Annotated in this window: 98 protein-coding genes and 2 tRNA genes (1 of these 100 running past the window's edge); 29 read left to right on the top strand and 71 right to left on the bottom strand. The window is 61.7% G+C overall.

The features are described 5' to 3' along the window. A protein-coding gene (gene metG, locus BBF93_RS08565) for a methionine--tRNA ligase (protein WP_114105643.1) crosses the window boundary here: on the bottom strand, positions 1 to 1,152 show its 5' portion. Its footprint begins 588 nt before the window's first position; the window shows 1,152 of its 1,740 coding nt (coding positions 1-1,152); its start codon is at positions 1,150 to 1,152; the stop codon falls past the left edge of the window. A gap of 67 nt (positions 1,153 to 1,219) precedes the next feature. Further along, positions 1,220 to 2,392, bottom strand: a complete 1,173-nt coding sequence (locus BBF93_RS08560) for a DUF418 domain-containing protein (RefSeq protein WP_114105642.1) — start codon at positions 2,390 to 2,392, stop codon at positions 1,220 to 1,222. Positions 2,393 to 2,542: 150 nt separating this feature from the next. On the opposite strand from BBF93_RS08560, the gene BBF93_RS08555 reads away from it, so the two are divergent. Both BBF93_RS08555 and BBF93_RS08550 read left to right on the top strand, forming a co-directional pair. Beyond that, positions 2,543 to 2,618, top strand: a tRNA-Thr gene (locus BBF93_RS08555). A 115-nt stretch (positions 2,619 to 2,733) separates the two neighbouring features. Next, complete coding sequence (locus tag BBF93_RS08550) at positions 2,734 to 3,474, top strand: universal stress protein (RefSeq protein ID WP_162786487.1); 741 nt, start codon at positions 2,734 to 2,736, stop codon at positions 3,472 to 3,474. A 13-nt stretch (positions 3,475 to 3,487) separates the two neighbouring features. On the opposite strand, the gene BBF93_RS08545 is transcribed toward BBF93_RS08550, so the two are convergent. Beyond that, positions 3,488 to 4,717: a hypothetical protein gene (locus tag BBF93_RS08545; RefSeq protein WP_162786486.1), complete on the bottom strand. Its 1,230-nt coding sequence runs from the start codon at positions 4,715 to 4,717 to the stop codon at positions 3,488 to 3,490. A 261-nt stretch (positions 4,718 to 4,978) separates the two neighbouring features. On the opposite strand from BBF93_RS08545, the gene BBF93_RS08540 reads away from it, so the two are divergent. From BBF93_RS08540 to BBF93_RS08520, 5 genes are read left to right on the top strand one after another with little or no spacing between them, the layout of a single operon-like run. Next, the gene (locus BBF93_RS08540) at positions 4,979 to 6,475 is read left to right on the top strand and encodes a CoA-acylating methylmalonate-semialdehyde dehydrogenase (protein ID WP_114105639.1); all 1,497 of its coding nucleotides are present in this window, start codon (positions 4,979 to 4,981) and stop codon (positions 6,473 to 6,475) included. A 4-nt stretch (positions 6,476 to 6,479) separates the two neighbouring features. Further along, on the top strand, positions 6,480 to 7,256 hold the full coding sequence (locus BBF93_RS08535) for an enoyl-CoA hydratase-related protein (protein WP_114105638.1): 777 nt from the start codon (positions 6,480 to 6,482) through the stop codon (positions 7,254 to 7,256). A gap of 27 nt (positions 7,257 to 7,283) precedes the next feature. Next, positions 7,284 to 8,174, top strand: coding sequence for a 3-hydroxyisobutyrate dehydrogenase (gene mmsB / locus BBF93_RS08530; RefSeq protein WP_114105637.1), 891 nt, complete (start codon positions 7,284 to 7,286; stop codon positions 8,172 to 8,174). A gap of 3 nt (positions 8,175 to 8,177) precedes the next feature. Continuing rightward, entirely contained in the window at positions 8,178 to 8,978 is an 801-nt protein-coding gene (locus tag BBF93_RS08525; protein WP_035602436.1) for a TIGR03084 family metal-binding protein, read from the top strand. Between the two features lie 26 nt (positions 8,979 to 9,004). Next, a complete protein-coding gene (locus BBF93_RS08520) occupies positions 9,005 to 9,802 on the top strand; it encodes a crotonase/enoyl-CoA hydratase family protein (RefSeq protein WP_114105636.1) in 798 nt (265 codons plus the stop codon). 56 nt (positions 9,803 to 9,858) lie between these two features. Here the strand turns inward: BBF93_RS08520 and BBF93_RS08515 are convergent, their stop codons facing one another. The 10 genes from BBF93_RS08515 to BBF93_RS08470 form a co-directional block, all read right to left on the bottom strand. Continuing rightward, on the bottom strand, positions 9,859 to 11,058 hold the full coding sequence (locus BBF93_RS08515) for a CaiB/BaiF CoA-transferase family protein (RefSeq protein WP_114105635.1): 1,200 nt from the start codon (positions 11,056 to 11,058) through the stop codon (positions 9,859 to 9,861). Between the two features lie 95 nt (positions 11,059 to 11,153). Beyond that, positions 11,154 to 12,902 (bottom strand): hypothetical protein, encoded by a 1,749-nt coding sequence (locus BBF93_RS08510; protein WP_114105634.1) that lies wholly within the window; start codon positions 12,900 to 12,902, stop codon positions 11,154 to 11,156. A gap of 43 nt (positions 12,903 to 12,945) precedes the next feature. Further along, a complete protein-coding gene (locus BBF93_RS08505) occupies positions 12,946 to 14,118 on the bottom strand; it encodes an OmpA family protein (protein WP_114105633.1) in 1,173 nt (390 codons plus the stop codon). A gap of 726 nt (positions 14,119 to 14,844) precedes the next feature. Further along, entirely contained in the window at positions 14,845 to 20,922 is a 6,078-nt protein-coding gene (locus BBF93_RS19935; protein ID WP_114105632.1) for a beta-ketoacyl synthase N-terminal-like domain-containing protein, read from the bottom strand. After that, positions 20,919 to 22,202: an SDR family NAD(P)-dependent oxidoreductase gene (locus tag BBF93_RS08495; protein ID WP_114105631.1), complete on the bottom strand. Its 1,284-nt coding sequence runs from the start codon at positions 22,200 to 22,202 to the stop codon at positions 20,919 to 20,921. The genes BBF93_RS19935 and BBF93_RS08495 overlap by 4 nt, the downstream gene beginning before the upstream one ends. 134 nt (positions 22,203 to 22,336) lie before the next feature. Beyond that, on the bottom strand, positions 22,337 to 23,314 hold the full coding sequence (locus BBF93_RS19505) for a phosphopantetheine-binding protein (protein WP_162786484.1): 978 nt from the start codon (positions 23,312 to 23,314) through the stop codon (positions 22,337 to 22,339). Beyond that, entirely contained in the window at positions 23,230 to 26,286 is a 3,057-nt protein-coding gene (locus tag BBF93_RS08485; RefSeq protein ID WP_114105629.1) for a type I polyketide synthase, read from the bottom strand. The genes BBF93_RS19505 and BBF93_RS08485 overlap by 85 nt, the downstream gene beginning before the upstream one ends. 4 nt (positions 26,287 to 26,290) lie before the next feature. Continuing rightward, entirely contained in the window at positions 26,291 to 27,883 is a 1,593-nt protein-coding gene (locus tag BBF93_RS08480; protein ID WP_233349347.1) for a PfaD family polyunsaturated fatty acid/polyketide biosynthesis protein, read from the bottom strand. A gap of 164 nt (positions 27,884 to 28,047) precedes the next feature. Next, on the bottom strand, positions 28,048 to 28,620 hold the full coding sequence (locus tag BBF93_RS08475; RefSeq protein ID WP_035602456.1) for a histidine phosphatase family protein: 573 nt from the start codon (positions 28,618 to 28,620) through the stop codon (positions 28,048 to 28,050). Positions 28,621 to 28,693: 73 nt separating this feature from the next. Then, a tRNA-Ser gene (locus tag BBF93_RS08470) sits at positions 28,694 to 28,783 on the bottom strand. A gap of 210 nt (positions 28,784 to 28,993) precedes the next feature. Here BBF93_RS08470 and BBF93_RS08465 point away from each other — a divergent pair. From BBF93_RS08465 to BBF93_RS08440, 6 genes are all read left to right on the top strand, one after another. Continuing rightward, positions 28,994 to 30,238: a septal ring lytic transglycosylase RlpA family protein gene (locus tag BBF93_RS08465; RefSeq protein WP_114105628.1), complete on the top strand. Its 1,245-nt coding sequence runs from the start codon at positions 28,994 to 28,996 to the stop codon at positions 30,236 to 30,238. 117 nt (positions 30,239 to 30,355) lie between these two features. Then, on the top strand, positions 30,356 to 31,510 hold the full coding sequence (locus BBF93_RS08460; protein WP_233349324.1) for a D-alanyl-D-alanine carboxypeptidase family protein: 1,155 nt from the start codon (positions 30,356 to 30,358) through the stop codon (positions 31,508 to 31,510). Beyond that, positions 31,503 to 32,162 carry a dTMP kinase gene (tmk, locus tag BBF93_RS08455; protein ID WP_114105627.1) on the top strand — a complete coding sequence of 220 codons (660 nt, stop codon included), beginning with the start codon at positions 31,503 to 31,505 and terminating at the stop codon, positions 32,160 to 32,162. The genes BBF93_RS08460 and tmk overlap by 8 nt, the downstream gene beginning before the upstream one ends. Continuing rightward, positions 32,159 to 33,091 carry a DNA polymerase III subunit delta' gene (locus tag BBF93_RS08450; protein WP_114105626.1) on the top strand — a complete coding sequence of 311 codons (933 nt, stop codon included), beginning with the start codon at positions 32,159 to 32,161 and terminating at the stop codon, positions 33,089 to 33,091. The genes tmk and BBF93_RS08450 overlap by 4 nt, the downstream gene beginning before the upstream one ends. A gap of 11 nt (positions 33,092 to 33,102) precedes the next feature. After that, entirely contained in the window at positions 33,103 to 33,879 is a 777-nt protein-coding gene (locus tag BBF93_RS08445; RefSeq protein ID WP_114105625.1) for a TatD family hydrolase, read from the top strand. Then, positions 33,876 to 34,679 (top strand): MBL fold metallo-hydrolase, encoded by an 804-nt coding sequence (locus tag BBF93_RS08440; protein WP_114105624.1) that lies wholly within the window; start codon positions 33,876 to 33,878, stop codon positions 34,677 to 34,679. The genes BBF93_RS08445 and BBF93_RS08440 overlap by 4 nt, the downstream gene beginning before the upstream one ends. Before the next feature lie 317 nt (positions 34,680 to 34,996). Here BBF93_RS08440 and BBF93_RS08435 read toward each other — a convergent pair whose 3' ends face one another. The 4 genes from BBF93_RS08435 to BBF93_RS08420 form a co-directional block, all read right to left on the bottom strand. Beyond that, the gene (locus BBF93_RS08435) at positions 34,997 to 36,034 is read right to left on the bottom strand and encodes a flavin reductase family protein (RefSeq protein ID WP_114105623.1); all 1,038 of its coding nucleotides are present in this window, start codon (positions 36,032 to 36,034) and stop codon (positions 34,997 to 34,999) included. Between the two features lie 210 nt (positions 36,035 to 36,244). Continuing rightward, on the bottom strand, positions 36,245 to 36,694 hold the full coding sequence (gene rpiB, locus BBF93_RS08430; protein ID WP_114105622.1) for a ribose 5-phosphate isomerase B: 450 nt from the start codon (positions 36,692 to 36,694) through the stop codon (positions 36,245 to 36,247). 11 nt (positions 36,695 to 36,705) lie between these two features. After that, positions 36,706 to 38,286: a glutamine-hydrolyzing GMP synthase gene (gene guaA, locus BBF93_RS08425; protein ID WP_114105621.1), complete on the bottom strand. Its 1,581-nt coding sequence runs from the start codon at positions 38,284 to 38,286 to the stop codon at positions 36,706 to 36,708. A 77-nt stretch (positions 38,287 to 38,363) separates the two neighbouring features. After that, the gene (locus BBF93_RS08420) at positions 38,364 to 39,671 is read right to left on the bottom strand and encodes an RsmB/NOP family class I SAM-dependent RNA methyltransferase (protein WP_114105620.1); all 1,308 of its coding nucleotides are present in this window, start codon (positions 39,669 to 39,671) and stop codon (positions 38,364 to 38,366) included. 74 nt (positions 39,672 to 39,745) lie between these two features. On the opposite strand from BBF93_RS08420, the gene BBF93_RS08415 reads away from it, so the two are divergent. Then, positions 39,746 to 40,363 (top strand): N-acetyltransferase, encoded by a 618-nt coding sequence (locus BBF93_RS08415; RefSeq protein ID WP_162786483.1) that lies wholly within the window; start codon positions 39,746 to 39,748, stop codon positions 40,361 to 40,363. A 3-nt stretch (positions 40,364 to 40,366) separates the two neighbouring features. Here BBF93_RS08415 and guaB read toward each other — a convergent pair whose 3' ends face one another. Then, positions 40,367 to 41,824 (bottom strand): IMP dehydrogenase, encoded by a 1,458-nt coding sequence (gene guaB, locus BBF93_RS08410; protein WP_114105618.1) that lies wholly within the window; start codon positions 41,822 to 41,824, stop codon positions 40,367 to 40,369. A gap of 73 nt (positions 41,825 to 41,897) precedes the next feature. After that, complete coding sequence (locus BBF93_RS08405) at positions 41,898 to 42,245, bottom strand: GFA family protein (protein ID WP_233349323.1); 348 nt, start codon at positions 42,243 to 42,245, stop codon at positions 41,898 to 41,900. A gap of 201 nt (positions 42,246 to 42,446) precedes the next feature. Here BBF93_RS08405 and BBF93_RS08400 point away from each other — a divergent pair, with 201 nt between their 5' ends. Further along, positions 42,447 to 43,781, top strand: a complete 1,335-nt coding sequence (locus BBF93_RS08400; RefSeq protein WP_114105616.1) for a serine hydrolase — start codon at positions 42,447 to 42,449, stop codon at positions 43,779 to 43,781. Positions 43,782 to 43,793: 12 nt separating this feature from the next. Here BBF93_RS08400 and BBF93_RS08395 read toward each other — a convergent pair whose 3' ends face one another. Both BBF93_RS08395 and BBF93_RS08390 read right to left on the bottom strand, forming a co-directional pair. Further along, complete coding sequence (locus BBF93_RS08395) at positions 43,794 to 44,498, bottom strand: RlmE family RNA methyltransferase (protein WP_035599908.1); 705 nt, start codon at positions 44,496 to 44,498, stop codon at positions 43,794 to 43,796. Beyond that, positions 44,491 to 45,591 (bottom strand): Ppx/GppA phosphatase family protein, encoded by a 1,101-nt coding sequence (locus BBF93_RS08390; protein WP_114105615.1) that lies wholly within the window; start codon positions 45,589 to 45,591, stop codon positions 44,491 to 44,493. The genes BBF93_RS08395 and BBF93_RS08390 overlap by 8 nt, the downstream gene beginning before the upstream one ends. 51 nt (positions 45,592 to 45,642) lie before the next feature. Here BBF93_RS08390 and hspQ point away from each other — a divergent pair, with 51 nt between their 5' ends. Next, a complete protein-coding gene (gene hspQ / locus BBF93_RS08385) occupies positions 45,643 to 46,095 on the top strand; it encodes a heat shock protein HspQ (RefSeq protein ID WP_114107034.1) in 453 nt (150 codons plus the stop codon). Positions 46,096 to 46,110: 15 nt separating this feature from the next. On the opposite strand, the gene rfaE2 is transcribed toward hspQ, so the two are convergent. Then, positions 46,111 to 47,571 carry a D-glycero-beta-D-manno-heptose 1-phosphate adenylyltransferase gene (gene rfaE2, locus BBF93_RS08380; protein WP_114105614.1) on the bottom strand — a complete coding sequence of 487 codons (1,461 nt, stop codon included), beginning with the start codon at positions 47,569 to 47,571 and terminating at the stop codon, positions 46,111 to 46,113. Between the two features lie 156 nt (positions 47,572 to 47,727). Here rfaE2 and BBF93_RS08375 point away from each other — a divergent pair, with 156 nt between their 5' ends. From BBF93_RS08375 to BBF93_RS08360, 4 genes are read left to right on the top strand one after another with little or no spacing between them, the layout of a single operon-like run. Next, positions 47,728 to 49,185: a deoxyribodipyrimidine photo-lyase gene (locus BBF93_RS08375; protein ID WP_114105613.1), complete on the top strand. Its 1,458-nt coding sequence runs from the start codon at positions 47,728 to 47,730 to the stop codon at positions 49,183 to 49,185. After that, positions 49,182 to 50,498 (top strand): NAD(P)/FAD-dependent oxidoreductase, encoded by a 1,317-nt coding sequence (locus BBF93_RS08370; protein WP_035599917.1) that lies wholly within the window; start codon positions 49,182 to 49,184, stop codon positions 50,496 to 50,498. Before BBF93_RS08375 ends, BBF93_RS08370 begins: the two co-directional genes overlap by 4 nt. Continuing rightward, positions 50,495 to 51,304: a DUF1365 domain-containing protein gene (locus tag BBF93_RS08365; RefSeq protein ID WP_162786482.1), complete on the top strand. Its 810-nt coding sequence runs from the start codon at positions 50,495 to 50,497 to the stop codon at positions 51,302 to 51,304. The genes BBF93_RS08370 and BBF93_RS08365 overlap by 4 nt, the downstream gene beginning before the upstream one ends. Continuing rightward, complete coding sequence (locus BBF93_RS08360; RefSeq protein ID WP_114105611.1) at positions 51,301 to 52,530, top strand: cyclopropane-fatty-acyl-phospholipid synthase family protein; 1,230 nt, start codon at positions 51,301 to 51,303, stop codon at positions 52,528 to 52,530. Before BBF93_RS08365 ends, BBF93_RS08360 begins: the two co-directional genes overlap by 4 nt. Before the next feature lie 21 nt (positions 52,531 to 52,551). Here BBF93_RS08360 and BBF93_RS08355 read toward each other — a convergent pair whose 3' ends face one another. The 3 genes from BBF93_RS08355 to tpiA form a co-directional block, all read right to left on the bottom strand. Beyond that, a complete protein-coding gene (locus tag BBF93_RS08355) occupies positions 52,552 to 54,186 on the bottom strand; it encodes a CTP synthase (RefSeq protein WP_114105610.1) in 1,635 nt (544 codons plus the stop codon). Positions 54,187 to 54,249: 63 nt separating this feature from the next. Continuing rightward, a complete protein-coding gene (gene secG, locus BBF93_RS08350; RefSeq protein ID WP_114105609.1) occupies positions 54,250 to 54,705 on the bottom strand; it encodes a preprotein translocase subunit SecG in 456 nt (151 codons plus the stop codon). Positions 54,706 to 54,786: 81 nt separating this feature from the next. Then, entirely contained in the window at positions 54,787 to 55,536 is a 750-nt protein-coding gene (gene tpiA / locus BBF93_RS08345) for a triose-phosphate isomerase (RefSeq protein ID WP_114105608.1), read from the bottom strand. 88 nt (positions 55,537 to 55,624) lie between these two features. Here tpiA and BBF93_RS08340 point away from each other — a divergent pair, with 88 nt between their 5' ends. From BBF93_RS08340 to lexA, 6 genes are all read left to right on the top strand, one after another. Then, positions 55,625 to 57,538, top strand: coding sequence for a peptidylprolyl isomerase (locus BBF93_RS08340; RefSeq protein WP_114105607.1), 1,914 nt, complete (start codon positions 55,625 to 55,627; stop codon positions 57,536 to 57,538). Continuing rightward, positions 57,535 to 58,959, top strand: a complete 1,425-nt coding sequence (trpE, locus tag BBF93_RS08335) for an anthranilate synthase component I (RefSeq protein ID WP_114105606.1) — start codon at positions 57,535 to 57,537, stop codon at positions 58,957 to 58,959. The genes BBF93_RS08340 and trpE overlap by 4 nt, the downstream gene beginning before the upstream one ends. Further along, positions 58,956 to 59,528, top strand: a complete 573-nt coding sequence (locus tag BBF93_RS08330; RefSeq protein WP_035599932.1) for an aminodeoxychorismate/anthranilate synthase component II — start codon at positions 58,956 to 58,958, stop codon at positions 59,526 to 59,528. The genes trpE and BBF93_RS08330 overlap by 4 nt, the downstream gene beginning before the upstream one ends. Next, a complete protein-coding gene (gene trpD / locus BBF93_RS08325; RefSeq protein WP_114105605.1) occupies positions 59,525 to 60,550 on the top strand; it encodes an anthranilate phosphoribosyltransferase in 1,026 nt (341 codons plus the stop codon). The genes BBF93_RS08330 and trpD overlap by 4 nt, the downstream gene beginning before the upstream one ends. Positions 60,551 to 60,553: 3 nt before the next feature. Next, entirely contained in the window at positions 60,554 to 61,351 is a 798-nt protein-coding gene (trpC, locus tag BBF93_RS08320) for an indole-3-glycerol phosphate synthase TrpC (protein ID WP_114105604.1), read from the top strand. A 66-nt stretch (positions 61,352 to 61,417) separates the two neighbouring features. Next, on the top strand, positions 61,418 to 62,101 hold the full coding sequence (lexA, locus tag BBF93_RS08315; RefSeq protein ID WP_035599939.1) for a transcriptional repressor LexA: 684 nt from the start codon (positions 61,418 to 61,420) through the stop codon (positions 62,099 to 62,101). Here lexA and BBF93_RS08310 read toward each other — a convergent pair. After that, positions 62,082 to 64,205 carry a ComEC/Rec2 family competence protein gene (locus BBF93_RS08310; protein WP_162786481.1) on the bottom strand — a complete coding sequence of 708 codons (2,124 nt, stop codon included), beginning with the start codon at positions 64,203 to 64,205 and terminating at the stop codon, positions 62,082 to 62,084. The two genes, lexA and BBF93_RS08310, sit on opposite strands and share 20 nt — an antisense overlap. A 70-nt stretch (positions 64,206 to 64,275) precedes the next feature. Here BBF93_RS08310 and gltX point away from each other — a divergent pair, with 70 nt between their 5' ends. Then, the gene (gene gltX, locus BBF93_RS08305) at positions 64,276 to 65,736 is read left to right on the top strand and encodes a glutamate--tRNA ligase (protein ID WP_114105602.1); all 1,461 of its coding nucleotides are present in this window, start codon (positions 64,276 to 64,278) and stop codon (positions 65,734 to 65,736) included. A 48-nt stretch (positions 65,737 to 65,784) separates the two neighbouring features. After that, positions 65,785 to 67,089, top strand: coding sequence for a citrate synthase (locus BBF93_RS08300; RefSeq protein WP_035599948.1), 1,305 nt, complete (start codon positions 65,785 to 65,787; stop codon positions 67,087 to 67,089). Here BBF93_RS08300 and BBF93_RS08295 read toward each other — a convergent pair. From BBF93_RS08295 to BBF93_RS08075, 45 genes are all read right to left on the bottom strand, one after another. Continuing rightward, positions 67,086 to 68,246: a lipid-A-disaccharide synthase gene (locus BBF93_RS08295; RefSeq protein ID WP_114105601.1), complete on the bottom strand. Its 1,161-nt coding sequence runs from the start codon at positions 68,244 to 68,246 to the stop codon at positions 67,086 to 67,088. The two genes, BBF93_RS08300 and BBF93_RS08295, sit on opposite strands and share 4 nt — an antisense overlap. After that, entirely contained in the window at positions 68,243 to 69,091 is an 849-nt protein-coding gene (locus tag BBF93_RS08290; RefSeq protein ID WP_114105600.1) for an LpxI family protein, read from the bottom strand. The genes BBF93_RS08295 and BBF93_RS08290 overlap by 4 nt, the downstream gene beginning before the upstream one ends. Before the next feature lie 4 nt (positions 69,092 to 69,095). Then, positions 69,096 to 69,887, bottom strand: coding sequence for an acyl-ACP--UDP-N-acetylglucosamine O-acyltransferase (gene lpxA / locus BBF93_RS08285; protein ID WP_114105599.1), 792 nt, complete (start codon positions 69,885 to 69,887; stop codon positions 69,096 to 69,098). A 40-nt stretch (positions 69,888 to 69,927) separates the two neighbouring features. After that, complete coding sequence (gene lpxD, locus BBF93_RS08280; protein WP_114105598.1) at positions 69,928 to 70,944, bottom strand: UDP-3-O-(3-hydroxymyristoyl)glucosamine N-acyltransferase; 1,017 nt, start codon at positions 70,942 to 70,944, stop codon at positions 69,928 to 69,930. Between the two features lie 12 nt (positions 70,945 to 70,956). Next, the gene (locus BBF93_RS08275; RefSeq protein WP_162786480.1) at positions 70,957 to 71,520 is read right to left on the bottom strand and encodes an OmpH family outer membrane protein; all 564 of its coding nucleotides are present in this window, start codon (positions 71,518 to 71,520) and stop codon (positions 70,957 to 70,959) included. Positions 71,521 to 71,585: 65 nt separating this feature from the next. Then, on the bottom strand, positions 71,586 to 74,150 hold the full coding sequence (gene bamA, locus BBF93_RS08270; protein WP_114105597.1) for an outer membrane protein assembly factor BamA: 2,565 nt from the start codon (positions 74,148 to 74,150) through the stop codon (positions 71,586 to 71,588). A 36-nt stretch (positions 74,151 to 74,186) separates the two neighbouring features. Continuing rightward, positions 74,187 to 75,350 (bottom strand): RIP metalloprotease, encoded by a 1,164-nt coding sequence (locus BBF93_RS08265; protein WP_114105596.1) that lies wholly within the window; start codon positions 75,348 to 75,350, stop codon positions 74,187 to 74,189. Between the two features lie 4 nt (positions 75,351 to 75,354). Further along, positions 75,355 to 76,548: a 1-deoxy-D-xylulose-5-phosphate reductoisomerase gene (gene dxr, locus BBF93_RS08260; RefSeq protein WP_114105595.1), complete on the bottom strand. Its 1,194-nt coding sequence runs from the start codon at positions 76,546 to 76,548 to the stop codon at positions 75,355 to 75,357. A 4-nt stretch (positions 76,549 to 76,552) separates the two neighbouring features. Beyond that, positions 76,553 to 77,371, bottom strand: a complete 819-nt coding sequence (locus BBF93_RS08255) for a phosphatidate cytidylyltransferase (protein ID WP_035599974.1) — start codon at positions 77,369 to 77,371, stop codon at positions 76,553 to 76,555. Then, positions 77,371 to 78,129, bottom strand: a complete 759-nt coding sequence (locus tag BBF93_RS08250) for an isoprenyl transferase (RefSeq protein WP_035599977.1) — start codon at positions 78,127 to 78,129, stop codon at positions 77,371 to 77,373. Before BBF93_RS08250 ends, BBF93_RS08255 begins: the two co-directional genes overlap by 1 nt. Further along, complete coding sequence (gene frr / locus BBF93_RS08245) at positions 78,129 to 78,683, bottom strand: ribosome recycling factor (protein WP_035599980.1); 555 nt, start codon at positions 78,681 to 78,683, stop codon at positions 78,129 to 78,131. Before frr ends, BBF93_RS08250 begins: the two co-directional genes overlap by 1 nt. Continuing rightward, a complete protein-coding gene (pyrH, locus tag BBF93_RS08240; protein WP_035599982.1) occupies positions 78,680 to 79,435 on the bottom strand; it encodes a UMP kinase in 756 nt (251 codons plus the stop codon). The genes frr and pyrH overlap by 4 nt, the downstream gene beginning before the upstream one ends. Positions 79,436 to 79,547: 112 nt before the next feature. After that, positions 79,548 to 80,453, bottom strand: coding sequence for a translation elongation factor Ts (gene tsf / locus BBF93_RS08235; RefSeq protein ID WP_035599983.1), 906 nt, complete (start codon positions 80,451 to 80,453; stop codon positions 79,548 to 79,550). A gap of 38 nt (positions 80,454 to 80,491) precedes the next feature. Further along, the gene (rpsB, locus tag BBF93_RS08230) at positions 80,492 to 81,283 is read right to left on the bottom strand and encodes a 30S ribosomal protein S2 (RefSeq protein ID WP_114105594.1); all 792 of its coding nucleotides are present in this window, start codon (positions 81,281 to 81,283) and stop codon (positions 80,492 to 80,494) included. 137 nt (positions 81,284 to 81,420) lie between these two features. Then, entirely contained in the window at positions 81,421 to 84,843 is a 3,423-nt protein-coding gene (gene dnaE / locus BBF93_RS08225; RefSeq protein ID WP_114105593.1) for a DNA polymerase III subunit alpha, read from the bottom strand. Positions 84,844 to 84,923: 80 nt separating this feature from the next. Beyond that, positions 84,924 to 85,610, bottom strand: coding sequence for an ABC transporter ATP-binding protein (locus BBF93_RS08220; protein WP_114105592.1), 687 nt, complete (start codon positions 85,608 to 85,610; stop codon positions 84,924 to 84,926). Then, positions 85,607 to 86,887: an ABC transporter permease gene (locus BBF93_RS08215; protein WP_114105591.1), complete on the bottom strand. Its 1,281-nt coding sequence runs from the start codon at positions 86,885 to 86,887 to the stop codon at positions 85,607 to 85,609. Before BBF93_RS08215 ends, BBF93_RS08220 begins: the two co-directional genes overlap by 4 nt. Continuing rightward, positions 86,887 to 88,206, bottom strand: coding sequence for a proline--tRNA ligase (proS, locus tag BBF93_RS08210; RefSeq protein WP_114105590.1), 1,320 nt, complete (start codon positions 88,204 to 88,206; stop codon positions 86,887 to 86,889). Before proS ends, BBF93_RS08215 begins: the two co-directional genes overlap by 1 nt. A 47-nt stretch (positions 88,207 to 88,253) precedes the next feature. After that, positions 88,254 to 88,493, bottom strand: coding sequence for a DUF1467 family protein (locus BBF93_RS08205; protein ID WP_035599999.1), 240 nt, complete (start codon positions 88,491 to 88,493; stop codon positions 88,254 to 88,256). Continuing rightward, positions 88,493 to 88,921: a methylmalonyl-CoA epimerase gene (mce, locus tag BBF93_RS08200; RefSeq protein WP_035600003.1), complete on the bottom strand. Its 429-nt coding sequence runs from the start codon at positions 88,919 to 88,921 to the stop codon at positions 88,493 to 88,495. Before mce ends, BBF93_RS08205 begins: the two co-directional genes overlap by 1 nt. A 7-nt stretch (positions 88,922 to 88,928) precedes the next feature. Then, positions 88,929 to 90,545 (bottom strand): ribonuclease J, encoded by a 1,617-nt coding sequence (locus tag BBF93_RS08195; protein ID WP_370454423.1) that lies wholly within the window; start codon positions 90,543 to 90,545, stop codon positions 88,929 to 88,931. A gap of 77 nt (positions 90,546 to 90,622) precedes the next feature. Then, complete coding sequence (locus BBF93_RS08190) at positions 90,623 to 91,393, bottom strand: type III pantothenate kinase (RefSeq protein WP_370454422.1); 771 nt, start codon at positions 91,391 to 91,393, stop codon at positions 90,623 to 90,625. Then, complete coding sequence (locus BBF93_RS08185) at positions 91,394 to 92,128, bottom strand: biotin--[acetyl-CoA-carboxylase] ligase (RefSeq protein WP_051612627.1); 735 nt, start codon at positions 92,126 to 92,128, stop codon at positions 91,394 to 91,396. It lies immediately after the preceding gene. Further along, entirely contained in the window at positions 92,125 to 93,558 is a 1,434-nt protein-coding gene (gene nuoN / locus BBF93_RS08180) for an NADH-quinone oxidoreductase subunit NuoN (RefSeq protein ID WP_114105588.1), read from the bottom strand. Before nuoN ends, BBF93_RS08185 begins: the two co-directional genes overlap by 4 nt. 4 nt (positions 93,559 to 93,562) lie before the next feature. After that, positions 93,563 to 95,065 (bottom strand): NADH-quinone oxidoreductase subunit M, encoded by a 1,503-nt coding sequence (locus BBF93_RS08175; protein ID WP_114105587.1) that lies wholly within the window; start codon positions 95,063 to 95,065, stop codon positions 93,563 to 93,565. Then, positions 95,065 to 97,236, bottom strand: coding sequence for an NADH-quinone oxidoreductase subunit L (gene nuoL / locus BBF93_RS08170; protein WP_114105586.1), 2,172 nt, complete (start codon positions 97,234 to 97,236; stop codon positions 95,065 to 95,067). Before nuoL ends, BBF93_RS08175 begins: the two co-directional genes overlap by 1 nt. Before the next feature lie 7 nt (positions 97,237 to 97,243). Next, a complete protein-coding gene (gene nuoK, locus BBF93_RS08165; RefSeq protein ID WP_035600014.1) occupies positions 97,244 to 97,552 on the bottom strand; it encodes an NADH-quinone oxidoreductase subunit NuoK in 309 nt (102 codons plus the stop codon). Positions 97,553 to 97,555: 3 nt separating this feature from the next. Continuing rightward, the gene (locus tag BBF93_RS08160; protein ID WP_114105585.1) at positions 97,556 to 98,149 is read right to left on the bottom strand and encodes an NADH-quinone oxidoreductase subunit J; all 594 of its coding nucleotides are present in this window, start codon (positions 98,147 to 98,149) and stop codon (positions 97,556 to 97,558) included. A gap of 70 nt (positions 98,150 to 98,219) precedes the next feature. Continuing rightward, the gene (gene nuoI, locus BBF93_RS08155; protein ID WP_035600017.1) at positions 98,220 to 98,705 is read right to left on the bottom strand and encodes an NADH-quinone oxidoreductase subunit NuoI; all 486 of its coding nucleotides are present in this window, start codon (positions 98,703 to 98,705) and stop codon (positions 98,220 to 98,222) included. Beyond that, positions 98,702 to 99,796 (bottom strand): NADH-quinone oxidoreductase subunit NuoH, encoded by a 1,095-nt coding sequence (gene nuoH / locus BBF93_RS08150; RefSeq protein WP_035600020.1) that lies wholly within the window; start codon positions 99,794 to 99,796, stop codon positions 98,702 to 98,704. The genes nuoI and nuoH overlap by 4 nt, the downstream gene beginning before the upstream one ends. A gap of 9 nt (positions 99,797 to 99,805) precedes the next feature. Next, the gene (gene nuoG, locus BBF93_RS08145) at positions 99,806 to 101,905 is read right to left on the bottom strand and encodes an NADH-quinone oxidoreductase subunit NuoG (protein ID WP_114105584.1); all 2,100 of its coding nucleotides are present in this window, start codon (positions 101,903 to 101,905) and stop codon (positions 99,806 to 99,808) included. Between the two features lie 6 nt (positions 101,906 to 101,911). After that, positions 101,912 to 102,310, bottom strand: coding sequence for a hypothetical protein (locus tag BBF93_RS08140; RefSeq protein WP_114105583.1), 399 nt, complete (start codon positions 102,308 to 102,310; stop codon positions 101,912 to 101,914). A gap of 14 nt (positions 102,311 to 102,324) precedes the next feature. Further along, complete coding sequence (nuoF, locus tag BBF93_RS08135) at positions 102,325 to 103,632, bottom strand: NADH-quinone oxidoreductase subunit NuoF (protein ID WP_035600023.1); 1,308 nt, start codon at positions 103,630 to 103,632, stop codon at positions 102,325 to 102,327. 3 nt (positions 103,633 to 103,635) lie between these two features. After that, positions 103,636 to 104,454, bottom strand: coding sequence for an NADH-quinone oxidoreductase subunit NuoE (gene nuoE, locus BBF93_RS08130; protein ID WP_084324330.1), 819 nt, complete (start codon positions 104,452 to 104,454; stop codon positions 103,636 to 103,638). Then, positions 104,455 to 104,907 (bottom strand): VOC family protein, encoded by a 453-nt coding sequence (locus BBF93_RS08125; RefSeq protein ID WP_035600025.1) that lies wholly within the window; start codon positions 104,905 to 104,907, stop codon positions 104,455 to 104,457. It abuts the gene before it with no gap. Further along, positions 104,907 to 105,254 carry an SgcJ/EcaC family oxidoreductase gene (locus BBF93_RS08120; RefSeq protein ID WP_051612628.1) on the bottom strand — a complete coding sequence of 116 codons (348 nt, stop codon included), beginning with the start codon at positions 105,252 to 105,254 and terminating at the stop codon, positions 104,907 to 104,909. Before BBF93_RS08120 ends, BBF93_RS08125 begins: the two co-directional genes overlap by 1 nt. Next, positions 105,251 to 106,456 (bottom strand): NADH-quinone oxidoreductase subunit D, encoded by a 1,206-nt coding sequence (locus tag BBF93_RS08115; protein WP_051612629.1) that lies wholly within the window; start codon positions 106,454 to 106,456, stop codon positions 105,251 to 105,253. Before BBF93_RS08115 ends, BBF93_RS08120 begins: the two co-directional genes overlap by 4 nt. Before the next feature lie 4 nt (positions 106,457 to 106,460). After that, on the bottom strand, positions 106,461 to 107,069 hold the full coding sequence (locus BBF93_RS08110; protein WP_114107033.1) for an NADH-quinone oxidoreductase subunit C: 609 nt from the start codon (positions 107,067 to 107,069) through the stop codon (positions 106,461 to 106,463). 11 nt (positions 107,070 to 107,080) lie between these two features. Then, a complete protein-coding gene (locus BBF93_RS08105; RefSeq protein WP_114105582.1) occupies positions 107,081 to 107,683 on the bottom strand; it encodes an NADH-quinone oxidoreductase subunit B family protein in 603 nt (200 codons plus the stop codon). Then, on the bottom strand, positions 107,653 to 108,027 hold the full coding sequence (locus BBF93_RS08100) for an NADH-quinone oxidoreductase subunit A (RefSeq protein ID WP_114105581.1): 375 nt from the start codon (positions 108,025 to 108,027) through the stop codon (positions 107,653 to 107,655). The genes BBF93_RS08105 and BBF93_RS08100 overlap by 31 nt, the downstream gene beginning before the upstream one ends. 185 nt (positions 108,028 to 108,212) lie before the next feature. Then, the gene (locus BBF93_RS08095; RefSeq protein ID WP_035600030.1) at positions 108,213 to 109,178 is read right to left on the bottom strand and encodes a glucokinase; all 966 of its coding nucleotides are present in this window, start codon (positions 109,176 to 109,178) and stop codon (positions 108,213 to 108,215) included. Positions 109,179 to 109,181: 3 nt separating this feature from the next. Further along, positions 109,182 to 111,014, bottom strand: coding sequence for a phosphogluconate dehydratase (edd, locus tag BBF93_RS08090; protein WP_114105580.1), 1,833 nt, complete (start codon positions 111,012 to 111,014; stop codon positions 109,182 to 109,184). Between the two features lie 3 nt (positions 111,015 to 111,017). Then, positions 111,018 to 111,728, bottom strand: coding sequence for a 6-phosphogluconolactonase (gene pgl, locus BBF93_RS08085; RefSeq protein WP_114105579.1), 711 nt, complete (start codon positions 111,726 to 111,728; stop codon positions 111,018 to 111,020). A gap of 4 nt (positions 111,729 to 111,732) precedes the next feature. Then, on the bottom strand, positions 111,733 to 113,202 hold the full coding sequence (zwf, locus tag BBF93_RS08080) for a glucose-6-phosphate dehydrogenase (protein WP_035600037.1): 1,470 nt from the start codon (positions 113,200 to 113,202) through the stop codon (positions 111,733 to 111,735). 91 nt (positions 113,203 to 113,293) lie between these two features. Next, positions 113,294 to 114,907, bottom strand: a complete 1,614-nt coding sequence (locus BBF93_RS08075; RefSeq protein ID WP_114105578.1) for an alpha-glucosidase — start codon at positions 114,905 to 114,907, stop codon at positions 113,294 to 113,296. A gap of 182 nt (positions 114,908 to 115,089) precedes the next feature. On the opposite strand from BBF93_RS08075, the gene BBF93_RS08070 reads away from it, so the two are divergent. Continuing rightward, the coding region (locus BBF93_RS08070) for a helix-turn-helix domain-containing protein (RefSeq protein WP_162786479.1) at positions 115,090 to 115,343 on the top strand (254 nt) is incomplete at its 3' end.

Below are 115,343 nucleotides of genomic sequence, written 5' to 3'. Positions count from 1 at the left end.
CGCCGCGTCGGAGCCTTCCGGAGCGTTGGAGATCAGATACCAGCGCCAATAGTCAGACGGCAGAAGGCTCAGCGCCTGGTCCATGAACACGCCGCGCTTCTGGCTGGTGGAGAATTTGCCACCATACCAAGTGACCCAGTTGAACGCTTTCAGCTTGTCGACCGTTTTCCACGGCTCGCCAGAGCCCAGCAGCGTGACGGGGAAGCTGACCGTGTGGAAGGCGACGTTATCCTTGCCCATGAACTGGACGTATTCTGTCTGGTCGGCGCCTTTGTCGGTGAGCCAGAGTTTTTCCCAGTCATTGCCAGTGGCTTCGGCCCATTCCTGCGTGGCAGAGATGTAGCCGATCGGCGCATCGAACCAGACATAGAAGACCTTGTTCTCAAAGCCGGGGCGCGGATTGCCGTCAGCATCGGTGACTTTCACGCCCCAGCTGAGATCGCGCGTGATCGAGCGGGCGATCAGGCCTTCATCAAGCCATTTGTTGGCGATGGAAACCGCCAGCGAAGGCCAGTTCTTGCCCTTCTCGTTCACCCATTCGCGGATGCGATCCTGCATGCCCGTCTGTAGCAGGTAGAGATGGTCAGTATCCCGGATCTCGATATTCCGGCTACCGGTGACGGCCGAGTAGGGATTGATCAGGTCAACGGGGTCTAGAAGGCGGCCGCAGCTGTCACACTGGTCGCCGCGCGCCTTTTCGTAGCCGCAATGGGGGCAGGTGCCCTCAACATAGCGGTCCGGCAGGAAGCGGCCGTCATCGACGGCGTAAACCTGCTTTGAAGTGCGCACTTCGAACAGGCCGTTCTTTTCCAGCTGCTGGGCAAGATGCTGGGTAATCTTGTGGTTGGCCGGGCGAGACGTGCGGCCAAACCAGTCGAAGGACAGGTTAAAGCCTTCGCCGGCCGTGCGCTGGATCTCGTATTGCTCGTCACAATAGGCCTGCACGGTCTGGCCAGCCGCCTGGGCGGCGAGTTCGGCGGGGGTGCCATGCTCATCAGTGGCGCAGATATAGGTCACATCATGGCCCATCAGGCGCATCACACGGGCATACACATCTGCCGGAAGCATCGAGCCGGCAAGGTTGCCGAGATGCTTCACGCCGTTGATGTAGGGCAGGGCCGAGGTGATGAGGATGCGCCGTTGCTGGGTCATGGGGCCTTTTCAGAGCCTTTCTGTTGGAGAACGCGCCTTTTAACGCCCTCGCCGGTAAAGGAAAGCTCTAGGCGCGGCCCCAATAGGTAACGCGCCTCAGCAGGACTTCCAAAGGCCCGCGCGCCGCGAAGCTGCGCCAGATACCTGTGAAGGCGAGGGAGGCAAGCCCTACGCCGAGCGCTGTCAGGATCGCCTCAGCCGCGCTCATGCGCCCGAACTGATCCAGGCCATAGCCCGCGAAGAGGAAGGAAAGGAGGAGGGATTGCAACAGGTACGCCGTCAGGGAGGCCGACCCCGCACGCGCCAGAAACCGGCGGATGGGGCCGGGGCTGCCCTGAGAGGCCAGCGCTATGATGCCCGCATACCCAAAAACAGAGAATACCGAGAAGGCCATCAGGACCGCCCCGGCCAGCATGTACTGGCTGGAAACGATCGTTTCGGCGCGGGTCATCAGGCTGGCCGCCCAGAGGCTGCCCAGCAGGCCGACGGGCAGGAAAACCCAGCGCGACAGCTTCCAGATACGCGCCTGCGGCTGGTCAATCACGCCAGCCTTTGCGGCGGCAAGCCCGAGGCAGAAGAATCCGAAGACGGCGATCCCCTGCTGGATCAGCACGCTGGGCAGGACAAGGGGAAGCTGTGACAGGCGCCAGGCCGCCGCGTCCAGGAAGCTGCCCTCCGTAAAGGCGCCGACCTGCGCGGCATCGGCGGCAGGGGCGCGCGCTTTCGCAATCTCTTCAGGCGCAAGGGCGTCCCCCGCGCCAAGCAGCGCACTGAATAGGAAGAGGATCAGCGTGTTGAGCGCGATCAGGCCAAGCCCCAGCCGCACCAGAGAGCCCGCCGGGACGCCCCGCAGGGGAAAAAGCAGACAGCCCAGAAGGCCGTAGGTGATCAGGATGTCGCCATACCAGAAGAAGATGAAATGCAGGGCGCCCAGGACGATGAGCGCGGCCATCCGCCGGAAATAGCGCGCCCCGCCATCTGCGCCTGCGCGCGCCGCTGCCTCCAGCTGCCAGGCGAGACCGGCGCCAAACATCATTGCAAACAGGGGATAGGACTTCATCAGGAACAGGCCTGACATGGCCGTATATGCAGCGCGGTCGGCCGGGGCTTCCAGGCCTGTCCCGTAAAAGCCGTCCGTAGCCGGCGCAGCGAAGCCGGACACATTCACCACGGCAATGCCAATCAGGGCAAAGGCGCGCAGCAGATCGGGCGTCAGGGCGCGAGGCGGGGAGGGAGGCAATGCGGAAGGGCTTTCGAAACGTTAGCGAGCAGCAAAACAGCTCAACCGGCGCATGGCAAGCATAGCCAGAACCGGGGCGGCGCAAGGGGGACCGCAAGTCAGAATGCCCGCTTGACCCCTCCGGTGTTCCCCTGTAGCCACCGGCAAAGTGCCGGCTTAGCTCAGCTGGTAGAGCATCTGATTTGTAATCAGAGGGTCACGGGTTCGAGTCCTGTAGCCGGCACCACAGACCCGCTTTCCCAGCCAATTCACAGGGTGTGGGCATTATTGGGGTGATCTTGCGCAAGATACTGGCCGCAACCCGTTTTTCTGAAAGCTGTGCCCGCGCGCAGGCGCGCGCCATGCACCTTGCCGAAAAGACAGAGGCCGACCTGCTGCTTGTTCATGCAGGCGACGCAGATGCTCAGGATCAGCTGAACGATGCGGCGAAGGCGGCGGGCGCGGCAGCGCAGCTCAAAGAGGGCGATCCGGCCAAGGTTATCCTGGAGACCGCCCGCGGCGAAGAGGCGGAGTTGATTGTCGTCGGCGCGCCAGGGCGCCGCAACTTGCGGGAAATGCTCACAGGAACGAATGTCGAGCAGGTGATCCGGCAGAGCAGTGTGCCGGTGCTTATGGCGGTGAACGCTGAGGTTGGCCCGTATCGGCGTGTACTGCTGACGACGGATTTCTCGGAGGCCTCCGTGCTGGCAGCCACCAGCCTTTTCCGGAGCGGAATCGCCACCGGGGCGCAGGTCTATCTCTGCAATGTCTTCGACACACCGGCCATCCGTCTGATGACGACGGCAGGCACCACGACAGCCGACATCCAGCATTACATTGCCGAGCAGCAGAAAGCGTCTGCAGACAATCTGAAAGTCGTAGCGGAGCAGATGGGGCTTGCGCACAGCGGTGTTCTGCCCCGTTTGCAGCGCGGAACTGCGGCGCAGACGATATGTGCCGTGGCGCAGGAGATTGGCGCAGAGCTGATTGTGGTGGGCACGCAGGGCCATAGCGGCATCCGGCGCTTCTTTCTCGGCAGCGTGGCCGAGGAGGTTCTGCGCAAATCGCCAGTGGACGTGCTTGCGGTTCCCGCGCTGGCCTGAACCTGGGCTTCGTTTATCGGACAGTCTTCAGCTGGGTGGCCTCGATATTGTAGAGGCCGGGATTGAAGTTCGGGTCGTTGGTCAGGATGTAGGCGTCCTGATTGGTTACCCGCCAGGCATTGTCGTAGGTCGCATCAAGCTGCACCTGACGGCCATCGACAGGATCGTGATAGGTTTCCACCCCGCGAATGCCTTCAATGCTTTCCCGCTGTATGCGGTCGTCCGTTTCATCGGTCGTGTAGCGTTTGCTGGTGGGGCCATCCGAGCTGGTTTTCACGGGGTCCGGCATGTCATTGGCGCGGGTTGCCTCGGCCATCTTGCGATACGTTTCGATGTTGCGTCTGGTGGCGGCGGCGCCCCCGGCGACAATCATGGCGGCACGCTCCTCGGTGTTGCGTGCGGCCATCTGGCCGAGCTGGGCCTTGATAGCGAATAGCTTCTCCAGCCAATCAGCTTGCGGCGTGAGGGAGCGACGCACCGCTTCGGCAAGCGGGACGTTCAGCTGCCCCGTTGGGGCGACGGCGCCAAAAGTGCCTAGGGTGGCCGCGCTGAGCGTCTGCAATGGCGCGCCGCCCATGGGATTGTAGAGAGGCTCGGACATCATGAAGGTGGCCGTGACTGCAACCAGCCCCTGCATCTCGGCGCCGTTTTGTCCGCGGAACGTGAATTCCACTTCGCCGCCATCGGCCCAGACACGCATACCGACGCCCGCCTGATTTGCCATCATCTGCAGGTCATGCGCCTGCTGGGCGGCGGCTTTGGCATAGTCTTCCCGAGAGCGATAAGCGGTGAGCCGGGCATTGGGGAAGGAAGCCTGCACCCGGGCGCTGAGATATTGTTCAGCGCTGGTGAACGTGGCGTGGGGGCAGGTAGCGTTCATCGGTGTTGTGCTGGCCTGCCAGCCTTCGGTCGGGAAGATGAATATGCTGGAGGCGCCATCCGGGGAGGTTGCGCTCCAGTCCACGCCGAAAATGTCAGAGCAGCGATCTCGCTGCTGAACGATGCCGCCCTGCGTGGTCCAGCCATCGGGCACGAGAATGGTCAGCGCGTCCAGCGGCGCAATCACGCCGGGGTCGCGGATGATGGCACGCTGCAAAACAATTGCGTCAGCGGGCAGGGACTGGGGGATGGGCGCAGGCATAAGGGCGTCGGCCTCTGCTGTGGCAGGCTGGGCCAAGGCGGCAGGCGCCGCCAGGGCTGTCGTCATGACGAGAAATGTCAGCGCGGATGTGAGTGTTTTCACAGCGCATCTCCGTTGAGCGGCAGAGGGCGGGTAGAGGCCCTCACCAGAACAAGCGTGAGAATTGAGCCGAACAGGCCAACGGGATGTGCAGTTTTCTTGCAAAGGCAGCGCAGGAACGCCGCGTCAAGCGCGCCGTGTGGCCGGCCGGCTTCCTTGCAAGACACCGGAAAATGCGGCAAGCCCGCACCATCAAAAACGCCGTGACGGCGCGCAGATTGTGCTGCGGCTGCCGCATAGGCCCGATAAGCAGGAGGAGCGCGCGTGCGCGAAGTTCATCATTTTGTGAATGGCAAGACTGTCGCCGGCACGTCTGGCCGGTTTGGGGATATTTACGACCCCAATACGGGCGCGATTCAGGCACGTGTGGCGCTCGCAACGAAGGCCGAACTGGGCGCTGCGGTGGACGCTGCGACGGCGGCCTTTCCCGCCTGGGCCAGCACCAACCCGCAGCGCCGGGCGCGCGTGATGTTCGAGTTCAAGCGCCTGGTCGAAGCCAATATGGACGAGCTGGCGCATATGCTCTCGTCCGAACATGGCAAGGTGATTGCCGATTCCAAAGGCGACGTGCAGCGCGGCCTGGATGTGGTGGAGTTCGCCTGCGGCATTCCCCACCTTCTGAAGGGCGAATACACCGAAGGCGCCGGCCCAGGCATTGATGTCTATTCGATGCGCCAGCCGCTGGGCGTGTGCGCCGGCATCACCCCGTTCAACTTTCCTGCCATGATCCCGTGCTGGATGGCGACGGTGGCCATTGCCTGCGGCAATACCTTCATCCTGAAGCCTTCGGAAAAAGACCCGTCCGTGCCGATGCGCCTGGCAGAACTGATGATGGAAGCTGGCCTGCCCAAAGGCGTGCTCAACGTCATCAATGGCGACAAGGAAGCAGTCGACGCGATCCTGACCCACCCGGACATCAAGGCGGTCAGCTTTGTCGGATCGTCCGACATCGCACAATACGTCTATTCAACCGGCACGGCGCACGGCAAGCGCGTGCAGGCCATGGGCGGGGCGAAGAACCATGGCATCATCCTGCCGGACGCAAACCTTGAGCAGGCGGTAAAGGATATTGTCGGCGCGGCTTACGGCTCGGCGGGCGAGCGCTGCATGGCGCTTCCTGTGGCGGTCACCGTCGGCAATAAGACGGGCGACGAGTTTGTCGAGCGGATGCTTGAGGCTGCCCGCGCGCTCAAAGTCGGCGTTTCGACAGATCCTGAAGCTCATTACGGGCCGGTTGTTTCCGCGGCGCACAAGGCGAAGGTCGAAAGCTATATCCAGATGGGCGTGGATGAGGGCGCGAGCCTTCTGCTGGACGGCCGCGGGCTCAAGCTGCAGGGCAATGAGGGCGGATACTTCATCGGCCCGAACCTGTTCGACAATGTGAAGCCGTCGATGAAATCCTATCAGGAAGAAATCTTCGGCCCGGTGCTGCAAGTAATGCGGGTGGAAACGCTGGAAGAGGCCGCCGCGCTGCCTTCAAACCATCAGTATGGGAACGGATGCGCCATCTTCACCTCCAATGGCCGCGCCGCGCGCGAGTTTGCGGCGCAGGTGAATGTCGGCATGGTGGGCGTGAATGTGCCGATCCCGGTGCCCGTGGCGTATCACACCTTTGGCGGCTGGAAGCGCTCTGCCTTCGGAGACACCAACCAGCACGGCCCCGAGGGCGTGCGCTTCTACACCAAGATCAAGACCGTGACCCAGCGCTGGCCCGAAGGCGATATCGGCGACCAGGCGTTCGTCATTCCAACAATGGGATAATCCGATGACCGAATACAAGACGATCCAGTTTGAGCAGAAGGGCCGCGTGGCTGTCGTGACGCTCAACCGTCCCGATAGTCTCAACGCCCTCAATGCAGAGATCATGCATGAGGTTGTCGATTGCTTCATGGCGATTGACCGCAGCAGGGATATTGCCGTCAGCGTGCTGACAGGCGCGGGCCGGGCCTTTGCCGCAGGCGCCGACATCAAGGAAATGCAGCCGCAGTCTTTCTCCGACATGTATGTCGAGGATTATTTCGCCGGCTGGGACCGTTTTGCCGCCTCCCGCAAGCCGGTGATCGCGGCGGTCAATGGCTTTGCGCTCGGTGGCGGTTGCGAACTGGCGATGATGTGCGACATGATCATTGCGTCAGACAAGGCAAAGTTCGGCCAGCCCGAGATCAAGCTCGGCGTCACGCCGGGCATGGGCGGATCGATCCGGCTGACCAAGGCCGTGGGCAAGGCGAAAGCCATGGACCTGGTGCTGACCGGACGCATGATCGATGGCGCAGAGGCAGACCGGATCGGGCTCGTTTCCCGCGTGGTGCCGCATGACACGCTGATGGACGTGGCGCTGGCTGCCGCCAACGAGATTGCCGGCTTCTCCATCCCGTCGATCATGGCGGCGAAGGAGATGGTTGCCCGGGCGCTAGAACTTCCGACCACGGAAGGCGTCAAGTTCGAGCGCCGCCTGTTCCAGGGCCTGTTCGGCACCGCCGACCAGAAAGAGGGCATGGCCGCGTTCAGCGAAAAGCGCGCGGCGAAATTCGAAGACAAATAAGCAGCTGGCGCTGCAGGAGTATACATCATGGCGAAGATCGCTTTCATCGGCCTTGGCAATATGGGCGCAGGCATGTGCGCCAACCTGGTCAAGGCCCATCATGAGGTAGCCGCATTTGATCTGAGTGCGGACGCTGTCGCGGCGGCCGCAGAGCGAGGCGCCCGCGCAGCGATCTCGATTGCAGATGCGGTGAACGGTGTGGATGTTGTCGTCTCGATGTTGCCGGCTGGCAAGCATGTCCTGGGTGTCTATTTCGGCGCAGACGGCGTCGCTGAACATGCCCAGCAAGGCATTCTGTTTATCGATTGTTCGACCATTGCCGTCACCGATGCGCGGGAGGCTCATGAGAAGGCGGCAGAGGCGGGTTTCATGATGATCGACGCGCCTGTCTCCGGCGGCACCGCGGCAGCAGAGGCGGGCACACTGACTTTCATGGCGGGCGGAACCAGGATCGCTTACGAACTGGCCGAACCTATCCTGAAAGGGATGGGCAAGAATATCTTCCATGCCGGCGCAGCAGGGAACGGCCAGGCGGCGAAGATTGCGAATAACATGCTGCTCGGCATTTCCATGATTGGCACCTGCGAGGCGTTTAACCTCGCCGAAAAGTTGGGTCTTGATGCGCAGACCTTTTTCAACATCTCGTCTGTTTCCTCCGGCCAGTGCTGGTCGATGACGAGCTATTGCCCTGCGCCGGGCCCGGTGCCGACGTCACCAGCCAACCGCGATTACAAGCCCGGCTTCGCCGTCGCGATGATGCTGAAAGACCTGCATCTGGCCGCAGATGCTGCCAAGGCGGCGGGCGCTGACATCCGCCTCGGAGAACTCGCCGAGAGCATCTACCAGAACCTCTCCGAGCGCGGCTTTGATGGCCTCGATTTCTCCGGCGTGATGAAAGACCTCAAGGGGGATCTCTGAGCCATGCAGCAGGCGGAAGATTTCAGGGCCGAAAGCCGGGCGCTGCACGCGCTGGTTTCAGCCACAGCGCCGATCCGCTATGCCGAGCCGACGCAGTTCAAGGGCTGGGGCATTCATGATGTGCTCCAGCATCTGCACTTCTGGAACTGGATGGCCTATCTTCAGCTGGCGGACGAAGCCGAGTTGGTTCATCATCTGAAGACGATGGCCAGTTCCGGCAAATCCATGCGGGCTTATGAAAGCCAGGTGCTGGCCGGTCTCGATGGCTTTGCTCTGGTGGCCGAGTGGGAGAAGCAGTTTGAAGAGACGGCGGACCGTTTTGCGTCGGCCGATCCAAAGGCCCGCCTGAAATGGGCCGGACCGGATATGAGCGCACGCTCCTCGATCACAGCGCGCCTGATGGAAACATGGGCACATGGGCAGGAAATCTACGACCATCTCGGCGTCGTGCGCCGGAATGAAGACCGGATCGGCAATATCGTAACCCTCGGCGTCAATACCTTTGGGTGGACCTATGCCACGCGCCGCGAAAAGCCGCCGGGTGAGATGCCTTATCTGGTCCTTACGGCGCCCTCGGGCGCCATCTGGACGCATGGTTCGCCCAGCGACGCCGAGCGGATTGAAGGCAGGGCCGAGGAGTTTTGCCAGGTTGTCACCCAGACACGCAACATCGCCGACACCTCGCTGAAGGTGACCGGCTCCGTGGCGGCTGACTGGATGTCCAAGGCGCAATGCTTCGCCGGGCCGCCCGCAACGCCGCCCGCGCCGGGCAGCCGGCATACGGCCAAGTCTGAAACTCACTGAACACGCAAACGCCAAAGGAAACGCCCATGTCCATTCTGCTGTTGGAAAAACGCGGCCCCATCGCCGTGATGACGCTGAACCGTCCCGAAATGATGAACGCGCTCGGGCAGGAGGGGGACGGCCCGGCAGTGGCTGCCGTCTGCGCCGAGATTGCGGCTGATCCGCAGATCCGTTGCGCCGTCCTGACCGGCGCTGGCCGCGCATTCTCTGCGGGCGGTGACGTGAAGGCGATGAAGGAAAAGACGGGCGCGTTTGGCGGCAGCCCGGCGGATATCCGCGAAGGCTATCGCCGCAACATTCACATGATCGTCCGCTCCCTGTATAATATGGAAACGCCGCTGATTTCCGCCATCAACGGTCCGGCGATTGGCCTTGGCTGTGATGTCGCCTGCATGGCGGATATCCGGATTGCTTCAGAAACGGCAAAACTCGGCGTGACGTTCCTGAAACTGGGGCTCATTCCCGGAGATGGCGGCGCCTGGCTGCTGCCGCGCCTGATCGGCTCTTCCCGCGCCGCAGAACTATTGTTCACGGGCGACGTCATTGATGCGAAGACGGCAGCAGAATGGGGTCTCGTCTCCCGCGTTGTGCCGGCTGACAAGCTGATGGATGAAGCGATGGCCATGGCGGAGAAGATTGCGGGTCAGCCGCCTCAGGCGCTGCGCCTTGCCAAGACGCTGATGCGGCACGGGACGAATTCCTCCTATGATACCATCATGGAACTGTCGGCCGCGTCGCAGGCGCTGATGCACGAAACCGATGACCACATCGAGGGCGTCAACGCGATCCTTGAGAAGCGGACGCCTGTGTTCAAGGGGAAATAAAGACCGTCTACCGATTAAATCAAAAGGGGCGCGAGGTCATCTCGCGCCCCTTTTTATCAGAAGACAATGCCGGATTTGTAGAGCGTTTCTATATCGGCCTCGGTCCGGCCGAGAGAGGTGAGCACCTGCCGCGTGTGTTCGCCCGGTGCAGGGGAGGGGCCTTTCGGACCATCATCTGCGCCAGGGAAGCGTACCGGTGAGGCGGGCGAGGCGTAAGTTGAGCCATCGCCCTTGGAACTCGGCGTCTGAACAATGGCGCCGGCGGCATGGGCCTGCGGATCGGCTGCAACCTCAGCCAAAGTCTGCACTGGCGCCCAGGCAATGGACTCTGCATCCAGTCGTCCAGCCAATTCCTCCATTTCGTAAGCGCCGAAGCCGGCGTCGAGAATGTTCACCACCTCTGCATTATTCGCGCGCCGGCCTTTGGCATTGTTGAAGCGCGGATCGGTAGCGAGTTCCGGCCGGTTGATAACGCGGCAGAGCGGCGCCCAATCCGTCTCTCCCTGTCGGGCCACGATGCAGAACCATTTTTCATCCTTACTCTGATAGAAGTTCGAGATGGGGACGTTCTGCTCATGCCGCCCCTTGGTGGAAGCAACGCGGCCAAAGAAAAGCTGGATGGCAAGATCGGAGCCCATCGTGTAGAGGCCGGTGCGGAAGAGGGAGGCTTCAACGAGGCGGCCATTCCCGGTGCGCTGAGCTTCCACCAGCGCCGCGCAGATGCCTGCGGCGGCCGCGATGGAAGTCGTGTGATCCCCAAAGGCGGTCCGCAGAGGGAAGGGTTCTCCGCCCTTTGGAATGGTCAGGTTGGCCACGCCGGTGCGGCTCCAGAAACTGGCAATGTCAAAACCCGGACGATCCGCATCCGGACCTTCAAGTCCGTAGCCGGAAAGGGAGCAGTAAACGAGTTTCGGGTTCAGCTGTTTGAGCGAGTCATAGTCCAGCCCGGAGCGGGCAAGGCCGCCGGGGCGAACATTGGTGAGAAACACATCGGCGTCTTTCACCATTTCGCGGATGAGTGCCTGGCCTTCCGGCTTGCTGGTGTCGATGATGATTGATTGCTTGCCCCGATTGTCGAAATCGAACACCGGATTATCGGGATAATCGGTGCCAATGGTGCGGAAGAAGAGGCGGATGGGATCGCCGCCAGGCGGCTCGATCTTGACGACATCGGCGCCCCAGTCCCGCAGGATACAGCCAGCGCCGGGCGCGGCCATGTAGGTTGCGTATTCGATGACGCGGATGCCTTCGAGCATAATAGGGTCTCCCTTATGGGCAGCGATGCCGCCTTGTTCCGGCGGCAGATTAGGCGGCGGGAGCTTGCCTCGCCAACCCGTTCCGCAAGGTCAGTTCAGCTGGCTTCCGGGCGGGGGGCAGAGCCGGGCATTTCGGCGAGCTCTTTTGCCTGCCCAACCCAGTCGTCCCGTTCGATCCGGCCTTTAAAATGCAGCAGTTTTTCATCGACATAGGCGACGTCGTCATCCGTCCACTCGGCAATCTGCCAGAAATAGAACACGCCCACTTCATGCAGCAGCTCGGTGAGGATGGGGCCAACACCGATGATCTGGGCAAGGTCATCGCCTTCGCCGAAGGCGGCGTGGGTCAGCAGGTTTGCCTGGTCGTCGGGTTTGCGGGCCTTGGCGATGGCTTCGGCGCGGCGGCTGGTCAGAGCCTGCATTTCCGCAGTGGGGAGAGACCGGGTTGTGCGGGGCGTGGGGCGCGCTTCCGTCGCTGCCGTTTCAACGCGTGGACGGTGGCTGTCTGCAGCGTCCGAGCGGGCACTGTCTCCGCGGCCGCGGAGCATATGGTGCAGGGCCGTGATGCCATATTCGATCGAGGTCAGCCGGTCTTCCAGCGCTGTCAGATCCTCGCGAGAGACTTCGCCCGGCGGCGGATTGTGGACCGCTTCCTGAATGGCGAGCAGGCGGCGCTCGATCGGTTCCAACCTGTTTTGTCCGCGCAGTTCGTTGCGGATCGTTCCGATGGAAGTGTCCAGGGAGGCGAGTTGAACAAACAGCGGCTCCAGATCGGGGCCGCGGCGGGAGGCGACGACTTCGAGGTCAGACTCTATGGCGGCCAGTGTGCCGATCAGGGCATCGTTGAGCGGCGTGTTCGCGGCAATGCGTTCCTGCACCAAGGCGAAACGGTCCGAAAGAGACGCGTCGAGCGCCGCAAGCCGGCTATGGAGCGGGTCAAGGTCAGGCATTTCGGGAAGTTCGATACGGGCAATTGCCTGGCCGACAGAGCCGACTTCACCCGAGACTTTGGCGACATCGCCGGACATCCGGCTGACATCTGCGGCCACATTCACCACTTCGCCGGAGACGGCGGAAAGTTCTGCGGCCAGAACCGCGACATCGCCGGCGAGAGCGGCGAAATTGTCTTTGGTATCAAGAGTGTCGAGAAGCTCTTCCAGCTTGGACAGGCGGGTCTCGATGGGCCGCAGATCGACTTCGGGCGGCTGAAGTTCCGACAGGCTGAGATCGAGCCGCGCAAGGCCGCTATGGACGGGGCCGAGGTCGACTTCGGGGATGCGGAAGTTGGCAATCGCGGCTTCGAGCGCGCCGAGGCGGTCCTGCAGGGGGGCAAGATCTGGCCGATTGCTGGCGACTGCTTCGGCGAGGGAGGTGACGCGCGCATTGACGCTGTCGACATCTGGCATCTGGATGCCGTCCACACGCTGGGCGACGTCGCGGATGCCTTGGGAGATGGCATCGAGGTGAATGCTGCGCAGCGAGGCAATGGAAGCGGAGATTGTGGAAACGGCCTGTTCGATTGTGCCGATCCGGTCTTTCATCGAGCCGAGAGCCGGATCGGGCGCGGCAAGCTGTTGCTCCAGCAGCAGCAGGCGGCTCTGGAGGGGCTCGAAATCCGGCTGGGGCGGCTGGTAAGCGGCCAGCGCCGTTGCCAGGCTGGCGTCTACATCCTCGCGTTTGAGGGCGCGGCCATCGGCGATGGCTGTCTCCACCTGCCGGGTAAGTTCGGCATGGGTTTCGGTCACATCGATGAAGCGCCGGCGCAGATACCACCAGGCGAGAGCGGCCCCCAATGCTGCGGAGACACACATGAAGAAGAAGATCTGGATAAGCAGGAACCACATGGTCACTCTCCGCCGGTGGGCGCGTTAGGGGGCATCAGCCGGCTCATTCGTCTGGCCTGACAATTCGTATTTCTATCCGGCGATTACGGGCACGTCCGTCTTCTGTGGTGTTGTCGCCGACGGGCTGGCTTTGGCCAAATCCGGCAGCTAGGAGCCTTTCGGGAGGCACGCCCCGCGCGATCATGGCAGCGCGGACGGCTTCGGCCCGGCGCAGGCTGAGTTGGTCGTTGAAGGCGGGGTTGCCGGTATTGTCCGTATGCCCCTCAACGCGGAGGGTGCCGGGACAGTCGGCGGCAGCGCGGGCCGCCAGATCGAGGACGGGGCCGCTGGCAACGTTCAGCACCGTGCTGCCTGGGGTGAACTCGATACGGGCAGCTTCCAGAAGGTGGGAAAGCTCTTCCTCACAGCTGGCAACCGCTTGAATTGGAAGAATTTCCACGGTTCCAAAGGCCCCCAGGGGGAGGCCGGCATTCACTGCCGCACCAATGCTTGCGACCTTATCGTCATCGGCCTGGCAGCGGAAATTGAAGGTCAACGCCGAGAAACTGGCGGTGCCGGTTTCACACTGGGCAAGCGTGTCGATGCCGCGCTCGGCAACCGTGTCAAAGCCAGTGGGCGACGGGCCGTTGGTGACCGTCATCCGGTTGATCACATCCTGCAGGTGGCCGGGCGATTTGAGGCTTTCTGCGCGGGTTCCGAGCGCTGTTTTCAGCGCCTCTGTGGGGACACGGCCATTCAGCGTGAGGGTGCCGGCGGTGAGGCGGAAGAGGAATTCGGGATCGGCCGAGACCGGAGGAGAGGCGGTGATCGAATTGGCCTGAGCAGGGGTGCTGGCGGAGAAGTTTGCCGTGACGCGGGTGACCGGGCGGGCACTGCCGAGCCAGGTTTGCGAGGTAGCATTGCGCACGGCGGCGAGGGCGCGTTGGCCCGCTTCAGCGCTGGGCGGGTTGCCTTCAACGGTGATCCATTGCCCGGAGGCGCGGACTTTGGCCCAGCCTTCGCCGGTCTCGGCCAGTGCCCGTTCGGCAGCGGCGCGGGCAGTGCCCTGAACTGCAGTGACGGCGAGCACCAACCAGCCGAACAGCAGCAGGGCGGCGAGGCCGAGGACGGGGACAAGACCATAGGGAAGAAACGGCAATACGGCGCCGTCAGCGCGGCGATAGCGCCGTGCAGATAGCACGCTTTTGAGACCCGACTGGCTGGAGTCGACCGACATTCTTCCGCCTCTGGTGGCCTGACCCGGGATTATGGATCATGCCTCACCGTCCCCTGACACTACAGGAAGTAAAGCCACAATACTGCATGAGCGGCAATACGAGGCATTAATATTCGGGCAACCGTCAGCGCGTGAAACGGCGGAGTTCAGAGGTTTGTTTTAATTTGATTATTCTTCCTTTCTAGGGAGGGGTGAGAGACTGCCGGCGAGGTCTTTGATGATGGAAGATCTGGCGGGGGCAAGTCGAGCGTGCGATTCCTTCGCCTGTGGAGAGAATATCTGAAGGCTTATTCGTGGTCAGAGAGTATTGGCCCTGGAAATTCTTGGAGATAGGCGAAGGGCGGGGATCATTTCATTCGTGTGTCCGGTGATCCTTTGCTGATTTGAGCTGAAAAAGCGGCAATGCGGAGGTTGCAAGCCTAACCGGCCTGGCCACCCCGGCGGATAAGGCGCGGGCGCGATGGGGGATAAGGATTGGCGGGCGGGGCCGAGGCGCTACAGATTAGACAGCACAAAACCGGGGACAGGCGACGTGGAGATATGCCGTATCCGGACGAAACTATCCTGCAGCCGGGCGTGAAAAACGCCGGCAAACCCGTGACATTCCGGGGCCATTTCCGGACACGCGCGGACACGGAGGGCACACATCGGGACAGCTTCCGGACATTTTCGGACAAATCCGGACAGTTTCGGACAGGTTATCCACAGGCCACCGAGCCGCGCGGATCAGCCCCCGGTGGTGAAGGCGACCGAGATGGGACTTGCCTCATAGATGCGCAGACCATCGCACCAGAGAGACCCGCGGCCGGTGACGATGCGGCGCTGGGCGTCGCCAGAGACCTCAACGATCTCCATGACGGTGGTGACCTCTTTCTTCTCCGGCGTGACCTGGCCGCGATAGGACCATTTCACCGGCATGTCGGCCGCGAGGGTTTCGATATGGGTGGCGGCGCCGCTGCCGATGCCCTTGAGGAGGCTGGTGCGGATCAGGAGCTGGACGAGGGCATCAAGGCCGAGAGAGCCGGGCTGTACCGGATCGCCGAAGAAGTGGGCCTTGAAGTACCAGGCATAGGGATCAATGGCCTGCCTGGCGCGGGCGAGGCCGAGACCGGCCTTGCCGCCAGAGGGATCGAAATAGTCCACGCGGTCAAGCATGCGGAGCTGACCGGCGGCGAGGCGGGGATCGCGGGGCGAAAGATCCTGAACCTCGCCGGGAAGAGCGAGCCAGGACTTGTCTACCTGGCTGGCGCCGAGCCCCGCCTGACGCACGAGAGCCTGCGCCGGGAAGAAACCGAAGCGGGTCATCAGATCCATCACCGGCTCACCTGACTTGAGGCGGGCTTTCAGATCGAAGGCCACGATCGTCATCGGGCCGACCTTGGAGAAGGAGGAGAGGGTGGTGTCGACGCAGATTGTGCCATCGCGGGGGCTGAGGGTGCGATAGACGCGGCCATCGCCTTCAAGGTTCCGGAAGCGATCGCCACCATCCAGCGCAAAGCCACAATGGCTGGCGAGCCAGCCGCAAGGCTGGAGCACGATTTCGGAGAGGACGGAGAAGGGCATCTCCCCGTTCTTGTTATCTGCGAAATACCAGGCGTCGGGCGGGATGTCGTATTCCGCAGAGATGGTGGCGCCGGGGCGGCGCACGCCGGGACGGTCCGTGGCGGCGACGACGCGCGACATCATATGATAGGGCGGCTGGGGCAGGCGGGGGACTTTGCCTTCCGTATCGAAGCGGCGGTACATTTCTCCGAAGGCGGAGGAAGGCGCGCCATTGGCGCAGTCGAGCAGGGCAGCATAGTCGCCCCGGCTTTCCTTCTGCGGGCCTGTGCGGATGGGCAAAGGCGAGACGCGCGGGGCAGGCCATTGGCGGCGCAGCTGTACCCCGAAGCGGGGGCAGTAAAACACCTTTTTCCCATCGCTGCGCGCCAGCAGGGCGGCGAAGACTTTGGGCGTTTCGCCCTCGATCACTTCATCAATGAAAACTTCATAGGTGATCTCGTGCTCCGTATCCGGAATGACCTGACCCCGGCAGATGAATTTGGCTGTTTCACCGGGCACAGGCTCGAAGACGTAACCATCGCGTTCCTGCGTGAGGCCGAGGGCGGCGGCATAAAACTCCAGCGCCTGGACGGCCGCTTCAGCCATCAGCGTGCCCGGCATGCAGGGATCGTTATGGAAATGGCCCTCATAGAACCATGCGTCTTTCGGCGTGGCGGCGCGGGCCTTCAGATAGCCGCGCTTCCAGGGGCCGCCCTGCGGATCAAATTCGGGTACATCATCAAAGAAGGAGAGATTGCCGTTTGGCAGATGCGGCGGGAAGGAATGGGCGGCGCAAAATTCGAAGCCGGGGCCGAAACAGGCGAAGGCGTCGCCCCGGCGGAAGGCGGAGACGTCGTCAGCGTGGAAGGCGCGCTTTGCGCTGGCGCGCGCGGTATCGATGGGGGCGGGGCTGGCGCTGGGCGGCGGCTCGCTGGCCGCGTCCCAGACCACGCCCTTGCCGGAGGCGAGTTCGGCATCGGTGAAGAAGCCTGCCTGTCCCTGGCGGACGGAGAAGGCGCGGCGGCCACCTGCTTCACAATCGTACTGGAAGAAGAACATCCGTACACCGCCAAAGGTGGCGTGCTGGGTGATCTCGATCTGGAATTTCAGCGTGTCGCCCGCCTCAGGGAGGCCGCCTTCATGGAAGGTGATCTCGCAGCCGAGAAGCCGGTAGACACGCTCATCCCTGTTGCGCAGGTCTGCGCCCATCCAGCCGATGAGGGTAAGGTCTGCCTGTCCGCACTCGATCAGCGGGCCGGGGCGGATGCGGCCATTCTGCATCATCCAGTGATCGGCGGTGAGGTCCGTCTCGGTCCAGATGACGCCCTTGCCATCGACGAGCGGGGCCGCGTCGATGCCGGTGATCCGGTCTACCAGCAGCAGGGGCGGGGCAGGCAGGCGGACATTGCGGGCGTACTGATCCTGCGCGGCGAACGCCTCGCCGAAGAAGGCGGACATGGGGCCGCGCGAGGCCGCTTCGATGGCGGGGCGGTCCCATGCCTTGCCGGTGGGCGCGCGTTTGGTGAGGGGCTGGCGGCCGGAGACGATGCTGGTGGGCGGTGGCTGGGTGGCAGCTTGTGAAGGGGCTGAGTGGCGGGTGCCCGGCGGGGGCGGGAAGGGGATCGGCCCAGAAGAGGGAGCAGGCCGGGGGGCGAGGCGGGTGTAGACCGGCGCGGGAAGCGTGGGCGCGGGCGGGATGACGGCGCCGGTTGAGTTTGCGGGAGCAGCGGGTTTCGCGCGCGGGGGCACTCTGGGAGGCGCGTATTTCGCTGGGCGGGTGACGGTGGGCGGTTTGGGCGCGGGCCAGGGGTGGGCGCGGGCCGCGTCGAGACGACCTGCGACCATCTCGATACGGATGGGATGGCCGGCGGCGAAGAGGGTGGCGGCGAGACGGGCGATCTGGGCGAGGTCTGCGCTCTCGATCTCGTCCGCCGCGATGGCGAGATGGGGCTTGTCTTTCAGGGTGAGGCGGATGGACTGGGTGAGGGAGTCGCGGGGTCCGAGTTCCACGAAGGTTCGCACACCATCTTCCCAGGCCTGCCGGACGGTGGCGGGGAAATCGACCGTGGTGACGGCCTGGCGGGTGAGCATGTCAGCCACCCTGGCCTTGCTGGGCGCGTAGGCGGCGTTGATGGCGTTGGCGTAGAGGCGGGGGCCGTTTTCGACGCGAGAGACGGGGCGGGTGTGAAGCTCGCGCCATTTCTCCGCGAAGGGGGCCATGGCGCTGGCATGGACGATGAGATGCTGGTGCATCAACGCGCCGGCGCCCTTGCCGAGGGATTCGGCCACTGCGCGGCAAGCCTCCGCCGGGCCACCGATCATCGAGTCCATATCCGAATAGATGATCGTGATCTCTACATTCGGGTGGGCGGCGGCGGCCTTGCGCACCTGACCGATGGGGGCGCGCAGGCGCCAGTTGGTCCAGTCTGTGGGCACGTTCGGGCCCCAGGCTTCTTTCGCCGTTTCGAAGTCTCCGCCGAGATGGCGTTCGTACATGGCGGCATTGGAGATGTCTTCCAGCAGGCCGCCCATATCCTTCCAGTAGCCGAAGGCGAAGAGGGCGTTGCTTTCGCCCAGCGACAGGCCGAGGGCGGCCGTGGGCTGGAGGCCAAGCACCTCGCGCAGGAGGATGGCATGGGCTTGGGTCAGCAGGCTGACGGCGCAGAGCTGTTCGAACTCGGTGAGGCTGGATTTGGCGAGCAGAGGCGTCATCGCCTGCGCGGCGGGGATGCTGGCGAGCTTTGCGGCGACTTCCGGGAAAGCGGCGAGGAGGCCGCGCCCCATGCGGGGGTAGGAGGCGGCGGAACCCGTGAAGGCGAAGGCAAGTTCGCCGTCGGGGTCGCCCTGGCCATAAAAGATGCCATCGCCTTTGGGGGCGATGTCTGCGGCGAGGGCAGTGGCGGCGGTATCTGACAGTTCACGGAGCTTGTCGGTATCGGCGGCGAGGAGGGCGATACGGTGTTTACCCTTGCCGCCGGTTTTGCCGGTGGTGAGCTTTTTGCCGAGGGCGGCGCGGCTGGCGGCAGCAGCCCAGAAGAGATGCGGCGTGGGGCGCAGTATGTCCGGCGAGGGGCGGACGGGGGCGGGGGTGAGCGTGGCGGAGACGGCGCCGGCGCTGACGGTGAGGGGCGGGACAGGATCGGCGAGGCAGGGCGCGGCGATGGTTTCGGTGGCGTCTGGCGCGAGGCCGCGCGCAGCAAGGGCGAGGCGGGCGGCAAGGTCGAAGAGGGCGTCTGCGACCGGCGCGCTGCCATAAGCTGCCTCTGTGAGCGTGGGGGAGGCTGGGGTTTTGGCGGGGGACCAGGTGAGGGCGCTGACCGTGCCGAGGATGGGGTCGCCCGCGGCTTCAGCGTCCTTGCGGCGTTTGAGGACGAGGGCGGCGGCGAGATCAGCCGGGCGCGCATTCATGTGGGAGACGGTGACGGTTTCGGTGGCAAAGTCTGCCGCCGCGACGATGGCGAGATCGAGCGTGCCTTGGCGGAGCGCGTCACAGGCGGTGTCCAGAGCGGCGAGGCCTGAGGCTTCGTCTGCGGCGATGGCGAAGCCCCGGCCCCGGAAATCTTCCGACACTGTGAGGCGGTTGGCCGTCATGTTGGCCATGGCGCCAAGGACATCGGCGGCGACGAGGGGCGGGGCGATGGCGCTAAGCGCTTCTGGTGGGACGCTGCTTTCGGAGGCGACCCGCTCACGCAGCAGCCAGCGGGCGCTGTCATTGGCGGAGGCGACACCGGTGAACACGCCGCAGGCTTCCGGCGCGGGGCGGGCGATGCCTTCCAGCGCCAGGGTCGCTACATCAAAGATGGCAAGCTGCTGGGGCTCAGCGCGCAGGAGATCTGCAGGCGGGGTGCGGGCGCGGACGGGATCTGCGGCAACTTCGGCAGTCGCGGGCGCGGCCTGGAGCGGGGCGCTCATCAGACGGCGGAGGACGGCGCGTTCGCCGCGATCCGGCCCGGCGAGCAGGCCGATGCCGCAGATGACGATGTCGTCTGCCTCCGGGAGCGGTGGGAGGCTCGCGCCCTTGACGGCGCGGGTGCGGGGTTCGTGCTGTTCGAGGATGAGGTGGGAATTGTTGCCGCCGAAGCCGAAATTGCTGATGGCGGCGCGGCGGCGGGCATTGGCGCGGTGCCAGGGTTCGGGATCAGCAAGGGGGGTGAGGCCGTCACCGGCGAGGGCCGGCAGGAGCTTGCCATCCAGCGGCATGGCGGGAAGCGTTTCGCGCCGCATGGCGGCGGTTAGTTTCAGGACGCTGGCGAGACCCGCAACGGTGATCAGGTGGCCGGTATTGGCTTTGAGCGAGCCGGCGGGAAGGCGGCGCGCGCCGAAGATGCTGGCGGAGGAAGCGACTTCCACGCCGTCGCCCACTGGGGTGCCGGTGGCATGGCATTCGAGGAACTGAACCGTGTCAGGATCAATGTCCCCGCCAGCATAGGCGCGGCGCATGGCTTCGGCCTGGCCGGTGGCGTCTGGCGCGAGAAGGCCCTTGCGGCGGCCATCATTGGAGAGGCCAATGCCGCGAATGACACCGTGGACCGTTTCGCCCTTTTTCACATCCGATAGCCGCTTGAGGATGACGGCGGCGGCGCCTTCAGACGGGACGAGGCCGTCTGCGCCTTCGATGAAGGGGCGTGAACGGCCTGTGGGGCTGAGCGCTTTCAGGGCGCTGAAGCCGATATGGAGGATGAGATTGTCAGCCGCGTTGACCCCGGCGACGGCGGCAATGTCGATCTGGTGGGCGGCGAGTTTGCGGCAGGCGATTTCGAGGGCGTAGAGCGAGGAGGCGCAAGCGGCGTCGAGCGCAAGGACGGGACCGGTGGCGCCAATGGCGTCTGCGATGAGGCGGGCCGGATAGCCGGAGTTCAAAGTATCGGTGAGGGGACGATCTGTGCGGCCATCGCGCCAGATATCGGCGGCATAATCGGCCTTGGCGCGGCTGGGGTAAAGGAGGTTTGCCAGGATGACGGCGCGGCGCTCAGGCGCGATGTGGTCTGTGGCGGCATTGCTCCAGGCGTCGCGGACGGCCTTGAGCGGCCAGCGGCAGACGGGATCGAGCGCCTGATCCGATGCGCTGGGCGCTTCATCCACAAGACCGGAAACCCAGGTGGGATTGGCGGCGCGGCGATCTGCCAGGCCAAGGCGGGCGGGGGAGACGCGCTGGGTGACGATGCGTTTTTCTGCAACGATGTTCCAGAGTGCATCCGGCGAGGCAGCGCCCGGCAGGACGCAGCCTTCACCCACGATGGCGATGGGTTCAAACCGGCTCATGTGTCGCTCCAGACTGTGCCGACCACGAGTTCGACATCGGCGGGGTCTCCGGCGAGGAGTTCATGGGCGAAGATGCGCGCCCCTTCCGTGAGCGGAATAAGAGGGACGCCCTGCTGCCTGAAGTGGCTGGCAAGGGTGGCATCCACCATCCCGCCTTCCCATGGGCCCCAGTCGAACACCTTGACCTGCGCGGCGGGCAGTTCTGCCTGCAGCGCGCGGCCGGCATTGGCGAGGATGGCATTGGCCATGGCATAGTCTGACTGGCCCCGGTTTCCGAAGAAGGCGGACGCCGAGGAAAAGAGGCCGACATGGCGGAGGGCGGTACGGTCTATGCGCGCGAGAATGTGGAAAAGACCTTCGGCCTTGGTGGCGAGGACGCGGCGGAATTCAGCCTCGGTTTTTTCCTCTACGAGACGGTCTGCAATCACACCGGCGCCATGAATGAGCCCCGTAATCGCGCCGAAACGCTGGCGGATTGTGGCGAGCGCCGCCTCGACAGAGGCGGGATCTGAGGTATCCATCGGAAGGTAATGGGCCTCGGCCCCGGCAGCACGGATTTCGGCGAGCGTGGCGCGAATTTCCATGCCTGCGATGGCGGCGCGGGCAGTTTTGTCGATCCCGGCGGGAGATGGCTTCTCGCCGCGATTGACGGCGGCTGAGGCCATCAGTCCCCGGAGGGATTTCAGATCGGCAGTCTCCGGCACGTCTGCCGGCCACGGCGTTTCCGCAGAACGGCCGGCGAGCAGGAAGGTGCCACCGCTCTGGCGGGCAACTTCAATGGCGCAATTGGCGGTGACCCCGCGCGCGCCGCCGGTGACCAGCCAGAGGCCGGGAGCGGACAGCGGGATGGGTCGCGGCGCAATGAACGGGCCGAGCGCAGCGCGGCGGGCGGTGCCGTCAGGCGAAAGCCAGAGGTCTTCAGCGCCGTGGGCAAGCCAGCCAGCGAGGACATCGCCGGATATGTTTTCGATCAGCGTCCAGCAGGCGGCGGCCACATCCGGCCATTCACGCCGCAGGGTGCGCGCGAGCCCTTCAAGGCCGCTATCGGCGGAGAGTGTCTGAAGGAAGATGAACTGCGCGCCGGGCCTGCGGGCGGAGCGCGACGCGGCGAGGGCGGCCCAGTGGCGCGCCGTCATCGGCGTGGCGGCAAGGCCTTCCGTGAACAGAATAGTGTGCGCGCCGCCGCTGGGGGCCTGACCCAGGGTGGCCAGTATACCTGCGGCGGCAAGACCGGCCTGCAGGGCGTGCGCGGCGGCGGGCTCTGCAAGGGTAACCTCCACAGACGGGGGCAGCGCCTGACGCGACGGGGTCAGGACAGGTTCCCAACGGGCAGGGCGCACCTCGCACGTGTAGGCTGGCAGGACGGGTTCAGGCGGCGCGGGACGGGGGGCGGCGGAAGCCGGCCCGCCATCCCTCAGGCAAAAAAATCGGCGATCTTCCGGATGGTGCGCAGCTCGGCAATGTCTTCCGGATCGACTTCCGGCAGCGAGGGATACCGGTCGCGCAGAGCGGAAAGGATTTCCACCTGCTTGATGGAATCGACGCCGAGTTCGCCTTCAAGGTCCATGTCCTCTTCGAGCATATCATCGGGATAGCCGGTCTTTTCGGCGATCAGGGAACGGACGACGGCGACCGTGACGCCATTGCCGGCCTGGGCAGCAGGGGCTGCGGCGGGTGCCTGGGCAGCAGTCTGCGCAACGGGCGCGGTTGCCGGTGCTGGGGCGCTGCCGAGCATGGCGGCGATGGCGGCGATGGTGCGCAGTTCGACGAGTTTCTCCGGGTCGATTTCCGGCAGTTCCGGAACACGGTCGCGCAGGGTGGAGAGGATTTCGACCTGCTTGATGGAGTCGACGCCAAGTTCGCCTTCAAGGTCCATGTCGATCTCGAGCATGTCTTCGGGGTAGCCCGTCTTTTCGGAGATGATTGCGCGGACCAGGGCGATGGGGTCTGGGCCGGCAGCCGTTTTTGCGGGCGCAGGGATGGCTGGCGCAGGCGCGGGTTGTGGTTTCGGGGCTGGGGCCTGCGGCGCGGCAGCCCCGTTCGTGTACGGTTTGGCAGCGGCAGGGGCGGGCGCGATGTTGATTTCAGCGGGGCGTGCCGGCGCCGGGGAAGGCGCAGCCGCAGCTTGAGGCGCTGGCGCGGCGGGTGGCGGCAGGGCGGGGGCGGGCGCCGGAAGGGGGAGTGCGGCCTGCGGAATCTGGGCGCCGCCGAGCAGGGCAGCGGCTGCGTTCAGATAGGCCGTGTGGGCAGCAGCGGTGGTCTGCAGGTAATCCTGATGGCGCTGGGAAACCTCATGCCAGATGCGCTCTATGGCGCTGGCGGGGGCGGCGAAGGGGTGAGACGCGGGTGCCGGAAGCTGGGAAGGATCGGTCGGGCGGGGCAGATCAGGCATGGACGTCGAAATCCTTTCTGGAGAAGCGGCGGCAACTGGCTGGGAGGGGGGGGAGAAGGTGGAGTTGGAGGGGACGGCGGGGCCGCTGCGGTGGGCAGGGCGCGTGGCGGGTTGGGCGGCGCGCGTCCGGCGGCGCCGTCTTTGGGCGGATAGGGGCGGTCGTGATTGGCACCCGTGAGCATCACCGCATGGCGCGATGGCGGCGGCTTTGGAACCGGCGGCGGCGTTTCGCTGAGCAGGGCGGCAAAATCGAGCGGGATGCCCGCGACGCTGAGGCTTCCGAGAGCCGACAGGAACTGGGCGACGCCGTTGACGCGCTTGTTGTCCAGCGCGACGGCGAGATGGTCTCGGATGCCGAGCGTGTCGGCAACGAGGCCGCTGACGACATTGCCGGGGCCGATTTCGACGAAGATGCGCGCGCCAGCGGCGTACATCGCTTCGACTTCCTCGCGGAAGCGGACCGGGGTGGCGACCTGCGAGGCGATCTCGCCAGCCATGTCCGCAGTCTTGGCCTTGTAGGGCGCTGCTGTGGCGTTGGCGTAGACCGGCAGGCGAGGCTTCTTGATCTTCTGTCCGGAGAGAACATCCCGGAACGGATCAACTGCGGCGCTGACGACGCTGGAATGGAAGGCGGTGGCAACCGGCAGGCGGCGGGCCTTGACGCCGCGTTCTGCGATCAGCGCTTCGGCCTTCTGGATGGCGGCGACGGGGCCGGAAAGGACGACCTGGCTCGGCCCATTATCGTTGGCGATGACGAGGCCACCGCCGATCTGGCTGACCAGATCACGCACGGCGTCTGCCTCGCACTGGACGGCAAGCATCGCGCCTTCGTTTGAGGCAGCGGCATCGGCCATGGCCCGGCCACGGGCGGCGGCGATAGTGAGCGCGGCGTCTGTATCGAAAGCGCCGGCATGGTGCAGGGCCATGATCTCGCCGAAGGAATGGCCACCGGTCATGTCCGCCTCGAGGCCGAGGGCCTCGATCAGCGCGAGATGGGAGAGGGCGACGGCGGCGATCGCTGGCTGGGCGTGCTCCATCGCGGTGAGGCGTTTGGTCTGGTTGCCGAACTCCACCTGGTCGAAGGCCGTCGGCGGGAAAGCAAGACGGTGGAGCTTCAGCGCGCCGGTGACGGGGTGGCTGGCGGCCGTATCCCATACGGCGCGGGCGGCGGGGAAGGCCATGGCGAGGTCTGCGCCCATGCCCGTATACTGACTACCCTGGCCAGAGAAGAGGAAGGCGATCTTGCCCGGCATGGCCGGCGTGAGCGACAGGCTGCAGCCCTGCGGCAGGGGCGCGCGGCCCGCAGAACCGTCTGCGATCTGCGCGGCAAGGCGGGCGGCCTTGGCGGCGAGGTCTTCCGGGCTGGTGGCGGTGATGGCGGCGCGGGCGGACGCGCTGGCGATGAAGCGTTTGAGGGTGGCCTCTGCGGTGCTGGCGAAGGCATCTTCGGTGAGGCCGGCCTGCGCCGCGCTTTCCAGGGCTTCAGTCAATGCGGCGCTGTCATCGGTGCTGTAGAGGAAGAGCTCGGCGGGAAAGACGCGCTCAGGCTTTGCGGCGGCCGGGCCGGTATATTCTTCGAGGGCGACGTGGAAGTTGCTGCCTCCGAAGCCGAAGGAGCTGACCGAGGCGCGGCGGGGGCGGGTAGACGCGCTGACCCAGGGGCGGGCCTCGGTGTTGACGTAGAAGCAGGCGCTGTCGCGGATGACGTCGGCGGGTTCCTCGATCTTGATCGTGGGCGGAAGGACTTTCCGGTGCAGGGACTGGATGGCTTTCACCAGGCTGGCCGAACCTGCAGCGCCTTTGGCGTGGCCGATCTGGGACTTCACCGAGCCGATGGCGCACCAGGGGTCGTTACCGCTGGCGGTTTCGCCGAAGACCTGATGCAGCCCTTCAAGCTCTGCCTTGTCGCCGGCCTTGGTGCCGGTGCCATGTGCTTCGACGAGATCGACGGCGTCAGGGCCATAGCCTGCCTGATCGTAAGCCCGGCGCAGGGCGCGGGCCTGGCCTGAGGGCAGGGGCGTGTAGATGGCGGTGCCCTTGCCATCGGAGCCGCCGCCGATGCCGCGAATGAGGGCGTAGATGCGGTTGCCGTCGCGCTCGGCATCCTCAAGGCGGCGTAGGGCGATCATGCCGATGCCCTCGCTGAGCATCGTGCCATCGGCGGCATTCGAGAAGGGCCGGCAATCGCCCGTGGGCGAGAGCGCCGGCGTCTTCGAGAAGCACATAAACATCAGGATGTCGTTCAGCGCATCAACGCCGCCGGTGAGCACCATGTCTGAATCGCCCGCGCGCAATTCATGCATGGCGATCTGCAGGGCCGAGAGGCTGGAGGCGCAGGCGGCATCGGTGACATAATTGCTGCCGCCGAGATCCAGACGGTTGGCGATGCGCCCGGCAACGACATTGCCCAGGAGGCCAGGGAAGGTGCTTTCCTTCCACTCGGTGTAATGGCTCTCGATGCGGCGGGCGATGTCCTGCACTTCGTCTTCCGGCAGGCCGGCCTGACGCATGGCGTTGACCCAGGCGGGGCGCTGGAGACGGCCTGCCATATGGGCGGTGAGTTCGGTGGCCGAGGCAACGCCGAGGATGACGCTGGTGCGTGTACGGTCGAATTTACCGCCGCTGTCACGCTCGGCATCGTCGAGCGTCATCTTTGCGGCGACGAGGGCCAGGAGCTGGGCTGTGTCAGTGGTCTGCAGGGCGGCGGGCGGAATGCCAAAGGCAAGCGGATCAAAGGCGACCGGCGAGAGGAAACCGCCGCGGCGGCCGTAGGTGCGGTCCGGCGTCAGCGGATTGGCGTCGTAATAGTCGTCCACCAGCCAATGCGTGGGCGGGGTATCGGTGAGAAGGTCCCGGCCCTCGAAGATGTCGCGCCAGAAGCCCGTTGTATCGCCGCGTCCGGGAAAGATCGCGCCGATGCCGACCACTGCAATGGGCGCTGCGGGATCGTAAAGGGAAGACTTGCGTGTCATGATCTTACTCGAAGGCAACAGGCCGGAAGGAAAACAGCTCGGCAGGAACGGTGAGGCCGATGGCGCGCAGCTGGCCGGCGCGTGTGATGCGGGCGGCGCCTTCCATCAGGTTCAGCGCGATCTGCCGAACGGTGCGGGCCTCGACCGGCTCCAGGAAGCTGCCGGCGACCCATTCATTGAAGGCGCCCATCGCGGGGCCGCACCATATCTGATAGTCGGCCGTGCGGTCAGCCTGCCCTTCGCGCGCCCATTGGGCGCCCATGAACAGGTAGCGGCGGGCCACCAGGGCGAGGCGTTTGTTGCCATCGGCATCCGCGCGGGCGGCTTCAGCGGGATTTACCCTCTGGATGTAGGTTCGTGTGGCCTGCCAGGCCGCCTCGAAGGGCTCGCCCAGCACGTCATCTATCCATCTTCGGTCTTCGGCGGGCAGGGTCTCATAAGAAGCGCCGCTGCGATAGAAGGCGTGGAACTTCTTGCCGCGCATGGCGAACAGCGTGCCGCGCTTGAGCACCTGAACCTGCACGCCCTGTTCGAACATGTCTGCCGCAGGCGTCATCGCCACATCGGCCGGGCCTGCCTTGGCGAGCAGTTTGCGGCCGGACAGGGCTAGGCCGGATTCCACGGCGCTCTGATTGATGGAGCCGGTGAGCACATAGGCCGCGCCCATCTGGAAGGCGGCGGCTACCGATTGCGGCGTGGCGATGCCGCCGGCAAGGCCGATGCGGATGCTGCTTTCAGGCAGGCTGAACCGCGCCGCGATCCTGGCGCGGGCGGCGGCCAGTGAGCTGAAGAGAGGCGCGGCGGGGCGATTGTCGGTGTGGCCGCCGGAATCGGATTCGGCGGTGATGTCGGCGGCGACCGGCACCTGAGCGGCAAGGTCTGCCTGCGCGGCGTTGATCTCTCCGGCGGCGACGAGTTGTTGCAGCATCTTTTCAGGCGCTGGCGCCATGAAGGCTTCAGCGACTTCGGCGCGGGAGACCTTGGCGAAGACATGGTTGGCGCGGCGGATGGTGCCGTCTGCTGCCCGTGAGAGGCCCAGAGCCGTGTAGCGCACCACATCAGCAGTGAGGCGCATGAAGGCGGAGGCGGATACGCGGCTGACGCCTTCGGCCAGAAAGAGGTCGATCACCGCTTTTTCCTGGCCAGGCTCCTGCGGGGAATGAATAAGATTGGCGCCCCAGTTGCGCGCTTCGGGACCGAGGGCGGATTTGATCTCGGCAACGCCTGATTTGATTTCGGAAAGGGGGAGGCCGGCGCTGCCATAGAAGCCAACGCATCCGGCGCGCGCCGCCGCGATAACCATTTTGGGCGTTGCTATTCCGCGCGCCATTTCACCGGCGACATAGTTGAAACGGGCGCCGTGAGCAGCGGCAAAGGCGCGGTCTCCCAACCACTCTGGATAGACGGGCGGAAGCGCTGCAGCGCCCTCATTGCCCGGGGGGCAAGCGCCTACCGAAAGGAGAGTTGGGATGCCGGAATCGCTCAAGGAAACCCAAGCGCATGCGCGCGGCGCCTCCACGGCTTTCCGTATCAATTCTGTCACTATTTCCCGCCCTTCTGGCCGAAACGCAGCAGCATGGATGCCCGCCCCGCGCATAGTCTTAGAGGGCATTTGCGGGCCGACTCAACCTCAAACTAAGGTTACCGGACGAGTTTCTTTCATCTGCGTTGCGAATTCTACCATGATGGGAATTCCGTGAGGCAGCTCGCCCCGCAACTGCCCGATTTGAAGGCGTGCCCGGGCTGATCATCCGCCTTTGCCTAGACTGGCGCGATAGGTGTCCAGCCCGTGGCCGGTTTGAGGCCGGGAAAATCTGCGCGCCAGTAATTACCCTGAAAAGGCTGATCATGTTGGCGGCTGATGGGCTGCGCTGTCAGCGCGCAGTAGAGCAGCGTACCAACCGCGCCATGAGAGATGATCGCGACATCTCCAGCGGGGGGATGCCGGGTGATGGCCTTGAATGCCTTCAATATGCGCGCCTGTGCATCAATCGCGCGCTCCCATCCGCGAATGCTTTCCTCCGGATTGAGAAAGAAGGCATCGGCAACCCGCTCAAACTCGGCCGGGGGCAGGAAACCGGTTGCCTGCCGGTTATTCTCGCCCAGCGCCTCATCTGTCTGGACAGGAACATCGCGGTGGCGCCCAAGTATCGCGGCAGCTTCCACCGCTTTTGTCTCTCCGCTCGCCCAGATGGTTTTGACGCGGGACATTATCTCTGAAGCGGCAAAGGCCTGCATTCGGCCTGCGCCTTTGGGGCTCAGATGCCAGCGCTCTACGGGAACGGCCGGATCCAGCAGGACTTCTGGATGCGTAATGAAGAACAGAGACGGCATGCCGGATCTCATTTTGTCCAAGGAGGCAGTCTGGCATTATGACCGAAACGGACGGCTTGGGGAGACAAGCTGCTGGCGGAGGAGGAGGGATTCGAACCCCCGGAGCCCGCGAAGGCTCAACGGTTTTCAAGACCGCCGCATTAAACCACTCTGCCACTCCTCCGAGCCGGTGCTGTTTCCCCGAAGCCTGCCGGGAAGGCAAGAGGGGAAGGGCGCCAAAACTGTTACTACACACTTAATCCGGCGTGTTGGATTACCTGTCTGCGTTGACGGGGATTCCACCAACCCATGGTAAACACCATCCTGAAAGCGGCAGAAGCCGCCCGGACCACTGAATGTGATCCGGTACTCAGAATGAGGAGATTTGCGGCCCATGCCGTTCAAGCGTTCGACTTTTGTGAGCCGTTCCAAGGTTGCCCTTTCCGTTCTCGCCTTTGCCTGTGCCTTTGGGGCAACAGCTGAAGCGGGCCCTGCAGGCGCGCCTATCGTCTACAAGAACGAAGCGATGAATGCGCCGGCGCCCGCGACCTATCGCGTTGCCCAGGCGCCTGTTGCTGCTGCGCCGCAAGCCCGGTCTGCCCCGGTGGACAAGGCGACGGCACGCATCGAGTTCCGCTACCCGGACTCTCAGCCGGGCGCCGGTGAAGTGCGCACTGCCTCCACGACCACAGCGCCGCTGGCCCGGACAACCCGCGAAAGCGCGCTGACCGAAGCTCCGCAGATGCTCGTGCCCGCTCGTCCCGTGGTCGAAAGCATGTCGCTTCAGGCAATGCCTGAGCCGGCCGGGCAGGGGATGGCTTACGCCGCGTCGGCGCCGGTTGTTGCGCAGCCCACTGCCCCTTCGGCCGCCAATGGCGAGTTTGTCGAAACCGGTCTGGCAATTGTGTATGGCGAAGAATTTGCCGGCCTGCCCACCGCCAATGGCGAGCTGTTCAGCCAGGCTGAAATGACCGCAGCGCACCCCAGTCTGCCGCTGCCAAGCCTCGTGCACGTGACCAATCTGGACACCGGGCGCGAAGTTGTGGTGCGCGTGAATGATCGCGGCCCGTTTGAGGACGGCGCCAACCTGCAGCTGTCGCGCAAGGCCGCCGAAGCGCTTGGCATGAACGGCGCAGGGAAGGGGAATGTACGTCTGCGTTATCTGAGCCCCGCGCCCGTGCTGGCCGCCCAGGCGGTTTCCCAGACTTCACGTTCGCCTGCTCCGGTTTCCCCTCCGGTGAAAGCTCCGGCTGCGCAATCGGCTGTGACGCAGATGGCGTCCGCTGCGCCTGTGGCCACTGACGATGAGCTTCTGGGCGGCGGGACGACTTCGGCGCAGACGCCGCGCCTCATGTCGATGACGGTTGCTCCTCAGCCGACCGCGTACACTGCCCCTGCAGCGGCGACCGGCGGCGTTTTTGTCCAGCTCGCCTCCTTCTCTGACATTGGCAATGCGGAAGCAATGCTGCGTCAGGTCGAATTGCGCCTGCCGGTCGAGATTGTGCCCGCCCGCGTCAACGGCGCCGACTTTTTCCGCGTCCGCGTTGGCCCCTTCCAGGATCATGCGGCCGCCGAACAGGTTCGCAATAACCTCTCCGCCGAAGGCACCGCAGACGGCCGGATCGTCACCGGATACTGAGGAACCCTCAGCACCCCCATTGACGCTGACCACAAACCGGCCCTTTTTCCTGCCTATGCAGTGCAGAAGGCCGCTGAATATCCTGCGGCCGCCAGAACGGCACAGGAGAAAGACATCGTGGTTCCCTTTCGCAAGGTGTTTGCGGCCTTACTGACCCTCGGGGCGCTCAGCAGCGCCAGTGCTTCGGCTCAGATGATCGATACGCCGGCGAGCCATGCGGTGATCATGGATCACGCAACCGGCAAGATCCTCTATACCAAGAACGGCGACGAGCCGATGACGCCCGCGTCGATGACGAAGATGATGACGGCCTATGTCGTCTTCAAACTGATTGAACGCGGCGAGCTGTCGTTGACGGACAAATTCACGGTGAGCGAGGACGCCTGGCGCCGGGGCGGCTTCCCTTCCGGCACGTCCACAATGGGCCTGGTGCCCAAGGATACCCCCACCGTCGAGGAATTGCTGCACGGCGTGATTACCATGTCCGGCAATGACGCCTGCATTGTGCTGGCCGAAGGCATTTCCGGGTCTGAGGAGGCCTTCTCCCGCCGGATGACCGAGATGGCGCACGAGCTGGGTCTTACATCGGTGAACTTCGTCAACTCCACCGGGCTTAGCGGCGAAGGCCATGTGGTCTCCGCTGAAGACCTTGCCCGTCTGGCAAAGATGACCATCGACGACTATCCGCAATATTATGAATGGTACTCGCTGCCCTCCTACACCTGGCGGCAGTACACGCAGGCAAACCGCAACCCGCTGCTTGAAGTGGCCGGCGCGGATGGCCTCAAAACCGGGCACCTGGAATCTTCCGGCTATGGCCTGACGGCTTCGGCGGTACGCGACGGCGTGCGCCGCACCATTGTTGTCAATGGTCTGCCCACGATGGCGGCGCGGGCACGCGAAAGCGAGCGCCTGATGCGCATCGCCTTCCAGAGCTTCGAACTGAAAACGATCGGACCGGAAACACTGGCGCTGCCCGATGTCGAGGTCTGGCTGGGCGAAACCCGTACGGTGCCGGTTTCGCTGGCGGAGCCGATTGAAGTAGCTGGCCACAAGGCCGCTTTCTCCAACGCGAAAGTGGAGATCGTGCTCGCCGGCCCCGTGAAGGCGCCGGTGAAAAAGGGTGATCAGGTCGGCAAACTCGTGATTACCATGGAGGGCTCGGAGCCCACCGAAGCCCCCATCATCGCCGAAGCGGATGTGAAGAAGCTCGGCTTTGCCGGCATGGCGCTCGAAGGCGTGCGGACGTTCATTTCCAGTGGCAATGAGTGACCGGCCGGCCGGACATTTCATCACGCTGGAAGGCGGCGAGGGCACTGGAAAGTCTGCGCTCGCCAAGGCGCTTGTCTTGAAGCTGGAGGCGGCCGGCATCCATGCCGTGCTGACCCGGGAACCAGGCGGCACGCTGCTGGCCGAAGCAGCGCGCCATCTGTTGCTGCACCCGCCGGAAGGGGAGGCGTGGTCGCCGCTGTCTGAGGCGCTGCTGGTCAATGCGGCGCGCCGGGATCATCTGGAAAAGCTGATCTGGCCCACGCTGGCGCGCGGAGACTGGGTGATCTGTGACCGATTTGCCGATTCCACGCGCGTCTACCAGTCCATCGGCGGCGGCGTGGCGCAAAACACCCTGCTCTCGATTGAACGTGAAGTGCTGGGCGATACACTGCCCTCAATGACGCTGGTTCTGGATGTGTCGCTTGAGATCGCGCGTGAGCGGCGGGCTGTGCGCGCCGGCGCGCTCGACACGTTCGAGCGCCGTCCGGATGCATTCCATGAGGCGGTTCGTGCCGCCTTCCTGGCAATAGCGCAGGCAGAGCCAGAGCGATGCCGGCTGATTGATGCCGGGCAGACACCTGAGGGCGTTCTGGCTGCGGCATGGGCTGAAATCGGTTCGCTGGTGGATAGGCCAGGCGCGGTGTCGCCATGACCGTTGCGCTTCCTCTCTTTGGGCATGAAGCGGCGGAGGCTTCATTCCTCTCCGCATACCGCAGCGGGCGGCTGCATCATGCCTGGCTGATCGAAGGGCCGTCCGGCATCGGCAAGGCGCGGCTGGCCGAGCGGATTGGCGCCTATCTGCTGGGTGCACGCGGGCCTGCTTCGGCGCCGTTTGATGCGCCTGCGGATGACAGCGTGATGCGCGCCATACTTGCCGGCAGCCATCCTGACATCAGCGTTCAGCGCCGCGAACTCAATGACAAGGGCAAGCTGGCGCAGGACATCACAGTCGATCAGATTCGCCAGATGACCCATCATTTCGAGATGAAGCCCGCCATGGGCGGCTGGCGTGTCGGCATAGTGGATGCGATTGACGAGGCAAACCGCAACTCGGCGAACGCGCTTCTAAAGACACTGGAGGAGCCGCCGCCGCAGAGCATCCTGCTGTTGGTCAATCACCGGTCCAAGCCGATCCTCCCGACCATTCGATCGCGGTGCCGCATTCTGCAACTCTCCATTTTATCGGAAGAAAACTGCGCACGCGCGCTGGAGGCGGCCGGCGCGCCGCCCGTCGCCAGCAGCCTCGCGAGAGGACGGCCAGGGCTTGGGCTGCGGCTGTCATCGACTGCGGCCATGAATGCGGCCAGCGCGGCGCGGGCACTGATCAAGGCGATGCCCAAACCATCAGACAAGATCGTTGCCGCCGCCCTGAGCGCCGCCAGCGACGGGCCGGAGGCCGAGCTTGCTTTCCGGGATGAAGTGCTGGAATGGGTCGCCCAGCGCGCCGAGCATGAGCCGCGTGCCGCCAAAGCCTGGCTCGGCTTGGCGCGGCTTTCAGGGGACGCGGAAACCCTGAATATGGACGCAGCGCAAGTCGCCTCCAAGATCATCGCGGCGATGCACGAAGCCGCCGCCAAGTGAATGATGGATTGATGTTTGATACCCATGTGAACCTCCACGGCGAAGCTTTCGCAGAAGACCTCGAAGAGGTTCTGGCTCGCGCGCGCGGCGCGGGTGTGCGGCGTTTCCTGGCGATCTGTGACCGGTTCGACAATTTTCCGTCCGTTTACGCCATTGCCAGCACGAACGCTGATATGTGGTGTTCAGTGGGCACGCATCCGCACCATGCGAAAGATTTTACGCATGTAACCGCGCAGATGATGATCGAAGCTGCGCGGGACCCGAAGGTGGTGGCGATCGGCGAAACGGGCCTTGATTTTCACTACGGATACAGCCCGGAAAAGGAACAGGTTTCTAGCCTTCTGGAACATATCTCAGCAGCGCGCGATACCGGCCTTCCTCTTATCCTGCATACGCGGGAGGCGGATGATCTGATGGCGGATATTCTCGACGCGGAAATGGCCAAGGGCGCCATCCGTCCGCTGCTTCATTGCTACACCGGCGGCGAAGGGCTGGCGCAGCGGGCGCTGAAACTGGGAGCTTATTTTTCCGTCTCCGGAATACTCTCTTTCAAGAGCGCAAAGGATGTGCGCGCCGTGATGGGGGATGTGCCGATCGAGCGGATCATTCTGGAAACGGATTGTCCGTATCTGGCGCCCGTTCCGATGCGCGGGCGGCGCAACGAGCCTTCCTATCTGGTTCATGTGGCCGAAGCGCTGGCGGCGCTCAAGGGAATGCCTGTGGATGAGGTTAAGGAGATCACCGAAGCCAACGCGCTGACGCTGTTTGACAAGGTGGGTGCGGCGTGAGCAGCTCACGGATCATCCTGCTCGGTACCGGATCGTCCGGCGGGGTACCCCGCGTGGGCGGAGACTGGGGTGTCTGTGATCCGGCAGAGCCCAGGAACAAACGCCGCCGCTGCGGCGCGCTGGTGCAGAAAGAGGGCGCGGGCGGCGCGCTGACGAATATCCTGATCGACACGTCGCCCGACTTGCGCGAGCAGCTTCTGGACGCCGGCGTGACGCATCTGGACGGGGTTATCTACACGCACGATCACGCGGATCAGTCTCACGGCATTGACGATGTGCGCGCCCTGGCCATTCGCCAGCGCAGCGCTATCCCGGTCTATTTTGATCCGTATGCGCGCGGCAGTCTGATGACGCGGTTTGAATACTGTTTCGTTGGCGGAAAGGGTTACCCGCCGATCCTGTCTCCGCACATAACCGTAAATGACGGGCAGGCGTTTACGGTCAGCGGGGCGGGCGGGGCTGTGGAATTCTTGCCCGTGACCATGGTGCATGGATCAATCCCGTGCATGGGTTACCGGATTGGCAATGTTGCTTATTGCAACGACGTTAACGCGCTGCCGGCCTCAACGATGAAGCGTCTTGCCGGGCTGGACGTGTTGATCATTGACGCGTTGCGATATGCGCCGCACCCGTCCCATGCGCATCTCGATCAGGCCCTCGAATGGATCGAGGCGCTGAAACCGGCGAGGGCGGTGCTTACCAATCTGCATGTCGACATGGATTACCGGACATTGTTGGAAACACTGCCGCCGAATGTTGAGCCAGGCTTTGACGGCATGGAAATCAGCATCAGCGGCTGAGGTGGTTGATTGATGGGCGCGGCGGGATAAGCCGCTCGATCGCGTTTGCATGTCCTCAAGAATCAATTGTGAATTCAGGAGCTTAGGCGCGCCGTCGCGCCAATAATAAAATTGCCCATAATATAGATTATGCGACTCATGGCATAAGGAGCGCGGGCTGTGACGCGGCTTCTGGAGCTTCAGGCTTTAGGGTTGGCGAGCTGTCCGCGCCGCGGCGCCAGCGATCGCCGGGCGGCCGGAACCTACCCCCTTCCCCTCTTGCACAGGGCGAGCCTGGCGCGGCGGATCAGGATTTCGTTAAGACTTTCCGGGGCCTGTCAGGAGAAATGCAGGCGGCGGTATTTGCCGCGGAAATACAGAAGCGGGTCACGGCGCGGCTCAAAGCGGGCTCGCTCGACCTGTCCCATGAGAATGATGTGATCGCCGCCTTCGTGAACGTCGTGGCGGGCGCATTCAAATGTCGCCAGAGAGCCTGTCAACACCGGCGTACCATTCAGGCCCGGCTCCCAGGGCGTAGCGCCGAAACGGTCTTCATCGCGGCGCGAAAAGCGGATCGAAGCAGGCTGCTGCCCGATGTGAAGGACATTTACCGCAAAATGAGCGGACGACCGGAATACTTCCGAACTCGCCGAGGATCTGGCGATACAGGCCAGCAGCAGCGGTGGATCGAGGGAGACGGACGTGAAGGAATTGGCGGTGAGGCCGACGGGCTGGCCGGCGCTATCCCGCGCTGTGAGAATGGTAACGCCGGTGGCGAAGCACCCCAGGGCATCCCGCAGGGTGCGCGCGTCCGATCCGAGCCTGTATTCAGGCGTTGAACGCGGCAGGCGGCGCTCCAGAAAGTCGATCAGAACGGCGCTGAAAGCATCAAGACATTCTGCGGCCGTCAACGGCTCGCCTGCCCCGATTTCCACAGCCTCGGCATGCGGGACGCCCATCGCAACATGCGCGATGCCGTGAGGGGATGCGCCCTGGGCGGTTGTAATGATCAGCGCCGGCAGACTTTCCAGAATGGTAGCGATCTCAGTGGCCGGATGAATATCCGGCGTGATGAGAACAAGGCCGGTTGCGAGCAATGCGCCATCCTGGCTGACCGCGCTGATGGCGGCGGCGGCATGATCGCCTGCCGCAAGCAGGACCGGCCGCATCGGGAGCTGGCTGAGAATGGCGCGCAGGGTTTCCGTTGTGTAGGCGTCCGTGCCGCGCCGCTTGAGCGCTGACGAGGCTTCTCCATGGGCGATGCGCACGACCTGCCTGCCCGCTTTTACGAGCGCAACACACAGATCTCTCCAGAAGTCAGGGCTCTGCTGAGGATGCTCAAGCAGGACAATTGCCGGGTCGTCCGGATGGCCCATGAGTTCACCCTGAAGGGCCAACCCACCGATCCCCCTGAATTCTGTTATCCTGCTCAAATCTTACTGCCTTTGAAACCATCCCGCAGCGCGGCGTCCCGGCCCGGTTGCGGAAGATATACAGCGGCGACCCGTTCTGGCCAGCCCAAGGGCGGTTACCGCGATGTTCCAGCCCGGCGCAAGTTTCGTGCCGTTCCTGGTTTCTGGCCGTCCTCAGGCTTCCAGCGCCACAATCATATCCACGCGCGTCGCGTGGCGGCCGCCTTCAAACTGCGCGGCCAGGAAGGCGTCGACGATATCCAGCGCCAGGCCTTCACCGATCACCCGCACGCCGAGGGAGAGCATGTTCGCATCATTGTGCTGGCGGATCATGCGGGCCGAGAACGTGTCACTGCACACGCCGCACCGGATGCCCTTCACCTTGTTGGCTGCCATCATGATGCCCTGGCCCGTGCCGCAGAGAATGATGCCGAGCCGGCAATCTCCGGAGGCCACAAGCCGGGCGGCGGTCTCGCCGTGTTTGGGGTAATGCGTGCTTTCCGGCGTGACGGGGCCAATATCGACAGGCTCCCAGCCCTGCGCCGCAATATGCGTCGCGATTGTCTGCCGAAGATCGATGGCCGCGTGGTCGCTGGAGAGAACAATACGTTTGTTGTCTGACATGATCTTTGCCCCTATTCCCACTCGATTGTGCCAGGTGGTTTGGATGTCACGTCATAGACAACCCGGTTGACGCCCTTCACCTCGTTGATGATCCGTGTGGCGACCTTCCCGAGGAAGGCATGCTCAAAGGGATAATAGTCCGCCGTCATACCATCAGTAGACGTTACCGCGCGCAGGGCGAGGACAGCCTCATAAGTACGCTCGTCGCCCATGACGCCGACGGTGTTGACGGGAAGCAGCACGCTGAACGCCTGCCAGATTTCGTCATAAAGGCCCGCCTTGCGGATCTCGTCGATATAGATGGCATCTGCCTTGCGGAGGGTGTCAGCCTTCTCGCGAGTGATGGCGCCGGGAATACGGATGGCAAGGCCGGGGCCAGGGAACGGATGGCGGCCCACGAAGGCTTCGGGCAGGCCGAGTTCACGGCCCAGAGCGCGCACTTCATCCTTGAAGAGTTCGCGCAGCGGCTCGACCAGCTTCATCTTCATGCGTGCGGGCAGGCCGCCAACATTGTGGTGGCTCTTGATGGTGACGGAGGGGCCGCCGATGGCAGAGACGCTTTCAATGACATCCGGATACAGAGTGCCTTGGGCAAGGAAATCAGCGCCGCCGATCTTGCTGGCTTCGGCATCGAATACATCAATGAACAGACCGCCGATGATCTTGCGCTTTTTCTCCGGGTCCGTCACGCCGTCGAGTTGGCCGAGGAAGAGTTCCGAAGCGTCCACATGCACGAGCGGAATATTGTAATGCTCACGGAAGAGGCTGACGACCTGCTCGCTTTCGCCGGCGCGCATCAGTCCGTGGTCGACATAAACACAGGTAAGCTGATCACCGATTGCTTCGTGGATCAATACGGCGGCTACGGATGAGTCCACGCCGCCGGAAAGGCCGCAGATCACCCTACCCTTGCCGACCTGAGCGCGGATCTTTTCGATGGCTTCTGCGCGGTAGGCCGCCATTGTCCAGTCGCCCTTGAGGCCGGCAACGCCATGCGTGAAGTTGCGCAGGAGGCGCGCGCCATGGGTGGTGTGGACGACTTCGGGGTGGAACTGGGTGCCGTAGAATTTCCGCTCCGGATCAGCGATGACAGCATAAGGCGCGCCGGGCGACCGGGCGATGACACCAAAACCGGGCGCCATGTCTGCCACATGGTCACCATGGCTCATCCAGACCTGCTCGGAATTGCCGCCCTCAAACAGCCCCTCGAGGATCGGATCGTCCTCTACCGGCTCGATAAAGGCGCGGCCAAATTCGCGGCTGGTGCCGCTTTCCACGCGTCCGCCGAGTTGGTGCATCATCACCTGCTGGCCATAGCAGATGCCGAGGATGGGCAGGCCGCTGTCGAATATGGCCTGATCAGCAAGGGGCGCGTTTTGCCATGTGACGCTGGCCGGGCCGCCCGAGAGAATGATGGCCTGTGGGTGATACGCCTTCAGGAAAGCGCCATCGACCTTGTTGAAAGGATGGATCTCGCAATAGACGCCGCTTTCGCGGAGGCGGCGGGCGATCAATTGGGTCACCTGACTGCCGAAATCGACGATCAGGACGCGCTCATGGGAATTGGGGGCGGAATCGGCTTGCTGTGTCATGGCCCCTATTAGCGGGGCTTTCGCTGCTGCGAAAGGCTGTGAAACGCGCCATGGAGCAATTTGGGCAGCCCTATGGATCAAGCTTCCCGGTTAAGCAGCGCGAAGAAGAAGCCATCGGTGCCCGCCCGGCGCGGCGTGAGCCGGACGCTGCCGGTGGGGCCGCGAAATTTGCGGACGACGGCGGCGCCATGGTCGGTCAGAAGGCCTGAAGCAATCGCGGCTTCAGCAGCGTCTCCCTCGCGGAAGCGGGTATCGGCCGCCAGAAATTCGGCAACGCGGTCCTCGTCTTCCTCAATCAGAAAGGAGCAGGTTGCATACAGGAGGCGACCGCCGGGTTTCACATAGTTGGCCGCTTCTGCGAGGATCTGGCGCTGATCCTCCACGCGTTTGGCGAGCTGGGCAGGCTTCACGCGCCATTTGGAGTCCGGCTTGCGGCGCCAGGTTCCGGTGCCGGTGCAAGGCGCATCGACAAATACGAGGTCCATCTGGCCCACAAGCGGCTCAAGGCTCGTGCCTTCGCTGGGGTGGACGAGTTGAACATTGTGCGCCCCGGAGCGCTTGAGACGCGGAACGAGCGCTGAGAGGCGCTTTCCGTCAATGTCATAGGCATAAATCTGGCCGGTGCCCTGCATCTGCGCCGCCAGGGCGAGCGTCTTGCCCCCGCCGCCGGCGCAATAGTCCAGCACCTGCTCTCCCGGCTTGGCATTTGCGGCAGCCGCAGCGATCTGGCTGCCCGCATCCTGCACCTCAACCCAACCCTTGGAGAAGGCCGGAATGCCCTCGATGGAGTCTTCGCGCTCGGTTGGGTCGCGCGCCGGGATATTGTAGGCGTTGGTCAGCAGCTTTGAGGGCACCGCCCGGACGGATTTGAGCGGGAGCGCGGCTTTCTCTGCGTCGGATTTCAGCGTGTTGACGCGCAGATCCACATCCGCGCGGACGGCCATCGCCTGCGCCTCGACCACGGTATCGGGGCCGAATACGCGCTCCATATGCGGTGTCAGCCATTCGGGAAAATCGCCCTGAACATGGATCGGCGCGGTAGGATCGGGCGCCATGATGAGCGCGTCGCGCTCTGCATTCGTCAGGGGCGTTGGGCCGTGATCGTCATAGCAGGCCTGTTCGATGTCGCGGGCGGGCCAGTCCCAGGCAAAGCGCAACGTGCCGAACACCAGCGCCCGCGGGTCATCATGGCCCATATGATGGGCTGTCGAGTTGCGGCGCCGGAGGGCATCCAGCACGAGACCCGACACCCAGGCGCGGTCCTTGGAGCCGGCATAACGGGCCCGTTTGCCCCAGTCGCGCACGGCAATCTTCACCGGTTGATGCCTTTGCAGCACGTCCGTCAGGACAGAAATTGCTGCGCTGATGCGTCCGCCATTGCGCATGTGTCGGCTCTCCGGTTGCGAAAGCGTGGGTGTTAGCGTCCTATGAGGCCGGTGAAAACAACAAAGGGCTGAACATGCTGGAGATTCGCCTGCCGGAGGGGATGCGGGATGCGGGGGCCGCAGATTGGCGCCGCCTCGGCGATATTACAGGGGAAGCCTTTGCCGAAGACCCGGTGAACCTCTGGATATTTGGCCGAACGGACGCGCTGACGCCGGTATTTTCGCAACTTGCGCGGCATCTCTATATCCCGAACGGCATCTGCCATGTGGCCGGAGATCGCGGCGCGACGATGTGGTGCCTCTCGGAGCGGAGGAAGGAGCTTGGCGCGCTGGCGACGCTGGGCCTCGTCTGGACGCTGATGCAGAAGGGCTCAAAGGGCGCTGCCAAGCGTGCGTTGACGGCGGGCGAAACCATGGCGCGGGAGCATCCCAAGGACCGCCACCTTTACCTTTTCACCATCGGTACGCGGAAGGCCGAGCGCGGCAAGGGGCTGGGCAAGCAGTTGATCAACCCTGCCCTCGCCGCCGCCGACAAGGCCGGGATGCCCTCTTATCTGGAGAACTCCAATCCGGCGAATACCGGCTTCTATATGAGCCATGGGTTCGAGCGGATGAAACTGTTCGAGCCCGGCCCCGGCGCCCCGCCACTGGAAGCGATGTGGCGGGAGCCGAAACCTCAAGATGCGATCTGAAGATCAGCCGCGAGACAGTGAATAGTTCGGTGCTTCGCGGGTCATCATCACGTCGTGGACATGGCTTTCGTTGAGACCGGCGCCGGTGATCTGGACGAACTCTGCCTTCTGATGGAGCTCGGCGATATCCTTGGCGCCGACATAACCCATCGCCGCGCGCAGGCCGCCGACCATCTGGTGGATGATGGCGCCGACCGGCCCCTTGAAGGGTACCTGCCCTTCGATGCCTTCCGGCACGAGTTTCTCGGCGGCGGCGTCCTTCTGGAAGTAGCGGTCAGCCGAGCCGCGGGCCATGGCACCGAGGCTGCCCATGCCGCGATAGGCTTTGTAGCTGCGGCCCTGATAGAGGAAGACCTCTCCGGGAGCCTCTTCGGTGCCCGCGAACATCGAGCCCATCATGGCGGTGGACGCGCCAGCGGCGAGCGCCTTGGCGAAGTCGCCGGAGAACTTAATGCCGCCATCGGCGATAACCGGCACGCCAGAAGATAGCGCGGCAGTGGCGCACTGCTCGATTGCCGTGAGCTGGGGTACGCCGACGCCGGCGACGATGCGGGTGGTGCAGATCGAGCCAGGGCCGATACCGACTTTCACAGCGTCTGCGCCAGCGTCGATCAGCGCTTTGGTCGCCTCAGCCGTAGCGACGTTGCCTGCAATGATTTGCACCGAATTAGAGATTTTCTTCGCGCGGGTGACCGCTTCAGCGACGGAAATGGAATGGCCATGAGCCGTATCGATGACGACCGCATCGGCGCCCGCCTCGATCAGCGCAAGGGTCCGCTCGAAGCCTGCGTCGCCCACGGTCGAAGCCGCGGCAACGCGCAGGCGGCCTGCGCCATCCTTGGCAGCGTTGGGGTGGACGGCGGCCTTGTCCATGTCCTTCACGGTGAGCAAGCCGAGGCATCGGCCGTCATGATCGACGATCACCAGCCGTTCGATCCTGTGCTTGTGCAGCAGGCGGCGCGCATCGCCGGGAGCCATGTCCATCTGGGCCGTGACCACTTCGCGGGTCATCAGGCTCGCGACTTTCTCGTTCGGATCGTCCGCAAACCGGGTATCCCGGTTGGTGACGATGCCCACCACCTTACCGTTTTTCTCCACGACTGGAATGCCGGAGAAGCCCGTGCGCTTCTTGAGTTCCTGAAGGTCTCCAAGGGTGGCGTCGGGGCTGATGGTGACGGGGTTCATCACCACACCGCTTTCATACTTCTTCACCATTGCCACTTCGCCGGCCTGCTGCTCGATCGAAAGGTTGCGGTGGATCACGCCGATGCCGCCAGCCTGGGCCATTGCGATGGCGAGGCGCGCTTCGGTAACCGTATCCATCGCCGCCGAAAGCAGCGGGATATTGAGGGGGATGGTTTTCGTGAGCAGCGTCGAAACATCTACATCTGCCGGTAACACCTCGCTTGCGCCGGGCTGGAGAAGCACGTCGTCGAAGGTGATCGCTTGTCGGATTTTCATGTGGGGAGCTCCCTTTTTGGCCTCCTAAGGGAGTCGCGAGGCCTTGTGAAGTCCCCTCATGCTGCGTTTGCGATCACATTCCCGGAAAGCGCGGAAAAGCCCGAACACCCTCCGGTATATGGTGAAACGGTTGTGCATCGGCTGTCTGGAGGATGACCTGGGGGCCTTCGAACGCGGCCGGATTGTCGAGCGCGCCCACCTTGAGGATCAGCGCGCCGGGCAATGCCGTAGAGCGGGTGAGCAAGGGCGTTCCGCAATCGGGGCAAAATTCCCGGGTGGCCGCGCCCGGGAAATCAGGCCGGGTGTATCCTTTGGGCGCGCCTTTTGTGAACCGGAAGCCGGCCTCGGGCATGGCGATGAAATCATTCCCCTCCCCGCCCGTGAAGTATTGGCATTCCCGGCAATGGCACCGGGCGCGCATCAAGGGCGCTCCCTCCGCTTCGTAACGGACATTTCCGCAATAACAGCCACCTGACAGGTTCATTTTCTCTTCCCCCATGTTGATTTCACGCCCGGCCAGCTAAGCATGACAAGCCGCGCCAGTTCAATTGGGCCCACCTTGAAGCAGACATAAAATCAACTTACCACCAGCTTCGGCGGCGCAGGGTGGGACAAGGAAGAGATGTTGCAGCGGCTGGCCTGGGCAAAATCCGCCGCCTTCAGCGTCCTGATCCTGGCCGCCGCTTGCGGACAGCCCGCCGGCAATTTGGCCGACACTCCCGAAATCGTGGAGACCGAGGCGGCTGCTCCCGACCCTGCCAAGAGTTTTACCCCCTCCATCCTGGTGATGCTGGACGAGGAGATGGCGGCGGTGGTCCGCGAAAATAAGGTCGCCAGCCTGTCCTATGTTCTGATCAAGGATGGTCAGCGGGTTGCCAGCGGCTTTCATGGTACGCGCACACTGGACACCGCTGACCCGGTAGATGACCGGACGATTTATCGGATCTATTCGATGACTAAGCCGGTGACGGCGGTTGGCCTTCTGATGCTGTATGAAGAAGGCAAGTTCAGCCTCGACGATCCGATCACGAAATTCCTGCCCGAAATGAGCAAGCTGGAGGTGTTTGACGGACTGTCTGCCGGGAGCATCCGCACACGGCCGGTAAACCATGTGCCGACCATGCGGGAGCTTCTGCTGCACACCGCTGGGTTCGGCTATGGCGATGGGCGGCCGGATTATGTCTCGCAGCAGTTTATGGCCCGCCAGATCGACAGCGCGGCCTCTTCCGATGAACTGGTGGAAAAAGTTGCCCGCATCCTCCTGAAATACCAGCCGGGCGAAGCGTGGTCCTATTCCATCGCTTCTGATCTTCAGGGCGTAATCATTGAGCGGATTACCGGCCAGTCGCTCCAGCAATATCTGGAGGAACGGATATTCGCGCCGCTCGACATGGCGGATACGGGCTTTACCGTTGATGAGGGGGATAGTTCGAGACTGGCCATCCTGACGAGCTGGACACCGGAGGCAGGTATGCAACCCCTACCCGGCCCGATCCAAACATTGCGGGCCGCAGAGGTCGCGCGTTATTCAGGTGGACACGGACTTGTTTCGACTATTGCCGACTACGAACGTTTTGCAGCCATGCTGCTCAATGGTGGGTCTCTGGGCGACGTCAGGTTGCTGAAGCCGGAAACGGTTTCAATGATGGTGACCAATGGTCTGGCATTTTTGGATGCCAATACCGGGCTGCCGCTCTACCGGCCGTCTGCAGGCATCGGTTACGGGTTTGGTGTGGGCGTTGTTGATGACACCATTGCATCGGGTCTTGGAGCACCGGAAGGCAGCTTCTTCTGGGATGGCGCTACCGGGACCTGGTTCTGGGTCGATCCCCGGCACGATCTGATATTCATCGGTATGCTGCAGAATATGTCCAGCTCGCCCATTCTCATGCGGCGCGCAGCGATGCAGCGCGTGTATCATGCACTGATTACGGACTATTTCCCCACCCCGCACTGAGGAGGGCTGCCGTTATTTGCGGAAGCCCTTGGCAACCACATAAATCTCGGGGCTGCCAGCGCGGCTGGCGGCTGGCTTGATATGCTTCACCGTCCGGAAATGCTGTTTCAACTGGTCAAGCACATCTTTGGTTGCGCCGCCCTGAAACACCTTCGCACAGAACGCGCCGCCTTCGGCGAGATGTTCGATGGCAAACGCCACCGCCATTTCCACAAGCGCGACGGTGCGCAGATGGTCTGTCTGTTTGTGGCCTGTCGTGTTGGCGGCCATATCGGACAATACAAGATCCGGCGGCCCAGAAAGGCCGGCGAGCATTTTCTCGACATCCTCAGGATTGTTGACGTCACCTTCGATGATCAGCGCACCTTCAATCGGCACCAGGGGCAATAGGTCGATCCCCACAACCTCTACCGCGCCTTTCTGCAGCGCCACCTGAATCCAGCCCCCAGGCGCGCATCCCAGATCGACCACACGCTGGCCCTTGCGCAGGAGCTTGGCGGTCTCATCGATTTCCAGGAGCTTGTAGGACGCGCGCGAGCGATAGCCTTCGTCCTTTGCCTTGCGCACATACGGGTCCTGAAGCTGACGTTCGATCCAGCGCTTGGAGCTTTCCGTGCGGGCGTTCCGGGCAATCACCTTGCGCTCGGTGGCACGGCGGCCGGAATCCTGCTTCTCCGGGCCCGGCCCCTTCCATCGCCGCCTGTCGTCATCACTCATTTGGAGTCTCCTGAAGGCTGGGGCGGCGCCCCTTGCGGCGGCGGTTCCGGTTTCTAGGTTGACCATACATCATCGACAGCAAAAGTCCCTCCCGCAGGCCGCGGTCGGCCACGCGCAGGCGGGTGCCTTCAAAAGCTTCCCACACGGCCTGCATGATCGAGCAGCCTGCCAGCATCAGCGGCGCGCGCTCTTCCCCAATGGTTGGCAGTTTGGCGCGGCCAGCGACACCAAGTTCTCGCAACATATCGATCGTTCCGCTGCCCTCCGCCCGGCTCATCCAGGCGCCATCCACCTTGTCCCGCCGGTAGCGATCCAGCTTCAGGTGGACACCGGCAAGACAGGTCACCGTTCCCGACGTCCCGATAAGGTAGCCTTCGTCAGCGGCGAGGCGCTCCTGAACAGCCGCCAGCCCCGGCCAGGAGGCAACAATCTCCCGCGCGCGGGCCAGCATCAGCGGCCAGGCTGCAGCCTCCTCATGCTCGCGGAAAGCGTCGCTCATCGTGACAACGCCCATCTTGAGACTTGTCCAGTCGATGATGGGCGCGCGGTTCAGCATTCCCTTGAGGCCCTGCCCCCGCGTGGCTTCCGCATCCAGAAGCGACAGCTCGGTGGAGCCTCCGCCAATATCGACCACCAACACGGATTTGGCGGGGGCGACCAGCAGGTCGTGGCAGCCGATCGTGGCCAGCCGGGCCTCTTCCTTGGCGCCGATCACCTTGAACGTGAGCCCCGTTTCGGAATGCACCCTCTGGATGAATTCAGCGCCATTCTCTGCTTTGCGGCATGCCTCGGTGGCGATGCATCTGACGCGCCCGACCCCGTGATGGCGCAATTTGCGCCGGATCACATGCAGCGCGTCCAGCGCGCGTTCGATCGCAGCATCGGAAAGCCGGCCAGTATCGTGAAGCCCCTCGCCCAGACGCGCGATCTGGGAATGCGAATCAACTACGCGAAACGTCTGCCCGCGCGGCTCTGCCACCAGCAGGCGGCAATTATTGGTGCCCAAATCGACCGCAGCATAGAGCGGGCGACTGGTGGTGGGGCGGGCCTGCGCGCGTTTGGGCGGCCCTCCCCTGTCTTTTTTGTCAGCCATGGTGTGGCCCGAATGGAAAACTTGAGGCAATGTCTACCACAGGAGATGAAAATGACCAGTAGACGCGGCCGAACCGCATGGTTGAAAAATATCTTCCGTAAACGGGGGCAGCCGGCGGAGGCAGAACCGCTTTTGCTCGTTGATCCGGTCGATACCAACTATTTCTACAATACCATTTCCCGGCACGAGGCGCGTTTCCAGATCGGCCAGGTGGTGCGCCACAAGCTGTTTCCGTTCCGGGGCGTCATTTTTGATGTCGATCCGCAGTTTGCAAATACCGACGAGTGGTATGAGTCGATCCCGGAGGAAGTGCGCCCGCGCAAGGACCAGCCGTTCTACCATCTCTTCGCGGAGAACGACCGGACCCACTACATTGCTTATGTGTCCGAACAGAACCTGATACCCGACGATTCCGATGTTCCCTTGAGCCACCCTGATATTCCGGAATGGTTCACGATGACCGGAACGGGCACTTACGAGCTCAAGAAGCACGCAACCAACTAAGGTGCCCGCTGCGAGCTAGGTTCCGCTGGTGCTGCGCGCGATGGTTGCCGTTGTGGAGTGGCCTGGCACCAGGGGCACAATGACGACTTCGCCGCCGCGCGCTTCCACAATATCGGCGCCCACGATGGTTTCTTTTGTATAGTCACCGCCCTTGACCAGCACATCCGGCTTCAGGGCCGTGATGACTTCCCGGGGCGTATCGGTATCGAAGATGGTGACTCCATCCACCGCGCTGAGGGCGGCAAGCACGTCAGCGCGCGCCTGTTCGGTGTTGATGGGGCGCTGGGGACCTTTGAGGCGCTTCACCGAGGCATCCGAGTTCAGTCCGATAATCAGCCGGTCGCAATGGGACCGGGCTTGTTCAATGACGCGGATATGGCCCGGATGCAGGATATCGAAACACCCGTTGGTGAAGCCGATTCGCAGGCCTGCAGCGCGCCAGCGTTCGGCCTGGCCGATCATGGCATCGATCGGCAACACGCCGGCGCGTCCGGCGGGGCCGAAATCCGTCAGCGCCGCTTTGACCTCTTCTGCAGTGACCGTTGCAGTTCCAGACTTCCCGACAGCAATACCAGAGGCAGCGATGGCCATGCTGACGGCCTCCTCCAGCGTGCCACCGCCGGCAATGGCGGCCGCCAGCGCCGCCAGGCTGGTATCGCCCGCGCCGGAGACATCGAAGACTTCCCGTGCGCGGCCGGCTTCGTGATGAACCTTGCGGTCCGGACCGATGAAGGAAATGCCTCTGGCGGCGCGGGTGACGACCACGGCCTTTGCCGGGAGGATTTCCAGAGCGCTGCGCAACGCCCAGCTGGCTTCTTCGTCTGTGTTGACGCTGAGACCTGTGGCGGCAGCAAGCTCGGAGGCGTTGGGCTTGAGGATGTCGACAGCGCCGTATCGGGCAAAGTCCCTGCCCTTCGGGTCTGCGATCACGGGTAGCTTGTGATCTGCTGCAATCTGCAGGATTGCCCCCAGAAGCCGGTCTGTGAGCAGGCCCTTGGCGTAGTCTGAGATGAGGATAGCGGCGGCGCCTTTTGCCTCTGCGGCGACGATGCCTATCAGTTCGGTTTCTGTCGTTTCGCTGATGGGCGCGGCATTTTCCGTATCGACACGCAAAAGCTGGTGTCCGCCGGCCACAAAGCGGCTTTTGAGGGTCGTGGGGCGGCCTTCCAGGGTCACGAGATGGACGGAAATGGACACATCCTGGACAAATCTGGACAGAAGTTCCCTGCCGGCGTCGTCATCTCCGCGTGCCCCGATCAATACGGGGGCGAGGCCCAGAGACGCAAGGTTGCGGGCGACGTTTGCCGCCCCGCCGGGCATGGCGGCATCGCGGCTGTAGCGCAGCACCGGAACGGGCGCTTCAGGGGAAATGCGTTCAACGGCGCCATAGATGAACCGGTCGAGCATCACGTCGCCAATGCAGAGGACGCGCTTTCCGGCGGCCTGATCCAGAAGCCCTGAGAGTCGGGATGACATGAAGCGCAGGCCTCCGGTGAAAACAAAATTGCCTCTGCAGCAGGCTATAACGGCGCGTCCGGGGAAGCGAAAGCGCTGGCCGTCATCTGGTGATCCAGTCTGCGATTCAAGGCGTAAGACCATCGTTACCAGATATTTGCCCAGACCGGTCAGTTCATGCCTTCTCCCGCACCCGCAATTCTATGGTTCAGGGAAGACCTGAGATTAACGGACAACCCGGCCCTGGACATGGCGGTAGCCAGCGACAGGCCGCTGATCTGCCTCTATATCCTGGAGATGGGTGACAGCGCGCCGCGCCCGCTGGGCGGCGCCAGCCGGTGGTGGCTGAACCGGAGCCTTTCCGAACTCGCTGCCTCCCTGGAAGCGATTGGCGGATCGCTGGTGCTGCGCGCGGGCCCAGCCGAGCGCGTGCTTGCCACGCTGATTCAGGAGACCGGCGCGGAGGCCGTATTCTGGAACCGCCGCTATGGTCTTCCCGAGCGGGAGACCGACGCCGCCATCAAGAAGGCGCTGAAGGACAAGGGCATTCAATGCCAGAGCTTCAATGGCCGCCTGCTGATGGAGCCCTGGGAGCTGAAAACCGGCAGCGGTGGCTGGTACAAGGTATTCACGCCTTTCTGGCGCGCATTGCAGGCGAGCTACAAAGCCCCTGCTCCGCTCGCAGCCCCCAAACAGATCAAGGCCGCAGCAGCCGATAGCGAAGCGCTTTCTTCCTGGAAGCTGCACCCAGAAAAACCGGACTGGTCTGGCGGGCTTGCCGAAGCCTGGACACCGGGAGAGCGCGGCGCCATGGACCGCCTTGAGGCGTTCCTCCATGGGCCCGTCAGCCGCTATGCCGATACCCGTAACCTACCTGGAGAACCGGACGGCACGTCACGCCTTTCGCCTCATCTGAGGTTTGGCGAGATTGGTCCGGCGCAGGTCTGGAGGGCGGTGCAGGCGCGCCTTGCGGCCGGAAGGGCGGATGAAAATTCTGCCCGCGTGTTCCTGTCCGAGATTGCCTGGCGGGAGTTTTCCTACACCCTGCTCTACTACAATCCCGGCCTCGCCACGGACAACTATAACGCCAATTTCAACCGGATGGGCTGGCGCCGCAGCGATGCTGATTACACGGCCTGGAGCCGAGGCCGGACAGGCTATCCCATCGTGGATGCCGGGATGCGGGAACTTTGGCATACAGGCTGGATGCACAACCGTGTACGGATGATTGTCGCCTCCATGCTGACCAAACATCTGCTGCTGCCCTGGCAGAAGGGCGAGGAGTGGTTCTGGGATACGCTGGTGGATGCAGACCCGGCCTCCAATCCGGCGAGTTGGCAATGGACGGCGGGCAGCGGCGCGGATGCTGCCCCCTATTTCCGCGTATTCAACCCGATCAGCCAGGGGCAGAAATTTGACAGCGCCGGTGACTATGTTCGCCGCTGGTGCCCGGAATTGGCGCGCCTGCCAGATAAATATCTGCACGCGCCTTTCGAGGCCGACGCGCAGACGCTGTCCAAAGCCGGCGTAAAGCTGGGCACGACCTATCCCAAACCCATCATCGACCATGCCGTGGGCCGCCAACGCGCGCTGGACGCGTATAAAGCCCTCAAAGAGGATCAAGCCGCAGAATGAAGAAGATAGCGATCATCGGGGCAGGCATTTCTGGCCTGGGGGCGGCGTGGGCGCTTAAGAATGTGGCAGATGTAACCGTGTTCGAAAAGGACGCGCGCGCCGGCGGCCATGCAAGCACGCATGTGTTCGACTATGACGGTCATCAGACGGCGGTAGATCTTGGTTTCATTGTCTATAACGCGCTGAATTATCCGAACCTCATCGCCTTCTTCGAAGAGCTCGGCGTGCAGACACAGGCGTCGGACATGAGCTTCGCTGTGTCTGATCCTGTTGGCTGGGAATGGGCCTCTACCCTGCCCGGCCTGTTTGCGCAGAAGCGGAATATCCTCAATCCGGACTTCCACCGCTTCTGGCAGACCATCCTGAAATTCAACAATACCGCACGGGCAGAACTGGCTGCGGGAAATGTGCGCGAAACCACGCTGGGCGCCTGGTTGGACCGGCACAGCTATGACGAAGCATTCCGCCGCAATTATATCCTGCCGATGGGCGCGGCGATCTGGTCTACGCCGGAACGCGAGATGCTGAACTATCCCGCGCAGAGCTTTTTCCAGTTCTTCGACAATCACCGGTTGATGCACAAAGAGCGTCCGAAATGGCGCACGGTGACGGGCGGCAGCCAGAGCTATGTGACGAAGGCCGTAGACGGATTGGGCGGGCGTGTCCGAACGGGCACGGGCGTCTCCCGCCTATATCCTGTCGGAGGCCGGACAGCGGTTGTTCTGGAAAGTGGGCATACAGAGGTTTTTGATGCGGTCATCCTGGCTGCGCATTCCGACCAATCTCTCCGTATGATCCAGGCAGATTATGAGGATCAGGCCTTTGCGCTCCGCTCCATCCGTTATCGCCCGAACAGTATCTGGCTGCACCGGGACCCCTCGCTGATGCCAAAGCGGCGCAGCGCCTGGGCGAGTTGGAACGTCCTCAAGCAGGAAGGCGAAGATATCTGCCTGACCTACTGGATGAACCGCCTTCAGGGGCTCGACCCTTCGCGGCCATTGTTCATAACCCTGAACCCTGCCATGCCGCCAAAGGAAGAGCTGACCTTCCTTCACTATACGTTCGATCATCCCCAGTTTGACGCTGCGGCCGAAGCGGCCGTGCGCAGCCTCAAGCGCATTCAGGGCAAGGATAATCTCTGGTTTGCCGGCGCCTGGATGGGGCGCGGATTTCATGAGGATGGGCTGAAATCGGGCCTTTCTGCTGCGCTGTCTCTTGGGGGCCGTGTTTCCTGGCAGACGGACGGTCTTGAAACCTGGACTCCTACCCACAGCCCTCCTGTGGTACATATTGCGGCGGAGGTATCTGCTTGACCGCGCCTGCTCTCCGGCTTTGGACCGGCAAGACGGTCCATCATCGCTACGCCCCTTTCGAGCGGCGCTTCACGTACGATATTGCTCTGATTGATCTCGATATAGACAGGCTTGCCGAAGCCGGCGCGCAATCCCGCCTGTTTTCCATGGGGCGGCCGGGGGTATTTTCCTTCCGGCCGGAGGACCACGGAGACAAGACAAAAGGCGCGCCGCTGCGCCCGTGGGCCGAAGGCATGTTCGGTAAGGCGGACGTGAGCCTGGATGGCGGCGCCATCCGGCTGGTGACGTTTCCGCGCCACCTCTTCTACAAGTTTGCACCCTTGTCGCTCTGGTATGGATACGGACCGGACGGGGCTCTGCGCGGCATCATCTATGAAGTGAACAACACTTTCGGTGAGTGCCACTGCTATGTGGCCGCAACCGGCCCTGACCGGTCAGAGCATGAGGCCGAGAAAACGTTTCATGTATCGCCCTTCATGGACGTTTCCGGCCGGTACCGCTTCACGCTGCGGGCGCCGGACGGAAAGCTGCGCGTGACCGTCGAGAACTGGAACGAAGGCACACGTAGCCATATGGCGAATATCAACGCCGTGGAGATGCCGGCCACCACCGCAAACCTGATACGGCTGGCCCTCGTGCAACCCTTTTCGTCCTTCGGCGTTACAGTTGGGATTCACTGGCAGGCCCTGAAGATATGGATCAAGGGGGCCGTCTACCGCAGGAAACCCGAGGCACCCGGTAGGATGGCGACGATAGCGACGAGCGTTCCCGTTAAAGCATCCCTCCACAGCGGAGAGCCGGTATGACCCAAACCATCATCGCATCCTCCAGCACCATCCGCGCGCTCAGCGGCGTACCGGCATCGTTCAGAATCGGCGCGCTGCTGCTGCTCCGCACCGAGCGTGGCGAGTTGCGTTTCCTGCTTCCCGATGGCCGCACGCTGGTTTTCCAGAATGCGGAAGACGGTCCTTCCGCGGTCATCGAAGTGCATGATTACGGCTTCATCAAGCAGGCCATGGCCGGCGGCGATGTTGGTTTTGCTGACGCCTATATCGATGGGCTTTGGTCCACGCCGGATCTGACTGCGGTGTTGCGGTTTTTCTCGGCTAACTTCGAAGCGGCCGGCAAGCTGGCGCGGGGCGGATGGATCGTCCGCTCCATGAACATGATCCGGCACGCCTTCACCCGCCGCAACTCTCGCGAGGGCGCGCGCAAGAACATCATTGCGCATTATGATCTGGGGAATGACTTTTACGAGCGCTGGCTGGACCCGAGCATGACGTACTCGTCGGCTCTTTTCGAGAGCCCGAACCAGTCCCTGCAACAGGGCCAGATGAACAAGTATCGCGAGATATGCGATCGCATCCAGGCTGGCCCTTCGAGCGAAATTCTTGAAATCGGATGTGGCTGGGGCGGATTTGCCGAGTATGCCGCCAAGCAGCGCGGGGCGAAGGTGACATGCCTGACGATCTCGCCTTCGCAGCGCGATTATGCGGCCGCACGCATGCAGCGGGAGGGGCTCAGCGACCGTGTGGACATCCGCCTTGAAGATTACCGCGATCACAAGGGGACATATGACGGCATTGCCTCCATCGAGATGTTTGAAGCGGTGGGGGAAGCCTACTGGCCAAGCTATTTTGCCCAGGTGTATTCCTGTCTGAAGTCAGGGGGGCGAGCCGCCCTGCAGATCATCACCATCGATGACAAACTGTTCGACCGGTATCGTCAGCGTGTGGACTTTATCCAGCAGCACATTTTTCCCGGTGGCATGCTGATCAGCGAGGAAGTGCTGAAGCAGCAGTTTGCAAAGGCCGGGCTGCGGCATGACGGCGTGAAATATTTCGGCCAGGACTATGCGCGAACCTGCCGGGAATGGGCGCGGGCGTTCAACGGCAGCTGGGATGATATCCGGACGCTCGGCTTTGACGAGCCGTTCCGCCGCCTGTGGAACTTCTATCTCAGCTATTGTGAAGCCGGGTTCAGCGACGGCCGGATCAATGTCGGCCACTTCCAGGTGACCCGGCCAATCTGATGCCCCCTGCCCGGCTTGTCCTCAGACGAGCCGGGATTGCTTGACGGCAGCCCCAATAAAGCTTGCAAACAGCGGATGGGGCTCGAACGGGCGCGACTTGAGTTCCGGGTGGAACTGGACGCCGATGAACCAAGGGTGATCTTTAAGCTCCACAATCTCCGGAAGGCGGCCATCGGGCGACATACCCGAGAAGATCATGCCGGATTTTTCCAGCGCCGGGATATAGCCGGTGTTGACCTCATACCGGTGGCGGTGGCGTTCGGAGATATCGAGCGTGCCGTAGACTTCCGCGACAAGGCTGCCTTCTTTGAGGCGGGCCGGATACGCGCCGAGGCGCATAGTGCCGCCGAGATCGGTATTGGCGTCGCGCGTGACCTTTTCGTTGCCCCTGGTCCATTCGCCCATCAGACCCACGACGGGCTCTGTGGTGGGGCCGAACTCGCTGGTGGAGGCGTCCTTGATGCCGGCAAGCGTTCGGGCCGCTTCGACGACCGAAAGCTGCATGCCGTAGCAGATGCCGAAGCAGGGCAGCTTGTGTTCGCGGGCATAGCGCGCAACGCGCATCTTGCCGTGCGCGCCCCGTTCCCCGAACCCGCCTGGCAGAAGGATGCCGTGCACACCCTCCAGATCGTCAAGGGAAGCTTTCGGATCATCGAACTTTTCGGAATCGACGAAGCGGATATCGACCTTCACCTTGTTGGCGAGGCCGCCATGACCGAGCGCTTCGGACACCGATTTATAAGCGTCAGGCACATCGGTGTATTTGCCGACCAGGGCAATCGTCACATGACCATCGGGATGGCGGATGGTCTGGGCGATCTTCTCCCAGGACGAAAGATCCGGCTTGGGCGCGTCGGTGATGCCGAAATGGGAAAGAACCTCAGAATCGAGGCCTTCGGCGTGATACGCCATGGGCACGTCGTAGATATGGCCAACATCCCGCGCCTCGATCACGCTGGTGAGGCGGACGTTACAGAAGCTGGCGATCTTGCCTTTTTCGTTGACGGGGATCGGACGGTCGCAGCGGCACAGCAGAATCTGGGGCTGGATGCCGATGGAGCGCAGTTCCTTGACGGAGTGCTGTGTCGGCTTGGTTTTCATTTCGCCGGCAGCCGGAATGTAGGGCAGCAGCGTCAGGTGGATGAAGCAGGCGCGCTGAGGGCCGAGCTCCTGGCCAAGCTGCCGGATCGCCTCGAAGAAGGGCAACCCTTCAATATCGCCAACCGTGCCGCCAATCTCGCAGAGAACGAAGTCGACGCCCTCCCCCGGATCGGACAGGACAAATTCCTTGATGTCGTTGGTAACGTGCGGAATGACCTGAATGGTGGCGCCGAGATAGTCGCCGCGGCGCTCTTTCTCGATGATGCGCTGATAGATCCGGCCCGTCGTGATGTTGTCAGACTGGCGGGCCGAAACGCCGGTGAAGCGTTCATAGTGGCCGAGATCGAGATCTGTCTCAGCGCCATCATCGGTGACATAGACCTCGCCATGCTGGCGGGGGCTCATCGTGCCGGGGTCGACATTGAGATACGGGTCAAGTTTGCGCAGGCGCACGCGGTAGCCACGTGACTGCAACAGCGCGCCGAGGGAGGCGGAGGCAATGCCTTTTCCGAGCGAAGACACCACGCCGCCAGTGATGAAAATATAGCGGATCATGGGGTTATACTCATGAAATGATTCGCGCCTTGTGCGCGACCTCCACCAGCCGTTAGCGGAAAATTACTGGGGATTGGCGTTTTCCGGAACAGATTCCGTTGCCGGCGCGGCCTCTTCGGTGGGGTCTACCGGCGCGGGCTGGGGCGCAGGTGCGATTCCAACGTCCGGAGAAGCCGGCGCGGTATCATTCAGCAGAGGCGCCGTCGGATCGAAGAGGTCCACCGGGCCCTGTTGCGGCGCCGTTTGCGGGTTCGATTCGTCCAGAATACGCTCAATGCCCGAACGGTTGTCAGCCTGACGGTTGGCGATCGAGGTGAGGATCAGGCTCGTCGCGAAGAAAATCGCACCGAAGATCATGGTGGTGCGGACCAGCGCGCCTGCAGCGCCCCGGCCCGACATCAGCGCGTTTCCGGCGCCGCCGCCGATCCCGAGGCCGCCGCCTTCAGATTTCTGGACCAGAACCAGACCAATCATCGCCAGACAGGCGAGAATGTGGATAACAAGAATGACGTTCTGCATGGGCCCGACCAGCTTTCCTGAATTTAAGGCGCCCGCATAACCCCGATCAGGCCGTTCGCCAAGTCAGCGGTTCCACACGACTTATTGCGCCGCCAGCCGGTAGATGGCGAGGAAATCGTCCGCCTTCAAGCTTGCGCCGCCGATAAGGCCTCCATTTACCTCAGCAACCCCGAGGATTTCCTCAGCATTTCCGGGGTTCATGCTTCCGCCATAAAGGATACGGGTGCCTCTGCCCGCTTCGCCGAACTGCTTTGTCAGCAGCTCCCGGATGAAGCCGTGAACCTCGGCGATCTGTTCTGAATTTGCCACGCGCCCGGTTCCGATGGCCCAGACGGGCTCATATGCCACAACAATTGTATCCGCAGCGCCTTCGGAAGGAATCGATCCGGCGATCTGTTCGGAAATAACCTTCAGAACATCTCCGGCATCTCGCTGCGCCAGAGTTTCGCCCACGCAGATGATCGGCGTGATACCGGCGCGAAGGGCAGCCGACGCCTGGGATGCAACAACCGCGTCTGTTTCACCATGGTCAGCCCGGCGTTCGGAATGGCCCACAATGACATAGGTGGCGCCGGCATCCTTGAGCATTTCGGCGGAAATATCGCCGGTGTGAGCCCCCTTTTCCTTCGGATGGCAGGTTTCCCCGCCAATTTTCAGCGCGGAGCCTTCTGCTTTCGCCGCAGCGGGATGAATCAGCGTGGCCGGCAGACACAGCAGGATTTCAGGCCCTGTCTGGGACGGCGCAACTGCGGCAGCCACCCGTTCGATCTCGGTGAGACTCCCCACCAGGCCGTTCATTTTCCAGTTTCCGGCGATAAGCGTGCGTGTCATGCGGCCTTCCCTCTCTTGCAAGTCATAAACCGGTCGCCTAGCAAGCTGTGAGCCACCCGGCAAACCCCAGAAATAAGAGAAGCGCCGTATGCTCGCACTTATGAAGAAGCTGACCCGTTCCCCGTTGGGGAAGCTGGTTCTGATGATTGTCGTTGTCGGTATGGCACTCTGGGGTGTGGATCAGATCTTCAGCCAGGTGCGCAGTGGCCTTGGCGCGAACATCGTAAGCGCCGGCACGCGCGGTCTCGAGCCGGAGGACCTGGATTTCCGCGTCGAAACGGTTCTGCGGAACATTAACGCCACAGCAGAACGCCCGATGAGCAAGTCTGAGGCCCTGGAAGAAGGCCTCATCGATCAGATCGTGGAAGTCGAGAAAGCCCGGATCACGCGTCTGGGCTATGGTGAAAGCATTGGGATCTCCCCGTCGCCCAAGGCGGTGGTGGAAGAGATGAACAGCATTCCGGCGTTCCAGAACCCGCTTACCGGGGAGCTGGACGCCGCCATCTTCCGGGATCGCATTGCCCAGCTGGGCATGACGCCTGCTCAGTTCGAGCGTCAACTGCAGGACGATATTCTTATCCGTGCGCTCAGCCGGGCCGCCGGCTCAGCAGTCTATGCGCCCGACATCCTGTCAAACATTCAGGCCCATTATCTCGGCGAAGCGCGCGAGGTGGCCTGGTTCCTGTATGACGCCTCCAAGGCCCCTGCCCCTGCCGCGCCCACCGAAGCCGATATCAAGGCTTATTATGATGAACATATCGAGCGCCTGAAACAACCCGAGCGGCGGGCGCTGGATGTGCTGCGCATGTCCACCGATGACTTTACCGGTAAGGTCGAGGTGACCGACCAGGAAGTGGCCACAGTATATGAAGCGACCAAGTCGGAGCGCTTTGCGGCGCCGGACCAGCGCACCTATGCCGAGCTGATGTTCCCGAGCCGCGATGCAGCGCGCACCGCTTTCGGCCTTCTGGCCGGCGGCGCCGATCCCAACAGCGTAACCGGCGCCAATTCCATTCAGATGCGGACTGCGAGAGCGGAAGAACTGTCCGACGCCGCGCTGCGGGACGCCATGTTCGGACCCGGCAAGCAGAGCGGCGCGATGTTTGGTCCGCGCGAAGTGAACGGCCAATGGATGGTAACGCGGCTGATCTCTGTTCAGCCCGGCGCCGTGAAACCGCTGGAAGAGGTTGGCGAGGAAATCCGCCTCAGCCTCGCTCGCGAGCGCGCTCAACTGCTGTTCTCCGCGGCTCTGGATACGCTGGATGAATCCCTGTCTGCCGGACATGATCTCCATCAAATCGCTGAGGACATCGGGGTGCCGGTATTCAGCATTGCCCCGATTGATCAAAACGGCATGACAGAGGATGGCCAAGGCATTTCGCTGCTGGCCGACGCCCCTGAAGCACTTCCCCAGGCTTTCCGCCTGCCGGAGAACGAAATCAGCAGCCGTTTCGACGTATCCGGTTCGGTGGTCCTCGTTTCTCCGCGCCGCATCGTTCCGGCCGCAACCCCGGAGCTTGAAGTGATCAAGGACCGCGTTCGCGCGATGATTGTCGCTGAGCGGGCTGCTAATGCGGCGCAAGCTGCCGTCGATGCCATCACCGACCGGATCCGCAGCGGCGCGCTGACGCTGGAAGCGGCGGCGGCACAGGCGGAAACCGAGGTTGATCGTTTGCCCGAACCCGTGTCCCGCGCCAACGCCCAGGCCATGGGCATCCCCGGACCTCTGATGCAGGCGACTTTCAACAACCCAGCAGGAAGTGTGATCAGCCTTCCGGCGGGAAGCGGCTCGATGTTCGCGATTCTCAAGGTGTTGAGCGTCACGCCGCCGAGCGCTGAGGTGCTGGCCAGCATGGGGGCGGCGTCTTCTGCAGATGTCACCAATTCGCTGGTATCCGACCTCGAAACGGCGGTGGATGACGAGATCCGCCGTGCCGTGAAGGTGCGGGAGAATGCGGCAGCGGTCGCAGCCTACAAGCGAACGATCACGGCAGCCCAATGACAGCGCGCCTGATCGTAAGGCGGCGCATCGGCGATATCGAAACGCCGGTTGGCGCCATGATGAAGCTTGGATCGGATGATCCGGGCAGCTTTCTGTTCGAGTCCATCGCCGGCGGCGAGCGGCTTGGGCGATATTCCTTCATTGGCCTGAAGCCGGAGGTTTGGTTCCGCATCAAGAACGGCGTGGCCCAGACCAGCCGGTCTGCAGATTTTGCGGACGCGCGCACACTGGCCGAAGCGCCGGTGGATGCCTTGCGGAAATTTGCAGAGGCCGCGCAGGCTGAAACCTCAGAGACCCTGCCCCCCATGGCCTCGGGCGCCTTTGGATATGTGGGTTATGACATGATCCAGCATGTCGAGCCTGTTTCGATCACAAAGCCCGATCAACTGGACGTGCCCGAAGCCCTGCTCGTTATTCCGCAGGTGATGGTCATCTTCGATCACATCTATCAGGAGCTTCTGCTTATCGGCCGAATTGGCGGAAGCGATGAAACAACCGTGAATGCCCTGCTGGACGAGGTTGAGGAGCGGCTGGAAAGCCTGCCGTCCCTGCCCCCGAAGGACGGCGTTGCGCAGCAGGTGTCACTGGTATCCGATACGCCGAAGGACCGTTATTTCGAAATCGTCGAGACCTGCCGGGATTACATCAAGGCGGGCGACATCTTTCAGGTGGTGCCAAGCCAGCGTTTCTCGGCGCCGTTCCGGCAGAAATCGATCAGCCTCTACCGCGCCCTGCGGCGGCTGAACCCGTCTGCTTTCATGTTCCATATCAATCTGGGCGATGTCCGCCTGGTTGGGTCGAGCCCGGAAATTCTGGTTCGCCTGCGGGAAGGCCGTGTCGCGATCCGTCCCATCGCCGGCACGCGGCCGCGCAGCGGTAATCCGGCGGAAGACGCCCTGCGGGCCGAAGACCTGCTGAATGATCCCAAGGAACGCGCCGAACACCTGATGCTGCTGGACCTTGGCCGGAATGATGTGGGCCGGGTGGCGGCCTATGGCTCTGTGGAAGTGACAGAGCAGTTCATCGTCGAACGCTACAGCCATGTGATGCACATCGTCAGCCATGTGGAAGGCAATCTGCGCCCCGGTCTGGATGCCGTGGATGCTCTGTTCGCCGGCTTCCCGGCGGGCACCGTCTCCGGCGCGCCGAAGATCCGTGCCATGCAGATCATCAACGAGGTCGAAACTCATCGCCGCGGCATCTATGGCGGCGCGGTGGGCTATTTCGGCTGGAACGGGGATCTCGATACCTGCATCGCTCTGCGCACTGCGGTGCTCAAAGACGGCATGCTGCACATCCAGGCGGGCGGCGGTGTGGTGCTGGATTCCGACGCGCAGTATGAGTTTGACGAGACCGTCCACAAATCCGGCGCCCTGAAGCGCGCTGCCGAACTTGCCGCAGCCTACGAGCACGACCAATGATCCTCGTCATCGATAATTATGACAGCTTCACCTGGAACCTCGTGCATTATCTCGAGGAGCTCGGCGCCCATACGCATGTCGTGCGGAATGATCAGCTGACGGTCGGAGAGGCGCTCGCCCTGAAGCCGGATGCCGTGCTGCTTTCTCCTGGCCCCTGCACGCCGAATGAAGCGGGCATCTGTCTTGATCTGCTCAAAGCAGCGCCGGACGCGCTGCCGATCCTTGGCGTGTGCCTCGGCCACCAGGCCATTGGTCAGGCATTCGGCGGCGCGGTGATCAGCGCCCGCGAAATCCGCCATGGCAAGATTTCCGAAATCTCGACCAATCAGACCGGTCTCTTCGAGGGATTGCCTGAGCGGTATCGGGTGGTGCGGTACCATTCCCTGGCGATCCGGACGGATGACCTTCCAGACAGCCTCATTGCCGACGCTTATACCGACGACGGAGAGATCATGGCCGTCCATCACAAGACCCGGCCAATCTACGGCGTGCAGTTCCATCCGGAGAGCATCCTGACCGAGCATGGCCATGCCCTCCTCAAGAACTTTCTCAAGCAGGTGAAACAGTGAGCGAAAGCGCTCTCAATTCAGCCATCCAGGCAATCGCGCGGGGCCTTCCCCTTGAAGAGAGCATGCTGGAAGGCGCTTTCGATGCGCTGCTTTCCGGCGAGGCGGCACCTGAAGAAGTCGGCGCATTTCTTGCCGGTCTGACCGTACGCGGAGAGACGGCCAATGAACTTACCGCGGGCGCCCGCATCATGCGGCGCCACGCCCGGCGCGTCAGTGTCGACGGCCCGCTGCTGGATACCTGCGGCACTGGCGGCCTGCCCTGGAAATCTCTGAACACCTCCACCGCGAGCGCCATCGTGATTGCCGCTTCCGGAGGCCGTGTCGCCAAGCATGGCAACCGGTCTGTGCCCCCCAAAACGGGCTCGGCCGATGTGCTCGAAGCGCTTGGTCTGCAACTTGAGCTGAGCGACACGGCTTTCAGGGCCTGTCTCGATCAGGCTCGCGTCGGCTTTCTCTTTGCGCGCAGCTACCATTCCGCCATGCGGCATGTGGCGCCAATCCGTCAGAAGCTCGGTATCCGCACTATTTTCAACCTGCTGGGTCCGCTGTCCAATCCCGCGGGCGCGGAATATTCCGTACTCGGCGTATATGATCGCCAGTGGGTTACCCCGATGGCCGAAGCCCTCAAGGCGCTGGGCACCCGCCGCGCATGGGTTGTCCATGGCCTCGCCGGCATCGACGAAATTTCGATTTCAGGGCCAACGGAGGTGTGCGAGGTAACCCCGGAGTCCGTCCGCCACTTCCAGCTGACGCCTTGTGATGCCGGTCTTCCGGTCCACCCGATCTCCGCGATTGAGGGCGGGGCGCCGGAAGAGAATGCAGCGGCCATCCGAGACCTGCTCGACGGACGCGAAGGCCCCTTCCGCGACATCGTTCTTTTCAACGCGGCGGCGGGTCTTCTGGTCAGCGGTCTTGTGCCCGATCTGCCCGCAGGCGTTGCGCGCGCCGCCGAAGCCATTGACAGCGGCGCGGCCCGCGAAACTCTGGACAAGCTTGTGCGCACATCCCGGGAGAGCGACTAGGCCATGAAAACTGCGCTCGACCGCATCATTGATTACAAGCATGATGAAGTGCGCGCCCTGAAAGCGGCGTGTTCGCTGGCAGATCTTGAGGCGGCGGCCAAGGCTGCGTCCCCCGTTCGCGGGTTCGCTGCGGCGCTGTCATCAGTCGCCGACGCAGGTCAGAATGCCCTGATCTGCGAGATCAAACGCAAGAGCCCTTCGGCAGGAGATATTTTGCCAGGCGCTGATCCAGTCGAAATTGCGCGGGATTATGAGCGTGGGGGCGCCGCCTGCCTTTCTGTGCTGACAGATATGCCGAGTTTTGGGGGAAACCTCGCAGACTTTGAAGCCATTCGCTCGGCGGTCAGCATTCCTATGCTTCGCAAGGATTTCATGATCGACCCCATACAGATCATTGAAGCCCGCGCCCATGGCGCAGACTGTATCCTGATCATCATGTCGGCGGTGGACGATAGCCTGGCGGCAGACCTGCATCATTGCGCAACGGATTTGGGTATGGATGTCTTGATCGAGACGCATGATGAAGAGGAAATGGAGCGGGCCCTGCGCCTCCCCTCGCCGCTGATCGGCGTCAACAACCGTGACCTCAAGCGAATGGTCACTGATCTGACCACTACCGAGCGACTCGCACCGATGTTGCCGGCCGGCCGCCACCTTGTTTCCGAAAGTGGCATTGCCGATCCGGAAAGCATCATCCGCCTGCGAAAGGTCGGTTCACGGCGTTTCCTTATCGGCGAGTGGCTGATGAAACAGGGCGCCTCGCGTTCCGAGCAGGTAACGCGCCTGAAACTCGCCTGTTGAGATTGACCCGAACCGGGAACGCTTGTAGAACAAAAGCGAACAGAGATTCGCATCGGGAACCGCTCCATGCTCACAACCAAGCAAAAAGAGCTGCTGCTCTTTATCAATGATCGCATCAAGGAAACTGGGGTTTCACCCTCCTTTGATGAAATGAAGGAAGCGCTTGATCTGGCTTCCAAGTCCGGCATCCACCGGCTGATCACGGCGCTGGAGGAACGCGGCTTTATTCGCCGGCTGGCAAACCGGGCGCGGGCGCTTGAAGTGCTCAAGCTTCCCGATTCTGCCATTCCGCCGCCGAATGCGCGTCAGCGGCGGGATTTCCGCCCGGCCCTGGTCACAAATCAGGGCGTGGAAACACCCCGCATCGCTGGCATGATCCCGCTCGTCGGCCGCATCGCGGCAGGGTCGCCCATCTCTGCCATCCAGCAGGACAATGGCCAGGTGGCGAGCCCGGGCGGGCTTCCGGAAGGCGACGATTATTTCGCGCTCGAGGTTCAGGGCGATTCGATGATTCAGGCCGGCATCCTCAACGGGGATACCGTTATCCTGAAGCGTACCAATACCGCGCAGACAGGTGACATCGTCGTGGCGCTGATCGATGGCGAGGAAGCGACTTTGAAGCGCCTTCGCCGCAAGGGGGCGTCTGTGGCGCTTGAAGCGGCAAACCCTGCTTTTGAAACACGCATCTTCGGGCCTGACCGGGTTGAGGTGCAGGGCCGTCTCGTTGCCCTTATCCGGCGGTACGAATAAGCCTCTCGAAATAATCCCGGGCGCCGCCTGAAGGCTGCGCCGAGCCATTCTCACTGCACCGGCGCCATGGGCGTTCGGTGCAGTTCTGTAATTGGACCACGTAAAGGTCTTCGTCTCGCGCATAGACGGTGATGCCACCCGCGTCTTTAGCCTCGCCCCAAGTAAAAGTAAGGTCGGCGCTGGCTTCGCCCGCTCTTAATATCTGGATACGGAGCGTGTCGGGGGTCTGCTCCGTTTCTGCTTTCTTTTTCTGCTCTACGGGGCCGAGGGTAGTGATACTCAGACCTGAAAACGAGGGGTACTCACACACTTGCAGGCCACACTCTTCCCTGTCGGGGGCTTCCGAGAAGCGGAGAGGCGGCAGGCCATCTCCATCGACAAATTCGAGGCGTGAGACCATGCCTTGTGTATCTGCGATGAACACATCGCCTGAAGCTGACCAATGAAGCACCACTTTTGGTGCCGTGCTCCAGAGCCAGATGGCCGGCGCCAGCAGGACAGCCCCGCCAAGCAAACGTGCCCAGCCTGCGAAAGCCATCATGGCGCCCAAAGCCAGCGACAGAAAAACCAGCGCCAGTGGCGGCATGGGAACGGACATGCGAATGACACCGGGCGAGAGATTGTAAAAATAATGCGTCATGTTCAGCACCAGCTCGAGCGATTGCCCCAGCAGCCGGAGCCCAAGTTCGGCCTGCCCGAACAGCGCCAGGATGACTGTAAGCGCGGCCGCCGGCGCGGTGACGAAGGTTACCACCGGCATGATGGCAAAATTCGCAAAGAGCCCCACCGGAGAAAGCCGCTCGAAGTGAAAGAAGGAGAATGGCGCGGTTGCCGCGTCCGACACGACAGATGTCATGATGATCGAAGCCCAGGCAAAGCCGATCGGCCCAAGAACACGCTCCCGGCTGGAGCGGTGATTTCGCCAGACCTCATAAGTGGCGATGAGGCCACCGGTGGCTGCGAAGGACATCTGAAAGCCTGGCGTCACCACGCTTTCAGGCTGCAGCAGAACGATGACGATCAACGCGATCGCAAAGGTTCGTAGACTGATGGCGGCGCGATCAAAAATTACCGCCAGGAAAACAATCGCGGCCATGATGAAAGCACGCTGGGTCGATACACTTGCCCCTGAGACGATGAGATAAGCGGCGCAGGTAATCAGAGCGACGACCGCAGCTATTTTCTGTACGGGCACTCGCAAGGCCAGCGGCTCTATGAGAACCAATGACCGCCGGATCAGGAAAAATGTCAGCCCGCCGACGATAGAGAGATGGAGGCCTGAAATGGCAAGAAGATGGGCGAGGCCCGTATCTCGCAAGGCGTTCTGGTCTTCAGTGCGCAGAAAGCTCCGGTCGCCGGCGATCAGCGCCGCCGCCAGCCCTCCCGCTCGTTCGCCAGCCGCTTCGTTGACATAGGATGCAAGCAGCCGGCGCTGGGCAGATACCCAGAGCGCGGCCTGATCCATCACATTGTCCGGCGCCCCGAGAACGCCGCCCCGGCAGCGCCCCTGCACATAGCCCACTGCGCCGAGCTTCTGGAAATAGGCTTGCCGCCGAAAGTCGTAATCCCCCGGCAAAGTCGGCGACGGCGGCGGGCGGAGCACCACCCAGCATCGCACAAACCGGCCCGAGGATACTTCAAGCCGTGCGCGGTGGGTCACCCGTACCAGTTCCGGCTGCTGGTCTGCCGGAAAGCCCGCGATGGAATGGACTTTGATTTTGAGGCGAGCCCCCTTTTCGCCAGGTTCGATGTTTGCGACCCACCCCTCCAGCATGACGGGGCGGGTCTCTGCGGAGATCACGGGCGCTTCCACCCGCCAGGTACGCAGAGCCGCCGCCGAAAAGCCAATGACTGTGCCAAAAACACAGACGGCGAGCGCATAGGTCAAGTCTGACCGGTGGAGCCAGCGGACCAGCAGAAACATTGCCGCCACCGCCCCGAAGAACGCGGCCACCTCAAGACGCGTAGGCTCAAATGGCACCGACAGGTAGGCCGCAGCGCCCGCGCACATGGCGAACGCCAGCAATAGCGGCCGGGAATCCACGCCAACAACGCTGGCCGTATCCCGCATGAGCTTCCGGAAGAAGCCGTCCCCCTCTTGCACTTCGCCCCGTCCTCGTGTTTGACCACCCCAACAGCGGCCACAGCGCCGGTCAATCGGAGCGTGCCACAGGATGTCCGTCGTTACTCGATTTGCCCCATCCCCAACGGGAATGCTGCATATTGGAGGCGCTCGGACGGCACTTTTCAACTATTTGTTTGCGCGCCGACATGGCGGGCGGTTTCTCCTGCGAATTGAGGACACCGACCGTGAGCGTTCCACGCAGGCGGCCACCGATGCCATTCTGGATGCCATGCAATGGCTGGGGCTGACGCCGGATGAGCCACCGGTAATGCAGTCTGCGCAAGTGGCGCGTCACGCTGCCGTTGCGCACGAAATGATCGCCCGGGGCACCGCGTTCAAATGCTATGTAAGTGCCGAGGAGCTTCAAGCCCGCCGGGACCTGGGCGAGGAGAAGCGCCTGGCAGCCCGTGAGGAAGGCCTCCCCGAAGCGGCGCGAGACGCTCTATTGGCCGAAGCATCCCAGCTTCTGGCCCCCTTCCGGTCGCCCTACCGGGATGGCGCGCCAGCGCCCTCTCCTGAAGCTCCCTTCACCGTTCGCCTGCGCGCGCCGGAAAGCGGCCCCCGCACCGTGGAGGACGGCGTGCAGGGCAGCGTTACCATTGATGCGTCAGAGATCGATGATCTGGTCATGCTCCGCGCCGATGGCACGCCGACCTACATGCTCGCTGTTGTGGTCGACGATCATGATATGGGCGTCACCCATGTCATTCGCGGTGACGACCACCTGCGCAACACCTTTCGCCAGGTGCCGATCTATGAAGCCATGGGCTGGGATGTACCCAAATTCTCCCATGTGCCGATGATCCACGGCAATGATGGCGCCAAGCTGTCCAAACGCCATGGGGCCCTCTCCACCACGGCTTATCGCGACATGGGCTACCTCCCAGAAGCCATGAAAGCCTACCTGCTCCGCCTGGGGTGGAGCCATGGCGACCAGGAGATATTCACGGACGAGGAAGCGATTACCGTGTTTGATGTTTCCGGCATCAACAAGGCCCCGGCCCGGTTGGACCTCGACAAGCTGGCCACGGTCAATGCACACTTCATTCGCCTGGCCGATGATGGGCGCCTGTTTGACCTGATTTGTCCGTTTTTGTCCGCCAAGGCCCCCCTCAGTGACAGCGAACAGGACCGGATTCGGGCGGCCCTGCCGCACATGAAAGATCGGGGATCAACGCTGATCGAACTGGCGGCGGCATTTGATTTCCTCAGGGTAAAGCGTCCCCTGGAGATGAATAAAAATGCACGTAAAGCCTTGTCTGACGAAGGGAAACTTCGTCTTAAGGGACTATATGATGAACTGCAGCGAATGTCGCAGTGGTCAGGCGCTAGCATTTCGGAAACGATAAAGTCATATTGCGCCGCAACAGGCCTATCGATGGGGCAGATAGGCCCGCCACTCAGAGCCGCACTTACCGGCGGACTTCCAGCACCGGACCTCGCGCCGGTGATGGAATGGCTCGGCCGGGAAGAGACGCTCGCAAGAATTGATGACCAACTTGCCAGCTGACACGCAAGTCGACGCCGGCCAACACAAATGGAACAGGGTTAAAGGCTGATGGAAAACAAGGTTAAAGACGCTGGAACGGCCAAACTTGAAGTCGGAGGAAAGACGGTCTCCCTGCCAGTGTATTCTGGCACGCACGGCCCGAACGTAATCGACATCCGGAAACTCTATGCGGAAGTCGATCACTTCACCCTGGACCCTGGTTTCACGTCGACCGGCAGCTGTGAAAGCCAGATCACCTTCATCGATGGCGATGAAGGCATTCTGCTCCATCGCGGCTACCCGATCGAGCAGCTGGCTGAAAAATCGAGCTATATGGAGCTCTGCTATCTCCTCCTGAACGGCGAGCTGCCGACCAAGGAAGAGTATGAGGCCTTCGGCAAGGATGTGCGCCAGCACACCCTGCTCCACACCCAGCAAGACCGGTTCTTTGACGGTTTCCGCCGTGACAGCCACCCGATGGCGATGCTCACCGGCACCGTTGGCGGCATGGCAGCCTTCTATCCCGGTGCCATGGGCAACGAGGATCCGGAAGAGCGCCGGCGCGATTCCATCCGCCTGATTGCGAAGATGCCGACCATCGCAGCGCGCTGCATGAAATACAATCTGGGCCAGAAGTTCGTCGATCCGCAGAATCGTCTGTCCTACTCTGAAAACTTCCTCAACATGTGTTTCTCGGTGACCGCCGAGGACTATGAGGTGAACCCGGTGCTGGCCCGCGCCATGGACCGGTTTTTCATGCTCCATGCGGACCATGAGCAGAACGCGTCAACTTCCACGGTGCGCCTTGTGGCTTCCTCTGGCGCCCACCCCTTCGCCGCAATCGCGGCCGGCGTGGCCAGCCTCTGGGGCCCCAGCCATGGCGGCGCCAATGAAGCAGCGCTGCGCCAGCTGCGCGAAATCGGTGACATCAGCAATGTTCCGGATTTCGTGAAGAAGGTGAAAGACAAGTCCAGCGGCGTGCGCCTGATGGGCTTCGGTCACCGCGTTTACAAGAACTACGACCCGCGCGCGAAAGTGATGCAGAAGACGGCTCACGAAGTTCTCGACGCCCTGGACCTGCGTGACCATCCGCTGCTGAAGGTGGCGATGGAGCTCGAGCGGATCGCCCTTCAGGACGAATACTTCGTTGCGAAGAAACTCTATCCGAACGTCGATTTCTATTCGGGCATCATCCTCGAAGCGATGGGCTTCCCGACCAAGATGTTCACAGTGCTCTTCGCTGTGGCGCGGACCGTGGGCTGGGTGTCTCAAATGAACGAGATGCTGGAAGACCCGACGCAGAAAATCGGCCGTCCGCGCCAGATCTACACCGGCGCCGCAATGCGGGACTACAAGCCGATGGATGGCCGCTAAGCGGCTCTGAATTCGTCCAGAATAGCCCCGGCAGCGAGAACCGCTGCCGGGGTTTCTTCTTTCAGGAGCCGCGTCAGCGCATGCCCCTGCGCTTCCCGCTGACACTGCAGAGCGCCAGGCTCCTTGATCCAGCTGATTGCCTGCGCGGCGATCATTTCGGGCTTTTGTTTCGTCTGCACGAACTCCGGCACCACTGCAGTATCGTCATTCAGGATGTTCAACAGCGTGATGTGCGTTTTCTTGTAAAACAGCCCGCGCGCCAAAGCCCAGGTAACCCAGCCTGTCTTGTAAGCGACGATCATCGGCGCGCCCTGCATCGCAACCTCGCTGGTCACCGTGCCGGAGCATGCCAGAACCACATCTGCCGCAGCCATCGCATCAAACCGTTGGTCGCCATCGGTCAGGACGGTGAACTGTTCTGACGCTTCCGGAAACGCTTCCCGAAAGGTCTGGGCGGCCGTTTCCGCCGGCTCGACAAAGAGGCGCGTCCCCGGCAATGCGCGCTTTACGAGCGCCGCAGCCTCCATCAGCGCAGGCGCAACGCGGGCAATTTCACTTGTCCGGCTGCCGGGCAACACGAGGAGCGCGGTGTCCCCGTCAGTCAGACCATGGCGGCGCCTGAAGCCCGCGCGATCCCCCTGCCCGCCCCGAGACAGCGCGGGGTTGCCGATCACGGTCGTCTTCAATCCGAAGGGTTCGTAATAGGGCACTTCAATGTCGTGCATGCAGAGCAGATGATCGACTGTCGCCGCAAGTGTCTTTGCGCGGCCTGGCCGCGTCGCCCATACTTGCGGACCGATCAGCTTGACCAGGCGGATGTGGGGCGCTTTTGCGCGAACCCTTTGAGCCAGCCGGAGCATAAAGCCCCACGAGTCCACCAGAACAACAACCTTGGGATCCGCCGCAACAATTACCTCTGTTGCCGCATCAGCCAATTTGACAACATCGCCATATGCCTTGATGCCCTCAAGAAATCCGAGGACGGACAGAGGGGATATGTCGATAGGCGAGTCGATGCCAATTTCGGCGAGTTGTTCCCCGCCAATTCCCTGTATCCGAAGATCTGCATCTGTGCCCCTGAGGGCCTCAATGACTTCACGCGCGAGAAGATCGCCAGAAGCCTCGGCCGCCACAAAATAAATGTCTGCGGCGCTCACGATACGCCCGTTTCAGGTGGAAAACCGTAGATGAAGACACCCAGTTCAGCAGCACGCTGCTCCATCCGTGCACGGTTGAGCATCAGGGCGCCGCCTGCCTCAATCGCAATGCCGGCGAGACCGGCTGCAGCAGCAAGCTCAACGGTAGATACACCCGTCGTAGGCAGATCAATTCGCCGCTCTTGAACCGGCTTAGGCCGCTTTGCGAGTACGCCGCGACGCGCCTGCTGCGTCCCCCTGATCTCAGCGGGCAGGCCAGCGCAGCGGCGCAGCATTTCATCGGTGCCTTCCTGCGCCTCGACGGCGAGGACGAGGCCGTCGCAGACGACACAGCCCTGCCCTATATCCAGCGTACCGGTCGCGGCCGCAACTTTCGCGGCCACCAATATATCCTGCATCATGGCTTCGGTGGGCTGGGGCCCTGCGATGAGCCCCACCGGCGCAAGAAGGCTGGCGTGAGCGACATCACTGCCGATCACGCGGAAGCCGTTTTTTTCAAACTCCCCGACCAGCACGCGCAGCAAGGCATCATCGCCCTTACGCGCTTCGGAGATTACCTTTGGCAGAAGCGAAAGTCCTTTGAAGTCGAGCTTCAGATTCTTGAAATCCGGCCGGCTGACATTGCCGGCGAAAACAACATCCGTGCATCCAGCAGCCTTCAGGCGGTCCATCACAGCGCCGATTTCTCCGAGGCCGACAACACTGCCTTCGAACTTCTCAAGCCGCGGTTCTTCGAACCCTTTGAGCCGCAGCACATATACGCCCTGCCCCGTAGAAACGGCGTTCTCCGCGATCGCGACCGGCAATTCCCCCAACCCCGCGATAAGACCCAATGGCGCCGTCATCGCGTCACGCCGGTTTGCAGATCGGGCGGTCTCCGCCCTGAAGAACAAAATTGATGAGTTCCATGGCCAGCGGCTTTCCAGCGAAATTCTGCGCCGCCTGGCTCAGACGAGCCTTGAACAGACCTTCTCCCTCAAACACAGCTTTGTAGGCCGCCCGGATCTCGTGAAGGTCTGCCTTGCTGAAACCCCTACGCTTCAGGCCAACGGTGTTAAGCCCAGAGAGCTTTGCGTGATTGCCGATGACAGAGCCGAACGGGATCACATCATCCACAACAATGGCGCCCCCCCCGATGAAGGCGTTCCGCCCGATTCTGCTGAACTGGTGAACAGCCGAAAGACCGCCAAACCAGACATTGTCGCCAACCTCGATATGCCCTGCGAGCGAGACGTTGTTCGCCATCACGACATTGTTTCCGATCTGGCAATCATGCGCGATGTGGGCACCGATCATGATGTAGCAGGACGCGCCAACCTTGGTGAGGCCGCCATGCTTGGGTATGCCGGAATGCGCGGTGGCATATTCGCGGAAGACGCTTCCGGCCCCGATTTCCAAGCGGGAGTCAGAAGTTTCTCGCATGCCCAGAACCTGAGGCCCGCACCCAAGGACAGCGTGTGGATAGAGCAGGCAGTTCTCGCCCAGCTTTGTATTTCCGACCACCGAGGCATGGGAAAGAAGTTCTGTGCCTGCGCCGAGCTCCGCCAGGGGACCGACATGACAGAACGGGCCAATGCGCACGCCGTCATGCAGAACAGCGCCACGTTCGACCACTGATGTGGGGTGCACCTCAACGCTCATCGCGAGGACCTTCCTGATTTTGGAACGGCGACGCCGTCCATCAACCGCTTTTCTTGGGATTGGCCTGTTTTTGCAACCATGCGACTTCTCGCATCCACTGACGGATCGGTTTGGCAGGGGTGCCGCCCCAGGTCTCCCCGCTGTCCACATCCCTGAAAAGACCAGCCGACGCAGCAAGGCTGACGCGCTCGCCCACCTGAACATGGTCGGCGATACCCACGCGGCCGCCAAGCATCGAGCCATCCCCGACACGTACAGATCCGGAGATGCCTCCAAAGGCAGCTACAATCACCCCGCGCCCCAGTATGACATTGTGCGCGATCTGGCAGAGATTATCGATCTTCGTCCGCTCACCGATGATCGTGTCTTCGAATACGCCTCGATCCACGCAGCTGTTCGCGCCGAGCGTCACATGATCCTGAATGATCACGCGTCCGAAGTGAGGCGCATCTTCCGCTCCACTGGGCCCGACCAATACGCCGAAGCCCGTTTCACCGATACGAGCCCCCGCGAGCACGGTGACATGATCGCCCACCAGAGCGCAGTGGATGGACGCATTTGCGCCTATTGTCGTGTTGCAGCCAATCTGGACGCCGGCACCAATGACTGCAGCGGGGCCGATGACCGCCCCTTCCCCGATGGCTGCGCCAGGGCCGATCACTGCACCGGGCTGAACCACAGCATCGGGATGGATTTGCGCCAGAGAAGAGATCGGCTCGGCGCCATAACCCGTCAAATGGCGCGGACGGAAAAGCGCGCTGGCAACAACACTATGCGCGTGCCGCGGAAAGGGCGTTTCCAGAACGGCCACGCCCTCCGGCACGAATGCCTTCATCGCCGGATTGGCAAACACGGCTTTGAGATGAGGGCTGAGGGTTGGCGGAGTTTTGCCGTCCCCATCCAGGAAAGCAATTTCGGCGGCCTTTGCATTGGCCGCCGAGGCTATTCCGGAAATGGCTAACCCAGCATCCCCTGTTAGCGTTGCTGTTGTCCGGCCGGCAATCTCTTCCAGCGTCAATGCCCCCAGCGGCGCATAGAATCGAGTGTCGACCGTCACAGCAATACCTTATCAGTTGCCGCCCTGAGGCGCTGCCGGCAGTTTCTGACGGGTGACGGCGATTGCCGCAGTCTTCGCGTCAAGCTTCTGGATCACGGCCGCTGTTGCATCGACCGCATCTGCGGAGAACACGACCTGACTCTTCAGGAGAACAACCTGGGCATTCTTTTCACGGATCACTTCGGTAAGAACCGGGTCAAGCGCATTGTTGAAATCAATGATGGCCTTCTCGGCAGTCATCGCATATTCGCGCTCAGCGATGGCACGCTTCTGGTTCAGATCGTTGTTCTTTTTCTGGAACGCAGCAAGCTCGTTCACGAGCGCTGTATCCGCAGCGATCGCTTCCCGGGTCTTGCCTTCGAGTTTGGGCTGAAGAGCCTTGACTTCGGTCTCGAGCGACTTGCGGGTGGGCTCCAGTTCGTTGTTGATCTGCTTCTCAATGTTCTGAAGCTTCGTCTGGATGTCCTTGCCAGCTTTGCTGTCGAGGAAAATCTTGTTGTCGTCGATGACCATGACCGTCGAGGTTTGCGCGTGCGCTCCTTGAACCGCCGAGACCGAAACGACCGCCGCCAGCATCACGGCGGCTACGAGAGTCCTGATGAATGACATAGTTAGTTCTTCCTACTCTGGGGCTTGCGATATCAGAATCGCGTGGAGGTAGAGAACCGGAAGGTTTCCGTCCGGTCGTATTCTTCCTTGCGGAGGATTTGTGAGAAGTCGAAGCGGATGGGGCCGAAGGGCGAGTCCCAGAAGACACTAAGACCGGCGGAGGCCCGCAGCGTCGCAGCATCCTTTGTCATCCGGATGGCCGTCAGGCCGGGATAGCCGAATGGCGCGCCATCTTCGAGAATGACTGTAGAGCCCTTGTCGACATCTTCGAGCAATCCAAGGGAGCCGACATCCAGGAAGAGGGCGCTCTTGATGCCGTATTCTTCCGGGATGAAGTTCGGAACTGTGAGCTCAAACGTACCTTGATAGTAGGCGTTGCCGCCCATCGAGTTGAGACGCTGCGTCGAGACCACTTCACCCGTCGCCGGATCAATCAGGCGAAGGATTTCGCGAGGACCAAGACCCGCAACATCGAAGCCGCGGAAAGTGCTGCCGCCGCGGAAGAAACGGTTGTTGATACGAACGCCCTGCTCATCGTCCAGCGGAACGACGAAACCACCCGAGAAGTTGGCGCTGGCCACGACATCGCGCCAGATGCCGCGATAGAACGAAGCGCCGGTTTCCGTACGGATGTATTTCACATCCCCACCGACGCCGGCGAGATCCTGGCTGAAGCGGAAATTGAAACCACGAGTGGGCGAAATCGGATCGTTGGTCTGATCCCAGAAGAAATCATACCCGACGATGCTGGAGATATCGCTGCGCTCCGAGCGGCAAATGGTGTTGCGAAGCACATAAGCAGGGTCACAGATGTCGACCACCGCCTCGCCTGGGCCGGCGTCGCCCGGCTCCGGAAGTCTGTAGATATCATCAGACAAGTCGTCGGGGGTATCCTGGCCCGCGATCTGTGTACGGCTGCGGAGGAGCATGCCGCTGGAGTCGATGATGATGTTCTGGTTGGCAATACTGACATCATCAGACTGCAGACGGTAACGAACGCCCATCTGCATGCGATCTGTGAGCGGGAATGCCATCCGCAAGCCGCCGCCAATCGTGTCGCTGGTGAAGCCAGTATACTCCTCGAAATCCTGACGTGTCGCGAAGAGATCGACGCCCGCCGACAGGTTGCGGTCGAGGAAGCGTGGCTCCGTGAAGCGCAGATCGACAATCTGTTGGCGGCTGGAAAGCGAGGTTCTGGCGACAACTGACTGGCCGCGTCCACGCAGGTTCCGCTGAGAGGCGCTGAGATCAAAGAGGTACGCATCGACGGAAGAGAAGCCGGCGGCGAAGGATAGTTCGCCGGTCGATTGCTCGGTAACCTTGACATCGACAATCGTGCGGTCGGGTTGCTCGCTCGGCGTTTCGACGACTTCAACATCCTTGAAGAAGCCGAGTGCGCGGACACGGTTACGCGAACGGTCCAGCAGAATCCGATTGAACGCATCCCCTTCGGACAGGCGAAGTTCGCGGCGAATGACGCGGTCCAGCGTCTGAGTGTTCCCGACGATATTGATGCGATCGATATAGACGCGCGGGCCTTCATCGATCGCGAAGGTGATATCGATGCGTCCAGATTGTTCGTTCACGCTGATCTGTGGGCGGACATCCACAAACGCATACCCTGCTACGCCTGCAGCATATGTCAGGCTATCGATCGTCGCTTCGATCTGGCTGCCCCGGAAGAGTTCTCCCTCCTGGATCGGAACAACCGCCTGCAGAACATTCGCGTCCAGTTTCTCAAGCGCAGTTTCGACCTTGATGACCCCGAAATCGTACTGACGCCCCTCCTCCACCGTGTAGGTGATGTAGAAGTCTTTCTGATCGGGCGTCAGTTCTGCGACAGCAGAGGAAACGCGGAAGTCGTAATAGCCATTATTCTGATAGAACTCGCGAAGCCGTTCGCGGTCATATTCGAGACGGTTTGAATCGTAGTTGTCGTTAGAGCTGAAGAAACGCCAAAAACGCGACTGCTTGGTAACGATCTCGCTGCGCAGCCGGGAGTCGGAATAGGCCTGGTTGCCAATGAAGTTGATCGACCGGACGCCCGTGACCGGCCCTTCGGTAACTTCGAAGATCAGATCCACACGGTTCTGTTCCAGCGGCTTGTATTGCGGCTCCACCTTGGCCGCGAAACGGCCCGAGCGGCGATAGAGTTCCATGATCCGCTGCACGTCAGACTGCACGCGAGCTGCGGTAAAAATTCCACGCGGCGCTGCCTGAATCTCTTCGCGAAGCTTGTCGTCCTTGAGCGCGCGGTTGCCCTCGAAAATGACCCGGTTGATGATCGGGTTCTCCACAACCTGGATAACAAGATCATTGCCCCGGCGATCAATTGAAACGTCCGCAAACAGGTTCGTTGCGAACAGCGTTTTCAGGGACAGGTCGATCCGGTCTGGGTCGAATGCATCGCCCGGCTCAACAAGAAGGTAGGACTGGACGGTGCGCGCTTCGATACGCTGGTTGCCCTCAACCAGAATCGATCTGATCGTCCCGCCATAAAGGGGATCTTCCTGCGCACTGGCTGTGGCGCCAAAGTTGCTCACGCCCAATGCAAGGGCGCTGGTCGCAAGAAAAGTGGCCGCGAGAAACTTACGCATTATGGATATCACTCTCCGTATCGGACTGACATTCCGTCAGCCACCACCCCGTCCAAATACGCCCGTTTCAATCACATCTCCCCATGTGATAACCACCACCATAAGCAGCAGAAGGAACACACTCGCTCTCAATGCGAAGGCTTCCACCTGGCTTGGGAGTTTTGCTCCCGTGACTGCTTCGTATGCATGAAACACAACACGACCGCCATCCAGCACTGGCAGTGGCAACAGGTTGAAAAACCCCACACCTACAGAAACTGCCGCACAAACACTCATAAGCATCCAGAACAATTGCTCTGTCTTCTGCCAGGAAGTGAGTTGGGTCTGCTCCATCACCCGGTTGACCGCGCGACGGGAAATATCACCCACCCCGACAGGCCCTGACATGGTGTGGACAGACATGTTGCCGGTAACGATTCGGCTGAGCATCTTAACCGTCTGATCAATGGTCCGGCCGGTTTGAGCCGTACCGGCAACAAGGGAGCCGATCGGGCCATATTGCACCCGCTCTATCAGATCGGTGTGGGCCAGATTGAAGCCTGCGGTGCTCTGAGGCACGATCTGTCCAAATTCGTTCGGCCGGACAACCTCAAGCGGCGTGACTGCCAGGCTCAGCGGCTGCCCATCCCGCTCCACAACGAAGTTCATCGCCTTGTTGGGGCTGACGAGCACCATTGCCGTAACGTCGGCGCCGCTGAAAATGTCCCGATTATTGATCTGGCGGATCACATCTCCGGGCAAGAGCCCTGCTTCTTCGGCAGGCATACCCTCAGAGACATTCATTATCTGAACTTCGAATTTCGGCGTCCCGAACACACCGATGGCGAGCGCAAAGATCAGCGTGGCCAGCACAAAGTTCGCAAATGGCCCCGCAAGACTGACCACAATCTTGGGAATGGGTTTCAGGTCGTCAAAAGACTTGCCGACGACATTGGCGTGGGGACCATCGTCAAGGCGCGCTGCCGCGGGGAGGAAACTGACGAACCCACCGAGCGGTATCCAGTTGATCCGCCACCGCGTTCCCCGCTTGTCCCGTCCTTCTACAAGGGGTTTGCCGAAGCCCACGGCAAAGGACTCAATGGCCACGCCATAGAGGCGCGCGGCCAGATAGTGACCAAATTCATGAATGACCACCACGATGCCCATCATGAATATCAGGCAAGCAAGGAAGAGCGGCCCCTGACTCAGAATCTGATCCACTCGATCATCCCCCTGCCCGGCTTGGGGCGTTGCTTAACCAATCGGACGCTAGGAAATGCCCGTATCGGCTCAATTCTGCTATCTCTTCAAGCGTTTCGCATTTGCTAGAGGCAAAATTACTTGATGAAAAGCGCTCGAGTGCGGCTTCCACCGCCCTTGCGATATCTAGAAACCCGCATTTTTCGGCAACAAAGGCGGAAACTGCCGCTTCATTAGCGCAATTTAATATCACCCGCGCGCCCGGGCCGGCATTCATGGCCTGGCGTGCAAGACGGATCGAGGGGAAACGATTTTCGTCAACTTCGGTAAATTCCAGCCTCGAAATCTGCGCAAGATTGAGCCGGGTGACGCTTGTAGGTATCCGGTCCGGCCACCCCAGAGCGTAGGCGATCGGGGTCTTCATGTCCGGAGTGCCCAGCTGCGCGATCACGGAGCCATCGCTGAAATGCGCCATTCCGTGGATGATGGATTGCGGATGAACCAGAACGTCGATTTCAGAAGCGGGCACATCGAACAGCACCGCCGCTTCTATGAACTCCAGCGCCTTGTTCATAAGCGACGCGCTGTCGATGGAGTTCTTGATACCCATTGACCAGATGGGATGGGCGGCCGCCTGTCCCGGCGTCGCCCGCTCCATTTGCTCTAGCGTCCATGTGCGAAACGGCCCACCCGACGCTGTGATGGTCAGCTGCTCCAGCTGTTTGCCGTCACCGAGGCTTTGGAAAATCGCGCTGTGCTCAGAATCGACGGGAAGAACGCGGGCGCCCGACTTTTTCGCTTCCTGGAGCATCAGCGGGCCCCCGCAGACGATGCTTTCCTTGTTAGCGATAGCGACGTCATTGCCTGCACAGATGGCCGCCAATGTAGATTCCAGGCCTGCTGCGCCCACAATGGCCGCCAGAACCCTGTCACACGGCCTGGTGGCGGCTTCGTTGAGTGCGGCGGCGCCAGCGGCAACTTCAATCCCAGTCCCGGCCAGACGGGCTGTGAGCTCATCTAAGCGGCTTTCATCGGCGACAACCACAATGCGAGGACGCAGGACACGCGCCTGTTCCGCCAGTTTCTCAACATCTTGGCCAGCGGCGAGTGCCTCAATTTCAAATTCAGCGGTCCCAGTCTCAATGGCATGGCGAATCACGTCGAACGCGGACCGGCCAATGGATCCCGTGGATCCAAAAATAGAGACCCTGCGCACCATCAGCTCACAGCCCCAAAGATGCCGCGAAACCAGGAAGGACGAAAAGGGCCAGGCTTCCGGCAATGCTGACCGCGCCGAGCCCATCCACGCGATCCAGAAGGCCTCCATGGCCGGGAAGTATCTTTCCCGAATCCTTGACCTTGAAACGGCGCTTTAGTCCGCTTTCAAACAAATCGCCTGCCTGTGCCACGATCGATATTGCTATCCCTGATATGATCCAGATGACGGGATCGACATCTTCTATCATCGCAGCGAAATAACCACAGATTGCGCACCCGATAACAGCAGCAATTGCACCACTCCACGTCTTATTCGGGCTTTCACTCGGCAAAAGCTTGGGCCCGCCAATCGCCCGGCCGAAAAAGTAGGCGGCTGCGTCGGATGCCCAGACGAATGACATGAAATACAGCGCCGCCGAACGGCCCTCCCAGCCCCCTTCCCGAAGCAGGTAGAGCCCAGCGAGCATTCCGAAAACGTAGACAACACCGAAGCCGGCCGCAATTCGCGTGTGTACACCGGCGCGGGCAGCCAGCACTGCCAATGACAATGCTGCCACCGCTATCGAGAGCGTAATGGCGAGATTATCGAGCGGGAATGACGCCGCAAAAAGCCCGCCAAGCCCCGCGAGCAAATGATGATGCGGTGTTGCGCTCATCGCGCACCATTCCAGCATCATGACATATCCAAATAAAGCGCATGCCGCTGCGAGCCACCAGCCCCCCATCCAGACAGCAGCGAGAGCCATCGGGATCAGAATGAGAGCAGACGCCAAACGGACAGGAAGTTCGGAAAACCGCCTTTCGGCTGGCGTCCAGTCGCCCATCAACCTGCTCCCGGAGTCACCGCGCCATAACGGCGCTCCCGTTCATTGTAGCTTTTTAGGGCTTCTTCAAGATGGGACCGGCCGAAATCCGGCCAAAGAACGTCACAAAACAGCAGTTCTGCGTAAGCCGCCTGCCAAAGGAGGAAATTGCTGATCCGGAACTCTCCGCTCGTGCGGATCAGAAGGTCCGGGTCGGGGAGACCGCTCGTGTCCAGATAGGCTGCGAATTCTGATTCGGAGATGTTCTCATCGCGAACCCCGGCTTTCACGTCGCGCGCGATAGCCTGCACGGCGCGGAGTATTTCGTCTCTCGCCCCATAATTGAAAGCGATCGTCAGATTGAAGCGAGTATTGCCGCTCGTCTCAAGCTCGGCCTTATTGACGAGACTAGCAATATCTGGCGGCAGGCCTTCCCGCTGACCAATTATCCGTATCCGCACGCCTTCCGCCTTGAGACGGCCGAGATCCCGCTGAACGTACGCCTTCAGCAGCGCAAACAGGGTGTTCACTTCTGCTGGCGGTCTCCGCCAGTTCTCTGTGGAGAAGGAAAACACGGTGAGGTATTTGATGCCGAGTTCGCCGGCCGCATCGACCGTACGCCGCAAGGCTTCCACGCCCCGCTCATGACCGGCTGACCGGGGGAGATGGCGCGCTGTAGCCCAGCGGCCATTTCCGTCCATGATTATCGCCACATGGCGAGGGGCGGCGGGCTGATCGCCCGCCGGCACAGGGTCGAGAGGGGCAGCCGCCCGCGACATTAGACCTGCATGATCTCCGCTTCTTTGGACTTCAGCGCCTCATCGACGCGCTTTACGAACGCATCGGTGAGTTTCTGCACCTCATCCGTCAGAGCCCGGTGACGATCCTCGCTGATCTCGCCATCCTTCTCGGCCTTTTTGAGGGCGTCCATACCGTCGCGGCGCACATTCCGCACCGCAACGCGGGCAGCCTCTGCATACTTGCCGGCAATCTTGGTCAGCTCCACCCGGCGCTCCTCGTTGAGGGGCGGGATCGGAATCCGCAGGTTCTGCCCGTCCATAACCGGGTTCAGGCCAAGGCCGGACTCGCGGATGGCCCGGTCAACGGCGCCCACCACGGCCTTGTCCCAGACGTTCACAGACAGCATCCGCGTGTCGGAAACGGTTACAGAAGCGACCTGGCTTAAAGACGACATGCCGCCGTAAGCCGGAACCTGAATGCTGTCCAAAAGGTTCACGGAGGCACGCCCAGTCCGCAAACCCGCAAATTCCGACGCCAGAGACGCGAGCGCGCCTTCCATCCGGCGCTCGATGTCCTGTTTGCTATAGCTCATGGCTTCTCTGCTCCCTCATTGGTAATCGTCGTGGATGTGCCCCGCCCGTAAAGGACATTCAGCAGTGAACCTTCCTCCTTGAGCGAGAAAACCACGATCGGAACATTGTTGTCTCTCATCAGGCTGACGGCAGAGGAATCCATAACGCGAAGGTCTTTCGCCAGGAGCTCCTGATAAGCCACCTGATGGTAGCGGGTAGCCGTCGCGTCCAGTTTCGGGTCGGCGGTATAGACGCCGTCGACCTGGGTGCCCTTCAGCAGCGCGTCGCAATTCATCTCGATCGCGCGCAGCGCAGCGCCGGTGTCCGTCGTGAAGAAGGGGTTGCCGATGCCTGCGGCGAAGATCACCACGCGGCCCTTCTCCATGTGCCGGTGGGCGCGCCGACGAATGTAGGGTTCACAGATGGCATCCATATTCAGCGCTGACTGCACGCGCGTGGGCACACCAATGTTCTCAAGCACGCTCTGCATTGCGAGCGCATTCATCACGGTCGCCAGCATTCCCATCGAGTCAGCCTGGGCGCGCTCCATTCCCTTTGCAGCGCCTGCAACGCCGCGAAAGATATTACCGCCGCCGATGACCAGGCAAATTTCCGCGCCGGCTTCACGCGCTTCGGCAATTGCCCGGGCAAACTTCTCACAGGTCGGAATATCGATCCCGAACTGCCCACTTCCCATCAGCGCCTCGCCTGAGAGCTTCAGAAGGACGCGACGATATTTCAGTTTGCCAGTTTCAGGCTCGCCGGAAGGCATAACGAAACCCCACTCTCTTTTATTATGAGTACTGGATACAATAATCCCGGCCGCTCCTGAGGGGGCGGCCGGGATTGTTCAAAGCCCCTCGCGGGCCGAAAGGCAAGCCCGATCAGGCGCCTTTTGTAAGCGCAGCAACCTCGTCAGCGAAGTTGTCCGCAGCTTTTTCCACGCCTTCACCGAGTTTGTAGTGGACAAAGCCTTTAAGCGTAGCTCCCTGCTCTTTCAGGAATTCGCCGACCGTTTTGTCAGTGTCCATGATGAAGGGCTGCTCAACCAGAACAACTTCCTTGTAGAACTTCTGCATCCGGCCAACGATCATTTTTTCAATGACGGCGTCCGGCTTGCCGCTCTCGCGAGCCTGCTCGGTCAGAACACGCTTTTCCGATTCGACAAGCGCAGGATCAAGCTCTGCCGTGGTGGCCGCGGCCGGCGACGTGGCAGCGATATGCATCGCAACCTTGCGGCCAGCGTCTTCCAGGTCACCCGACCCGTCCAGCGCCACAAGAACGCCAACCTTGCCCATGCCAGGCACCACCGCATTGTGGACGTAAGCCGAAACGCGGCCGTCAGCCGAAAGCTTGGCAAAGCGGCGGAGCGTCATGTTTTCACCGATGGTGGCGATCATGCGCTTGATGAGGTCGTCAACGCTGCCTTCGCCGTCCGGCGAAGGGGCGCCAGCGAGCGCGTCAACCGCGCCATCCACCTTCAGGGCAGCCTCGGCGATACCGTCGAGCGACTTCTGGAAGATTTCATTGCGCGCAACGAAGTCCGTTTCAGCATTCAGCTCGACGATTGCGCCAGACTTGCCGTCGGCAGACAGCTTGACGGCGACGAGGCCTTCTGCAGCAGCGCGGTCAGATTTCTTGGCGGCCTTCGACAGACCTTTGGCGCGAAGCCATTCGATCGCAGCGGCCTGATCGCCATCGTTTTCGACGAGCGCCTTCTTGGCGTCCATCATGCCTGCGCCGGTCTTCTCGCGCAGTTCTTTCACAAGTGCAGCCGTAATCTCAGCCATGAGATTGTTCCTTCATCTTGGGTTGGCAGGAGAAGCGATTAAGCTTCGCCTGCAGCTTCTTCGTCAGCAAGTTTGACGTCGGCATCCGCCAGAGTCGCAATGTCCGCAGCAGCGCCAAGATCAACGCCGAGACCTGCTGTGGATTCAGCCAGACCATCGAGCACGGCATCAGCAAACAGGTTGCAGTAAAGGGAGATCGCGCGGGCAGCGTCGTCGTTGCCGGGGAAACCGTAGTCAGCGTCGGCCGGGTTGCAGTTGGTGTCGAGGACAGCAACCACCGGAATGCCGAGCTTGCGGGCTTCCTGAACAGCGATCGCTTCCTTGTTGGTATCGATCACGATGATGGCAGACGGCAGGCCGCCCATATCTGCGATACCGCCGAGCGATTTCTGCAGCTTCTCGCGGCGGCGCTGCAGGTCGAGCAGCTCTTTCTTGGTCAGGCCGGCGCCGCCACCGCTCTCGAACATCGCGTTGAGTTCGCGCAGTTGCTTGATCGAGTTGGAAACGGTCGACCAGTTGGTCAGCGTGCCGCCGAGCCAGCGATGGTTCATGTAATACTGAGCGCAGCGTTGAGCGGCTTCAGCGATAGGCTCCTGAGCCTGACGCTTGGTACCCACGAACAGGATACGGCCGCCTTTGGCAACGGTATCACGCACGAAGACCAGCGACTGGTGAAGCGCCGGAACCGTGTGCGAAAGGTCCATGATGTGGATGCCGGAACGCTCGCCGTAGATATACGGCTTCATGCGGGGGTTCCAGCGGTGGGTCTGGTGACCAAAGTGAACACCAGCCTCGAGCAGCTGACGCATCGAGAAGTCAGGAAGGGCCATCGATTTTCTCCATCCGGTTGGCCGTCGCAGGGGGAACTACGGGAAATCCCGTCGCACCGGATGCACCCGCGACATGGTTTAGAATGCGCGCGTATACTCAATTCAGGCGAAACAACAAGTCCCAAAACACCGTAGATTCAGGCTGCCTGGCGTGGATCGACCTTCTCCACCCCCGGAACTTCCTTCAGGGCGCGCTGGGCCCGCAGGCCGATGGTGTAGGTTTGGGGCAGTCTCATTGTCACGATGCGGCCATCCTCTAGGATGAGCTCGATGAAAATGATGCCCCTGTCGCCATCGGGAAGCTGCTCCAGCCGGCGCACCACTCCGGCCAGATCTGCCGGATTTGAATCAGGCCCCAGCCGAACTAGCAAAGAGCCGGAAGGCTTGGACAACCTTGCGTCTTCCAGTTCAATCGCCCGGTCGAGATTGAGGCGAAGCTCCTCCCCGTTGAGCTTGGCCGTCACCGTAATGGCCACCGCTTTGCCGGGTTGGAGCAGATCGCCGTATTGCTGAAGGCCTTCATTGAAGACCATCATTTCAAGCTCGCCTGTGGGGTCCGAAATCGTCAGAAACGCGAATTTGCCGCCATTCTTGCTCGGCTTGTCGTTTCTCGAGCGCACTATCCCGATCATTTCCAGCGGCTTGCCGTCGGCGGCGCGCTCATGGATCTCCATGGCCAGGGTCACGCGGTCCCGGTCAATCGAGGTCAGGACATCGTCCAGCGGATGACCGGAGAAATAAAAGCCAATGGATTTGAACTCTTCGTCCAGCTTCTGCTGCGCCGTCCAGGGCTTGGAGGGCGGAAAGTCTGGGCGGAGCGCCGGCTCAGCCTCGCCGAACAAGCCCCCCTGCCCGCCCTGGCGATCTTCAGCCTGGCTGACGCAATACTGAGCCAGCAACGGAACCGCTGCCAGTGCGCGCGCCCGGTTTGCTTCCAGCCCATCCAAAGCGCCAGACTTGGCCAGAGATTCCAGCGCCTTCTTGTTCACATGTCTTGGATCGACCCGCTCGGCGAAATCATAGAGATCCTTGAACTGCCCCCCCTCATTGCGAACAGCCACGACATGCTTCATCGCCTCAATACCAACGCCCTTGATGGCGCCCAGCGCGTAGACGATCCCATCTGCATTCACGTCAAAATCCGGCTGTGACGCGTTGATCGCAGGCGCCAACACCCGGATCCGCAGACGCTTTGCTTCCTGGAAGAAGGCCGCGAGCTTATCGGTGTTCCCGATATCGAGGCTCATCGAGGCGGCCAAGAACTCCTTCGGATAGTGGCATTTCAGGAAAGCCGTATGGTAGCCGATCAGCGCATAGGCGGCGGCGTGAGATTTGTTGAAGCCGTAGCCAGCGAACTTCTCCATCGTGTCGAAGATTTCGTTGGCAAGGGATTCCTTCATCCCCTTATTGGCTGCTGCGCCCTCCACGAACCGCTTGCGCTGCGCAATCATCTCTTCGAGCTTTTTCTTGCCCATCGCGCGGCGGAGAAGATCTGCTTCACCCAGAGAATAGCCGGCAATCTCCTGCGCCATCCTCATGACCTGTTCCTGATAAACAGGCACGCCATAGGTCGCCTCCAGCACAGGCTTGAGATCAGGATGCTGGTAGCGCACAGAGGCGGGGTCTTCCTTGCCCTGAACATAAACGGGGATGTTCTCCATCGGCCCGGGCCGATAGAGCGAAATGATCGCGATCAGGTCTTCAATGTTGTTGGGACGCACGCGGCGTAGCGTGTCGCGCATGCCCGCGCCTTCGAGCTGGAACACACCGAGTGTTTCGCCGCTCGCCATCAGCTCATAAGTCGCCGGATCATCCATGCTCCGCCAGGCAGGCCCGACTTCGCCACCATCCCGCCGGATGAAGTTCAGCGCCCGGTCGATCACCGTGAGGGTTTTGAGACCAAGGAAGTCGAACTTCACCAGACCCGCCATCTCGGCGTATTTCATGTTGAATTGTGTAGCCGGAAGATCAGCACGCGGATCGTTATAGAGCGGCACCAACTCAACAAGCGGGCGGTCAGCAATGACGACACCGGCAGCGTGCGTGCCGGCGTTGCGGTACATGCCTTCCAGCGCCCGCGCTGTGTCGATCAATTCCCCTACGCGCGGGTCTGCTGCTATTTCCTCATCAAACTTCGGCTCCGCTGCAATCGCCTCATCAAGCGTCGGAGGCTTAGCGGGGTTGAACGGAATCAACTTGGCAAGCCGGTCCACCTGCCCGTAAGGCATCTGCATCACCCGGCCTACATCGCGCACCACGGCCTTTGCCTGAAGCGTACCGAAGGTGATGATCATAGCCACGCTGTCTGCGCCGTATTTCTCGCGGACGTAGCGGATCACTTCGCCGCGCCGCTCCTGGCAGAAATCGACGTCAAAGTCGGGCATCGAGACGCGTTCAGGGTTCAGGAAGCGCTCGAACAGAAGGTCGAACCGCAGAGGGTCCAGATCGGTGATTGACAGCACCCAGGCGACGAGAGAGCCCGCGCCCGAACCCCGGCCGGGCCCGACCGGAATCCCATTGGCTTTCGCCCACTTGATAAAGTCCGAAACGATAAGGAAGTAGCCGGGAAACCCCATGCGGGCGATAATGCCCAGTTCATAGTCCAGGCGCTCAAAGTACTTCTCTCTATCCGCATAAAGACGGTCTGCTTCCGCCAGGCGCTGTTCCAGACCCTGGCGCGCCTGATAGGCAAGCTCCTCTGCTTCCGAGCGCCCTTCCTTGCTGAAGTTCGGCAGGATCGGCTTTCGGGTTTCAGCCCGCACCGAGCAACGCAGGGCGATTTCCTGAGTATTGGCAATGGCCTCCGGAAGATCGTCGAACAGGGCGACCATCTCTTCGGGAGACTTCAGGTACTGATCCGGCTCAACCCGTTTGCGGTCGTCCTGCCCCAGATATTGTCCATTGGCGATGCACATCATGGCGTCATGAGCCGTGACGTCGTCCGGCTTCATGAAGCGGGCGTCATGGGTTGCCACAATCGGCAGGCCGAGCTCGTAAGCGAGTTCTACCAGTCCCTGTTCCGTCTTGATCTCGTCCTGATTGCCATGACGCGTAATCTCGACATAGCAGCGCCCCGGATAGGCGGCCGCGAGCGTCGCCATCTCTGTCCGGGCATCGGCCATGCGCCCTTTCAGAATGTGCCGCGCAATTTCGCCCTCAGAGCCGCCCGTCAGAAGGATAAGTCCCTCGGTATTCTCGAGCAGATATTTCTTGTGAAGGCGGGGCACGCCATCCTCTGCCTCCAGATAGGCGCGGGAAGAGAGGAACATGAGGCGCTCGTAGCCCACATCATCCTGAGCATAGGCGGTCAACCGGAAAGGCTCCGCCTTGGGTGACCCATCGGTAACGTCGAAGCAGCAGGCCATGATGGGCTGGACCCCATAGTCCGCCAGCTTCAGTGACAGCTCTAGCGCGCCGAAGAGACAGTTCCGATCTGTCACCGCCATCGCGGGCATGCTGTGCTGCTTGCACCATTTTGCCAGATCAGACGGCGTAATCATGCTCTCCAGCAGCGAATAGCTGGAGCGGACAGCAAGATGAATAAAAACGGGTTTCGTCACGCGGCAATCCTCTTCCGCGCGGATAATCTCACCGAATCAGCAAAGCTGGAAGCATCTGCCGCCAGCAGTCCACAAAAGGATCACTCTGTGTAGTCGACCAGCTTGCCATCCTGAAGGGTCAGCACGCGGTCCATATGCCGGGTCAGCGCCAGGTTGTGGGTCGCGACAAGCACCCCCGCCCCCTCTTCCCGCACCATCTTGATGAGCGTTCCAAAAACCCGCTCTGTGGTCGCCGGATCCAGATTGCCTGTTGGCTCATCGGCAATCACGAGTTTCGGATCGTTGGCAAGCGCGCGGGCAATGGCGACCCGCTGCTGCTCGCCTCCCGAAAGTTGGCCGGGCTGATGGAAGGCCCGCTCTTCAAGTCCCATCTCTGCCAGCAGGCGGGAGGCTTTTTCCCTGGCTTTTGATTTCTTTACCCCGGCAATCATCAACGGCATTGCGATATTGTCGATGGCGTTGAACTCGGGCAGCAGGTGATGGAACTGGTACACGAAGCCGATCTTCCGCCGGCGGATGCCGGTGCGGCCATTGTCATTCAGCTTCAGGCAATCGATTCCATCGAGAAATATCGATCCGCCTTCTGGCCGCTCAAGCAAACCGGCCGTGTGCAAGAGAGTGGACTTGCCTGAACCTGACGGCCCAACCAGGCCAACCAGCTCTCCTGGTGAAACGCGCAGATCTGTGCCCCGCAGCACCTGCAGCGCCCCGGCAGCCGTGCGGTAGGTGCGGTCAATCCCGATAAGTTCGAGTACAGGCTGTGTCATTCGAACCTCAGGGCTTTCACCGGATCCTGGGATGAGGCCCAGATAGACGGGATCAACGAGACAACCATCGACATGACAAGCGCATAGGCGCCTGTGCTGAACACTTCCCCCCAGTCCAGAACTGCCGGGAGATGATCGAGCCCATACTGTTCGGCCGGGAATACCTCTCCATCAATCGCCAGATTGATGAGCGCCTCGATCGGGCCAATATTCAGAATAAAGAGAACACCGACGACCATCCCCAGCAGCGCGCCGAGAGAACCAAGAACGGTTCCCACCATCAGGAAAACCCTGAGGACGCCACCGCGGCTGAGGCCAATCGTACGAAGGATCGCGACATCCCGTGTCTTGTTCTTCACCAGCATGACCACACCGACGATGATATTCAGTGTGGCGATCATCATGATGATGGTCACCAGAAGACGCACCATGACACGCTCTGTCTGTAGCGCGCCGAGATAGGTGCGGTTCTTGGTTTTCCAGTCACGCAAAAGCAAGCTGTAGCCGGTCGCTTCCGCGATGCGCTGCATCACGATCTCGGTTGTATCCGGATTTTTCACGCGGATATCCAGATACTGGTAGCGGCCCTTCGACTGAAACAGGATCTGGGCCTGTTCCATCGGCATGAAGACGTACACATTGTCGAGCTGCGCGGAGCCGGTGCGGAAGATGTCCCCTACGATGTAAGCTTTGCTGATCGGCGTCTGCCCGATGGGACCAGACCGCATCTGAGAGGTCACGACTTCAACGCTATCGCCTGGTTGAAGACCGAGATTGGCGGCGAGGTACTGGCCAATCATGATGACGTTTCCGCCATTCCGGCCTTCGCCAAACCCGCCCGCCAAAGCCGCTGCGCCGCCATCCTTGAGGATTGGCATGGTTTTGAGATCTGCCGGCGGAACAGCCCTGACAACGCCGCCGGTGCGGACCCCATTGGCGGAGAGGAGCACAAACTGCTCAATGTAAGGCGAAACGCTGACCACGTCCTGCGTTTCGGAAATAATCTTGGCAAGCGCCTGTGCCTCATCCTGGGGGATGCCATCCACAGCGGCCGAAATGTGAGGTTCTCCGCCCAGTAGCGCGTCCAGCAGGGTCGCCCTGAACCCGCTCATGATCGACATGGTGATGATCAGTGCGGCAACGGCAAAGAAAATGCCGATGAACGAGATCACAGCAATCAGGCTTGCGCCGCCATGCTCCCGGCGTGCCCGCAGGTATCGCCAAGCAAGCGTCCGCTCCAGCTTGCCGAACGGAGTGGCAGAGGGCGTCGCGCTCATCAGGAGCCTTTCAGCTGAGCCAGCATGTCTTCAATTTTGACGTCGTGTTTCTCGCCGGTCTTGCGGTTTTTCACCTCAACCTTGCCTTCAGCCACCCCGCGCGGACCAACTGTCGTCTGCCAGGGCAAACCAATCAGGTCCATACGCGCAAACTTGGCCCCGGCACGATCATCCGTTTCGTCATAGAGCACTTCGCGGCCCGCTGCGGTCATGGCCGCATACAGAGTTTCGCACGCGGCATCGCATGCCTCATCGCCTGGGCGCATGTTGATCAGACCCACATCGAAAGGCGCGACCGCTTCCGGCCAGACAATGCCATTCTCGTCATGACAGGCTTCAATGATAGCGCCGAGCAGGCGAGAAACGCCGATGCCATAGCTGCCCATCTGGACGGGCACCATCTGCCCATCCGGCCCCTGAACGACGGCGTTCATGGGTTTGGAGTATTTGGTGCCGAAGTAGAAGATGTGGCCGACCTCGATACCGCGCGCCGACACGCGGCGATCTTCCGGCAGCGCGTTGAAGGCTGCTTCGTCGTGCATTTCCTCAGTGGCGGCGTAATAGCTGGTGCGGTCGTCGACAAAGGGAGTCAGATCCGCGCCGAAATCGAGGTCAAGGCCTGGCGCCGGCAGGTCCAGCAGGGCCTTGTCACAGAACACCGCGCTCTCACCCGTCTCCGCCAGAATGATGAACTCATGGCTCAAGTCCCCACCAATAGGGCCGGTATCTGCCCGCATCGGAATGGCTGTCAGCCCCATCCTGTCAAAGGCGTTCAGATAGGCGCAAAACATCTTGCGATAAGCTGCCCGGGCGCCCTCTTCCGTCAAATCGAAGGAATAGGCGTCCTTCATCAGGAACTCCCGCCCCCGCATGACGCCAAAGCGCGGACGCACCTCATCCCGGAACTTCCATTGCTGGTGATAGAGGTTCAGCGGCAACTGCTTGTAGCTTTTTACGTAGGTGCGGAAAACGTCCGTAACCAGTTCCTCATTGGTGGGGCCGTACAGCATGTCCCGGTCATGGCGGTCCTTGATGCGGAGCATCTCCTTGCCATAATCGTCGTAACGGCCAGACTCGCGCCAGAGGTCTGCCTGCTGAAGCGTGGGCATCAGCATCTCGATGGCGCCGGAACGGTTCATCTCCTCCCGCACAATCTGCTCGATCCGTTTCAACACCCGGAAGCCCAATGGCAACCATGAGTAGATTCCAGCACCGTTCTGGCGGATCATGCCAGTACGCAGCATCAACTGATGCGAAACGATCGCGGCATCTGCCGGAGCTTCTTTGGAAACAGGCAGGAAAAACTTCGACAGGCGCATGAATCATCCAGACTTTTACGGAATTCTTTCACGCTCACTAGCCGGAGCTAGACCGGTTCCGCAAGCAGGAGAGGAATAACCAGCGCAGCAACGGCCGTGATCACTACGGCGCCAATGGTGGCCCAGATCACTTTTTTGACCAGCATCGGGTTCTTAGGCGCCCCCTCTTCCGTACCAGGCGTGGTGGACTCGTCTTCCCATTGCCCCTTCACCCCAATCGGCAAAACAGCGAAGAAGGTGATCCACCACCCCAGAACAAAGACGATTGTGGCGCCCGCAATCCCCATCAGTGGTGACCTTTGGGCGTTTCCATCAGTTCAACCAGAACCCCGTTGGAGTTCTTCGGGTGAACGAAAATGATCATGGTGCCATGAGCGCCGATACGCGGTTTGCCCAACACGGTGGCGCCGCGCTTTTCCATTTCAGTCACGGCCTGATTGATGTCCGCTACTTCGAAACAGACGTGATGCTGCCCACCAGCCGGGTTCTTCTTGAGGAAATTCGCAATCGGCGAAGCTTCATTCAGCGGCTCGATCAGCTCGATCTGGCTGTTGGGAAGGTTCACGAAACAGACTTTCACGCCCTGCTCGGGCATGTCGAACGGTGTCGTAATGTCCGTTGCGCCATACAGCGTCCGGTAGGTCTCGCAGGCCTGCTCAATGTTAGGCACCGCAACACCAACATGGTTCAGCGGACCAATCTTGAATTCGCTCATGAAAATCTCAGCTCCTCAGCACAACCACTTCAATCATCGGCTTCAGGCCGAAATTGATATCACAAGCTTTTCGCAATGCACGGCCCATAACGCGCTCGATCGCCTCATCATCGCCGCGGTCCTTCTTTGAAAGCCCGGCAAGGGCCGCCTCGGCCGCGTCATCAAGGATTTCAAGACTTTCCTCGGCCACGCGGCCATCGGTCTCGGAAAGCCCTTTCACGACAACGACCGGTCCATCGACAATGCGCCCAGCCTGATCGAGGCTCACGGTTGCGAAGATGATGCCGCTATTGTGCAGGCGCTTGCGCTCGATCAGGCCCTGAGCGCCTTCCGGCACCAGACGGCTGCCATCCAGGAAGAGGCGGCCGGCGGGCACCTCATCCAGAATTTCTGCTTCGCCCGGTGCGAGGCGGATCAGGCTGCCATTACGAGGCGCCACGGCTTCCGGCACCTGCATCGAACGGGCGTAGGCGGCATGTTCGAGAATATGCCTGCGTTCACCATGGACCGGCACAGCGATACGCGGCCGCACCCACTGATACATCCGGCGCAGCTCATCCCGGCAAGGATGTCCGGATACGTGGATTGTTTGCGGCACCATCCGGGGATGGATGACCCGTATACCCTGCTCCGCCAGGGTGTTCTGAAGACTGTAAACGCTGCTCTCATTTCCGGGGATGAGGCGCGAGGAGAAGATCACACTATCCCCTTCGCGCAGCGCCACATGGCGGTGGTCTCCCCTCGCTATGCGCGAGAGCGCAGCATTGGCCTCGCCCTGGCTACCGGTGCAGAGATAGAGAATGTTTTCAGGAGGCAGGTAACCGGCTTCCGCTTCATCCACGAAATCGAGGCGCGCAGGCAGAATGCCAACCGCCTTGGCCGCCGCCGTAACACGGTGCATGCTTCGCCCGACAAGGCAGACGCTACGTCCGGCCCGGTTGGCCGCATCAATGATCGACTTCACCCGCGCCACGTTGGAGGCAAAGGTGGTGACCGCGACAGCCTGTTTCTGCTCGGCAATCAACTCGATCAGGCCCTGGCGTACAGTCTCTTCCGACCCCGCTTCACCATCTTCGAACACATTGGTGGAATCGCACACCATGGCGAGAACACCTTCATCACCCAGCGCGGTCAGCCCCTCAATGTCCGTAGTCGCACCGATCTGTGGATTGGGGTCTATCTTCCAGTCGCCCGTATGCAGGATCACGCCTGCAGGTGTCCGGATTGCGAGCGCATTGGGCTCGGGAATGGAGTGCGTGAGCGTCACGTAGGTCACTTCAAAAGGACCGGCCTTGACGGTGGCGCCCATGGAAACCGTCTTCAGCCATTTATGATCCACGCCGCGCTCATCCATCTTTGAGCGGACGAGTTCACAGGTGAAGGGGGTAGCGTAAATTGGCGCTTTGGTGCGCAGCAGAGGATAAAGCAGCCCCACGGCGCCGATATGATCCTCATGTGCGTGGGTCAGGAAAACGGCATCAATTTGTTCGCCCACGAGAAAATCGGGATCGGCACAGATCAAATCAATCCCGGGCGTTTCAGAGTTTCCGAAGGTTACCCCCACATCCACGACAATCCACCTCCGGGCATGAGGCGGGCCATAGCCATACGCATTCAGGTTCATCCCGATCTCGCCGCATCCGCCGAGGGGGAGGAAGACAAGTTCGTCCTTGGACTGATCGAAGGGGGTATTTCCAATGGTCAACGGTTCCGCTTCCAGACTTCCAGAAGGCCCCGGATGAGGATGTCCTGGTCATAATAATCAATCGTCTCACTAGCGCCTTCAAACAGAGAAGCGACGCCCCCTGTCGCAATCACCGTCATGGGGCGCCCCCATTCCGCCTTGATCCGGCGCACGAGACCATCAATCAACTCAATGTATCCAAGAAACACGCCGGACTGCATGGCAGAGACGGTGTCTTTGCCAATGACCTGCGCCGGTTTCTGGATGGCGATTCGGGGCAACTGGGCCGCCGCGTCATGCAGCGCTCTCATGGATAGATAGATACCCGGCGAAATGATGCCACCCTCAAACGCACCATCGGCAGACACAATGTCGAATGTTGTGGCCGTGCCGCTGTCGATCACCACCAGATCGCCTGGATAAGCGACATGCGCGCCCAGCGCGCTCACGATACGGTCAGCGCCCACCTGTTCCGGGTGCCGAACCCTGAGGTCCATGCCGGTCTTGATACCCGGCTCGCCTATGAACAGAGGCTCTACATTGAGGTAACGCCGCGCCAGATTTCTGAAATTGAATTGCGCGTGCGGGACCACGGAGGAGACGACGCAGCCCTTTACCTTCGAGAGGTCGACCCCCTGCATGTCCGCCAGGCGCCAGAGCCAGGAGGCATGATCATCGGCAGTCTTCGTGGAATCCGTTGCGCTGCGCCATTGGTTGACCCAATTCTGCCCATCATGCAGCGCGAACACGGTGTTGGTATTGCCGACGTCGATGACCAGAAGCATGATTTAGGCTTGTCCGATGAGGCTGACTTCGCCCGCTCTTATGATGCGCGTGCTTCCATCGGGCAACCGCAGACGCAGCGCGCCGTCCAGTTCCAAATCTTCAAATACACCCCGCACAAAGGCTTCGCCGACGCGAACGGAGACTTCCTGTCCCCTACCCTCGGCATAATCAAGCCAGTCCCGACGGAGGCTTTCAAAGCCTCTGCGCGCCTGCGCGAGCCGGGCCTCAAAGGCGGAATGATAGACACCAATCACTTGACTTAGTTCAAGATTTTGTCCGCTCAACAGATTGAGACTGGTCGCCGCCTGCCCCACATTCTCCGGCACATAAGCCACATTGATGCCGGTGCCCGCTGCGACCCAAAGATCCCCGCCAGCGCCGCCCGTTTCAACCAGGATGCCGGACACCTTCTGCTGGGCGATCCTCACATCGTTGGGCCACTTTACCTTGACCGGCGCGTCAGGCGCGAATGTCCGCACGGTATCCACCACCGCCATGGCCGCCGCAAAGGGGACCCGCAGCGCCACGGGAATGCCGCCCGGCTCCGCAAAGAGCGCCGTGGTGAAGATGTTCCCGACGGGCGAAGACCAGACCCTGTCCTGACGGCCGCGGCCTGAGGACTGAGACGCCGCCACGATCCATTGCTCGTCAAACTGGCCGGAGCCGGCCCGCCGTTTTGCCTCGGTATTGGTGCTGTCTATCTCTTCAAACCGGTAAACCGGCCAGGAAGCGCTCAAGGGGCCAGACCCGCAGCAGCATAGCTTGCCCAGCCACCTGTACCGAGTTCTCCGATGAAGATCATGAACACGACACCAGCCACCACGGCGCAAGCGATCACGGTACCAAGTACGGACACATCCACCCGCTCGAAAGCTTCCTTCGGCTCATCAAACCACATCACTTTCAGAAGCCGCAGATAGTATCCGAGCGAAACCACCGAGGCGATGACGAGCACGATGGCCAGCGGAACAAGATCGGCATCCACGCCCGCACGCAGGACTTCGTATTTGCCGAAGAAACCTCCAAATGGCGGAAGCCCGGCGACGGAAAGAACGAGAACCGTCATCGCAATGGCAAAGACCGGCTGACGGCGCGCAAGCCCGCCAAGCTCCTGGATGCTCTCAACCATGCCGCCGCGGCGGCGCATTGCCAGAACGCCGGCAAATAGACCAAGCGAAGAGACAACGTAGATCGTGGAGAAGGTGAGCAGCGCCGCCGCGCCGAGCGCCTGCCCCGCCGCCACCGCGACCAGTGCATAGCCGACATTGGCAATCGACGAATAGGCGAGCAGACGCTTGATGTTGGTTTGCGTCAGGCCACCGAGTGAACCGACAATCATCGAGAGACCCGCCACGATTGCCACGATGAGCTGCCACTGATGGATCACACTGCCGAACAGCGTGAACATCACATTGGCGAAGACGACCAATGACGCAAATTTCGGCGCCGACGCGAAGAACGCAACGACCGGTGTGGGCGCACCTTCATAAACGTCCGGCGTCCAGACGTGCATAGGCGCAGCAGAGATCTTGAACGCCAGGCCGACAATCATCAGCACCATGCCGAACATGGCGCCTACAGACTCCCCTGCCAGCGTCAGACCGTCAAAGGACGTCGTGCCCGTGAAGCCATAAACGAGGGACGCGCCGTAGAGCAGCATGCCAGAGGCAAGCGCGCCGAGAACAAAGTATTTGAGGCCTGCCTCGGATGACCGTGCGGAGTCCCGATGGAAGGCTGCGAGCACGTAGGATGAAAGGCTCAGCGTCTCGATACCCATATAGAGCGTCATCAGGTCGTTGGACGACAGGGTGATGCCCATACCGAGAGAGCCGAGAACCATCAGCAGCGGGTATTCGTAGCGGCTGATGCCGTGGCGCTTCAGGAAGCCCTCCGACACAAACACCGCAACGCCCGCCAGCGTGAAGCTGATAACCTTGGTGAAGTTCGTGAAGGTTGTCGTCTTGACCAGGCCATTGAACGCCTCGCCGCCCTGGAGGTGGATGGCGGACAGCACCGCCGCCCCGAACAGAACCAGCGCGCCCACCTTGTAGGAAAGGCTGTTGAAGCGCTCCCCGACAATGGCGCCGACCAGCACCAGTACAAGGCCGGACGCAGCGAGCCAGAGTTCGGGCGCGAGCGCCTGCAGGATGGATTGAGTGTCGAGCATCGGCTTACTGGCCTCCCGCCATGAGCGCGATGATGCGCGCGGTAGCACCACCGGTGACGGTGAAAATGAGGTTCGGAGCAATACCGAACAGGATCGTCAGCGCCGCGAGCGGGGCGATACAAACCCATTCGATCCGGTTCATGTCCTTGATATCCTCAAGGTGGGGATTGGTGATCTCGCCAAAGACTGTCCGGCGATACAGCGTCAGCATGTAGACGGCCGAGAAGATCACACCGAAGGCGGCGCCGAAGGCTGCCCAGGTTGCCGCCTGGAAGCCGCCGACCATGGTGAGGATTTCCCCCACAAAGCCGCTGGTGCCCGGAAGGCCGACATTGGCCATCGTGAACAGCATGAAGAAGCCGGCATAAATCGGCATGCGGCTGACGAGGCCGCCATAGGCAGCAATCTCGCGGGTATGCATCCGGTCATAGACCACGCCGACGATAAGGAAGAGCGCGCCGGAAATGAGGCCGTGGCTCAGCATCTGGAAGATGGCGCCCTGAATGCCCGTCTCATTGAATGCGAAGATACCGAGAGTGACGAAGCCCATGTGCGCGACAGAGGAGTAAGCAATCAGCTTCTTCATATCCGTCTGCCGCCAGGCGACGAGCGACGTGTAGATGATCGCCACAACGGCCAGAGCAAACATCATCGGCTGGAAAAACGCGCTCGCATCGGGGAACATCGGCAGCGAGAAGCGCAGCATGCCATAGCCGCCCATTTTCAACAGGACACCGGCAAGCACCACGGAGCCCGCCGTCGGTGCCTGAACGTGCGCATCCGGCAGCCAGGTATGGACCGGCCACATGGGCAGTTTCACCGCGAAGGATGCGAGGAAGGCCAACCAGAGCCAAGTCTGAACGCTGGGATCAAAGGCGTATTGCTCCAGCACTTCGAAGTCTGCCGAGCCTGCTGCCTGGATCATGTAGATTGCCGCCACGAGCAGAAGAAGCGAGCCGATCAGCGTATAGAGGAAGAATTTGAAGGACGCATAAATACGGTCCTTCCCGCCCCAGATACCGATGATCAGGAACATCGGGATAAGGCCAGCTTCGAAGAAGATGTAGAACAGCACCAGATCCAGCGCAGTGAAAACGCCGATCATGAATGTCTCAAGGACGAGGAAAGCGACCACATACTCGGTCACGCGCTTGTCGATCGAATTCCAGCTTGCCAGCAGGCAGATCGGCGTAAGGAACGTCGTGAGCAGGATCAGCGAAATCGACAGGCCATCGATGCCCAGCTTGTAGCTGATCGGGCCATACCAGGTATGCTGTTCGACCAGCTGGTAACCTGGCTGGGACGCGTCGAACGACACGAAAGCCGCCACCGACAGCACAAATGTCGCTGCCGAGATGATCAACGACGCCATGAGAATGGCGCGGTTCTGCCGGCCATCATCCGCGACCGCACGGCTGCCGGCCGTGGCCGCCCGCACAAGTACGATCAGCAGCGCCCCGATCAGAGGCAGGAATGTCGTTGCTGTGAGAATGGGGAAACCGCCCATCAGTTGGCCCCTCCGGCCCGCAGCCACAGGATCGCGCCAAAGACAATGGCGGCCCCGATGATCACGAACGCATAGTGATAAAGATAACCTGTGTGGAGTTTTGCGAGACGGCGGGCGCTGAAGCCGGCAAACCAGGCCACTCCATCCGGTCCGACGCCATCGATGATCTTCTTGTCTGCCTTCCAGAAAATGTTTCCGAGGAAGGCGGAACCGCGGACCAGCGTGGCCTGATAGATCTCGTCGAAATACCACTTGTTTGAGAACAGCGCATGAAGCGGTCCACCGCTGGCAGCAATCCGCGCGCCCACACCTCTGTTGAAGAAGTAGGTCATGCTCGCCAGCACGAAGCCGGCGACGGTGACCACCAGAGGCGCCCACAGAACCCATTCCGGTACATTGTGACGATCATGGAGAACATGGTTCTCTGCGGCGCGGTAGATTGCGCCAGCCCAGAACGCCTCGTTGTTGGCCTCCACGAAGGCATCGTAGAAATAGAAGCCGGCGAAAATTGCACCCAGGCTGAGCAAGCCCAGAGGGATGAGCATCACCATCGGGCTCTCATGCGGCGTGTGCGCATGATGATCGTCAGCAGGGTGCTCCTCCCCTTTTACGTCTTCGCTCTCATGGGTGTCGTGATGCCCGTGATCGTGATGCTCGCCATGCTGCGTCAGTGGACCATGGAAGGTCATGTAGATCAGGCGCCAGGAATAGAAGCTCGTCAGGAATGCTGCCAGCAAACCGAACCAGAACGCCATCTGGCCAAACATCACCTGCGCGCTGCCACCTGCAAACGTGCTCTCGAGGATCGCATCCTTGGAGAAGAAGCCGGAGAAGCCGAGTTTTGTGTGCGGGATGCCGAGGCCGATGATGGCGATCGTGCCGATCATCATGGCGGCGTAGGTCAGCGGCATGAACTTCGCCAGGCCACCCATCCGGCGCATGTCCTGCTCGTGGTGCATCCCGTGAATGACGGAGCCGGCACCAAGGAAGAGTAGCGCCTTGAAGAAGGCGTGTGTGAAGAGGTGGAACATCGCCGCTTCATACGCGCCAACGCCGGCCGCGAAGAACATGTAGCCCAGCTGCGAACAGGTTGAGTAGGCGATCACGCGCTTGATGTCGTTCTGAGCCATGCCCACCGTAGCGGCGTAGAGCGCCGTGACGGCTCCCACCAGCGTGATCATACCGGCCGCATAGAACGTGTATTCATAGATCGGCGAGACGAGGCAGACGAGGTAGACACCCGCCGTCACCATTGTTGCCGCGTGGATGAGCGCGGACACCGGTGTCGGGCCTTCCATGGCGTCCGGCAGCCAGACGTGCAGGAAGAACTGTGCCGACTTACCCATCGCGCCGATGAACAGCAGGATACCGATGAGCTCGAGCGCATAAACGCGCTGGCCGAGGAAGGAGATGATAACTTCGCGGGCGGGCGCGGCTTCTGCAAACGCAACCGGCGTCACGATGACGTTGTTCCGGATCGCATCCAGTACCGGGCCGAACTCGACGCTGCCGAACACGAAGAATACAGCCATGATGCCGAGAGCAAGACCAAAGTCGCCCACGCGGTTGGTCACGAAGGCCTTGATCGAGGCATCATTCGGCGCCTTCTTCGTGTACCAGAAGCCGATCAGCAGGTACGACGCGAGACCCACGCCTTCCCAGCCGAAGAACAGCTGGATGAAGTTATCGGCCACCACCAGCATGAGCATCATGAAGGTGAAGAGCGAGAGATAGGCAAAGAAGCGGGCCTTGTGCGGCTCTTCGCTCATATACCCCCACGAATAGAGGTGAACGAGGCCGGAGACGCCCGTGATGACCGCCATCATGACAATGGACAGCGCATCCACCCGGATCGCCCAGTTAGCCTTGAAGTTGCCCACCTCGATCCACGGCATCAGCGTGATGATGTGCTGCTTCAGCTCCTGCGTACCATGCGCGGGGCCAGCGGTCAGGTAAGCGTCCAGCGCTGCGTGGGCTTCATGTCCGCCGACAAGGCCAAGGCCCGCCACATAGGCAAAGAGCTGGTAGAGCGACAGCGCGCCCGCAGTCAGCACCGTACCGGTGGTGACCAGCATGACGATCCGATCACCGATGATCTTGTGAAACAGACCGAACAGCGCCGCGATACCGGGCGCCAGAACGATGAAAAGGAGAAGGCTATCAGGAAGCATACCCTTATCAGCCCTTCATGAGGTCGACATTCTCAACCGAGATGTCGCGCCGGTTACGGAAATAGACGACCAGGATCGCAAGTCCCACGGCCGCTTCTGCTGCGGCAACCGTCAGCACGAGCATGGCAAAGATCTGCCCCTGGATCGTGCCGCTGAAGACCGAAAAGGCCACCAGGTTGATGTTCACGGAAAGCAGGATCAGCTCAATCGCCATCAGGATGACGATGATGTTCTTGCGGTTCACGAAGATGCCGACGACACCGATCGTGAAGAGTGCCGCTGACACCATTAGATAGTGAGGAAGTCCGAGTTCCATCTATCAGATCCCCTGCCCTGGTGTTGGGTCCTTGAGCTCAATAGCGTCGGCGCGGCGACGGCCAGTCTGCCTGGCAATATCCTGACGCTTGATGTGCGGCTTGTGGCGCAGCGTAAGAACAATAGCCCCGACCATCGCCACCAGCAGCACAATGCCAGCCAGCTGAAACAGCAGAATATAGTCGGTATACATCACATAGCCGATGGCTTCCGCGTTGGTGGGCGCATTCGGCGACGCATCCATATTGCCGGTGGGAACATTGCCGCCTGCGACAGAAACAAGCGCGAGCTCCGCCAGCAGAATGACCCCCACAAGCAGCGCAAACGGCCAATACCGGAGGGTTCCCTGCTTCATTTCAACGAAGTCCACGTCCAGCATCATCACGACGAACAGGAACAACACGGCCACAGCGCCGACATAGACGACCACCAGCAGCATCGCGAGGAACTCGGCGCCAATCAGGACCAGAAGCCCCGCCGCCGAGAAGAACGTCAGAATGAGCCAGAGCACGGAGTGCACGGGATTTCGCGCTGCGATGACAAACATCGCCGCCAACACGACAACCGCCGCAATCAATGAGAAAGCGATCAACGCCACGGCTTGTTCGCCCCTTCCTGCTAAATGCCAGAACCTGACCGGCCCGGCCCTGCTTCAACCCAGCGCCGCCCTACCGGTACGGCGCATCCAATTCGAGATTCTTGGCGATCAGCCGTTCCCAGCGGTCGCCATTCGCCAATAGCCGTTCCTTGTCGTAGAACAGCTCTTCGCGTGTTTCAGTCGCAAATTCAAAGTTCGGCCCTTCGACGATGGCGTCCACCGGGCAGGCTTCCTGACAGAAGCCGCAATAGATGCACTTCACCATATCGATATCGTAGCGCGTCGTGCGGCGAGCGCCGTCTTCGCGGGGTTCGGCTTCAATGGTGATCGCCTGCGCCGGGCAGATTGCCTCGCAGAGTTTGCATGCGATGCAGCGCTCTTCCCCGCTGGGATAGCGGCGGAGGGCATGTTCCCCCCGGAAACGCGGCGAAAGCGGGTTCTTCTCGAAAGGATAGTTCACGGTCGCCTTGCGGCGGAACATTTCCCGGACTGCAATCCAGGACGCACCCAGAAAATCCGTCAGCAGAGCGCCGCGAAGAGTTTGCGCAAGGCTCATGAGAGACCTCCCACGAATGTCACATAGCCGGCCACGAGGATCACCGCTGCCAGCGAAGTCGGCAGGAAGATTTTCCAGCCCAGACGCATCAGCTGGTCATAGCGGTACCGGGGCACGATGGCCTTCACCAGAGCGAACAGGAAGAAGCAGAACAGCACCTTCCCCATGAACCAGGCAAGGCCGGCGAGGCTGAGGAGAAGCGGCGGCAGGTTTGCCGTAAGCTCAGGCCCGAGGGCGATCGGGCCATGCCAGCCGCCAAGGAACAGGATCGTCATCATCGCGCACATCAGCACGATGTTGAGATATTCCCCCAGCATGAAGAGGAGGTACGGCGTCGAGCCATATTCGACCTGATAGCCCGCAACCAGTTCCGATTCAGCTTCCGGAAGGTCGAACGGCGGACGGTTGGTCTCTGCCAGCGCCGAAATGAAGAAGATCACGAACATCGGCAGCATGACGAGGATCAGCGGGAAATACTGGAAGCTGAACACATGCCAGTTCTGAATACCGCCATCCTGGTTGTTGACGATGGTGGTGAGGTTCATCGAGCCGACCAGCAGGATCACCGTGACGATCACGAAACCGATGGAAACCTCATAGGACACCATCTGCGCTGCCGAACGGAGCGCGCCGAGGAACGGGTATTTGGAGTTCGATGCCCAGCCGCCCATGATGATGCCGTAGACACCCAGCGACGAGATCGCAAAGAGATAGAGGATACCAACGTTCAGGTTGGCGATAACCCAGCTGGTGCCCGTTTCGGTGCCGGGCGCCACGGGAATGGCCGCCCAGGTTACGAAGGCCAGCGTACAGGTTAGGATCGGCGCCATAAGGAACACGGCCTTGTTGGCGCCGGCCGGGATCACGATTTCCTTCAGCAGGAACTTGCCAAAGTCCGCGAAGGACTGGAGCAAACCGAAGGGGCCGACCACGTTCGGGCCCTTGCGCATCATCACACCTGCCCAGACCTTGCGGTCCAGGAGCAGAAGGAAGGCAATCGACAGAAGCAGCACCAGTGTGAACAGGCCAATCTGACCCAACACCAGCAGCGGCCCCCAGAGGCTGCCAAGAGACTCGATCGCGTTGCTCATGGCGCCGCCCTACTCTGCCGCTACCGGAGTGTCTAGGCGGCTTGCCAGCGCAGAACACTCGGCCATTGTCTTGGATGCCCGTGCAATCGGGTTGGTGAGGTAGAAATCCACAATTGCAGATCTGAAGGGCGCGCTGCTGAGGCTGCCAGAGGCTTCCGCCACCGGCTGCGAAAGCGCCCCCACGCCGCGTGCGCCAGGGGCGTAGCCGCGGCCGGAGAACGCAGTGTTTTCGCCTTCCTTGCCGCGCAGGAGCGCGCGGAGCTGGTCTGCTGTGTCATAAGGAAGCGGCTTTCCGCAAACCGCTGAAAGGGCGCGGAAAATTGCCCAGCCTTCCCGCGCCTCGCCTTTCGGCTGGACGGCGCGCGTGGTCATCTGGACCCGGCCTTCGGTGTTTACGTAAGTGGCGGTCATTTCGGTATAGGCAGCGCTGGGCAGGACGATGTCTGCCCGGCTTGCCCCGGCATCGCCATGGGAACCGACATAAATAACCTTGGAATTTCCAAGCTTTGACAGGTCCACCTCGTCAGCGCCGAGGAGGACGACCGTGGAAAGGCCGCCGCCCAGGATTTCGGCGGTTGCGAGGCCGCCTTCGGCCGGCACGAAGCCGACATCCAATGCACCCACACGGCCAGCCGCGGTATGAAGCACGCCAAAACCGGCCCATTCTTCGGACACTGCACCGACAGTCTGGGACAGTTTATGGACAATTTCGGACAGTTTAAGACCATCCTCGCGACAAAGCGCGCCCTCCCCGACCACAATCATCGGACGCTTGGCATCCTTCAGGACCTGGAAGAAATCACTTGAGGCAAGCTGGTCGAGATCGGCCGCGCTGGTCCCAAGATGCTCATAAGGATACGTCAGATCGACAGCCTCGCCGATGAGGCCGATCTTGAGATTGCCCCAGAGCCAGGATTTGCGAATGCGGGCGTTCCAGACAGCAGCTTCAACGCGCGGGTTGGCGCCGATCAGCAGCAGGGCGTCGGCCTCTTCGATACCCATCAGGGTGGGATTGAAAAGGTAGTGCTCGCGCACGCCCGAAGTGCCGTACTGGGCACCTGCCGGGCGGCAATCCGTATTCTTCACGCCGAGGCTGCGAAAGAGGTCCAGCGCGGCCTTGGCCTGCTCGACCTCGATCAGGTCTCCGGCGACCACGCCGATCTTGTCGGCGCCGACCGAGAGAGCCGCTTTCACGGCTTCAAAGGCCTCACCCCATGTCGCGGCGCGCAGCTTGCCGTTCTCGCGGATATAGGGGCGATCAAGGCGCTGACGGCCGAGACCATCCCAGACGAAGCGCGACTTGTCCGACAGCCACTCCTCGTTCACCTCTTCGTTGAGCTCGGGCATGATGCGCATCACGGCATCGCCCTTGGCATCAACGCGGATGGCGGCGCCCATCGCGTCCATCACATCTACGGAAGAGGTTTTGCGCAGCTCCCAGGGGCGCGCATTGAAGGCGTAAGGTTTCGACGTCAGCGCGCCGACAGGGCACAGATCGATGACGTTGCCCGAGAGCTCAGATGTCAGCGATTTTTCCAGATAGGTCGTGATCTCGGCATTCTCGCCGCGGCTGATCATGCCCATCTCTTCGACGCCGGCGACTTCTGCCACGAAGCGGACGCAGCGCGTGCACTGGATACACCGGGTCATGATCGTCTTGACCAGCGGGCCCATGTATTTGTCTTCGACAGCGCGCTTGTTCTCATCATAGCGCGAGGTTGAGCGGCCGTAGGCCACCGCCTGGTCCTGAAGGTCGCATTCGCCGCCCTGGTCACAGATCGGACAATCGAGCGGGTGATTGATGAGCAGGAACTCCATCACCCCGTTGCGGGCCTTTTCGACATAGGCACCGCCGGTGCGCACGATGGGCGCAGAGCCATCCCGGTTCGGGCGCATGTCGCCAACGATCTGGGCGCAGGAGGCGATCGGCTTGGGCGCCCCTTCCCACTCGACGAGGCACATGCGGCAGTTACCGGCGACCGACAGGCGCTCATGATAGCAGAAGCGCGGGATTTCGGCGCCCGCTTCCTCACACGCTTGCATCAGCGTGTAGTGCTTGGGCACTTCGATTTCCTGGCCGTCGATGTTCAGCTTGAAAGTGTCGGACATGGGACTTCAGAACTCTTCGGAAGGATTGATGCGGGGCTTGCCAGGATTGTCGATGGCGTTGAGGCCAATGGCGAAGCGGGAGAAGATGAACTGGGCGGCAAGCGCGCCCAGGACCAGCAGATTGAAAGGCAGCGCATATTCAATCATGCCGTAGAAAAACAGGCCGGCGCTGACGATGGCGAGCACCATGACACCCCAGAGCGCCTTGACGTAGAAGATAGCCATCAGCGCAAGGACGGCGGAAAGCAACGAAGCACCGGCAACAGCCATCACGTAAAGCCGCTGGCTTTCAACCACGCCGCCATTGCGGGGCATCACATAGCCCAGCGCAATCGCCACAACCCCGTGAAGGGTGGCCAGCGACAGGCACCAGGATACGATCAGGATGGCGCGGGTCAGGCTCACTTGCCAATTCTTCCTTACTCTGCAGCCGTGACGACAGCGCCCTGCACCATGGCGCGGGGCAAACGATACTGGGTGATGCGTTCTTCGATTTCGTGACGGAAATGCCGGATCAGGCCCTGGATCGGCCAGGCAGCGGCATCACCAAGGGCGCAGATCGTGTGCCCTTCGACCTGTTTGGTAACGTCCAGCAGCGTGTCGATCTCGTCATGCTCGGCTTCGCCGCGCACCATGCGCTCCAGCACGCGCCACATCCAGCCCGTGCCTTCACGGCACGGCGTGCACTGGCCGCAGCTTTCATGCTTGTAGAAATAAGCGAGACGGGCGATCGCCTTGATCAGATCGGTCTGCTTGTCCATGACGATCACAGCCGCCGTGCCGAGGCCGGACTTCAGATCACGGAGCGTGTCGAAATCCATATAGGCGTCCATGATCTGTTCTGCCGGCACCATCGGCACTGAGGATCCGCCGGGGATCACGGCCTTGAGATTGTCCCAGCCGCCACGAATGCCGCCGCAATGGGTTTCGATCAGCTCACGGAAGGTGATCGACATCTCTTCTTCGACATTGCACGGCTTGTTCACATGGCCGGAGATGCAGAACAGCTTGGTGCCCGCATTGTTGGGGCGGCCGAAACCGGCAAACCACTGCGCACCGCGGCGCAAGATTGTTGGTGCGACAGCGATGGATTCAACATTATTCACCGTGGTTGGGCAGCCATAGAGACCTGCATTCGCCGGGAATGGCGGCTTCAGGCGTGGTTGGCCCTTCTTGCCTTCAAGGCTTTCGAGCAGCGCGGTTTCCTCGCCGCAGATGTAAGCGCCAGCGCCGTGGTGAACATAGAGGTCAAAATCCCAGCCGTTCACATTGTCCTTGCCGATCAGCTTCGCCTCATAGGCTTCCTTGACGGCTTTCTCGAGCGCATGACGCTCGTTGATGTATTCGCCGCGAATATAGACATAGCATTTGTGGGCGCGCATCGCGCGGCTGGCCACCATGCAGCCTTCGATCAGCAGATGCGGATCGTGGCGGAGGATTTCACGGTCCTTGCACGTACCGGGTTCGGACTCGTCGGCGTTCACGACAAGATAATGCGGACGGTCGCGCACTTCTTTCGGCATGAAGGTCCATTTCAGACCGGTCGGGAAGCCGGCGCCGCCGCGGCCACGCAGGCCTGACGCCTTGATCTGGTCGCAGATCCAGTCCGGCCCCATGGCGAGCATTTCGCGCGTCAGGTGCCAGGCGCCGCGCTGCTTGGCGGCTTCCAGGCCCGGCGAATGCAGGCCGTAGAGGTTTGTGAAGATGCGGTCCTTGTCCTGCAACATGGCCTAGTCCTTCTTGTCCTTCGGGGCGGACATGCCGTCCTTTGTTGCATCCGGCTTGCTGGTCGTGTCGATCAGGGTTGCCTTGCCTGCGGTCGGCTCTTCGCGCTTCACATTTGTCGGCGCGCCGGCATCTGGGCGGCCGGTAGCTTCGGCGGTAGCCTCCCCTGCCGGCTCCGGCAGGTTTGGCAGCGACTTGACCGAATTGCGGCTGCCATCGAACAGCGCTTCGTCCGTCAACGTCTTGGCGCCGCCCTCAGGCGCACTGTTGATGCGGTCAATCTGCGGACCTGGTGACACCTCAACGCCATTCTTCAGCCGGCCGATGATCTGCGCGAAGGAATCCGGCGTCAGGTCTTCATAGTAATCGTCATTGATCTGCACCATGGGCGCGTTCACGCAGGCGCCGAGACATTCGACCTCTTCCCAGGAGAGGCGCTTGTCATCGGTGACATACATCTGACCGCCAATCTCGCGCTTGCAGACCTCTTTCAGGTCATCTGCGCCGCGGAGCTGGCAGGGCGTGGTGCCGCAAAGCTGGATATGGAACTTTCCAACCGGCTGAAGACGGAACATCGTGTAGAAGGTGGCGACCTCGTAGACGCGGATGTAGGGCATCTCCAGACGGTCAGCGACTTCGCGCATGGCAGGCTCGGAGAGCCAGCCATTGTTGTCCTTCTGGGCGAGCCAGAGCAGCGGGATAACCGCCGAACGCTGCTTGTCCGCCGGATACTTGCCCCGCCAGAACGCAATCTTGTCTTCTGTCTCAGGCTTGAAGGAGAAGCTGTCGCCCCCCGCCTCAAGGTCAAACCGGCGCAATGCCATCTACTGCTCCTTCGCAAGCGGAACGGCAACGCGGCCCGCTTCGTCAATTGGCCAGAATGGATTGTAGGCGACTTCCCAGGCATTCCCTTCAGGGTCTGCAAAGTAGCCGGAGTATCCACCCCAGTATGTCTTGTGCGGCGGCTTGGAAATGCGGGCGCCCGCACGCTCCAGCCGGCCGAAAATCTCGTCTACCTCTTCGGCAGAACGCGCGTTGAACGCCAGCGCGAAGCCCTTGAAGGCGCCCTTGCGATCATCGGAAACGCCCGCGTCAGCGGCGAGCTTGTTTTCGTCCCAGAGGCCGATCACGAGGCCACCGGCATTGAAGAACGCCACCTCGCCTTTGACGCCGCGATCCTCAAACCCCAGAACATCCGTGTAAAAACGGATCATGCCGGCGAGGTCGCGAACCCCTACGGTGATGACCGATACACGCTGTTCCGGCAGAACGCCCATCAGACCGCCCCTGCCCTCGCAAAGTCGACACGCGCGATCTTGCCGTCGCGGATGGTGTAGATGGCGGCCACCTCGAAGGTTTCGCCGCCGGGCGAACGCTCCACCGCTTCATGGTCGATGACGGTGGTGCCGAGATCGATCCGGTTGACCAGTTTTGCGCGGTTCTGCGGGAACTGGGCGAAGAGGTCTTCGTGGCGCTTGCGGATGGCGTCCAGACCCTTCTGGTTTACCCCACCATTCAGTGTCGCGAGTTCGGCGTCGTCTGCATAGCAGGCGAGGAAAGCGTCGATGTCCTGGCTGTTATAGGCTTCCAGCTGGCGCTGGATGAGGTCGAAGGAGGCACTCACCGGTCGATCTCCCCGAACACGATGTCGAGCGTTCCGAGAACGGCAGACACGTCTGCCAGCTGGTGGCCCTTGCAAAGATGGTCCATCGCCTGGAGGTGCGGGTAACCCGGGGCACGGATCTTGGCGCGATACGGGCGGTTTGTGCCATCTGCCACGAGGTACACGCCGAACTCACCCTTGGGTGCTTCGACGGCGGCGTAGCATTCGCCTTCCGGAACGTGGAAGCCTTCCGTGTACAGCTTGAAGTGATGGATCAGGGCTTCCATCGAATTCTTCATCTCGCCGCGGCGCGGCGGGGAGAGCTTAGAACCGGCCAGAAGGACCGGTCCGGGACCATCTTTCGCCATCAGGTCGATACACTGGAGGATGATCTTCACGGACTCGCGCATCTCTTCCATGCGGCAGACATAGCGATCGTAATTGTCGCCATGGCGGCCGACAGGAACTTTGAAGTCGAGTTCGCTGTAGCACTCATAGGGCTGCGAACGGCGAAGGTCCCAGGCAAAACCTGAGCCGCGCACCATGACGCCGCTGAAGCCCCAGTCGAGGATCGTGCGCTGGTCGACCACGCCGATATCGACGTTACGCTGTTTGAAGATACGGTTTTCGGTGACGAGGCCCTCGATCTGGTCGAGCTTCTCGGGGAACTGCTCGCACCAGGTGGCGATATCGTCGATGAGACGCTGGGGCAGATCCTGATGGACGCCGCCGGGACGGAAATAGGCCGCGTGCATACGGCTGCCCGATGCGCGCTCATAGAACACGCAGAGCTTCTCACGCTCCTCGAAACACCAGGTGATCGGCGTCAGCGCGCCCACGTCCATCACGCCAGTACCGACGTTGAGGAGGTGCGACATGATCCGGCCGATTTCGGAGTACATGACGCGGATGAGGCTGGCGCGGCGAGGCACTTCCACCCCGAGCAGCTTCTCGATGGCGAGGCACCAGGCGTGCTCCTGGTTCATCGGCGCGCAGTAATCGAGCCGGTCGAAATACGGCATACCCTGCAGGTAGGTCTTGTATTCGAGCAGCTTTTCCGTGCCACGGTGGAGCAGGCCGATATGGCTGTCCACGCGGGTGACGATTTCGCCGTCGAGATCGAGGATCATGCGGAGCACGCCGTGGGCGGCAGGATGCTGCGGGCCAAAGTTCAGCGTGAACTTACGGTCGTCCATGTCTGCGATGTGTGCGGTGTCGGCCATCTGATCAGCCTTCCTTCGCTTTCTCGTCGCCGGGGATGACGCTGGTCATGCCTTCCCAGGGCGAGAGGAAATCGAAATTGCGGTATTCCTGAGCGAGCTTCACGGGTTCGTAGATCACGCGCTTTTCGAGATCGTCATAGCGAACCTCGTAATGCCCGGTGAGCGGGAAGTCCTTGCGGAGCGGCCAGCCTTCGAAACCGTAGTCGGTGAGGATGCGGCGCAGGTCCGGATGATCGGCAAACTGGATGCCATACATGTCGAACGCCTCGCGCTCGAACCAGTTCGCAACCGGCCAGAGCGAGACGACGCTCGGCACAGCCGTTTCTTCATCGGTGCGGATGCGCACGCGGATCCGGTGGTTCATCCGCATCGACAGCAGGTGGTAGACCACTTCGAAACGCTCCGAGCGCTCCGGGTAATCAACGCCGCAAACATCGATGAGAGTTTCGAAGTTGCATTGCTGATCGTCGCGCAGGAAACGCAGCAGCGGGACGATATGGTCCCGTTCGGCCAACAGCGTCAGTTCGCCCACGCGGATCTGCCAGCTGCGCACGGCATCGGGCATCCGGCTTTCGATATGGGCTGCAAGTTCGGAAAGCGCCTGAGTATCCATTGTCGTCACCATCAGCGCTCAAGCGAGCCTTCGCGCCGGATCTTCTTCTGCAGCTGCAGGAAGCCGTAGACGAGAGCCTCAGCGGTGGGCGGGCAGCCCGGAATGTAGATATCCACAGGAACGATGCGGTCGCAGCCGCGAACGACGCTGTAGCTGTAATGGTAATAGCCGCCGCCATTGGCGCAGCTGCCCATCGAGATCACGTAGCGCGGCTCCGGCATCTGGTCGTAGACCTTGCGGAGCGCCGGCGCCATCTTGTTGGTGAGCGTACCGGCGACGATCATCACGTCTGACTGGCGCGGCGACCCGCGCGGCGCCATGCCGAACCGCTCCAGATCGTAGCGCGGGTTGCCGGCGTGCATCATTTCCACGGCGCAACAGGCCAGACCGAACGTCATCCACATCAGTGAGCCGGTACGCGCCCAGCTGATCAGATCATCCGCTGCGGCCGTGAAGTAGCCCTTGTCCGCAAGCTGATCCGAGAGGCCGGAATAGAACGGGTCATCATTGCCAGGCTTGAAGCCGCCTTCGACCCCTGCCCGCGCGCCGCCCAGCGCATATGGCTTGTAGGAATTGTCAGACATCATTCCCACTCCAGAGCGCCGCGGCGCCATTCATAGACAAAGCCGACCGTCAGCACGCCCAGGAACACCACCATCGACCAGAAACCGACCACACCGATCTCTCCCAGGCTGATCGCCCAAGGGAAGAGGAAGGCCACCTCAAGGTCGAAGATGATGAACAAAATGGCGACAAGGTAGAATCGCACATCGAACTTCATGCGGGCATCATCGAAGGCCGGGAAACCGCACTCATAGGCGGAGTTCTTTTCCGGGTCGGGCTTCGAAGGAGCCAGAAGCACGTTCCCGATCACGAAAAGGCACGAAATCACCGCACCGATCACCAGAAAAATGATGACCGGCAGATAGTCGAGGGCAAGCCGTTCAACTTCCGTCATAGTGCAATTGCTCCCATTGCGTTGCCGCCCGATTAGGACGGTTTCCCGCCGGGCGCAACTGACGCGCATCTGTAATCGCAGCGCCTCGCAGTATATCCTGCGAAAACGCAATTTCACGGGTCACTTGCTGCGGCGGTCGGTCACGGAGGATGCAGGAAAGCCCTGAGTTTGCGAATAATTCTCAATCAGGTGCGCTTGTGCTGCTCATAATACGCCGCAGCGCCGATCAGCGGCGCCACCTGCTCCCGCATCAGCCACACGGGACAGTCCTCGAGGTAGTGGCTCATTGGTCCGCGCGTCACGAATCGCTGCCTTGCCGCAGCCGTTTTGAGGAAATCCGAGATGCGCTCGCTGACGCCGCCCGCAAGCACCACACCGCCGAGCGCGCCATTGGCCAAAACTAGGTCTCCTGCAGCGCCCAATACAGCCAGGGCCCGCACTTCGATGAGCGTCTGGAGAAGCTCGTCCCCCGAATCGGCGCGTTCGCGCATTTCTTCGGGGGTCAGTTCGACGCGAGGGCGGCCGAAAATCTCGCAAAAGGCCGCGTGAACCTCATCCAGCCCGCTGCCAGAGGCCACAAGTTCATTCGACACATACCCATGATCGCGCATCAGCAGGCGGGCGAGCGCATGTTCCATATCGGTGCGCGGGGCATAAGCCATATGCCCCCCTTCCCCCGACACAACGCGCCAGCGGCCTTTCGGCTCGGACAACAAGGTTGCCACGCCAAATCCTGTCCCCGGCCCGGTTACCAGCACAGGCGCGCCCGGCTTTGGCGTGCCGGGAAAAATGCAGTCGAACGAATCATACTCAAATTCGGGAACGGCGCGCGCCATCGCATGAAAGTCGTTGATCAGGCACACGTCCTGAAAGCCAAAACTTTCCTTCAAGCTGCCGGCGGAAACATGCCAGCCGCGATTGGTCAGCGTGACTTCCTGATTCTCGACGGGCCCGGCGAGCGCAAAACACGCCTCCGACACCTCGGCCCCGATCTGGTCGAGATATTGCTGCAACGCCTCATCAAACGAGCCGAACCCGTCCCCAGCGAGCTTCTCGAAATGCTCGATGTTCAGCTTGCCATCCCGGCGCGATGCCAAGGCAAAACGGGCGTTGGTGCCCCCGATATCGCCGACAAGGATCGGTTGCTGCATCGCTCAAGCCCCTGAGCCGAGAAAACGAAAGGGGCTGGCGCCACAATCGGCTGTGCTGGCGGCATGCCGGAACAGATCGAACATTTCTCGGCCAAGCCCTGCCGCGGGCCGGTTTGGGCGGAACTCGGCGGGCGCGCGGGCCGCAAACTCTGCAGGATCGACTTTCAGGTCGAGGCGCCCGGCCTCGCCATCCAGCCGGATGATGTCGCCATCCCGCACCCGCGCCAGCGGGCCACCGCGCGCAGCTTCCGGCGCGACATGGATCGCGGCGGGGATCTTGCCACTGGCGCCGGACATACGTCCGTCAGTTACCAGAGCGACCCGGTACCCCCGGTCCTGCAGCACGCCGAGAACGGGCGAAAGGCCGTGCAGTTCTGGCATGCCGTTGGCCGCGGGCCCCTGGAAACGCACAACTGCCACGAAATCCCGGTCGAGCTGGCGCGCCTCAAATGCCTCGCGGAGCGCTTCCTGCGTATCGAAGACGAGTGCGGGCGCTTCGACGATACGGTTCTCCGGCTTGATCGCAGACACCTTGCACACGCCGCGGCCGAGCGGGCCATCCACAAGTCGCAAACCGCCATCCGACGAGAAAGGGTCATTGGCTGGCCGGAGCACATCCCTGTCGCCGCTGACCTCCGGCGCAGGCCGCCAGGCAAGCGCGCCGTCCTGGAGGAACGGCTCGCGACTATATTCGGCCAGCGTTCCCATCACCGCAGACGCATCCCCATGCAACAGACCGGCATTGATCAGCTCCCGGACAAGGAAGCCCATGCCGCCAGCCGCGTGAAAATGGTTCACATCCGCGCCGCCATTGGGGTAAATTCGTGCCATCAGGGGGGTCACGTGGGAGAGGTCGGCAAAATCTTCCAGCGTCACCTCCAGCCCTGCCGCGGCAGCCATCGCCGGGATGTGAAGGGCATGATTTGTCGAGCCGCCCGTTGCCATCAGGCCGACGATCGCGTTGACCAGCGAGCGGGCGTCGACGAGCTCCCCGGCGGGCCGGTAGTCGCCGCCCTGCGCAGTAATGGCGGCCGCGCGCTGAGCGGCGGCACGCGTCAGCGCAGCACGAAGCGGCGTACCCGGATTGGTGAAAGCAGCGCCGGGCAAATGAAGGCCCATGACCTCCATGATCATCTGGTTCGAGTTTGCCGTGCCGTAGAAGGTGCATGTGCCCTGGGCGTGGTAGCTTTCCGCCTCTGCCTTAAGCAGAGCGTCTCGGCCTACCTTGCCTTCGGCGAACAATTGCCGGATACGGACTTTCTCCGGATTGGGCAGCCCTGAAGGCATTGGCCCGGCCGGAACGAAGATCGAGGGCAGCCAGCCAAAGCGCAGCGCGGCGATCACCAGCCCCGGCACAATCTTGTCGCACACGCCCAGATGCAGCGCCGCATCGAATGCGTCGTGAGACAGGCCGATCGCTGATGCCATTGCGATGATGTCACGCGAGAACAGCGAGAGTTCCATACCCTCCTGCCCCTGCGTGACGCCGTCACACATCGCCGGCACGCCGCCCGCCACCTGCGCCACCGCATTCACCTCCCGCGCTGCATCCCGGATGATCTGCGGATAGGTTTCAAACGGCGCGTGGGCAGACAGCATATCGTTGTAAGCCGTGATGATGCCGAGGACGGGCCAGCCAGCGCCAAGGATCTGTGCTTTCTCAATCACCGCGCAGCCTGCAGACGCATGGGCGATGTTCCCCTCGTGCAGGCGTGTGCGCGCATACGCCTTGGGGCGCCGGCTACGGATCATTTCAAGATAGGCGGCGCGGGAATCCTTCGACCGCGCCTCGATGCGGCGGGTGACTTCCTCGACAGTGGGATGCAGCGGCGTCATGGATCAGGGTGCCCAAATGATGGAGAGGCGGCGTCCCAACCCCTCGATGGCTCGGCGGACGGGATAAAGCTGCTCGTCACCGTTCAAGGCGTGCTCAAGCGCCGCTCTCTTGTCTTCGCCGAATACCAGGAGAATGCCCGCTTCGGCATTACAGACGGGGTCCGCCGTCAGCGTCATGCGGTGGCGAAACTCTCCGGCGACGGGCGTGTTGCTTGCGTCTATTGCAGCGATTACAGCGCCATCTTTCGGATACATTGCCTGCTCCAGCCCCATCGAGCCGGGAAACCAGCTCGCGGTGTGCCCATCCGGCCCCATCCCGAGCAGAATGCAGGAGAGTGGCGAAAGATGCGGCGCATAGGCGGCTGCGCGGCTGGCTACTGCGCTGGCTGGCTCTGCATCTGCCGTTTTCATCGGAAGGAAATGCGCAGCGGAGGCGGGCCCTTTCAGAAGTTTTTCCCGGACGGCCTTTTCGTTCGACTCCGGATGATCAGCCGCAACCCAACGCTCATCCACCAGCCCGACGGTGACCTTTTCCCATTCAAGATGCTCCTCGGCCAGCAGGCTGAACATCCGGCCCGGCGACGAGCCCCCGGAGACCATGAAGCTTGCCTGCCCATCTCTTGCGATGGTTCTCGATAATTGAAGCGCGGCGAGTTCAGCAGCGAGCGCTGAGGCAGCTTCCCGGTCATCCAGAACTATGAGGCGTGAATCCATCTGCTTAACTCTCCTTCCACCAGCTTCGATTGTCGCGGTCCATGAGCATGGCAGAAGCCATTGGCCCGTCGGTACCCGCTGGATAAGTCTCCGGCTCGTATCCGCTGGTTTCCCAGGCCTCTATAAGCCCATCCACCCAGCGCCAGGCCGCCTCCACTTCATCTCGCCGCATGAACAGCGAGAGATTTCCGCGCACCACATCCATCAGCAGGCGCTCATAGGCATCGGGATAACGCAGCATGAAACTCTCCGCATAGGAAAGGTTCAAAGGCAGGGATTTGACCCGCAAGCCGCCTGGCCCCGGCTCCTTGATCTGCACATAGAGGCGCACGGCCTCATCCGGCTGAAGGCGGATCACCAGCTTGTTTACGTTTCCGAACTGTTCACCAAACAGATTATGGGGCGCACGCTTGAACTGGATCACGATATCGGAATGGCGCGAAGACATACGCTTGCCGGTGCGAAGGTAGAAGGGCACGCCGGTCCAGCGCCAATTGCTTATCTCTGCCTTGATTGCAACGAAGGTTTCCGTCTTGCTGCCCTTGGGAGCGGACAGTTCCTCAACATACCCTTTCACGGGTTGGCCGGCATGAATCCCGGCCGCATATTGCCCGCGCACCGTCAGCCGCCGGGCATCGGCCTCTGTTACCGGGCGAAGCGCCTTGAGCACCTTTATCTTCTCAGTACGGATGTCATCATCGTCGAGATCGTTGGGTGGCTCCATCGCTGTCAGGCAGAGGAGCTGCAACATGTGGTTCTGAACCATATCCCGTAGCGCGCCAGAGCGGTCGTAGTAATCCGCACGCCCCTCAAGCCCAAGATCTTCTGCCACAGTGATCTGAACGTGATCGATATAGTTCTGCGACCAAAGCGGCTCGAACAGAATATTGGCGAAACGCAGCACCATAAGGTTCTGCACCGTTTCCTTGCCGAGATAATGGTCAATCCGGAACACCTGCCGCTCGGCAAACACCTCTGCCACGCCATCATTGATCGCCTGCGCGGAAGCAAGGTCAGTGCCGATCGGCTTTTCAAGCACAACCCGCGAGAGACCGCCCGACAGACCGACTGCGCCAAGCGCCCGGCAGATGTCGACATAGAGGTGCGGCGACGTCGCGAGATAGAAAATCCGTGGGCGTTCTTCCTCGGACGTCATTTTGCTTTTGAGCCCCTCCCAGTCGCCTTCCGGGTTGGTGGCATCAATCGTGACATAGTGCAGAATCTTTTCAAACTTGTCCCAGGCGTCCGCATCCCACGACTTCCCCGATGCCTTTTCGCAGGCCTCCTTGGCGACGGCCCGGTAAGCTGCATCATCCATGTCCGACCGCGCCGTGCCGACGATGGTGGAGTTTTCCGGAATCTGCCCATCGACCCAGCGGTGGTAAAGCGCGGGAAGAAGTTTGCGCCGGGACAGGTCGCCCGTGCCGCCGAAAATCACGATGTCGAAGGGTTCAACAGGAACAAATTTTGCCACCGGGGCGCTTCCTCTCTCAGGTCGGCTGCCACGGGGAGCCGAGGCAGTTTCAGGCCTTATATGACGCTTCCACGCAAAATGACAACGTTAGTCATGGCGCCTTGTTGTCCAATGCCCCAATCCATACTCCAAAAGCCGCCAAACGCTCCGGAACCCGCATCGTTCCATCCGACGCCAGGAGTGTTCGGGCCGTTGGGAGAGGTATGCCGACCTCTTGCGGCGCGTTAGTCAGATTGAAAAGGCACAGCACCCGCTCGCCTTCAAAGCTGCGCTCGATTGCCAGCAAGGCAGCGGGAGTTTCCGGAAAGCTCACTTCGCCCAGCCTGAATGCGGCCGATCCGTTGCGCACAGCAATCACAAGACGCGTGAACTCCAGCACCGAGAAGGGCTGACCATATTGCGCCGCCGCCGCCTGAAGCGCGTGGCCCGCGCCGACGGGTAACCACGGCTTCACCTCGGAGAAGCCAGCATAGCTGTTGTCGTTGATCCAGGGCATGGGCGTACGGGCGCCATCCCGCCCAAGGGTCAGCGGCCAGTTGGCAATGGCTTCCGGGTCCCGCAAATCTTCAAAGGCGATCTCGGCCTGCGTCAGCCCCAGCTCCTCCCCCTGATAGAGGATGGGGTTGCCGCGCAGGCAGAGCAGCAGCGCATTGGTCAGCTTGGCATAGGCCACAAGGTCACCGCGGGGCGGGCACCAGCGGCTGATACAGCGGGGCGCGTCGTGATTGGAGAAGGCCCAGGCGGCCCAGCCTTCGCTGAACGGGCCTGCCCAGTTCATCTGGGCGGTTTTCACCCGGCGGGCCGAAAGCGATTTGGCGTATAGAAAGTCAAAGCTGTAGGCCGAACTGAGCCGGCCTTCGGCCGTAAACGCGCGCATTTCGGGTATCGGATCGGGCCCCGGAATTTCGGCAACCGTATAGATATCGCCATAGCCATCGGCGAGTTTGCGCACCCGCTCCATGAATAGGGGAATATCCGGGTGCGACTGGTTATGAATATGATGTTGCAGGTCAAACGGCCGGGTGATCGTTCGCCCTTCGGCGGGCCAGGGCGGGTTGTCCCGGAATTCGGGATCAAACATCGCAAAATTGATCGCATCCAGCCGGAAGCCATCCACGCCCCGGTCCAGCCAGAATTTCGCGACGCCGAGCAGCGCGTCCTGAACCTCGGGGTTGTGGACATTCAGCTGGGGCTGGCTGGAGAGAAAGTTGTGCATGAAATACTGGCCGCGGCGTGCGTCCCACGTCCAGGCCGGGCCGCCGAACACCGACTGCCAGTTATTGGGGGGCGCGCCATCGGGCTTGGGATCGCGCCAGACGAACCAGTCTGCCTTGGGGTTTAATCGGGAAGTACGGCTCTCCGCAAACCAGGCATGCTCATCAGAGGTGTGAGCATAGACCTGATCGATGATGACTTTCAGGCCGAGAGAGTGTGCTTTTTCCAGAAGCGCATCGAAATCCGCCAGGGTGCCGAACACCGGGTCGACGTCGCAATAGTCCGACACATCATAGCCGAAATCCTTCATCGGCGAGCGGAAGAAGGGCGAGATCCAGATGGCCGACACGCCGAGCGCCGCGATATGATCGAGCCGGCGGGTGATCCCCGGCAGGTCGCCCACCCCATCCCCGTTGGAATCCTGATAGGAGCGCGGATATATCTGGTAGATGACCGCGCCGCGCCACCAGGGTTGCGTATCTTGGCTCATGCGGACCTCCAGAACTGCGCTCCATCAAGGTCTCGGCCGCTGCGCCGCCAATGACAAGAGGGCCGCGCCAAATGGCACAGGCGACCGCTTTCTGAATTGTCCGGAAATGAGCGACCTGAGACATAGGTGACAGATTGTACCGGACACATGGGTAACACTTTTCGCTTTGGCGGGAGGTTGGGATGCCATGGAAGGACGGACCAAAGATGGATGAACGCCTGCGATTTGTGGCTCGCCGCCTGGAAGGTGAGTCGATGAGCGATTTGTGCCGGGAGTTCGGGATATCCCGGAAGACGGGCCACAAGATCTTCAACCGGTACAAGGAGGAAGGGGTGATTTCGCTATGCGACCGCTCGCGCCGGCCGGTGCGGTATGCCAACCAGCTTCCGGGCCAGATCGAACAGGCGATTGTCCAGGCCAAGCAGGACAAGCCGAG

Origin of the sequence: Hyphomonas sp. CACIAM 19H1 (assembly GCF_003325995.1) — a bacterium.
GTDB classification, from domain to species: domain Bacteria; phylum Pseudomonadota; class Alphaproteobacteria; order Caulobacterales; family Hyphomonadaceae; genus Hyphomonas; species Hyphomonas polymorpha.
This window is presented reverse-complemented; position numbering and strand designations above follow the sequence as displayed.

Excerpts from the sequence above, each read along its gene's own strand:
- BBF93_RS08550 (WP_162786487.1), top strand. The coding sequence starts at position 2,734 with ATGCACCTTGCCGAAAAGACAGAGGCCGACCTGCTGCTTGTTCATGCA.
- BBF93_RS08535 (WP_114105638.1), top strand. The coding sequence starts at position 6,480 with ATGACCGAATACAAGACGATCCAGTTTGAGCAGAAGGGCCGCGTGGCT.
- mmsB (WP_114105637.1), top strand. The coding sequence starts at position 7,284 with ATGGCGAAGATCGCTTTCATCGGCCTTGGCAATATGGGCGCAGGCATG.
- BBF93_RS08525 (WP_035602436.1), top strand. The coding sequence starts at position 8,178 with ATGCAGCAGGCGGAAGATTTCAGGGCCGAAAGCCGGGCGCTGCACGCG.
- BBF93_RS08520 (WP_114105636.1), top strand. The coding sequence starts at position 9,005 with ATGTCCATTCTGCTGTTGGAAAAACGCGGCCCCATCGCCGTGATGACG.
- BBF93_RS08515 (WP_114105635.1), bottom strand. The coding sequence starts at position 11,058 with ATGCTCGAAGGCATCCGCGTCATCGAATACGCAACCTACATGGCCGCG.
- BBF93_RS08510 (WP_114105634.1), bottom strand. The coding sequence starts at position 12,902 with ATGTGGTTCCTGCTTATCCAGATCTTCTTCTTCATGTGTGTCTCCGCA.
- BBF93_RS08505 (WP_114105633.1), bottom strand. The coding sequence starts at position 14,118 with ATGTCGGTCGACTCCAGCCAGTCGGGTCTCAAAAGCGTGCTATCTGCA.
- BBF93_RS19935 (WP_114105632.1), bottom strand. The coding sequence starts at position 20,922 with ATGAGCCGGTTTGAACCCATCGCCATCGTGGGTGAAGGCTGCGTCCTG.
- BBF93_RS19505 (WP_162786484.1), bottom strand. The coding sequence starts at position 23,314 with ATGCCTGATCTGCCCCGCCCGACCGATCCTTCCCAGCTTCCGGCACCC.
- BBF93_RS08485 (WP_114105629.1), bottom strand. The coding sequence starts at position 26,286 with ATGACACGCAAGTCTTCCCTTTACGATCCCGCAGCGCCCATTGCAGTG.
- BBF93_RS08480 (WP_233349347.1), bottom strand. The coding sequence starts at position 27,883 with ATGCGCGGGGCGGGCATCCATGCTGCTGCGTTTCGGCCAGAAGGGCGG.
- BBF93_RS08475 (WP_035602456.1), bottom strand. The coding sequence starts at position 28,620 with ATGCCGTCTCTGTTCTTCATTACGCATCCAGAAGTCCTGCTGGATCCG.
- BBF93_RS08465 (WP_114105628.1), top strand. The coding sequence starts at position 28,994 with ATGCCGTTCAAGCGTTCGACTTTTGTGAGCCGTTCCAAGGTTGCCCTT.
- tmk (WP_114105627.1), top strand. The coding sequence starts at position 31,503 with ATGAGTGACCGGCCGGCCGGACATTTCATCACGCTGGAAGGCGGCGAG.
- BBF93_RS08450 (WP_114105626.1), top strand. The coding sequence starts at position 32,159 with ATGACCGTTGCGCTTCCTCTCTTTGGGCATGAAGCGGCGGAGGCTTCA.
- BBF93_RS08445 (WP_114105625.1), top strand. The coding sequence starts at position 33,103 with ATGTTTGATACCCATGTGAACCTCCACGGCGAAGCTTTCGCAGAAGAC.
- BBF93_RS08435 (WP_114105623.1), bottom strand. The coding sequence starts at position 36,034 with ATGGGCCATCCGGACGACCCGGCAATTGTCCTGCTTGAGCATCCTCAG.
- rpiB (WP_114105622.1), bottom strand. The coding sequence starts at position 36,694 with ATGTCAGACAACAAACGTATTGTTCTCTCCAGCGACCACGCGGCCATC.
- guaA (WP_114105621.1), bottom strand. The coding sequence starts at position 38,286 with ATGACACAGCAAGCCGATTCCGCCCCCAATTCCCATGAGCGCGTCCTG.
- BBF93_RS08420 (WP_114105620.1), bottom strand. The coding sequence starts at position 39,671 with ATGCGCAATGGCGGACGCATCAGCGCAGCAATTTCTGTCCTGACGGAC.
- BBF93_RS08415 (WP_162786483.1), top strand. The coding sequence starts at position 39,746 with ATGCTGGAGATTCGCCTGCCGGAGGGGATGCGGGATGCGGGGGCCGCA.
- guaB (WP_114105618.1), bottom strand. The coding sequence starts at position 41,824 with ATGAAAATCCGACAAGCGATCACCTTCGACGACGTGCTTCTCCAGCCC.
- BBF93_RS08405 (WP_233349323.1), bottom strand. The coding sequence starts at position 42,245 with ATGCGCGCCCGGTGCCATTGCCGGGAATGCCAATACTTCACGGGCGGG.
- BBF93_RS08400 (WP_114105616.1), top strand. The coding sequence starts at position 42,447 with ATGTTGCAGCGGCTGGCCTGGGCAAAATCCGCCGCCTTCAGCGTCCTG.
- BBF93_RS08395 (WP_035599908.1), bottom strand. The coding sequence starts at position 44,498 with ATGAGTGATGACGACAGGCGGCGATGGAAGGGGCCGGGCCCGGAGAAG.
- BBF93_RS08390 (WP_114105615.1), bottom strand. The coding sequence starts at position 45,591 with ATGGCTGACAAAAAAGACAGGGGAGGGCCGCCCAAACGCGCGCAGGCC.
- hspQ (WP_114107034.1), top strand. The coding sequence starts at position 45,643 with ATGACCAGTAGACGCGGCCGAACCGCATGGTTGAAAAATATCTTCCGT.
- rfaE2 (WP_114105614.1), bottom strand. The coding sequence starts at position 47,571 with ATGTCATCCCGACTCTCAGGGCTTCTGGATCAGGCCGCCGGAAAGCGC.
- BBF93_RS08375 (WP_114105613.1), top strand. The coding sequence starts at position 47,728 with ATGCCTTCTCCCGCACCCGCAATTCTATGGTTCAGGGAAGACCTGAGA.
- BBF93_RS08370 (WP_035599917.1), top strand. The coding sequence starts at position 49,182 with ATGAAGAAGATAGCGATCATCGGGGCAGGCATTTCTGGCCTGGGGGCG.
- BBF93_RS08360 (WP_114105611.1), top strand. The coding sequence starts at position 51,301 with ATGACCCAAACCATCATCGCATCCTCCAGCACCATCCGCGCGCTCAGC.
- BBF93_RS08355 (WP_114105610.1), bottom strand. The coding sequence starts at position 54,186 with ATGATCCGCTATATTTTCATCACTGGCGGCGTGGTGTCTTCGCTCGGA.
- secG (WP_114105609.1), bottom strand. The coding sequence starts at position 54,705 with ATGCAGAACGTCATTCTTGTTATCCACATTCTCGCCTGTCTGGCGATG.
- tpiA (WP_114105608.1), bottom strand. The coding sequence starts at position 55,536 with ATGACACGCACGCTTATCGCCGGAAACTGGAAAATGAACGGCCTGGTG.
- BBF93_RS08340 (WP_114105607.1), top strand. The coding sequence starts at position 55,625 with ATGCTCGCACTTATGAAGAAGCTGACCCGTTCCCCGTTGGGGAAGCTG.
- trpE (WP_114105606.1), top strand. The coding sequence starts at position 57,535 with ATGACAGCGCGCCTGATCGTAAGGCGGCGCATCGGCGATATCGAAACG.
- BBF93_RS08330 (WP_035599932.1), top strand. The coding sequence starts at position 58,956 with ATGATCCTCGTCATCGATAATTATGACAGCTTCACCTGGAACCTCGTG.
- trpC (WP_114105604.1), top strand. The coding sequence starts at position 60,554 with ATGAAAACTGCGCTCGACCGCATCATTGATTACAAGCATGATGAAGTG.
- lexA (WP_035599939.1), top strand. The coding sequence starts at position 61,418 with ATGCTCACAACCAAGCAAAAAGAGCTGCTGCTCTTTATCAATGATCGC.
- gltX (WP_114105602.1), top strand. The coding sequence starts at position 64,276 with ATGTCCGTCGTTACTCGATTTGCCCCATCCCCAACGGGAATGCTGCAT.
- BBF93_RS08300 (WP_035599948.1), top strand. The coding sequence starts at position 65,785 with ATGGAAAACAAGGTTAAAGACGCTGGAACGGCCAAACTTGAAGTCGGA.
- BBF93_RS08290 (WP_114105600.1), bottom strand. The coding sequence starts at position 69,091 with ATGACGGCGCCATTGGGTCTTATCGCGGGGTTGGGGGAATTGCCGGTC.
- lpxA (WP_114105599.1), bottom strand. The coding sequence starts at position 69,887 with ATGAGCGTTGAGGTGCACCCCACATCAGTGGTCGAACGTGGCGCTGTT.
- BBF93_RS08275 (WP_162786480.1), bottom strand. The coding sequence starts at position 71,520 with ATGCTGGCGGCGGTCGTTTCGGTCTCGGCGGTTCAAGGAGCGCACGCG.
- bamA (WP_114105597.1), bottom strand. The coding sequence starts at position 74,150 with ATGCGTAAGTTTCTCGCGGCCACTTTTCTTGCGACCAGCGCCCTTGCA.
- dxr (WP_114105595.1), bottom strand. The coding sequence starts at position 76,548 with ATGGTGCGCAGGGTCTCTATTTTTGGATCCACGGGATCCATTGGCCGG.
- BBF93_RS08255 (WP_035599974.1), bottom strand. The coding sequence starts at position 77,371 with ATGGGCGACTGGACGCCAGCCGAAAGGCGGTTTTCCGAACTTCCTGTC.
- BBF93_RS08250 (WP_035599977.1), bottom strand. The coding sequence starts at position 78,129 with ATGTCGCGGGCGGCTGCCCCTCTCGACCCTGTGCCGGCGGGCGATCAG.
- frr (WP_035599980.1), bottom strand. The coding sequence starts at position 78,683 with ATGAGCTATAGCAAACAGGACATCGAGCGCCGGATGGAAGGCGCGCTC.
- pyrH (WP_035599982.1), bottom strand. The coding sequence starts at position 79,435 with ATGCCTTCCGGCGAGCCTGAAACTGGCAAACTGAAATATCGTCGCGTC.
- tsf (WP_035599983.1), bottom strand. The coding sequence starts at position 80,453 with ATGGCTGAGATTACGGCTGCACTTGTGAAAGAACTGCGCGAGAAGACC.
- rpsB (WP_114105594.1), bottom strand. The coding sequence starts at position 81,283 with ATGGCCCTTCCTGACTTCTCGATGCGTCAGCTGCTCGAGGCTGGTGTT.
- BBF93_RS08220 (WP_114105592.1), bottom strand. The coding sequence starts at position 85,610 with ATGACACAGCCTGTACTCGAACTTATCGGGATTGACCGCACCTACCGC.
- BBF93_RS08215 (WP_114105591.1), bottom strand. The coding sequence starts at position 86,887 with ATGAGCGCGACGCCCTCTGCCACTCCGTTCGGCAAGCTGGAGCGGACG.
- proS (WP_114105590.1), bottom strand. The coding sequence starts at position 88,206 with ATGCGCCTGTCGAAGTTTTTCCTGCCTGTTTCCAAAGAAGCTCCGGCA.
- BBF93_RS08205 (WP_035599999.1), bottom strand. The coding sequence starts at position 88,493 with ATGGGGATTGCGGGCGCCACAATCGTCTTTGTTCTGGGGTGGTGGATC.
- mce (WP_035600003.1), bottom strand. The coding sequence starts at position 88,921 with ATGAGCGAATTCAAGATTGGTCCGCTGAACCATGTTGGTGTTGCGGTG.
- BBF93_RS08195 (WP_370454423.1), bottom strand. The coding sequence starts at position 90,545 with ATGAACCTGAATGCGTATGGCTATGGCCCGCCTCATGCCCGGAGGTGG.
- nuoN (WP_114105588.1), bottom strand. The coding sequence starts at position 93,558 with ATGCTCGACACTCAATCCATCCTGCAGGCGCTCGCGCCCGAACTCTGG.
- BBF93_RS08175 (WP_114105587.1), bottom strand. The coding sequence starts at position 95,065 with ATGGGCGGTTTCCCCATTCTCACAGCAACGACATTCCTGCCTCTGATC.
- nuoL (WP_114105586.1), bottom strand. The coding sequence starts at position 97,236 with ATGCTTCCTGATAGCCTTCTCCTTTTCATCGTTCTGGCGCCCGGTATC.
- nuoK (WP_035600014.1), bottom strand. The coding sequence starts at position 97,552 with ATGGAACTCGGACTTCCTCACTATCTAATGGTGTCAGCGGCACTCTTC.
- nuoI (WP_035600017.1), bottom strand. The coding sequence starts at position 98,705 with ATGAGCCTTGCGCAAACTCTTCGCGGCGCTCTGCTGACGGATTTTCTG.
- nuoH (WP_035600020.1), bottom strand. The coding sequence starts at position 99,796 with ATGAGCAACGCGATCGAGTCTCTTGGCAGCCTCTGGGGGCCGCTGCTG.
- nuoG (WP_114105584.1), bottom strand. The coding sequence starts at position 101,905 with ATGTCCGACACTTTCAAGCTGAACATCGACGGCCAGGAAATCGAAGTG.
- nuoF (WP_035600023.1), bottom strand. The coding sequence starts at position 103,632 with ATGTTGCAGGACAAGGACCGCATCTTCACAAACCTCTACGGCCTGCAT.
- nuoE (WP_084324330.1), bottom strand. The coding sequence starts at position 104,454 with ATGGCATTGCGCCGGTTTGACCTTGAGGCGGGGGGCGACAGCTTCTCC.
- BBF93_RS08125 (WP_035600025.1), bottom strand. The coding sequence starts at position 104,907 with ATGGGCGTTCTGCCGGAACAGCGTGTATCGGTCATCACCGTAGGGGTT.
- BBF93_RS08115 (WP_051612629.1), bottom strand. The coding sequence starts at position 106,456 with ATGGCCGACACCGCACACATCGCAGACATGGACGACCGTAAGTTCACG.
- BBF93_RS08110 (WP_114107033.1), bottom strand. The coding sequence starts at position 107,069 with ATGGATACTCAGGCGCTTTCCGAACTTGCAGCCCATATCGAAAGCCGG.
- BBF93_RS08105 (WP_114105582.1), bottom strand. The coding sequence starts at position 107,683 with ATGGCGCCGCGGCGCTCTGGAGTGGGAATGATGTCTGACAATTCCTAC.
- BBF93_RS08100 (WP_114105581.1), bottom strand. The coding sequence starts at position 108,027 with ATGACGGAAGTTGAACGGCTTGCCCTCGACTATCTGCCGGTCATCATT.
- BBF93_RS08095 (WP_035600030.1), bottom strand. The coding sequence starts at position 109,178 with ATGCAGCAACCGATCCTTGTCGGCGATATCGGGGGCACCAACGCCCGT.
- edd (WP_114105580.1), bottom strand. The coding sequence starts at position 111,014 with ATGACGCCGCTGCATCCCACTGTCGAGGAAGTCACCCGCCGCATCGAG.
- pgl (WP_114105579.1), bottom strand. The coding sequence starts at position 111,728 with ATGGATTCACGCCTCATAGTTCTGGATGACCGGGAAGCTGCCTCAGCG.
- BBF93_RS08075 (WP_114105578.1), bottom strand. The coding sequence starts at position 114,907 with ATGAGCCAAGATACGCAACCCTGGTGGCGCGGCGCGGTCATCTACCAG.